A 98527-nucleotide genomic window follows, 5' to 3' on the forward strand; every position below is an offset into this window, starting at 1 on the left:
TGTCGCTGACGCCGTCGGCGATCTCGCAACGGATCAAGGCGCTCGAGGACCGCCTCGGGCAGGTGCTGGTGGTGCGCGCTGCCGCTGCAAACCCTGGCGCAGCACGAACGCGTTCTGCGCGCCGATCGCGACGATCAAGCCGGCGCCGGCGATGAAGCCTGCAAACAATGCTTCGAGCACCATGAGGATGGCCAGGACCAAGGGAGGCGCATGCTGGCCTGAAGGTCGTGATTAGCCAAGCTAAATATTCTGTACGCTATGAAGAAATGCTAATCAGGCGGCCACATGGACCTGCTTCATCCGCAACTGTCGGCCTTCGCCGCCGTGCTCGACGAAGGCAGCTTCGAGGCGGCCGCGCGGCGGCTGTCGCTGACGCCGTCGGCGATCTCGCAACGGATCAAGGCGCTCGAGGACCGCCTCGGGCAGGTGCTGGTGGTGCGCCAGGCACCCTGCCGGCCGACGCCTGCAGGCGAAGCGCTGCTGCGCCGGGTGCGACCGATGCAGGCGCTGGAGGCCGAGGCGATGGCCGATTTCCTGCCGAACGCGGCCGACGCCGGACCCGCGCGCAGCATCGCGATCGCGGTCAACGACGACTCGCTGCAGACCTGGTTCCTCGCCGCGCTGGCGTCGCTGCACCATGCGCACGGCTTCCTGTTCGACGTGCACGTGGACGACCAAGACCACACGCTGGAGCTGCTGCGCAACGGCACCGTGCTCGGCGCGGTCACGTCCGCGAGCAAGCCGCTGCAGGGCTGCAACGTGCATGCCCTGGGCAGCATGCGCTACCACGCGATCGCCTCGCCGGCATTCGTCGCGCGCCACTTCGCCGCAGGACTCACAGCGGCCGCGCTGGCACAGGCGCCGATGATGGTATTCAACCGCAAGGACGCGCTGCAGGCGCGCTTCGTGCGGCGCATCACCCGCACCCGCCTGAGCCCACCCATCCACTACCTGCCGACCTCGACCGGCTTCGTCGAAGCCGCCGCGCGCGGTCTCGGATGGTGCCTCGCCCCCGAGCAGATGCTCGCGTCCGGACTGCGCGAGAAACAGATCGTCGTCATCGACCCGCAGCGCTGGCTCGACGTCCCGCTCTATTGGCAGCACGCGGCGGTGCGTTCGAGCGTCCTGCAGCACATCGGCCAGGCACTGCGTACCGCGGCGTCGAGCATGCAGCGCGGACGGAAAGGCGCTTGAGCCGCATGCGCCCGATCGAGATGCGCCCGACGCGGCACGGCAGGCGCCGGTTCACTGCGGCAGGCGCCATGCGCTCCCCCTTGGTCGACCGCCCACGTCACCAAGCTTCATAGCGCCTGCAAGTGCCGCGCGCGGGACAGGTGGCTGGCGCCCATGCCGGGAGTGAAGGTCGGCAGCTCCCTTCCGATCCGTCGCGGGGCAAGCGTCCCTTTCCGGCCCGGACGATTCTCATCAGGTGAGACCTGCCAGTGGAAGGATGCATGGCCCGCCGCTTGCGCGGCCGCGAACCCCCGTCCTTGTTTTTCATATGGAGAAACGTATGCCGGCAATCATCATCGGGACGCAGATGGAGAGGGGCCTCACCAAATGGCGGCACGGTTTCTCCGTCCCCGAAGAGGGGCCAGCCGACAGGCTGTTGGTGATCGAGTTCCATGGAGACCCATGGGAGATACCGGGATTCAAGGGCGATGTCCTGGACGTCGCCGAGTTGCGCGCGGCCTGCCCGCTCGCAGCGCAGGACTGGATCCCTTTGCAAGGCAACCTGAAATGCAAGGCTCAACTCGGTGTGCCAGCGCGGATCTCCATTCCGCTCAGCCAAGCGGCGAACCCGCGTTGAGATCGGGCCGCCCCAGGCCCACGAGCCCACGGTCGGGCCGACTTCGACGCACGCAGCATGGGCACCAACCAGCACCGGCAGACCGTACAGGGCCGCGCCAATGGTGTTGGATGGCTGCACATCAGTGGACTGAATGGTGGGCCGTGATGGATTCGAACCATCGACCAAAAGATTAAAAGTCTTCTGCTCTACCGACTGAGCTAACGGCCCAAAACAATGCCCCGGCGTTGCGCCGGGGTGCGTATTCTACCCCACCCCCGCGTCAACGCGAAATCAGGCGTAGCGGGTCGGGTCGGCCACGCCCGCATCGGCGAAGCCGGCGGCGCGCAGGCGGCACGCGTCGCAGTGACCGCAGGCGCGGCCGTCGGCATCGGCGCGGTAGCAGGACACGGTGAGGCCGAAATCCACGCCCAGGCGCTCGCCCTCTCGCACGATGTCGGCCTTGCTCATGCGCTGCAGCGGCGCGTGCACGCGCAGCCCGGCGCCTTCCACGCCGGCCTTGGTCGCCAGGTTGGCCAGGGTCTGGAACGCGTCGATGAACTCGGGGCGGCAGTCGGGGTAGCCGGAATAGTCCACCGCGTTGACGCCGCAGAAGATGTCCGCCGCGCCCAGCACTTCGGCCCAGCCCAGCGCCACCGACAGCATGATGGTGTTGCGCGCCGGCACGTAGGTCACCGGGATGCCCTCGCCGCCCGCGTCCGGCACCTCGATGTCGTCGGTCAGCGCGGAGCCGCCGATGCTGCGCAGGTCGACATTGACCGTCTTGTGCGCCACCGCACCGAGCGCGGCCGCCACGCGCGTGGCCGCATCCAGTTCGGAGGTATGCCGCTGCCCGTAGCTGACGCTCAGCGCATGCACGGCATAGCCCTGCTCGCGGGCGATGGCGACGACGACGGCGGAATCCATGCCACCTGAGAGTAGGACGACGGCGTTTTTCATTGGAGTGCTGGGAATGGGGAATGGAGAAACGGGAATGGGTAGAGCGTAACAGCCGCACTGAACATGGAAGATCGCCGGTTTTCGAGAAGCAGAAGCGCATCAACCAACGAGACGCCTGCAGTGCAGCGCTTCGCCGATTCCCGTTTCTCCATTCCCGATTCCCAGCTGCGCTCCCGCGCAGCTAACGCCCCGGCTCGTCGTTCCACAGCAGCTTGTGCAACTGCATCTGGAAGCGCACCGGCAGGCGGTCGGCGACGATCCAGTCGGCCAGGTCGCGCGGCGCCAGTTCGCTCTTGCTCGGCGAGAACCACACGGTGCAGCGCTCGTGCAGGCGGTGTTCGGCGACGATCGCGCGCGCCCAGTCGTAGTCGGCGCGGCCGCACAGCACGAACTTGATCTGGTCGCGCGCACTCAGCAGCGGCAGGTTTTCCCAGCGGTTGCGCGCCGCTTCCTGCGATGCGGGAGTCTTGATGTCGAGCACCCGCGACACGCGCGGGTCCACTTCGGCGATGTCCAGCGCGCCGGAGGTTTCCAGCGATACGTCGTAGCCGGCGTCGCACAGTTGCTCGAGCAGGCGCAGGCAGCGCTTCTGCGCCAGCGGCTCGCCGCCGGTCACGCAGACATGGCGCACGCCGTGGCGCGCCACTTCGACCAGGATCGCGTCGATGTCCCACCACTGCCCGCCGTGGAAGGCATAGGCCGTGTCGCAATAGCTGCAGCGCAGCGGGCAGCCGGTCAGGCGCACGAACGCGGTCGGCCAGCCGGCACTCTCGGCCTCGCCCTGCAGCGACAGGAAGATCTCCGTCAGCTTCAGGCGCGGCAGCGGGCTTTGTACGATATCGCTGGGAACGGCGGCCATGGCGGGAAAGTATGCTCCCGCGACGATGGCGGCAGCGTTCGGGGGCTCAGCGCAGCTGCTGGCCGATGCGGATCGACTGCAGGCGGTCCTGCGCGGTGCGCGCGGCATCCGATCCCGGATACTGGCTGATCACCTGCTGGAGGGTCTGCTCGGCGTCCTGGGTGCGGCCTTCGCCGTACTGGGATAGGCCCAGCTTGAGCAGGGCGCCGGAGGCCTTGTCGTGGGTCGGGTAGCGGCCGATCAGGTCGCGGAACTGCGCCTCGGCCAGCGGGAAATTCTTGGTGGCGTAATAGCTCTCGCCCAGCCAATACAAGGCATTGGGGGCGTAGACGCCGTTCGGGTACAGCTCGAGAAAGCTCTGGAACAGATTCGCCGAGTCGGCGTACTTGCCGGCCTTCAGCGCATCGAAGGCGACGTTGTAGCTGGTGCGCTCGTCGCCGCTGGCGGCGAGCGTGCCGGCGTCGCCATGCACCGACGGCGGCCGTTCGGAAACGGCGGCAGCCGGCTTGGCAGCGGGTGCGGAAGCGGCGGGTGCGGAAGCGGCGGGTGCGGCAGCCCCGGCCGGCGGCAACGGCGGCGTCGCGCCACCCTCGATCCGGTTCAGGCGACCGTCCAGGTCCAGGTACTGGTCCTTGGCGCGCTGCTTGAGTTGTTCGTTGTCGTGCTGCAATTGCTCGATCGTGGACTCCAGCGACTGCACCTGCGTCCGCAGCTGGTTGAGCTGGTTCAGCATGTCGGTGTTGCCCTGGGTGTTCATTGCCTGCTGCTCGAGCGCGGACACGCGATCGGCGAGGCTTGCACGCTGCGCATGAGCCGGCGCGGCGGCCACCAGGGCCGCCGCGACGATCATCGATGTAAGGACACCGATACGCATCTATTACTGCGCCGTGTAGACGATCTCGACGCGACGGTTCTGCGACCAGCAGGACTCGTTCGACTCGGTGCAGACCGGACGCTCTTCGCCGTAGCTGACCACGGTCAGCTGCGCAGCCGAACCGCCGGCAGCCTGCAGCGCCGAAGACACGGCGTTGCCACGACGCTCGCCCAGGCCCATGTTGTACTCGCGCGAACCGCGCTCGTCGGCATTGCCCTGCAGGGTGATGCGCGAGGACGGACGGTCACGCAGGTACTTGGCGTGGCAGGCCATGATCGCCTGGAACTCCGGCTTCAGCGAGTCCTGGTCCAGATCGAAGTAGACCACGCGCTGGCGCAGGCAGGCATCGGTATCCAGATCGCCCGGGCCGTACAGGCCGGAGGTCGACGGGCCGGTCGGGGTGGTGGAACCGGTGGTGCCGGTGGTGTCGGTCTGGGGAACTTCCTTGACCTTCTTGGAGCAGCCGGCCAGAGCTGCAACGGACAACAGCGAAACAAGCAGAACGCGGGTGGTCTTGTTCATGGGGATACCTATATGGCTCCTGAGCCGAAAGGGGGTTCAACGCAGCGAAATATTAACATCAAACTTACGTGTCAACGCGCAGTCCGATACGGCGACCACGACGGCTCGCGCACGTCGCCATCGGCCAGGACCAGGCGCTGGCGCACGCGGGCATCGGCCGAGACCGCGTAAAGCACCCCTCGCCCGCCTTCGCGGGCGGCGTACAGGACCATGCTGGCGTTCGGAGCGAAGCTCGGCGACTCGTCCAGCGACCCCGTAGACAATGTGCTCCAGCGCGGCGAACCCAGGCTGCGGTCCATCATCGCGATCTTGTAGGTGTTGCCGCTGCCCTGGGCGACGGCGATCTTGTTGCCGTCGAAGGACACGCTGGCGGTGGCGTTGTAGTTGCCCTGGAAGGTGACCCGGTTGGCGCTGCCGCCGGTCGCCGCCACCTGGTAGATCTGCGGGCGGCCGCCGCGATCGGAGGTGAAGTAGATGCTGCTGCCGTCCGGCGCCCAGGTCGGCTCGGTGTCGATGCCGAAGTGGTTGGTCAGCTGGGTCAGCTGCTTGCTGCCCAGGTCCATCACGTAGATCTCCGGGTTGCCGCTGCGCGACAGCGCCAGGGCCAGCTTCTTGCCGTCCGGCGAGAACGAGGGCGCGCCGTTGATGCCGCGGAAGCTGGACACCAGCTGGCGGGCGCCGGTGGCGATGTCCTGGATGTAGATCGAGGAGTTGCCGCGCTCGAAGCTCACGTAGGCCAGCTTCTTGCCGTCCGGGCTCCAGTTCGGCGACAGCAGCGGTTCGGCCGAGCGCACGATGGTCTGCGGGTTGTAGCCGTCGGAGTCGGCGACCATCAGCGCATAGCGCATGGCGCCGCCCTTGCCGCTGGCGGTGACGTAGGCGATGCGGGTCCAGAAGGCGCCGCGCACGCCGGTGATCTTCTCGTAGATCGCATCGGCCATCTGGTGCGCCACGTCGCGCATCGCGCTGGCGCGCGCGGTCATCGCCAGGCCGAGCATGCGCTCGCCCTTGGCCACGTCGAACAGTTCGTACTCGACCCGGTAGGTACCCTCGCCGGCATCCATCACCCGGCCGGCGACCAGGTAATCCTGCTTCAGCGCGCGCCAGGTGGCGTACTGCACTTCGCTGCCGCGGGTCGGGCGCTCGACGATCTGCGCCTCGGGCAGATTGCGGAACTGGCCGGAACGGTCCAGGTCGGCACGGACCACCGCGGACACGTCGGTGGACGGTGCGGCCGCCGAACCCTGGTAGGGCATCGGCACGACGGTGATCGGGGTCGCCGACGCGTTGCCGCCGACGATGTCGATTTCCAGGCCCTTGTCCTGCGCGGACGCGGCCAGGGGGAGCAACAGGGCAGTCAGGACGGCAAGCCAGCGCGGCAGTTTCTTCATGGGTCGCTCAGCGGTACTCGGGAAGGCGCAAGAGATAGCAATGCGCGGGTGAACGTATTCGCAATCATGAACCACCGACATGTGAAGCCGATGGCAGGAAGCGCGGATTATCGCCTATCGCACCGCCGCCGGGGAGTTCCCGGGGCCTCGCCAGGCCCGGAAGCGGGCTTTTTGGACCCTGGGGCTGGGGCATGGAGCCTGGCATCCCCAATCCCGAATCCCCAATCCCGGCTTCTCAGCGATCCTGCGCAGTGAAGTTGAAGGTCAGGTCGCGCGCGAACACCGATTCGAAGCCCCGGTACGGCAGCGGCTGCGCGCGCAGCACCGCGGCCTCGATCGAGCGCCGGCCCGCTTCGTCGTAGGGACAGTCGGGGCTGACCTTGGCCTCGATCACCTGCCCGCCGACGATCTGCTTGATCGCGATCTTGCACTTCTGCCCCAGCGGCACCGAATCCGGGCGCACCCACTGGCTCAGCACCGCCTGCTGGATCGCCGCGGCATATTTGGCCGACAGATCGGTATTGGTGCCGTTCTGCCCGGGCGCCGCCTGCGGCGTGGACGCGGCGGTGGCCGACGCCTGCTTGGCGCGCACGTCGGCCAGCTGGCGCAGCTTCTGCTCGGCCAGCTTGGCCTCGCGGTCGGCCTGCTCGCGCTGCTTGCGGATCTCGGCGATCTTCTTCTGCCGCTCCTCTTCCTGCTGCGCGGCCAGGCGCTGCTTCTGCTCGGCCTCCTGCTGGCGCTTCTGCTCGGTCAGGTCGATCTGCTCCTGGCGGCGCTTGGCTTCCTGCTCCTGCTTTTCCTTTTCCTGCGAGATCGCAGTCCGGCTGGCGCGGTCCTGGTCGACCTTGTCCGGCACCGGGATGAAGTCCTGCGCCTTCTGCTGCTGCTCGGTCGGCGCCTGCTGCGGCTTGGGCACGGGCACCGGTTGCGGCGGCGGCACGGTGTCGTCCTCGGCGACCTCCTTGACCGGTTCGGGCAGCGGTTCGGGCAGGGGCTTGGGCGCGTCCTGCACCGCCTTCTGCGCCGAACGCACGTCGGCGGCCGACACGACCAGCGAGGCCTCGACCATCGGCGAGCCCGCCGCCGGCTCCACCTGGCGCACCGGCGACCACCACCAGGCGAGGAAGAACAGCAGCCCGAGCAGCACATGCACGGCCAGCGCGAGGAGCACGCCGACGATCAGGCCCTGGTTGCTGTCCTGTTCGCGGGGCGGTCGGGAATCGGCTTCAGCGTGCATTGGTACCGGGCTGGCTCATCAGGCCCACCTTGGGAACGCCGGCCTGCTGCAGCATGACCATGGTGTCCATGACCAGCTGGTAGTTGGAATTGCCGGGCGCGGCGACGAACACCGGCACGTCCTTGTTCTGGCTGACGAAGGCCTGCATCTTCGCCTTCAGTTCCGGCGCGCCGATCTTCTCCGGCTTGCCGTCCTGCAGGGTCAGCGTGTAGCGGCCCTCGGCGTCGACGCTGACGATCACCGGGTCCTTCTTGCTTTCCACCGAACGCGCGGTGGAATCGGGCAGGTCCACGTCCACGCTCAGGCTGAGCAGCGGCGCGGTGACCATGAAGATGATCAGCAGCACCAGCATCACGTCGATGTACGGCACGACGTTGATCTCGGACTTGAGCTTGCGACGCTTGCGGCGGGAAATGGCGGCAGTCATGCGGGAATCCTGGGGTCTTGGGCGGAGCGCGCGGCGGCGCTCAGTCGCCGCTGGCCTGGCGCTGCAGGATGGAGCTGAACTCTTCGGAGAAGGTCTCGAAGCGCACCGCCATCCGCTCGACCCGGGTGGTGAAGCGGTTGTACGCCCACACCGCCGGGATCGCCACGAACAGGCCGATGGCGGTCGCGAACAGGGCCTCGGAAATGCCCGGCGCGACCGCGGCGATGCCCGCCTGCTGGCCGCTGTTGAGCATGTCGTGCATGGTCACCATGATGCCGAACACGGTGCCGACCAGGCCGACGTAGGGCGCGGTGGAACCGATGTTGGCGAGCAGCTCCAGGTTGCGCTCCAGGCGGTCCACTTCGCGCGCATAGGTCGCGCGCATCGCCCGCTGCGCGCCTTCCAGCTGGATGCGCGCGTCGAGCTTGCGCTTGTCGCGCAGGCGGGTGAACTCACGGAAGCCGGCCTCGAAGATCGCCTCCAGCCCGCCGACCACGCGATTGCGGTCGGCCGCGCCGGCGTAGAGCTTGGTCAGGTCGGTGCCGGACCAGAAGCGGTTCTCGAAGTCGTCCGCGTCGCGGTTGGCCTGCTTGAACACCCGCGCCTTGCGGAAAATGATCACCCAGCTGATCAGCGAGCCGAGCAGCAGCAGCAGCACGATCACCTTGACCGGCAGGCTGGCCTTGATCAGCAGATCCAGGTAGTTGATGCCGCCATGGGCGGCGGTGCTGGCGACGGCCTGCGCGGCGGTCTGGGTCACGTCCTGCGGTAGCGCCTCCGCCACCGTGTCCTGCAGGGCCAGGAGCAATGCGATCATCCGTCGTTCCTCAGTAATGCTGCTTCAGTGATTTCGAGAGCTTTCAAAATGTCGTACAACGCGTCGTCCATGCCGCGCGGGCGGAAACTGCCGGCGCCCAGCGCCGCCACCTTCACCTGCGCGCGCAACAGCAGCTCGCCGTCGCGATGGATCGACTGCGCGAACAGCAGGCTGGCGCGCCTGCACTGCGTCAGCGCGACGCCGACCTGCAACGCATCGTCCAGGTGGGCCGGGCGCAGGAAGTCGAGCTGCATCGCGCGCACCGCGAACACCAGATCGTGCTGCAGGCGCAGGCGTTCCTGTCCGTAGCCCAGCGCGCGCAGCCACTCCGTGCGCGCCCGCTCCAGAAAGGCGACGTAGCGTGCATGGTAGACCACGCCACCGGCGTCGGTATCTTCCCAGTAGATGCGTGTCGGCCAACTGAATAGCTGCCGGGACTCGGGAATGGGGAATGGGGAATCGGACGTCAAGAGCGATGCTCCCGTCCGTAGCTGGGTAGGCACGGCATGCTAGAACAGCCCCTCCGATTCTCCATTCCCGATTCCCGATTCCCGCATCTTGGGCTTCAGGCCCAAGTGCAGATAGGCCTTGTTGGTCGCCATGCGCCCACGCGCGGTGCGGATCAGGTAGCCCTGCTGGATCAGGTAGGGCTCGATCACGTCCTCCAGGGTGCCGCGCTCTTCCGACAGCGAGGCGGCCAGCGACTCGACCCCGACCGGGCCGCCGTCGAAGTAGTCGATGATGGTGCGCAGCAGGCGCCGATCCAGGTCGTCGAAGCCTTCCGGGTCGACCCCGAGCATCTGCATCGCCGCCTGCGCGACCTGCAGGTCGATCAGCCCGCCGGCGCGGACCTGGGCGAAATCGCGGACCCGCCGCAGCAGCCGGTTGGCGATGCGCGGGGTGCCGCGCGCGCGCCGCGCGATCTCCGCGCAGCCGTCGGCGTCGCAGGCGATGCCGAGGATGGCGGCGGAACGGCGCACGATCTTGCCCAGTTCTTCCGGGGTATAGAACGCCAGGCGCTGCACGATGCCGAAGCGGTCGCGCAGCGGCGCGGTCAGCAGGCCGGCACGGGTGGTGGCGCCGATCAGGGTGAACGGCGGCAGGTCGATCTTGATCGAGCGCGCGGCCGGGCCCTCGCCGATCATGATGTCGATCTGGAAGTCTTCCATCGCCGGATACAGCACTTCCTCGACCACCGGCGACAGGCGGTGGATCTCGTCCACGAACAGCACGTCGTGCGGCTGCAGGTTGGTCAGCAGCGCCGCCAGGTCGCCGGCCTTCTCGATCACCGGGCCGGAGGTCGTACGCAGGTTGACCCCCAGCTCGTTGGCGATGACATGGCTGAGCGTGGTCTTGCCCAGGCCCGGCGGCCCGAAGATCAGCACATGGTCCATCGCCTCGCCGCGCGCCTTGGCCGCTTCGATATAGATCGACAGTTGCTCGCGCACCGGCTGCTGGCCGAGGTAGTCGGCCAAGCGCTTGGGGCGGATGCTGGCCTCGACCGCGTCGTCTTCGCGGGTGGCGCTGCTGGCGATGATGCGGTCCATTTAGAGCCGGGATTGGGGAATCGAGATTCGGGATTGGTAGCGCAATAGTATCGACTGCAGGATGGCTTCGGCGCTATGGCCTTGACCAATCCCGAATCCCCAATCCCCAATCCCGGCCGCCGCAGGCGGCCTCAAATCTCCACCTGTGCCCCCAGCTCCACCAGCCGGTTGCCGGGGATGCGGAAGAAACCGGTGGCCGGGGCGGCGTTGCGGTGCATGACCGCGAACAGCTTGTCGCGCCAGATCGGCATGCCGCGGTTGGCGCTGGCGACGATGGTCTCGCGGCTGGCGAAATAGGTGGTGTCCATCGGGTCGAAGTAGATGCCGCCCTGGTCGCAGGAGCGCATCAGCGCCAGCGGCACGTCGGGGGTTTCCATGAAGCCGAAGCGCACGATCACCCGGTAGAACTCGTCGCCGATGGCGTCCATCTTCAGCCGCTGCTTGGCCGAGGCATACGGCACCGGCAGGGTCTCCACGGTCAGGAACACGTTGCGCTCGTGCAGCACCTTGTTGTGCTTGAGGTTGTGCATCAGCGCATGCGGCACCACGGTCGCGTCGGCGGTCAGGAACACCGCGGTACCGGGCACGCGTACCGGCGGCGCCAGCATCAGCCCGGGCAGGAAGCTGTCGATCTGGATGCCGTCCTTGCGAATTTCCTCGCGCAGCAGCTCGCGGCCTCGGCGCCAGGTGCGCATCATGGTGAACATCACGATGCCCAGCGCCACCGGGAACCAGGCGCCCTGCAGCAGCTTGGCACCGTTGGCGATCAGGAACGCGGCGTCGATGACGAAGAACACCACGCACAGCGGCAGCACCCAGTTGCGCCAGCGCGGCCACAGCGCGCGCGCCACCAGCGCCAGCAGCAGTGTGTCGATCAGCATCGTCGCCGACACCGAGATGCCGTAGGCCACCGCCAGATTGGTGGAACTGCGGAAGATCAGCACCAGCGCGATCACCATCACCATCAGCAGCCAGTTGATGCCGGGGATGTAGATCTGGCCGATGGTGTCGTGCGAGGTGTGCTTGATCAGCATGCGCGGGATGTAGCCCAGCTGCATCGCCTGGCGCGCGATCGAGAACGCGCCGGTGATCACCGCCTGCGAGGCGATCACCGCCGCCAGCGTGGCCAGCACGATCATCGGGTACAGCGCCCAGCCGGGCACCGCCTCGAAGAACGGGTTCTTCAGCGCCGACGGATGCTTGAGCACCAGCGCGCCCTGCCCCAGGTAGTTCAGCACCAGGCACGGCAGCACGAAGAAGTACCAGGCGTGACGGATCGGGCGCGCGCCGAAATGGCCCATGTCCGCGTACAGCGCCTCGCCGCCGGTCACCGCCAGCACCACCGCGCCGAGGATCCAGACCCCGTGCCAGCCGTGGTCGAGGAAGAAGCGGATCGCCCACCACGGGTTGAACGCCTTCAGCACTTCCGGCGCGTCGACGATGTTCCAGATGCCGATCGCCGCCAGCGACAGGAACCACAGGCAGGTGATCGGGCCGAACACCTTGCCGACCTTCTCGGTGCCGAAGCGCTGGCCCAGGAACAGGATCACCAGCACCAACACGGTGATCGGCACGATGAACGCGTGCAGCCCCGGCGCGGCCACCTCCAGGCCTTCGACCGCGCCCAGCACCGAGATCGCCGGGGTGATCACCCCGTCGCCGAAGAACAGCGAGGCGCCGAAAATGCCGAGGATGCCGACCACGTAGGCCGAGCGCGAGCCCTTGCGCATGGTGCGCTGGGTCAGCGCCATCAGCGCCATGATGCCGCCCTCGCCCTCGTTGTCGGCGCGCATGATGATGGTGACGTACTTCAGCGTGACCACGATCATCAGCGACCAGAACGCCAGCGACAGCACGCCGAGCACGGTGTCGTGGTCGCTGCTCAGGCCGTAGTGCGGCGAGAACGCTTCCTTGAGCGTGTACAGCGGGCTGGTGCCGATGTCGCCGAACACCACGCCGATGGCGCCGATGATCAGCGCGAAGCCGGCCTTGCCATGCGAGGCATCGGCCGAATGGCCGGAGCCGGGGGACGGAGCGGGAGTGGTGGACATTGAGGGATCAGGTTAGCGCCGCGAGGCGTGAAGAAGGAGGTACGGCGCGCGGTCAGCGCAACGCGGCCTGCAGGGCCTTGCGGATGACGCTGGCGACCTCGTCGCCGTCGGCGGCGGCGTCGCGCGCCATCTTCGCCGCCTCGGCCGGCTTGTAGCCTAGCTGCTGCAGCGCCACCGTGGCCTCGGACACCGCATCGGTACCGAGCTGGCCGGTGACCGGCGCGCCGCCGCTGAAGTCCGCGGCACGGTCGCGCAGCTCCACCACCATGCGCTCGGCGGTCTTCTTGCCGATACCGGGGATGCGGGTCAGCGCGGTGACGTCGGCGCTGGTGACCATGCGCGCGAACTCGTCCACGCTGACCCCGGACAGCACCGCCAGCGCGATCTTGGCGCCGATCCCGGTGACCCGCTGCACGTCGCGGAACAGCCGCCGCTCGCCTTCGCGCAGGAAGCCGTACAGCGACACGCTGTCCTCCTTCTGCGCGTAGTGGGTGAACAGGATCACGTCGCGACCGACGTCGGGCAGGTCGTAGAAGGTGCTCATCGGCGCCTCCAGCTCGTAGCCGACCCCGCCCACGTCGATCACCAGCCACGGCGGCTGCTTGTAGGCGAGGATGCCGCGCAGACGGCCGATCACTTGGCGCCTCGTGCGAGGCGCCGGGATTGGGGATTGGGGATTGGGGATTGGGTACAGCCGCGCGCAGGCGCAGGCACCTCGCTCTTGCGAATCCCCAATCCCCAATCCCGAATCCCGGCTCCACTCATTTCCTGCTCCAAGCCTGTTGCGTACTGACGCCCAGGCGCTGGGCGGTGGCGCGCACGTGGGCATGGGTGATGGCCACCGCCAGCGCGTCGGCGGCGTCGGCCTGCAGTTTTCCGGTCAGGCTCAGCATCAGACCGACCATATGTTGCACCTGCTGCTTCTCGGCCGCACCTTTGCCGACGATGGCCAGCTTGATCTCCTTGGCCGCGTATTCGTGCACCGGCAGGTCGCGCAAGACCACCGCGCAGATCGCCGCGCCGCGCGCGTGGCCGAGCTTCAGCGCCGCGTCGGCGCTCTTGCCCATGAACACCCGCTCGATCGCCACTTCCTGCGGCTGGTACTCCTCGATCAGCGCGCCCAGCCCGTGCAGCAGGCGCTTCAGCCGCTGCGAGAAGTCGCCCTCGCCGAGCAGCAGCAGCGGCGCATGGTGGACATGGATGGTGCGGCCGCTGCCGTCGACGTCGATGATGCCCACGCCGGTGCGCTGCGAGCCCGGGTCGATGCCGAGGATGCGGACCTTGGCGGGACTCGGGACCCGGGACGCGGGACTCGAAGGGCTGGCTACGCGACTGGTTCGAACGGGTACGACCCCGGGCGACGGCGATGCATTGGGCCCCGTCGACGCGCTGTTCCGAGTCCCGAGTCCCGAGTCCCGAGTCCCGGCACCGTCCCGAGTCCCGGCCGTCGCCATATCAGCCGCCACTCAACGCGGACTGGTCGGCATTGGAATAGACCGCCTGCACATCGTCCAGGTCTTCCAGCATGTCCAGCAGCTTGCGCACCTGCAGCGCGGTATCGCCTTCCACCGCGATGTCGTTGTCGGCGCGGAAGCTGATCTCGGCATGGTCGGCGGTCAGGCCTGCCGCCTGCATCGCGTCCTTGACCGCGTGGAACGCGTCCGCCGAGGTCAGCACGTCGATCGCGCCGTCCTCCGGATAGACCACGATGTCGTCGGCGCCGGCCTCAATCGCCGCCTCGGTGATCTTTTCCTCGTCGGCACCGGCAGCGAAGCTGAGCACGCCCAGGCGCTTGAACATGAACGCCACCGAGCCTTCGGTACCCAGGTTGCCGCCGCACTTGCTGAAGGCGTGGCGCACGTCGGCCACGGTGCGCACGCGGTTGTCGGTCAGGCAGTCGACGATCACCGCGACCCCGCCCGGCGCGTAGCCCTCGTAGCGGATCTCCTCGTACTCCACCCCTTCCAGCTCGCCGGTGGCTTTCTTGATCGCGCGCTCGATCACGTCCTTGGACATGTTCGAGGCCAGGCCCTTGTCCATCGCCACGCGCAGGCGCGGGTTGTTGGACGGGTCGCCGCCGCCGGCGCGCGCAGCGACGCCGATCTCGCGGATGATCTTGGTGAAAATCTTGCCGCGCTTCGCATCGGATGCGTTCTTGCGGGCTTCGATCGAGGGGCCTCTACCCATGGGGCGTTCCGGACATCAGTAAGGACAAGCGGCGGATTTTACTCGATTGCGCCGCCGCGCCCGCATCCGCGGCACAACCGCTCAGGCGGCGAAGCGGCCATGCCGCAGGAACGCCGCGGCCTGGCGCGCGGCCACTGGCGAGAACAGCAGGCCGCTGTGGCTGGCGCGCACCAGGCAATGGTCGCGCAGGCCAGGCACGCGGGTCTCGGCCAGGGCCACGGTGCCATCCGAGTCCGGCCCCAGCGCGGCGATGCGATTGCCCACTCCCAACGCGACGCTGCCGGCCACCATGCCGACCGCAGCGGAGCCGTCCCACTGCCCAAGACCCTGCTGCAACAGGGCTGCGCTGCGCCCGAGGGCGACGCCGAGGCCGCGTCGCAGCAGCGTCTGCGCCACCGCGCTGCCGGCCAGCGGGGCGCCCAGGCACACCACCCGGGTCACCGGCAGCTGCGGCGCCTGGCGCAAGGCCTGCAGCGCGATCAGCCCGCCCAGGCTGTGCCCGACCAGCGCCACCGGCCCCTGCTGCGCCAGGCGCTGGATTCGCTGTCGCAACCGCGGCAGCGCCGCCTCGGCGCCGCCGAACGCGGTCGAATAGCCGAAGGTGGCGACGCGGAAGCCCTCGCGGCGCAGCCGCCAGGCCAGCGGCCCGAGCCAGACACGGCCGTTCCAGATCCCGTGCAGCAACAGGACCTGCGGCAAGGGGTCGACCACGCCGCTCGCGGCAACCGTGCGCGCGACCTCAGCCACAGGTGATGCGGACGATGGCATTGGACGCATCCACGAACACGTTGACCCGGTCCGGGCGCAGGTCGCGGGTCGTCGCCTGGCCGGGGGCGATCGGCCGCAGCTGGCCAGCGCCGCTCTCCCGGCGGACCCGCGCCATGGTCGCCTCGGTTGCGGCCTGGCCGATCGCCCACGCCACCGGCTCGGCCTGGCAGCGGCCATCGCCCTGGGCCGCCGGCCCGCTACCGGCCGTTTGCAGCGAGGCCGAGGGCGCACACGCGGCCAGCAGCGGCAGCAAGGCGGCGGCGCATTTCAGTGGTCGCGACATGGCGATCTCCTGTCAGGGACGGAGGAGCAGCCAGTCTACTGTGTCCCGTCACCGGCCCTTCCCGCTCGGCCGTTCACTCGGGATGCCGCGTGGACTACGCCGCCTGCGCCACGCGGCGCAGAATGAACTCCAAATCGCGGGTCTGCCCGACCGGGAATTCGTAGGTGCCGACCTTCTCGAAGCCGTAGCGCGCGTAGAAGCGCTGCGCGCCGAAGTTCTCCGACCACACGCCGATCCACAGCGTGCGCGGGCCTTGGCGTTCCAGCCAGGCCAGCGCGGTTTCGAACAGGCGGCTGCCCCAGCCGCTGTTCTGGTGCGAGCGCAGCAGGTACAGCCGCTTCAGTTCGCCGTCGCCAGTCTGCACCTCGGCGTGCGGCAGGCCGCACGGGCCGGCCGCGGCATGGCCCACCGCCACGCCGTCGTCCTCCAGCAGCCAGATCGCGTACTCCGGATGTTGCAGGATCGTGCGCTGCCGCGCCGCGGTGTAGTGCTCGTCGAGAAACCCGTGCAGGTCTTCCGGCGAGTACAGGTGACCGAAGGTCTCCGTGAAGGTGGCCGCGGCCAGCGCCGCCAGCGTGGCGGCGTCGTCCTCGGTGGCCTGGCGGATCGCCAATGCCATCGCTCAGCCCTGCACCGGCTTGGCGCGCACCTGCACGTGCACTTCGGCCAGCTGCGCGTCGGCGATCGGCGACGGCGCGTCGGTCATCAGGTCCTGCGCGCCGGTGGTCTTGGGAAACGGGATCACGTCGCGGATCGACTCGGTGCCGGCCATCAGCGCGGCGATGCGGTCGATGCCGAAGGCGATGCCGCCGTGCGGCGGCGCGCCGTAGTTCAGCGCGTCGAGCAGGAAACCGAACTTGGCGCGCGCTTCCTCGGCGCCGATGCCGAGCAGTTCGAACACCGCGCTCTGCATCTCCGGGCGATGGATGCGGATCGAGCCGCCGCCGATTTCGTTGCCGTTGAGCACCATGTCGTAGCCGCGCGACACCGCGGTCCTGGCATGCGTGCGCAGGTCGGCGATGTCGTCCACCGCCGGCGCGGTGAAGGGGTGATGCAGGGCGACGTAGCGCTGCGCTTCCTCGTCCCATTCGAACATCGGGAAGTCGGTGACCCACAGCGGCGCCCAGCCCTCGGCGACCAGGCGGAAGTCCTTGCCTGCCTTCAGCCGCAGCGCGCCCATGAAGTCGGAGACCTTGTTGTAGCCGCCGGCGCCGAAGAACACGATGTCGCCGTTGCCGGCGCCGACGTGCTTGACCAATGCGGCGAAGGCCTCTTCGGAGAAGAACTTGGCGATCGGCGAGCTGATTTCGCCGGTCTCCGACAACTTGATGTAGGCCAGGCCCTTGGCGCCGTACTTGGCGGCATGCGCGGCGTAGTCGTCGATCTGCTTGCGCGACAGCGTGGCGCCGCCGGGTATGCGCAGCGCGGCGACGCGACCGTCGGCATCGGCGGCGGCCGCGGTGAACACCGGGAATTCGCTGGACTTGACCAGTTCGGCCACGTCGACCAGTTCCAGGCCGATGCGCAGGTCCGGCTTGTCCGAGCCGAAACGGCGCATCGCCTCGGCCCAGGTCATGCGCGGGAATTCGGCGGCCAGTTCCACGTCCACCACTTCCTTGAAGATGTGGCGGATCATCTGCTCCACCGCATCCTGCACGTCGCGCTCGCGCACGAACGCGAACTCCATGTCCAGCTGGGTGAACTCGAGCTGGCGGTCGGCGCGCAGCGCCTCGTCGCGGAAGCAGCGCGCGATCTGGTAGTAGCGGTCGAAGCCGGCCACCATCAGGATCTGCTTGAACAGCTGCGGCGACTGCGGCAGCGCGTAGAACTCGCCCGGATGCATGCGCGCCGGCACCAGGAAGTCGCGCGCGCCTTCCGGGGTGGCCTTGGTCAGGATCGGGGTTTCGATGTCCTGGAAGCCGCGCTCGTCCAGGTAACGGCGCAGCCCCTGCACCAGCTTGATGCGGGTGCGCTGCATGCGCTGCATCTCCGGGCGGCGCAGATCCAGGTAGCGGTACTTCAGGCGGGTTTCCTCGCCCGGGTTCTCGTGCGCATGGAACGGCAGCGGCGCGGCCTTGTTGAGGATGGTGATGCGGGTGGCGATCACCTCGACCTTGCCGCTGCGCAGCTTGTCGTTGACCGCATGCCGCGCGCGCACCGCGCCTTCCACCTGCAGCACGTCCTCGTAGCCCAGCGAGGCGGCGACCGCGAACACCTCCGCGTTCTCCGGCTCCACCGTCACCTGGACGATGCCCTCGTGGTCGCGCAGATCGATGAAGCAGACCCCGCCGAGATTGCGGGCGACATCGGTCCAGCCGGCCAGGGTGACGGTTTGGCCGATGAGGGTCTCGTCGACCAGGCCGCAGAAGTGGGTACGCATCGCAAACTCCAAGGTGGGGCCGCCGGCGCAGAACGCGCCGGCAAGCCGGATATTCTGCGGCGCGGCGCCGGCCCGGGCAAATCCCGCCGCAACTCACCTGGCCTTAAGTTTCCGTGAGGCTATAGTCCGCCCACAGTCACGGGCGTCGGAGGGGACCCATGTTGAAGCAGCTGAGCGGTTGGTTGTTGGTGGTCGGTCTGGCCCTGGCCAGCGGGCCGGTGGCCGCGCAAAGCGCGCGCGCCTATGCGCCGGAGGACCTGCGGCAGCTGTCGGTGCCGAGCCGGGTACGGGTGATCGAGCGCGAATACGCCGACCAGAGCCGCGGCCGGCAGATCCCCGACGACCAGCTGGAGTTCTACCTGGACCAGATCGACCGCGGCTGGGGCTTCGGCCGCATCCAGCAGGACATCTCCACCTCGCTGCGCGGCAGCAGCGGCCAGTGGCGGCCGCAGCCTGGCTTCAATGCCCAGACCATTGCCTGCTCCAGCAACGACCGCAAGCGCCGCCAGTGCGCGACGCCGTTCCGCGGCCGCGCGCGGCTGGTCGGCGCGCTGTCGGATTCGCCGTGCATCGAGGGCCAGACCTGGGGGTCGGGCCCTGGCGTGGTGTGGGTGGACCGCGGCTGCCGCGGCCGCTTCGCCGAAGGTCGCGGTGGCTGGGGCGACGGCGGCGGCCCCGGGCCGGGTCCCGGCCCAGGTCCCGGCCCGGGCGGCACCATCCGCTGCGAGAGCCAGGACCAGCGCCAGCGCGTCTGCACCACCGGCTGGCGCAATGCGGTGCTGGTCCGGCAGCTGTCCGACACCCGCTGCATCGAGGGCCGCAGCTGGGGTCAACGCGACGGCGCGGTGTGGGTGGACGATGGCTGCCGCGGCGAGTTCGCCGAAGGCCGGGGCGGCGGCGGTGGCGGCTGGGGTCCGGGCCGCCCGCCGTCCGGCGGCGATTACTCGGTGACCTGCAGCAGCGACGACAAGCGCCTGCGCAGCTGCGCCTGGGACCGCCGCCAGGGCCGCCCGGCGGTGATCCAGCAGCTGTCCGGCACCACCTGCGTCGAAGGCCGCAACTGGGGCTACGAGGGCAATGCGGTGTGGGTCAAGGAAGGCTGCCGGGCACGCTTCGGCGCCCGCTGAAGCCTTCCAGGCAGGAACGCGAACGGCCCGGAGGCGACTCCGGGCCGTTCGCATTTTCGAGACGCCCCGCCCCGCTCCGGGACGCCGCGCTCAGGTCGCGGCGGGCTTGGCGGCAGGCGCCGGCGTGGCCGCGGGGGTTGCGGCAGGTTTGGCCGCGCTGTCGGTGGACGCGGCGGCCGGCTTGGCCTCGCCGGTACTGCCGCTGCCGCTGCCGGACTCGGCCAGGTTGCGCTTCTTGTCGCCATCCTTCTTGAAGTCGGTCTCGTACCAGCCGCTACCGGACAGGCGGAACGACGGTGCGGTCAGCTGGCGCTTGACCGCGGGCGCGCCGCACGACGGACAGGCGTCCGGATCGGGATCGGACAGTTTCTGCAGGCGGTCGAAGCTGTGACCGCACTCGGCACATTGGAAGGCATAGATCGGCATGGCGGCAAAAACGCGAAAGGAACAGAGGCAGCCAGTATGGGGCCCGGGCGCCGGCTTTCAAGCGATACCGGCGCGTGGCGCCCTGACCTGGATTTCCCAGCGGGCCGCAGCGTCGCTGCACAGGTCCGGGAACCGCGGGCCGCTCAAACGGCCGCCTGTGGCAGCGCCGGCCGCGGCGGGTCGACCGGCAGCGGTGCCGGATCTTGCGCAGCAGGCGCCTCGAGCAGGCCCTGGGCCGGTGCCGCCGGCAACGGCGCGGCCTCGATCGGGTCCACGTCGAACGGCATGCGGAACAGCAGCGACGGCAGCAACGTGCTCAGCGCCGCGTACAGCAACAGCGCACCGAACAGCGCATCGGCGATGGCGAAGCGCTCGCGCAGGATCGCGGCCAGCACCAGGGTGAAGATCAGGGTCGGCGCCAGCGCCAGCGACACCCGCAGGCTGCTGCGCGCATCCTCGCCGAACAGCAGCCGCCGCTGCAGCCAGACGATGCCGATGCGCAGCGGCAGCACGCACACGGTCAGCGCCAGGCCCAGCCCCAGCGCCTGCAGGCTCAGCGCCCCGCTCGGCACCTTGGTGCCGGCGTTGAAGAAGTAGAACGGCACGAAGAACGAAGCGAACAGCCGCACCGCGTGCAGGTTCTCGTCGGAGGCCAGCAGCGGCATGCGCTGGCGCAGCAGGCGCGCGACCAGCCCGGCGATGAACGCGCCGACCAGGTAATACACGCCCAGCGAATAGGTGATGTAGGCGGCGATCAGCCCGACCATCACCAGCAGCGAGAACTCCGACCCGGGCGCCTGCGGCGCCACCCAGCGTCCCAGCGCCACGAACAGCAGCGGCAGGCCGACCAGCATCGCCAGCAACGCCAGGCTGGACAGGCCCATCCGCCAGGGATCGCCGGCCTGCAGGATCACGAACAACGCCGCCAGCGCCAGCAATTCGCCGGCGATGGCCTTGCTGGTGACCCAGAAGCGCTCTTCCTCGCTGAGCCCGAGCCGGCCCAGCGAATCGATGATGAAGCCGGTGGACGGGGTCAGCAGCGCCAGTGCCAGCAACCCGGCCGCCTGCCACGGCAGCGCGGCGTAGCGCCAGGCCAGCCAGCCGACTCCGAACAAGGTGCCGCCGCGCACCAGCAGGTGCAGCAGCAGCGGCCACAACCCTCGGCGCAGCGCCTTCAGGTCCACCTCCAGGCCGGCGAACAGGAACAGCGAGGAGATGCCGAGCGTGGCCAGCAGCGCGATCACCGCATCGTGCGCCCGCTCGCCCATCGCCAGCATCGCGACGATGCCGAACAGCAGGCAGGTCAGCGGCGCCGGCAGCTTGAAGCGCTGCAGCGCGCGCGGGATCACCAGCAGGGCGAAGATCAGCAGCAGGTAGATCAGTTCGTGGCTCATCGGGCAGCGTGTCCATCGTGGGGGGCCACCGGCGGCGACGGCGGCGGCGCCAATGATGCCGCGTGGCGTGCACGGGTGTCGTCACGCCGCACCGGCGCCTGCAGCGGTTGCCTGTTCCCTATCCGGATGCAGGCGGGCGGCCTGACACGCGAGGCACCGGCTCCAGCGCGGCCGTGGCGAGACGTGTCGGCCTGCCTCGCCGCTGGCACGCACCCTGCGCATGCCGTGTCGCGGATGCGCGCGCACGGCGGCACGTAACGCAAACAGGCAGTCACACACACGCAACCATGTGTCGACACCATCGCAGCCCCCACACAAGCATTCACCCTTGATGAATTTTCCGAAAAGTTTCCGTACGCCGCGGCGCACGACACTCGCCCTGCTGCTGTCGGCGATGGTCGCCCACGCCCAGGCGGCCAGCGACGCCGGCGCTCCTGCCGCCGATGCCGACGCGCAGGTCTCCACCCTGGACCAGGTACAGGTCGTCGGCCAGGCCACCACCTACGCCAAGACCAGCGTCAGCAAGGAGATGCTGGACCGCCAGTTCGCGATGGGCAGCGTCAACGACGTGCTCAACGAACTGCCCGGGGTGATCGTGACCGAGGCCGATGCGTTCGGCTCCTCCGACTGGGGCACGCAGATCAGCATGCGCGGCTTCGTCAGCAACCGCGATACGCAGCAGATCGGCACCACCATCGACGGCCTGCCCAACGGCGGCTCGGCCTACGGCGGCGGCTCCAAGGCCAACCGCTTCATCGACACGCTCGACCTGGAGACGGTCGAAGTCAGCCAGGGCACCGCCGACATCGCCTCGCGCTCCAACGAAGCGCTGGGCGGCACGCTCAACTACCTGACCAGCGAACCGCTCGACGCGCAGCGCGTGCGTATGGCCGTGGGCATCGGCGACAACGAGGCGCGCAAGTACTACGCGCGCTACGACACCGGCCTGATCGGCACCAGCAAGGCCTGGATCAGCGCCTCGCACAGCAGCAACACCGACTGGATCGACGGCAGCGGCCACACCACCCGCGATCATCTCGCCGGCAAGTTCGACAGCGACCTGGGCGCGTGGAAGCTCAGCGGCTACCTGTCCTACGACGATGCCGACGAATCCGAGTACAGCAGCGTCACCCCCGAGCAGTTCGCGCGCGATCCCGAGCACGACCTGCTGACCGGCACCCTCACCGGCATTCCCTATCTGGACCAGAACTACCGTTCCGGCTCGCGCGCGCTGCGCAAGAACACCTTCGGCTACCTGCGCGGCGCGTTCGACGGCGGCAACGGCTTCAAGGCCACGCTCGCCGGCTACGCGCATCGCATGGAAGGCCGTGGCGACTGGATCCCGCCGTACCTGGTGGACGTGACCGACGACGGCAGCGGCAAGCCCGAATCCGAATACACCGGCGGACACACCGTGTACGGCGGCAGCGATCTGGGCAAGATCTACTTCGTCACCCCCACCGGCGCGGCGGCGACGATGCTGGCCGGCTGCAGCGGCAGCGCGACGGTGCCGGGCGAGTCCGATCCGGCCTGCTACCCGGCCGGCTCGCAGGCGGTGCAGTCCTACCGCCACAGCCACTACGACAACGACCGCGCCGGCTTCACCGCCGATGCCGAATGGCGCGCCGACCTGGGCGCGATCGACAACACCGTGCGCGCCGGCGTGTGGCTGGAAAAATACCAGCGCAGCGTCACCCGCGACTGGCACCGCCTGCTCGACGTCGGCACCAACATCGCCTTCGACCACGTGCCGTACTGGGTGCAGTTCAAGGACGACTACGACACCGACGAGCGCATGTACTACGTGGAAGACGTGATGCGCTACGGCAATTTCGCCTGGCGCGTGGGCGTCAAGCAGTTCTTCGTCGACCAGACCCGCGACCGCCGCATCGGCGACAGCGAACACGTCGAGTCGGACTCGCATTCCGATCCGCTGTTCTCCGCCGGCCTGACCTGGACCACGCCGGTGAAGGGCCTGGAAGCCTTCGCCGGCTATTCGCAGAACTTCGCCGCGATTCCGTCCGGCGTGCTCGGCGAAACCGACCCGGTGGCGCTGAGCCGGGTCAAGCCGGAGACCGCCGACAACATCGAGCTGGGCCTGCGCATGAGCCGCTGGCCGCTGACCGGCAGCGTCACCGTGTACGACATCCGCTTCGACAACCGCATCGTCTACGTGCCGGCCAACTTCGTCAGCGGCATCGATTATCTCGGCGAAACCGACGGCGTCTACGAGAACTTCGGCGGCGTGCATGCGCGCGGCGTGGAAGCGGCGCTGGGCTATGGCTGGGACAACGGCTGGCGGGTCAACGGCGCCTACACCTTCAACAAGGCGACCTACCTGGGCAGCGGCGACGCCGCACGCGACACCGCACTGGAGATCACCCCCGGCTCGCAGGTGATCGGGCAGCCGCGCAACACCCTGGTGGCCTCGGCCGACTGGCAGGGCCAGGCGTGGTCGTTCGGCATCTCCGGGCGCTACCTCGGCAAGCGCTACCTGGATGCGTCCAACAGCAACAGCCTGGACGGCGTCACCACCTTCGGCGCGCACCTGGGCCTGAGCCTGTCGCAGCTGTCGGCGCAGCTGCAGGGCGTGAAGCTTGACCTCAACGTCAGCAACCTCACCGACAAGCGCTACCTGGAAGGCGTGGACGGCAGCGACAGCGCGTTCATCGCCGCACCGCGCACGGTCGGCCTGACCCTGACGCTGGATCTGTAATCGCGCAGCCCGCATGCTGCGTCCTCGCCGGCGGCCTGGCGCCGCCGGCGAGCCCTTTTCGTCCCGTCCTGCCGGTGCCCGCGCCATGACCGATCTTCCCCGCCGCCGCCTGCTCCAGGCCGGCGTCGCCGGCGCCGCCGCCGCGCTGTTGCCGCCCAGCATCGCCCGCGCCGCCGCGATCGCCCCGGACGTGCGCAGCGGCACCCTGCAGGACCTGCAGCACGTGGTGATCCTGATGCAGGAGAACCGCGCCTTCGACCATTACTTCGGCAGCTTCGCCGGCGCGCGCGGCTTCGGCGACCGCTTCCCGATCCCGGCGCCGCCATTGCCCGGCATCGCCCCGCGCACCGTCTGGCTGCAACCCAGCGAAGACGGCAGCCGGCTGCTGACGCCGTTCCCGCTGCATACCGCGCGCGACTTCCGCGGCATGCGCGTGCAGGGCACCCCGCACACCTGGCCCAATGCGCAGCAGGCCTGGGACCACGGCCGCATGGGCCGCTGGGCCGCGGCCAAGCACGACCACGCATTGGCCCACTACGAACGCGACGACCTGCCGTTCCAGTTCGCGCTGGCCGAGGCCTTCACCCTGTGCGACGCCTACCACTGCGCGATCCAGGCCGGCACCAATCCCAACCGCGTGTTCCTGTGGACCGGGCAGAACGATCCGCAGGCGCGCGCCGGCGGGCCGGTGATCGCCAACTCGCACGACAACTTCCCCGAACTGGGCGGACATGCCGACGACTACCGCTGGCCCAGCTACGTGGAAGCGTTGCAGCAGGCCGGCGTGTCCTGGCAGATCTACCAGGACATGGCCGACAACTTCACCGACAACCCGCTGGCCGGCTTCGCCCCGTTCCGTGCCGCCTGGCGCGGCGCACCCGGGCACGATCCGCAGCTGCGCGAACGCGGGGTCGGCACGCGCACGCTGGCGCAGCTGCGCGAGGACGTGCTCGGCGCGCGGCTGCCGGCGGTGAGTTTCATCATCGCCGACGCCGCCGGCAGCGAGCATCCCGATCCGTCCAGCCCCGCGCAGGGCGCGGCCTACACCGCGCGCGTGCTGGATGCGCTGACCGCCGATCCGCAGGTGTGGTCGCGCACCGCGCTGCTGCTGATGTTCGACGAGAACGACGGCTTCTTCGACCACGTGCCGCCGCCGGCGCCGCCCTCGCCCGATCCGGCGGCGGCCGGCGGCTGGGCCGGCGCGTCCACGGTGAGCACCGACGGCGAATACCACCTGCAGCCGGCGCCGGGCGACGAAAAGGCCGACCTGCCCGAACTGCGCGGCCGGCCCTACGGGCTGGGCCCGCGGGTGCCGATGTACGTGATCTCGCCGTGGAGCCGCGGCGGCTGGATCGATTCGCAGGTCTACGACCACACCTCGGTGCTGCGCCTGCTGGAACGCCGCTTCGGCGTCGCCGCCAGCGGGCTGACGCCGTGGCGCCGCGCGGTCTGCGGCGACCTGGTCGATGCCTTCGACTTCCGCCAGGCCGATACGCGCCCGTTCTTCGCCACGCTGCCCGACGTCAGCGCCGCCGCCGCGCGCGCGGCCGCCTTGCACGAACATGCGCTGCCGCCGCTGCCGGACACCGTGCAGGCGCCGCAGCAGCCGTTCGGCGTGCGCCGCTCGCGCGCGTTGCCGTATCGCCCGACGGTACAGTTGCAACACGTGAGCGCACGCGGCGAAGTGCTGCTGCGGATGGGCAATGCCGGCGCAGCCGCGGTGCTGCAGGTCTACGACCGCTACGACCTGGCCGCGATTCCGCGGCGCTACACGCTCGGCGCAGGCGCCACGCTGGACGCCACCTGGACCACCTACGACGGCCGCTACGACCTGTGGCTGCTCGGCCCCAACGGCTTCCACCGCCATTACCGCGGCGACCTCGACGCCGCGCCGCTGCACGCCGAGATCGCCCAGGACGCGCACGATCCGCGGGCGCTATGCCTGCTGCTGCGCAATCCCGGCAGCAGCGAGCTGCGCGTGGAACTGCAGCCCGGCGCCTATGCGCAGGCGCAACCCCGCGACAGCGTGCTGCTGGCGCCCGGCACCGAACAACGGCGCAGTTGGAGCGCGGCGGCCAGTGGCGGCTGGTACGACCTGTGGGTGGTCCAGGACGGCGCGCGCCAGCGCCTGGCCGGGCGCGTGGAAACCGGCAAACCCGGCGTCAGCGATCCGGCGATGGGCGGGCCGGCGCGGTTTTATCAGGAGGACCCGGTCGTGATCGGCGCGCTCGGCCCGATCGGCTGAGCGCCAGGTTTTTTTAGCGCGATGACCGCACGCGGACCCGCGCAGCGGCCGCACGCCGGCAAGCGCGGAAACGCTCAGCGCGCGCCGGCCGCATCCAGCACCCCAATGCTCCCCAACCAGGTTTCCACCAGGTGCGGCCACTGCGCGACCGGCAGCTTGTCCGCACGCAGGCCGAAGGCATGGCCACCTTGCGCGTACAGGTGCATTTCCGTCGGCACGCCGGCCTCTTTCAGCGCGACGTAGTAAGCCAGCGACTGCGACACTCCATCCACCTCATCGTTCTCGGCCTGCAGCAGGAAGGTCGGCGGCGTATCCGCGCTGACGGTGATGTCAGGGCGCAGATCCAGGCGGGTCGGATCGCGCGTGGCGTCGTCCTCGTCCTCGTGCGCCCACAGGTGGCCCGGATAGACGGCGATGGCGAAGTCCGGGCGGCAACTCTGCGCGTCGGCGGCATCCGCTGCCGGATACGTGCGCCTGGCGAAATGCGTGCTGGTCGCGGCCACCAGATGCCCGCCCGCGGAAAACCCCATTACCCCGACCTTGTGCGGATCGATCCCCCACTCCGCCGCATGCAGGCGCACCAGTCCCAGCGTGCGCTGCGCGTCCTGCAGCGCGGTCTGCACCTTCGGATAGTAGCGGCCACCGTTGACCCAGGTCGGCCCCGAATTGGGGACGCGGTACTTCAGCAACACGCAGGTGATGCCCCGCGACGTCAGCCAATCGCAGATCTCCGTGCCTTCCAGATCCATGGCCAGGACCTGATAGCCACCGCCGGGAAACACCACCACCGCCGCACCGCTGTTGCGGCCCGTGGGCGCATATACCGTCATCGTCGGCTGGCTGACATCGTTGGCCCTGGCCCACCACGTGTGGCCTTCGCCGGGACCGACCGATTCCGGTTTCGGGTGCGGCAACGCATTGGGAACCTTGCCAGGCCAGATCGGCACCTGCACATGGCCCGGCGCTGGTTGCCAGATCTCCGCCTGCGCCGGTGCATGGGCGAGCACAAGCGCGATCGCGGCAAACGAAAAACGGAGAAGCCTGTGCATGGTCGAACTCCTGGGTGGCGAGGCGGGAAACGGAGGAGATGCGCGAAAACCCGCCGAGTTTCGGCTTCAGCCCTGAGGCCGGCGGCAATCCCAGGACACGATGCGCCGCGCCTGCGCGCGTCGCGGGCGAAGAACAGCGCAGAACGGGATCGGTGCGCGCGCGCACGCAGCGACACGACCGCATGGCGCGCGCGGCCCCTGCGGCCTCAACGCGCACGGCACGACACTCAGTCGGCGAGCGTCTCGCGGACCGCGACCGCCACCGCCTTCAGCGCCGCGTCGCGCGCATCGCTGTCGACCTTGGCACCGTTGAGGTAGGCGGTCAGCAGCAACGGCGCCCGCCCGCCCGGCGGCCATACGATGGCGATGTCGTTGCGGGTGTCGGTGCCGTTGCTGCCGGTCTTGTCGCCGATCTTCCAGCCGCGCGGCAGGCCGGCGCGCAGGCAATCGTCGCCGGTGCGGTTGTCGAGCATCCAATCGGTCAGGCGCTTGCGCGAGGCCGGTTGCAATGCATCGCCGAGCAACAGCGTGCGCATGGTCGTGGCCGTCGCCGCCGGCGTGGTGGTATCGCGTGGATCGCCCACGGCGAACTGGTTCATCTCCGGCTCGTGGCGGTCGCTGCGGGTCACCGGATCGCCGAGCCCGCGCAGGAAGCGGGTCAGCCCCGGCGGGTCGCCGACCAGCGGGAACAGCAGATTGGCCGCCGGGTTGTCGCTGTAGATCATCGTCGCCCGGCACAGCTCGGCCACGCTGAGCGTGCCGCCGACATGGCGCTCGGTCACCGGCGCATGCGACACCATGTCCGCGGCGCGGATGTCCAGCCGCTGCTCCAGGCTCAGTTCGCCGCGATCGACCCGCTGCAGCACCGCGGCCGCCAATACAAATTTGAAGGTGCTGCACATCGGGAAGCGTTCGTCCAGGCGCTGCCCGCCCAACATCCTGCCGCTACCGTCGAGCAGCGCCACGCCCAACCGCCCGGCCGTGCGGCGCTCGATCTCGGCGAGCCGCTGCGCCAGCGTCCGCGCCTTGCCCGGCGGCACTTTCGCATCCACCGTCGCCACCGCCAGCGCTGCCGCCGCCAGCCCCATGCCCTGCAGGAATCGTCGCCTCGCCAGCATCGTCCACCTCCGTCGGAAGACCCGATCATGCGCAGCTTGACCGCGGCCCACCAGCGAGGTTATTCAATCGCAATCATGAAAATAACTAATGGCGCACGATGATCCGCCCGCAGCTGCCATTGAACGCCCTGCGCGCCTTCGAAGCCGCCGCACGGCACCAGAACCTGACCCGCGCGGCCGCCGAGCTGTGCGTGACCCAGGCCGCGCTCAGCCACCAGATCAAGCAACTGGAAGCGCGCCTGGGCGTGGTCCTGTTCCAGCGATTGCCGCGCGGCGTGGCCCTGACCGACGAAGGCCAGCGCCTGCATCCGGTGCTGACCGAGGCCTTCGACCGCATCGCCGCCACCCTGCAGCGCTTCGCCGGCGGCCGCTACCGCGAGACGCTGAGCATCGGCGTGGTCGGCACCTTCGCGGTGGGCTGGCTGCTGCCGCGGCTGGACGCCTTCCACGCCGCGCATGCGGACATCGAACTGCGCGTGCACACCCACAACAACCGGGTCGATCTGGCCGGCGAAGGCCTGGACCTGGCGATCCGCTTCGGCGACGGCGACTGGCAGGGCCAGTCCGCCACGCCGATCCTGGACGCGCCGTTCGCGCCGGTGTGCGCGCCGGTGCTGGCGCGGTCGCTGCGCGTGCCGGCCGACCTGGGCGGCGTGCCGCTGCTGCGCTCCTACCGGCTGGACGAATGGGCGCGCTGGCTGCAGGCGGCCGGCGCGCCGGAAGTGGTCGCCAGCGGGCCGATCTGCGACTCGTCGCTGACCCTGGCCAGCGCCGCGGCGGCGGGCGCCGGCGTGGCCTTGCTGCCGCTGCGCCTGTTCGCCCAGGACCTGGACGCCGGGCGCCTGCTCGCGCCGTTCCCGACCCGCATCGACGCCGGCCGCTACTGGCTCACTCGGCTGCGCTCGCGCGCGGAAAACGACGCCAGCCGCCGCCTGCGCGAATGGCTGCTGGCCGAGCGATGACAGACGGCGCGCGGCGCATCGGCTAGTCGCTGTCGACGCCGGCCCGCATGATCGAGCCGGACACGCCACAGCCCCACCAGCGCACTCCGACAGCAGCGCGACCGGGCACCACAGGCCAGGTGAAGAATTTGTGCACTGCCGCTTGGCGGCCGCCCGAATGCCGAACTATGATCATGGTCGCAGTTGCAATGTGCGCCAGGGGAAGGCGATCACGTTCCTGGGGGGAACACGCAATGAACCGTTTCGTCATGGCCGCTCGTCCGGCTCTGGTTTCTCGCGACATCGTCCTGGCCGCCGCGCTGGCCTGCCTGTGCGTATTGCACCTGGCCTATTTCCTGCGCAGCGGCGCGAGCGAATGGCACTGGGCGCTGAGTGCGGCCGGGCTGGCCTTGATGGGGATCAAGGCCGGCTTGCGGCCGACGCCGACGGCACGCCCGTCGCTGCGCGGCCTGCGCTCGCGTACGCCGCTGGACTGGGCCGCCATCGCCGGCGGCCTGCTGGTCGTGGCCAGCGCCGCCGCCTGAGCGCGTCCGCAGCACGCCGGCACGGTGCCGGCAAGCGCGCAGCGGGCGCTTGGCGTTTTGGCCAGACGCTCTGACCATGCCGCCGGCGGTCGTCATGCATCTGCCGCCATGCGGCATCGCCGTTCGTGTCCGCCTCAGGCGCATGCCTCACGGTCGCTATACCGCGCGCGGAGCGCCGGTTCCCACCCGCGATGCCAGCTTCCGGAACGCCTCGCGCTGGGCGGCATCGACGAACCAGGAGGTGGGCACCATGTCGAACAACATGTCGTTGTGATACAGCAGCAGCACCTGCGGATTCTCGCGATAGCGGATGAAATCGGCCCAGGGACGGCGCGCGTGCCCGCCCGACCAGGTAACCTCAAGACCGTTCTCGTCCCAGGCATAGGTGATGGCATGCCGCAGCGCCGCCTGTTGCGCATGCAGGCGCCGCAGCTTGCGCGGCAGTTTCCACCCGTACAGCAAGGCCAGGCCGATCAGGCCACCGCCACCGATGCCGCCCAGCAGGCCGCCTACGATGCAGACAGCATCGCTGGTGCCGACCATCACGAGCGGCACTCCAACCAACAACAGCGTCGCCGACAGCACCAGCGCACGCCGTAGCGGGCGCCGTTGGTGCAGGCGTTGCGCGGCAAGATAGTCGTCCAGGCTGATGACGCCACTGATCATGCTCGGCTGGCCTCGTTCGCTTGTGTCGTTTGCACAAGCGTATCGGCGTGCGCATGAACGGGCATGCGCACGCGGCACCACAACGGACTGCGCCAGCGATCGCGCCGCAAGCGCAACGGGCTATGCGCCTTCGATCAATTCCATCCACGCCTGCTCGGCCTGCGCCAGTTGCTGCGCGGTGGCTTCGCGATCGCGGCCCAGCACCGCCATCTTCTCCGCGTCGGCGTAGTGCTTGGGATCGGCCAGCTGGCGGTCGAGCTCGGCCAGCGCCGCTTCCAGCTCGCCGACGCGCTTTTCGGCGGCGGCCAGCTTGTGCGGGTTCGGCGGCTTCTTCGCCGGCAGCGGCTTGACCGGCGGCGGCGGGGTCGGCGCGACCTCGGCCATCTTCTGCTTGGTGCCCTGCGCGGCCGGACGGCTACGCAGCCACGCCGCGTATTCGTCCAGGTCGCCGGCGAACGGCTCGACCACGCCGTCGGCCACGCGCCAGAACGTGTCGCAGACCAGGCCGATCAGGTGGCGGTCGTGCGAGACCATCACGATCGCGCCCTCGAAATCGCTCAAGGCCTCGGCCAGCGCCTCGCGCATCTCCAGGTCCAGGTGGTTGGTCGGCTCGTCGAGCAGCAGCACGTTCGGCTGCTGCCAGGCGATCAGCGCCAGCGCCAGGCGCGCGCGCTCGCCGCCGGAGAAGCCGTCCACCACTTCGAACGCGCGGTCGCCCGGGAAATTCCACTTGCCGAGGAAGTCGCGGAACGCCTGGATCGACGCGTCCGGCGAGATCTCGCGGAAATGGTCGATCGGCGACTGCCCTTCGTGCAGCGACTCCACCGTGTGCTGGGCGAAGTAGCCGATGCGCAGGTCCGGATGCGCGCTGCGTTCGCCGCTGAGCAGCGGGATCTCGCCGACCAGGCTCTTGACCAGGGTCGACTTGCCGGCGCCGTTGGGGCCGAGCAGGCCGATGCGGTCGCCCGCTTCCAGGCCGAACCCGGCCTGGCGCAGGATCACCTCGCTGCCGTAGCCGCAGTCGGCATGGTTGAGCCGGATCAGCGAATGCGGCAGGCGGTTGGGCTGCGCGAACTCGATGCGGAACTCGCGCTCGGCGCGCACCGCCTCGGTGCCGGCCATCTTCGCCAGCCGCTTCATCCGGCTCTGCGCCTGGCTGGCCTTGCTGGCCTGCGCCTTGAAGCGGTCGATGAAGCTCTGCAGGTGGGCGCGCTCGGCCTGTTCCTTTTCGTGCGCGATCTGCTGCTGGCGCAGCTGCTCGGTGCGCTGGCGCTCGAAATCGGTGTAGCCGCCGACATACAGCTTGGCGCCGCCGCCGTGCAGATGCAGGGTGTGGGTGGCGACGTTGTCGAGGAATTCGCGGTCGTGGCTGATCAGCAGCAGCGTGCCCGGGTACTTCAGCAGCCACTGTTCCAGCCACAGCACCGCGTCCATGTCCAGATGGTTGGTCGGCTCGTCGAGCAGCAGCAGGTCCGAGGGCATCATCAGCGCCCGCGCCAGGTTCAGCCGCACCCGCCAGCCGCCGGAGAAATCCTTGACCGGGCGCGAATGCGTCGCCGCCGGGAAGCCCAGGCCGTGCAGCAGCTTGCCGGCGCGCGCGGTGCCGTCGTAGCCGCCGACCTCTTCCAGGCGCACGTGCGCCGCGGCGACCGCCTCCCAATCCTCCGCGGCCAGCGCGGCGGCCTCGGCCTGCAGCGCCGCGGCCACCTCGGTGTCGCCGCCGAGCACGAAGTCCAGCGCCGGATCCGGCAGCGACGGGGTTTCCTGGGCGACGCTGGCGGTGCGCAGCTTGCCGGGCAGTTCCACATCGCCCTTGTCCGCCTCCAGCTCGCCGCGGATCGCCGCGAACAGGCTGGACTTGCCGGTCCCGTTGCGCCCGACCACACCGACGCGGTAGCCGGCATGCAGGGTCAGATCGACGTTGGACAACAGCAGCCGCTCGCCGCGGCGCATGGCGAAGTTTCTAAGGGAAATCACGGGAAGGGGGGCACTCGACGTTCGAGGCGGCAGTGTATCCGCTTCGTCCCGGATGGCCCACCCCGGATCCGGGCCGCGGCCGGCCATCGGCCCCCGCCGCGCGGGCCTCGGACCGGACCCGTCCGCCACCCGGCAACTGGATCCAATACCGTTTTTGTATACGCGGCCAGATGAAAAAAATATTTCAATCGGGGCGATTCATCGCTGCACTGCAGCATGCCGCGCCTGCCCTCAGGGCACTCAGACCCACGCCATTCCCCCAGCCACTGGAGTCTCCGTACGATGAAGCACCGCCCGCTCCCCCTGGCCAGCGCCATCCTGCTCGCCCTCGCCTCCGGCACCAGCTTCGCCCAGCAAGACCAGGCCCCCAATACCCTGGACAACATCATCGTCACCGGCACCCGCATCGCCGACCGCACGGTGGCCGAGTCGCAATCGCCGATCGACATCATCGGCCCCGAATCGCTGCAGGCGACCGGCGCCAGCGACCTGGGCAGCGCCCTGGGCAAGCTGCTGCCGTCGCTGAACTTCCCGCGCCCGGCGATCAACGACGGCAACGATGCGCTGCGCCCGGCGACCCTGCGCGGCCTGTCCCCGGACGCGGTGCTGGTGCTGGTGGACGGCAAGCGCTACCACACCACCTCGCTGGTCAACTACAACCCGTCGGTCGGCCGCGGCTCGGCGCCAGCCGATCTCAATTCGATCCCGATGTCGGCAATCGCGCGCATCGAGGTGCTGCGCGACGGCGCCTCCGCGCAGTACGGCTCCGATGCGATCGCCGGGGTGATCAACATCGTGCTCAAGCACGGCGCCAAACCCGGCAGCAACAGCGTCTCGGTCAACGGCGGCATCATGGACAAGGGCGACGGCGCGCAGAACGGCGTGGACGGCTCGTACGGGCTGGCCTTCGGCGGCGCGAACGACGGCGAAGCGCCCGGCTGGGTGCGGCTGTCCTGGAACTACCAGAACGCGATGAACACCAACCGCGCCGAGAACGCCGACAAGGCCACCACCCTGGCCGGCGCCGACAATCCCAGCGGCATTCCGTACCAGCGTTACGGCGACCCCGCGGTCAAGACCTACCAGGGCCTGCTCAGCTTCGGCTATGCGCTGACCCCGCGCATCGACCTGTACGGCTACGCCAACTTCAGCCGCCGCGAGGTGGTGTCCAACGGCTACTACCGCGCCTGGGACAACAGCGACCGCAACGTGCAAGCGATCTACCCCAACGGCTTCCTGCCGCAGATCTACAACCCGTCCAACGACCGCGCCGCGGTGCTGGGCCTCAAGGGCAGCACCGACAGCGACTGGACCTGGGACGTCTCCGCCGACTACGGCGAGAACGACGTGACCTTCAACCTGCTCAACACCATCAACACCAATCTGTACTGGACCACCGGCGCGTCGCCCACCCGCTTCAATGCCGGCGGCTTTCGCAACCGGCAGGGCGTGCTCAATGCGGACTTCAGCAAGTCCTTCGACTGGGGCCTGGCCTATCCGGTCAACCTCGCCTTCGGCGCCGAATACCGGCAGGACAAGTACGCGGTCAACGCCGGCTCGCCGGATTCGTACTTCTTCGATCCGACCACGATCAATCCGGACACCGGCAGCGCCTATCCGGGCGGCTCGCAGGTGTTCCCGGGCCTGTCGCCGGCGGTGGCCGGCGACTTCGAGCGGCACAGCAAGGCGGTCTATGCCGACCTGGAGGCCGACCTGACCGAGAAACTCTCCGGCGGCCTGGCCGCGCGCTACGAGGACTACAGCGATGCCGGCTCCACCCGCTCCGGCAAGCTGTCGGCGCGCTACCAGCTCAGCGACGCCTTCGCCCTGCGCGGCACCGTCTCCAATGGCTTCCGCGCGCCCTCGCTGGCGCAGCAGAACTACGCCTCGGTGGTGACCCTGCTGCAGAACGGGCAACTGACCCAGATCGGCACCTACCGCACCTCCGACCCGGTGGCCATCGCGCTCGGCGCCAAACCGCTGACCCCGGAAAAATCCAGCAACTACAGCGTCGGCGCGGTGTGGCAGGCCGGCACCGACTTCAGCTCCACCCTGGACCTGTACCAGATCCGCATCTGGGACCAGATCCTGTATTCGGACCAGCTGTCGCTGGATGTGCCGATTGGGCAGGTCACCGCGGTGCAGTTCTTCGTCAACGGCGCGACCACCCGTACCCGCGGCGTCGACTGGGTGAGCAACTATCTGCTCGATCTGGACCAGGCCGGCAGGCTCAACCTGAGCCTCAGCGCCAACTACAACAAGACCGAGATCCTGGAGGTCTCCGATCCCAACTTCCGGCGCGCCAGCCAGGGCCTGCTGACCGACGCCACCCCGCGCACCAAGTACGTTCTCAGCGCCGACTGGACCCGCGCCGGCTGGAGCGTGCGTGGCGACGCCACCCGCTACGGCGCGGTCACCCGCCGCGGCGACAACGCCGACGGCAGCCAGGATCAGACCTTCGCCGCGCGCTGGCTGTTGAACGTGTCCACCAGCTACACCTGGCGCGACCTCACCTTCAGCGTGGGCGCGGACAACCTCACCAACCAGTACCCGACCCGGTCGGCACCGAACAACATCTACGAGGACCGCCCCAGCGGCCTGCAGTACTCGTCGCTGTCTCCGTTAGGCTTCAACGGCCGCTACTGGTTCGGCCGGGTGAGCTACCGCTTCTAGGGCAACCTCCAGGCCAGCCTTACTGCCACACCCGGCACAGGCCGCTCCGCCGCAGGGCGCGGGCGGCCTGCGCCATTGGGGCGAGCCGCCATTTCACTTAGAACCGAAAGGCATAAGAACATGCTGCGGCATGCTGCACTGCCGCGCGATTGTTAAATAATAATAACGATCCCTGGGGCAGGCCCGCATGGCCGGCGTCGCACAGCGACCGCCCCCTTTGCCGTTTCGGCATCCGCTGGAGTTTCCATGAACCGTCCGTTGTCCCTGTTGGCGAGCGCCGTGCTCGCCGCCCTCGCCGCCCCTCCGGTGCTGGCGCAGACCACCACCACCACCGACACCCCGAGCACGCTCGACACCGTCATCGTCACCGGCACCCGGGTCAGCGACCGCACCGTGGCCGAGTCGCAGTCGCCGATCGACATCATCAGCACCGAAGCGCTGCAGTCCACCGGCACCTCCGAGCTGGCCACCGCGCTGTCGCGCGTGCTGCCCTCGCTGAACTTCCCGCGCCCGGCGCTGACCGACGGCACCAGCGGCATCCGCCCGGCGCAGCTGCGCGGGCTGTCGCCGGACCAGGTGCTGGTGCTGGTCAACGGCAAGCGCCGCCACACCTCCGCACAGATCAACGTCAACGGCAGCATCGGCCGCGGCGCCTCGGCGGTGGACATCAACGCGATCCCGATCGCGGCGATCGAGCGCGTGGAAGTGCTGCGCGACGGCGCCTCGGCGCAGTACGGCTCCGACGCCATCGCCGGGGTCATCAACATCGTGCTGAAGGGCTCGGGCAGCGGCGGCAGCCTGGCGATCGACCACGGCCAGTACTCGGCCGGCGACGGCGCCAAGTCGCAGCTCTCCGGCGATACCGGGGTCAGCTTCGGCGACGGACGCGGCAGCCTGCATGTGGCCGGGCAGATCAGTCAGCAGGACGAAACCAACCGCGCCGGTCCCTACCGGGGCACCGCGCCGAACACCGGCAACTATCCGGGCATCGGCGAGACCACTTTCGTCTACGGCGACCCGCAGGTCGATGCGACCGCGGTCTCGGCCAACGGCGAGTTCCGTTTCAGCGACCGCGTCACCGGCTACGCCACCGCCATCGCCAGCAACCGCGACATCACCTCGTTCGCGTTCTACCGCTCGCGCAACCATAACGGGCAGAGCGCGCTGCTGGCGCAGACCTATCCCGACGGCTACGTGCCGGAGATCGAGCAGTACTCCAAGGACCGCTCGCTGGTGGCCGGACTCAAGGGAAGCACCGAAGGCGGCTTCGGCTGGGACGTGAGCTACAACTACGGCTACAACAAGATCGACTTCAACACCCGCAACAGCATCAACTACAGCCTCGGCACCGACAGCCCGAGCAGCTTCTACGACGGCGCGCTGGAGTACACCCAGAACATCGTCAATGCCGACTTCACCCAGCCGCTGGAATGGGGCCTGGCCTATCCGGTGACGCTGTCCTTCGGCGCCGAGTACCGCCAGGAGAAGTGGAACCAGTCGCCGGGCGAACTGGCCTCCTACACCGGCACCACCGGCGGCGCGCAGGGCTTCGCCGGCTTCTCGCCGGCCAACGCGGTGCATTCGGACCGCCACAACTACGCCGTCTACGCCGGGCTGGAAGCCGACTTCACCGACAAGTTCTCCGCCGGCCTCACCGGCCGCTACGAGGACTACTCGGATTTCGGCAGCAAGAGCTCGGGCAAGCTGTCGGCGCGCTACGCGTTCACCGACAAGGTGGCGCTGCGCGGCACCGTGGCCAGCGGCTTCCGCGCCCCGTCGCTGGCGCAGCAGCAATACCAGGCGGTGACCAGCAGCTACATCAACGGCAGCTTCTTCGAATCGGGCACCTTCCCGGTGGACAGCGCCGTGGCCCAGGCGCTGGGCGCCGCGCCGCTGAAGGCGGAGACCTCGCTGTCCTACAGCCTAGGCCTGGTGCTGCAGCCGGTGGAGCGCCTGTACGTGACCCTGGACGCGTACCAGATCAAGATCGACGACCGCATCCTGCTGTCCTCCAACCTCAACGACGCCGCCGTGCTCGCGCAGTTGCAGAGCCTGGGCTATTCCAACGTCACCAGTGTGCGCTACTTCGCCAACGCGGCCGACACCCGCACCCGCGGCGTCGACCTGGTCGGCACCTACACGATCCCGTTCGCGGCCAGCTCGCTCGACCTCACTGCCAGCTACGGCTACAGCAAGACCGAGATCACCCATGCGGTCGAACAGCCGCAGGCGCTGGTGGACATCGGCTCGACCCAGACCATCCTGGGCCGCGACGAGATCGGGCGCCTGGAAGACAGCTTCCCGAAGGACAAGATCATCCTCAGCGGCACCTGGAAGCTGCAGCGCTGGGACTTCAACCTGGCCGCCACCCGCTACGGCGATTTCACCGTACGCAACTCCGCCAGCGCCGCGCGCGACCAGACCTACGATGCGAGCTGGGTGGTGGACGCCTCGGCCAGCTTCAAGCCCGGCGACAACTGGACGCTGACCCTGGGCGCCGACAACCTGCTCGACCAGTACCCGGACAAGACCACCAACCTGGTCAACTCCACCTACGGCATGCTGCCCTACAGCAACTACTCGCCGTACGGATTCAACGGCGCCTACGTGTATGGGCGGATCAACTACCGCTGGTGATCGCCACGGTCGCGTCGCCGCGTGCGGCGCGATCCGTGAACTGGACCACACCCGAAAGGCCCCGCAATGCGGGGCCTTTCGTTTTTGTCTACGACCTCGGCAAACGGCGGCATCGATTCTGCCGCAAGTGCCGCAGCGGTCGTTGCAAATGCAACCACGCGCGCGGGTTTAACAGAACATTGACACACCCGACATATGCCGGTAACCCATGGCCGCAGCCGCAACATTCGCCATAGGCGCAACACCCGGGAGGGGGTGATGGCGAATGCGGCGGCGCCGACTCTTCCCCCATCCTGGAGCCGTCCCGCCAATGACCCGCACGATCAGTCCTCTCGCCACTGCCGTCGCCCTCGCCCTGGCCACATCCGCCGCGCCTGCGCTCGCGCAAAGCTCCTCTTCCAGCGCACAGACGCTGGATACCGTGATCGTCACCGGCACTCGCGTGGCCGACCGCACCGTCGCCGAGTCGGCCTCGCCGATCGACATCATCTCGCCGGAAATGCTGCAGTCCACCGGCACCACCGAACTGGCCACCGCGCTGTCGCGCGCGGTGCCGTCGCTGAACTTCCCGCGCCCGGCGATCACCGACGGCTCCGACGCGGTGCGCCCGGCGCAGCTGCGCGGGCTCTCGCCCGACCAGGTGCTGGTGCTGGTCAACGGCAAGCGCTACCACTCCACCGCGCTGGTCAACCTCAACGGCGCGCAGGGCCGCGGTTCGTCGCCGGCCGACCTCAACACCATTCCGATCGCCGCGGTCGAGCGCATCGAAGTGCTGCGCGACGGCGCCTCGGCGCAATACGGCTCCGACGCCATCGCCGGCGTCATCAACATCGTGCTCAAGGGCAGCGGCGAAGGCGGCAGCATCGCCGCGCGCTACGGCAAGTACAGCGCCGGCGACGGCGAGCAATACCAGCTGTCCGGCGACGCCGGGGTCAAGTTCGGCGAGAACGGCAGCGTGCATTTCGCCGCGCAGGCCGGCCACCAGGACCAGACCGACCGCGCCAAGCCGTACCAGGGCGAAGTGCAGCAGCGCTACGGCGACCCGGACGTCGACCAGGGCGCGTTCTCCTACAACGGCCAGTACAGCCCGGCCGAGTACCTGACCTTCTATTCCTACGGCATGCTCAGCCGCCGCGAGGTGCTGTCCAACGGCTACTTCCGCTGGTCCGGCGACAACCGCAACCGCCCGGAGATCTATCCGGACGGCTTCCTGCCGCAGATCTACAACGTCAGCAAGGACGTGTCCTGGGTCGGCGGCTTCAAGGCCAGCACCGAAGGCGGGCTGGGCATCGACATCAGCTACAACTACGGCCGCAACAACCTCAGCTTCGAGGTCAAGAACAGCCTCAACAACAGCCTGGGCACGAGCAGTCCGACCGATTTCTATGCCGGCACTCTGGAAGTCACCCAGAACCTGCTCAACGCCGACTTCACCAAGTCGCTGGAGGTCGGCCTGGCCTATCCGGTCACGCTGGCCTTCGGCGGCGAGTGGCGCGGCGAGAAGTTCAACGAATCGCCGGGCGATGCCGCCTCCTACGTCAACGGCGGCGTGCCCTCGGCCAACGGCAGCCTGCTGCCGGGCGCGCAGGTGTTCGCCGGCTTCAAGCCCAGCGATTCCGGCCACTACGACCGCAACAGCTACTCGGCCTACGTGGACCTGGAAGGCGACATCACCGACAAGTTCTCCGCCGGCCTGGCCGGGCGCTACGAGAATTACAGCGATTTCGGCGACACCAGCACCGGCAAGCTGTCGCTGCGCTACGCGTTCACCGACAAGATCGCGCTGCGCGCCACCGCCTCCACCGGGTTTCGCGCGCCGTCGCTGCAGCAGCAGTATTTCCAGTCCATCGCCACCAACTTCATCAACGTCACCCAGCCCGACGGCAGCATCACCGCCACGCCGTTCGAGATCGGCACCTTCCGCACCGACAATCCGGCTGCGGTCGCGCTCGGCGCCGAACCGCTGAAGGCGGAGAAGTCGAAGAACTACGGCCTGGGCCTGGTGCTGCAGCCGGTCGATGCGCTGTACGTCACCGTCGATGCCTACCGCATCGATATCGACGACCGCATCGTGCTGTCGGAGAACCTGACCTCCACCGCGGTGCGCGACTACCTGCAGGCCAACGGCTATGCCGGCATCGGCGGCGGCCGCTACTTCACCAACGCGATCGACACCAAGACCCAGGGCATCGACGCGGTCGGCACCTACAAGATCGCATTGAGCAACAGCAATCTGGACCTGACCGCCGGCTACAACTACAACAAGACCGAGATCGAGAAGATCGCCGAAAACCCGGCGGTGCTGGAGGCGATCGACCCGACCGCGGTGCGCATCGGCCGCGCCGAGATCGGCCGCATCACCAAGGGCGCGCCGCGCGACAAGTTCTTCCTGAGCAGCGTCTGGGCGCCGGGCAACTGGGCGTTCACCGCCACCGCCACGCGCTGGGGCGAGTTCACCGACTTCGGCACCACCGCCGCGGCCGACCAGACCTATGCGGCGAAGTGGACGCTGGACCTGGCCGCCAGCTACAAGCTGGGCAACTGGGACTTCACCATCGGCGGCGACAACGTGCTCAACGAATATCCCGACCAGTCGCGTGCGGGCGCCGGCACCCGCACTTACCTGCCTTACAGCACGTCCTCGCCGTTCGGTTTCAACGGCGCACTCGCCTACGCCAACGTCAACTACAAATGGTGATGCGCGCGCGGCGGTGACCGATGCGGCACTCGCCGCCAGACAGGAAAAGCCCCGGTTCGCCGGGGCTTTTCTAGGGTGAGCCACGCGCAGGCCGGCGATCGCTGGTTAATCGGGACGCGACGTCTACCGATTAACGTTACCGGGTAGCACGAATCAAGAACTGCAGGAAGTTACTTCTGTAGACAATCAGACAATCCCCAAACTATCAACGGCATATCGCTGCACGCCGTGTATCTACCGCATATTTGTCAACAGCTGGCCTCTGCGACTCGCGTAAGGTGGAATCGCCTGAACGGCAGGCGATAGACCCTTAGCAGGGGAAGGAAAAGCTATGGAATGGAATATTTCGAAAATCGCGGCGCTGGCGTCGGGCGTGTTGCTGTGCTCGGCGTTTGCCACGGCCGCTCATGCGCAGACCTGCTGCCCCACCGGCGGCGGTAGCCAGATCGCCCGCCAGGGCTTTGGCGAAAGCGCACCGGCCGCAACCGATCTGTCGGCCAATGCGACCGTGAGCATCTACCAGTTCGAGCGCAACGGGGTGACCTACCTGCAGATCAACGACGCGAATGGGCAGGTGCGTGGCGCGATCGGACGCATCGAAAACACCGCCTGGGTGACGCCGATGGGCAAGGACGTGGATCGGGTCAGCATCGTCGATGCGCTGGACTACAGCCGCGGCACCGTGGTCTACGATGCGCGCTACTTCACCGTGCAGCGAGCCAGCACCACCAGCGGCGACGCGTGGACCGTCACCATCAAGAAGTGACGGGGCGCCGCTCCGACGGTTCGGAGACAAGGAAGCTCATCTTCAGCTCATGGCGGCGCCGGCAGGTGCCGTCATGGGCTTTCAGCCGGCTCGCCAGCTCCCACTCGATCTCGTCCACGCGCTTGTCCGCTGTTTTCCTGGCGACCAGCAGCTCCGGATCGGCGGCGATCGTCACCACCAGGCCACGCCGGCCACGCGCTTTCCACACCCGCGCCGTGATCCGATGGCGGCTGCCGCTGGGCAGCACCTCCATCGCATTGAGCACGCAGCGGTACGCCGCCAGTTGCAGGCCGATCGACAACTGCCGCGATTCGCCGCGCAGCCGCGTCTCCACCTCGGTGTCGCAGGCATTGGCGAAGGCGATGGAACTCAGTGCGCCGTAGAGTCCATGGGTCTCGATGTCCAGCGGATACAGCGCGGCGACGTAGTCGTCCATCAACTGCGCCTGGATCACCCCGGTACGGTTCATCTCCATGGCCGCAGCGTAGTGGCCGCGCTCCTTCAGCGAAGAGGCGATGTCGCGGCGCAGCTTGTTGAGGTGGGTATGGATATCGGTGTACTCGATCACCCGGTTGCGCAGCGTGCGCTCGGCCGACATGTAGCTGGCCTGCGCCACCTGCAGCGCCTGCTGCTCGGCATAGCCGAAGTGCCGCGCCTGGCGGAACGCGCTGGAAATCTTCGAGCCGAGCACGAACAGCAGGGTCGCCGCGACCGCGATCAGCATCTGCACATCGAATCCCTGCTGATCGTAGGCGCCCGGGTAATTCACCCGCGGCAGCGACATTGCAACGGCCAGGTTGGCCAGCACCACGCCGACCGCCGAGCCGCGCCAGCCGTAGGACAGGGTGAGCCAGGCGCCCGGCACCAACAGCGCCAGCAGCACGACCTGGTGCATCAGGCCCGAGGTCTGCATGGCCAGCACGAAGATGCCCGCCACCGCCAGGACCGCGATCGCGGAGTCGCGCAACAGCTTGCTGGGCATGAATTTATCGGTCTTGCGACGCAGCCAGAGCAATGCCGGCAGGAAGAACATCAGAATGCCGAGGTAGCTACCGATCCAGTACCTGACGCTGGTTTCCAGGGTGATGAAGGCGGCCGGTCCGTCCAACATCGCGTTGACCGCCTTGTTGACCAGCAGGCCCCACAGCGCCAGGCCAACCGTGAGCAAAGGCAACCAGCGCTGCACCGCCGACGCGCCGGGAAAGCGGCTGCGGAAAGCCCACGGCAGCAACGCGAACAGCGGCGCCGCCAGGAACGGACTCAGATACGCCCACAGCTCACTGACCCCGTCGTGGTTGGCCATCGGCAAGCGCATCGTCAGCAAGGCGGCGGCATCGCCCAGGAACACGTAGGGCCACAGCCGGTAAGGCAGGAACAGCAACGCCGCCGCGCGCAAGCCGGCCGGCAGGAACCATTGGTCCACCGACCAGCGCCACACGAACATGTAGAGCGCGCAATAGACCGCGCTCAGGAGGATGCCGCCAGCGAATTTTTTCAGTGTAGCCATGCCACCTTGATCCTTGGCAGGATGCCCAATTGGCGCAAACATACAGCACGGCGCAAGCGCGCACAGTAGACAGTTTGCGCAGCGCAATACGGCGGCAACGCCTTGCGCGGCGGGGGTTTGCGGGGATTTCGGAGAGGCTGGGACCGGCATCTCATTCGGCATGGTCCCAGACCGGCGCAATTTTGCCGGTTTCGCGTATCACGCGTCCGTGAGAGTGCCGCCGCCATTGGGCTGCGACGTATGCGGCGAGCGCTGCATCGGCGCGGCGGCGGCGATTGTCGGCATTTTGTCGGAGCGGCGCGGCTTGACTAGAATCGGACGGAGCGGCCGGCACTCGGCAGCGGCGGCGGAACGCGGGGAAATGGGAACGCGACGCATGTCTTGCCGAAGCGCCCGACCCGACCCTGCCCTGGCACTCCGCATCGCTCTCGTGCAGCGCGGAGCGTGTCGGCTACCGGCCTCCGGCACGGCCGGGCGGCGACAGCGTCGCTCGGCAACCCGAAGCGGCCCGGTGGTGCGCAAGCAGGCGTTGCACGCCGCGGATCCGGCCCCCGGCCACGAAGCGCCCGACAAGCATCGCCGCGCATGAGGCCGGCACCCTGATTTGCCGATAAAAGCCGCATCGGCCACACTCCTTGCAATCTTGTTCCGCGAATCTGCATGCATCACGACACCAGTCTCATCGACATCATCGCGGTCGGGCTCGCCCTCGCCTTCGTCCTCGGCGCCCTCGCCCACCGCATCAAGCTCTCGCCGCTGGTCGGCTATCTGGTGGCCGGCATCTGCGTCGGTCCGTTCACTCCCGGCTTCGTCGCGGACCAGGCGCTGGCCAACCAGCTGTCGGAACTGGGGGTGATGCTGCTGATGTTCGGCGTCGGCCTGCATTTCTCGCTCGAAGACCTGATGGAAGTGAAATGGATCGCGATCCCCGGCGCGCTGGCGCAGATCGCGGTCGCCACCCTGCTCGGCTGGGGCCTGGCCTGGAGCATGGGCTGGCCGACCCTGCACGGGCTGGTGTTCGGCCTGGCGCTGTCGGTGGCCAGCACCGTGGTGCTGCTGCGCGCGATGGAGGAACGGCGCCTGCTGGAAACCCTGCGCGGGCGCATCGCGGTGGGCTGGCTGATCGTCGAAGATCTGGTGATGGTGCTGGCGCTGGTGCTGCTGCCGGCATTGGCCGACGCGCTCGGCGGCAAGGGCGCCGGCACCGGCGCGATCCTCGGTGCGCTGGGCATCACCCTGCTGAAGATGGCCGCGTTCGTGGTGGTAATGCTGGTGGTCGGCCGCCGCGCGATCCCGTGGGTGCTGGAGAAGGTCGCCGCGACCGGCTCGCGCGAGCTGTTCACGCTGTCGGTGCTGGCGATCGCGCTGGGCGTGGCGTTCGGCTCGGCGACCCTGTTCGGGGTGTCGTTCGCGCTCGGCGCGTTCTTCGCCGGCATGCTGCTGAAGGAATCGGAGCTCAGCCACAAGGCGGCCAACGATTCGCTGCCGCTGCGCGATGCGTTCGCGGTGCTGTTCTTCGTCTCGGTCGGCATGCTGTTCGACCCGCACATTCTGCTCGAGCATCCGTGGCAGGTGCTGGCCACGTTCCTGACCATCACCGTCGGCAAGTCGCTGGCCGCATTCGTGATCGTGCGCGCGTTCGGCCACCCCACCGGCATCGCCCTGACCATCTCCACCAGCCTGGCGCAGATCGGCGAGTTCTCCTTCATCCTGGCCGGGCTCGGCGTCAGCCTGGCGATCCTGCCCGAGACCGGGCGCGACCTGATCCTGGCCGGCGCACTGCTGTCGATCATCGCCAACCCGCTGCTGTTCACCTGGCTGGACCGCTGGCAGGCCAGGCAGGCGGTGGATGCGCCGGTGACGGTGGAAGCGGAACTGCCGCCGGGGCCGTCGCTGGACCTGGTCGACCACGCCATCGTGATCGGCTACGGCCGGGTCGGCAGCACGCTGGCAGCGGTCCTGCGCGAGCGCGGGGTGCCGGTGCTGGTGATCGACGACAACCGCGAGCACGTGGAACGCGCGCATGCCGACGGCATCCCCGGCATCCGCGGCAGCGCCGCTGCCGACCGGGTGCTGGCCGAGGCGCATCCGGAAAAAGCCAAGATCGCGATCCTGGCGATCCCGCAGCCGCTGGAAGCCGGCGAGGCGCTGGCCAAGCTGCGCGCGCTGAATCCCGGACTGACCCTGCTGGCCCGCGCGCACAGCGATGCCGAGGTCAAGCACCTGCTCGAGCACGGCGCCGACGGCACGGTAATGGCCGAGCGCGAGCTGGCCTATTCGCTGGCCGAGATGGTGATGGCGACGCCGCCGTACCGCGCCATGCGGGCCGTGCCGGGCTGAGGCTTGCGCGGCGTCCGTTCGTAGAAGTCCGCGTCACCGGCGCAAGCGCGCTGCATCCCTGCATAGGTGCCGGCGCGCACAAAAAGCGTCTACACGAATGCAGCGGCCGCCACCGAAACCTACTTGATAACCATTATCGTTTAGGCCAGGATTGCAGCCCCTTCCCCAGCCCCGCTCGCCCTCCCCCATGGCTTGCAAGATCGGGTTGCTCAATTCGGTGCCCAGCCCGTTGCTGTGCGAGATGTTCGGCCACCTTGGCTACGACTTCGCGGTGCTCGACCTGGAGCACGTGCTGCGCTCGCCGGCCGAGCTGGAACATGCGATCCGCGCCTGCGAACTGGGCGGCTGCGAAGCCTGGGTGCGGGTGCCCGAGGTCGACGCCAAGCTGATCGGCCGGGTGCTCGACGCCGGCGCGCGCGGCGTGGTGCTGGCCGGGCTGGACAGCGCCGAGCAGGCCGAGCGCGCGGTCGCCGCCGCGCACTTCCCGCCGCGCGGCCGGCGCGGCATCAGCGGCGGCCGCGTCACCGGCTTCGGCAGCGTCGCGCTGGCCGACTACATCGAACGCACCCGGCACACCCTGCGCGTGGTGCCGATGATTGAAAGCGCCGCCGGCGTGCGCGCCCTGCCGCAGATCCTGCAGGTGCCGGGCGTGTCGCTGGTGATGGAAGGCGCGCTCGACCTGGCGCTGGACCTGGGCGTCGGCCCGCAGCCGACCCATCCGCAGGTGTGGGCGCAGCTGCTGGCGATCGCCGCGGCCTGCGGCGACGCCGGTATCCCGTTCTGTCCCAATCCGCGCGACGCGGCGCAACGCCGGCACTGGCTGGCGCAGGCGGACCTGCAGTGGCTGTTCGCCGGCGAAGACCGCGCGCTCCTGCAATCCGCGCTGCGCCAGCACGCCGCCGAGCTGCGCGCGCATTGATCCTTCGTTCTCCGGAGTCGTCGCCTTGATCGTTTCGCTTTCCCCCTCGTTGCTGGCCATGGCCGTCGGCGCCGCCCTGCTCGCCCCGCCCCTGGCCAGCGCCCAGCAGGCGCAGGACCCGCAGGACGCGGCGGCACGGATCCGCCAGCTGGATACCGTGCAGGTGCAGGGCAGCCTGCTCGGCCGCTCCACCGTGCAGGACGTGCAGCATTACGCCGGCAGCCGCCAGGTGATCGACAACGCGCAGCTGCGCAACGGCGCCAACCGTTCGCTGGACGACGCGCTGCAGCGCGTGCCGGGGATCAAGGTGTTCGACGAGACCGGCACCGGCGCGCTGCCGCAGATCATGCTGCGCGGCCTGTACGAGAGCCGCAGCGGCCGCGTGCAGGTGCTCGAGGACGGCATTCCGCTGGCACTGGCGCCGTACGGGCAGACCAGCCTGTCGCTGTTTCCGGTCGGCCTCAACCAGGTCGACCGCATCGACATCGTGCGCGGCGGCGCGGCGGTGCAGTACGGCCCCAACAACGTCGGCGGCGTGATCAACCTGATCAGTCCGGACATCCCCACGACCTGGACCACCACGCTCGGGCAGAAGGTGACCGCCGGCGGCGCCGGGCACTATCTGAGCGACACCGCGATCAGCACCGGCGGCTACGCCAGCGATACGTTCGGCCTGCAGCTGGACGCGAACTGGACCAAGGGCGAGTACTGGCGCGAGCACAGCGACACCGACATCAAGAACCTGCGCCTGCGCGCCGAATGGTGGCTGGCCCCGGACAAACTGCTCAAGGCCAGCGTGCAGCGCTACGTGGCCGACATGGACATGGCCGGCGCCTTGTCCACCGCCGATTATCTGCGCGATACGCGCCAGTCGACACGGCCGCTGGACGCATTCACCGGCCGCACCACGCGCGCCTCGCTGGTCTACCAGCAGGACTTCGGCGACTTGGGTCCGTTCCACGACCTGCGCCTGGACTGGAGCAACTTCAGCGCGCGCAGCAGCCGCAACTTCGTCGTCGGCATGCGCTCGGCGTCCAGCGAGACCTGGCGTGCGGATCTGCCGCCGCAATTGCGGCAGAGCGCGCCGCGCGATTTCAAGGTCTACGGCAGCGAGCCGCGGCTGAGCTGGAAGATGGACTCCGGTGCGGTGAGCCAGCAGTGGACCGTGGGCGCGCGCGCGATCAGCGAGGACATCGACTTCCTGGTCGGCAATACGCGGCTGAGCGACGGGCTGTACACCCTGGTGCGCGACTGGCGCTTCAAGGACCGCGGCGCCGCCGCCTACGTCAGCGATGCGATCGGGCTGGCCGACGACCGCGTCACCATCACCCCGGGGCTGCGCTACGAGCGGGTGGATTCGCGCTACTACAACCTCGCCAGCGGCGCCAGCACGCGCAACAAGACCAGCGACGTGCTGCCCGGCCTGACCCTGGGTTTCCAGGCCACGCCGCAGTGGTACCTGTACGCCGACGGGCAACGTTCGCTGCGCGCGCCGCAGGTCACCCAGATCATCTACGGCGACAATCTCGACGCCGAACTGGCCTGGAACTACGAGGCCGGCGCGCGTTACCAGCCCAACGACCGTACCCGCGTGCAGTTCGGCGGCTATCTGATCGATTTCGATCAGCAGATCCAGCTCGACAACACCACCCGCACCTATCGCAACCTGGGCAAGACCCGCCACCAGGGCGGTGAGGTGGAACTGCAATGGAGTCCGGCGCAGCTGCGCGCGTTGACCCTCAACGCCGGCTACGCCTACCTGGACGCACGCCAGGAATCGGGTGCCTACGACGGCAAGCTGGTGCCCTACACCTCGCGCAACCAGCTCAGCCTCGGCGCGTCCTACCAGCCCGGTCACACCACCGTCGCAGTGTCCGGCTATTACTTCAGCCGCGCCTTCAGCGATGCCGCCAACAGCGTGCAGGAAAACGCGATCGGTTCGGTCGGCGAATTGCCGGCGTACTGGGTGTGGAACGCGCAGCTGAGCCAGGTACTCAGCGAGCGCGACAGCGGCAAGCTCAGCGCCTCGTTGGCAGTGAACAACCTGTTCGACCGCACGTACTGGTACCGCGGCATCGACACCAGTCCGTGGGGCCGGCAACCGGCGCCGGGCCGCAGCGTCACCCTCGGCCTGGAATACCGCTTCTGATCGACGCTGCCGTCGAACGACGACGGTAGCCTTTGCAGTACCGCGCGCCACCCGGCGCGCCGCCGCTCGCGGGAGACGCGAGCCTTTACGGCGAACGCGGCCGCGTTCGCAACGCCCCCAGCGCGCGCCCGATGCGTGCGCCAGGCAGTTTTTTCCCCAAGCGCCGCAGCCGCGGCCTCCTGCTCCCCGTGTCCGCAGATCGCGGCCGCGCGCGATGGCGCGCGCGTCCGCCCCTGTCTTCCGAACGAGAACCGATCATGACCCCGCATGACGCTCCCCTGCTGATCCTGAGCCACGTCTGCCATCCGGCAGTGACCGATGGTTTCATTCCCGCGGCACAACGCCTGGGCGTTCCGGTGCTGCTGCTGACCGACCGCCGCCACGACCACCTGGCGCACTTCCGCCGGCATCCGCCCACGGTGCCGTTGCAGATCCTGGAGTGCGACGTGTTCAATCCGCTCGGCGTTCTCGACCTGCTCAGCACCCTGCAATTGCAGCCGCGCGCGGTGTTCAGCAACAGCGATCATCTGCAGACCAGCGCCGCGCTGGTCGCCGCCGCGCTGGCACTGCCGGGCAAGGACTGGCAGATCTGCTATGCGGCCAAGAACAAGGCCGCGATGCGCCAGCGGCTGCGCGCGCGCGGCCTGCCGGTGCCGTGGTTCTGCAGCCTGGCGCCAGGCGCGCCGCTGCCGGCGCAGGCGCCATGGCCGCTGATCGCCAAGCCGCGCGAAGGCGTGGCCAGCCTGGACGTGCGCCATTGCGCCGACGCCGCCGCGCTGCAGGCCTATCTGGACGACTTCTGGCAGCGCTATCCGCAGCGCAGCGTGTTGCTGGAGAGCGTGCTGCAAGGGCCGTTGTTCACCGTGGAAACGCTCGGCGACGGACAGCGCCTGCAGGTGCTGGGCGGCTTCGAGGTGCGCCTGTCGGCACCGCCGCACTTCGTCGAATGCGAGGCCCGCTGGCGCGGCGATGCCGACACGCCGGCGCTGCGCCAGGCAGTGGCGCAGCTGCAGGCGTTCGGCATCGGCTTCGGCGCCTGCCACAGCGAATTCATCCTGACCGCCGACGGGCCGGTACTGGTCGAGATCAACTACCGCAGCATCGGCGACGGCCGCGAATTCCTGCTCGACCGCATGTTCGGCGGACGCTGGTTCGACAGCGTGCTCGGCCTGCACCTGGGACAGCCGCTGCCGATCCTGCGCGCGCGGCGCGAACACGCGCTGGTGCGCTACTACGTCGCCGACGCCGAAGGCACCCTGGCCATGGCCAGCGACGACCAGGCCTGCAACGACACGCGCTGGGAAGCGCGCTACCGGCGCCTGCGGCAACCCGGCGACAGCATCCGCCTGAGCCACTCCAACAAGGACTACCTGGGCGCGCTGGACGTGCTCGCCGACGCCGCGGCCGACCTGCCGCTCGCGCTGGCCGCGGCCGAGGCGCCGCTGCAGTGGCGGATCGAGGCCGGCACGGGAGCGCAGCCATGAACCTGGACGACCGCCGCTACATCGACCTGCGCATCATCGACGCCTGCCTGCGCGAAGACCTGCGCGGCATCGTCAGCCGCGGCGCCGCCGCCACGCCATCGCCGGCCCTGCTCGCGGCCTGGCCGGCACCACTGCCGAACGCGCTGTGGTGGCGTATCGCGCACCTGCCCGACGGCGAACTGTGGCTGCCGCTGCAACGCCGCGGCTATCTGCAGGACCTCAGCGCCTGCAGCGACGGCTGGCTGCTGCGCGACGGCGACCGCGTCGCCTTCGAATCCGGCGCCGCCACCTGGCTGGCACGGATCAGCGCCGGGCTGGATGCGGACACCCGGCGCCTGCACCGCGCCTATGCCGACGAAGCGGAGTGCGCGGTACGCCAGCGCGCGCTGGCGCGGCAGGCCTACGCGCAACAGCGCCCGTCGCTGGCCGCCGCCCTGGACGCAGCCGACGCGCACGAACGCGCCTACCGCTGCGAACAACTGGCTAGCCATCGCGACCATCCGTTCTATCCGACTGCGCGCGCCAAGGTCGGACTGGACGACGCGCAGCTGCCGCACTATGCGCCGGAGTTCGCGCCGTGCTTCGCGCTGCGCTGGCTGGCGCTGCCGGCGGCCGCGGTGGCGCAGACCACGCCGCCGCCGGCGTTCTGGCCGCGTCCGAGCACGCTCGGCCTGGCGCCGGCGCTGGACGCCAGCCACATCGCCTGGCCGCTGCACCCGCTGACCTTCGCGCGCCTGGGCGAAGCGGACTTCGCGCTGCCAGACGGCGCCATCGCCGCGCCGCAGCCATGGCTACAGGTGCGCCCGTCGCTGTCGGTACGCACCGTCGTCCCGCTGGACCACCCCGACCACCACCTCAAGCTGCCGTTGCCGATGCGCAGCCTGGGCGCGCTCAACCTGCGCCTGATCAAGCCGTCCACGCTGCACGACGGACACTGGTTCGAACGCGTGCTGCGCGCCATCGCCGCGGACGATCCGGCCTTGGGCTCGCGCTACCTGCACGTGGACGAATCCCACGCCGGCCAGGTCGGCGAGGCGCGCCACCTGGCCTATCTACTGCGCCGCTATCCGCCGTTGCCGGAGGCGACGCTGGTGCCGGTGGCCGGCCTGTGCGCCGCGATGGCGGACGGCCGCCCGCTGGCGCTGCACCTGGCCGAGCGCTTCCACGGCGGCGACCTGCACGCATGGTGGGACGCCTACCTCGGGTTGATGTGCCAGGTGCACCTGCGGCTGTGGCTGCGCTACGGCATCGCGCTGGAGGCCAACCAGCAGAACAGCGTGCTGATCTACGCCCCCGGCCGCGCACCGCGCCTGCTGCTGAAGGACAACGACGCGGCGCGGGTGAAACTGTCGCGGCTGTATGCGCAGCGGCCGCAACTGGCGCAGTGGGGACCGCCGCGCGACGTGCGCATCGCGGTGGAAGACGAGGCCGCGCTGGCGCGCATGTTCTGCACCATCATCCTGCAACTGGACCTGCAGGCGGTGCTGGAAGGCCTGGCCGAAGCACAGCCCGCGTTGCGCGCGCCGCTGTACGCGCAACTGCGCGCGCGCCTGCACGGTACGCTGCAGGAGCTGCATGGCGAAGGCATCGATACCGCGCCGGCGCAGGCGCTGCTGGCGGCGCCGCGGCTGCCGGTGAAGTACCTGCTCAGCGCCGGCAGCCTGCTCGGCAAGCAGATCACCGGCGCCGCCGACATCAACAAGTTCTACGGCGACAGCGCGCCCAATCTGCTGCGCGAGGAGATCGAGGCCGCGGCAGCGCCTGCTGTCGCGGTGCCGGCGCAGGCGGCATCCGCGCACGGAGTGGCGCGATGAAGCGCGTGCTCGGCCCGGTACTGGCCGCGCACTACCTGGCCGCGTTCACCGCGCTGGGCATGCCGCTGTTCCTGCCGCAGGTACTGCAACAGCTGGCGCCGGGCGCGGCGATCGGCTGGAGCGGCGTGCTGTACGTGCTGCCGACGCTGTGCACCGCGCTCACCGCCGGCGCCTGGGGCCGGCTGGCCGACCGCTACGGACGCAAGCGCTCGCTGCTGCGCGCGCAGCTGGGCCTGGCGCTGGGGTTCGCGATGGCCGGCTTCGCCCCCGACCTGGGCTGGCTGGTGGCCGGGCTGGTGGTGCAAGGCGCCTGCGGCGGTTCGCTGGCCGCGACCAACGCCTATCTGACCACGCAGGCACGGACCGGGCCGCTGGCGCGCGCGCTGGACTGGACCCAGTTCTCGGCGCGGCTGGCGATGGTCACCGCGCCGGCGCTGCTCGGTCTGGCCAGCGCGCTGGGCCCGGCGCAATCGCTGTACCGCTATCTGGCGCTGCTGCCGCTGCTCGCCTTCGCGCTGAGTTGGCGACTGCCTGCCGACCCGCCGCGGCCACGCCACGCCGCCGCTGCGGCGAATGCCGCCGCGCACGACGACGCCGGCCGGCGCCGGCAGCGCTGGGCACTGTGGAGCACGCAGTTCCTGTTCTGCTTCGCGATGGTGGTGACCTTCCCATACTTCCTGCCCTACGCGCAGGCGCAGGGCATCGGCAACGCCGCGGCCGCGGGCCTGCTGTACAGCCTGCCGCACCTGGTCTACCTGGTGCTGCTGCCGTGCTGGCGCGGCAGCGAGCACCGCGCCTCGCCGCTGCCGGCCGGGCTGGCGCTGTTCGCGCTGGCCTGCCTGCTGCAGGCGGTGCTGCAGGCGCCAGCGTGGCTGATCGCCGCGCGCCTGCTGTTCGGCGTGGGCATGTGGATGGCGCTGCGCGGACTCAACCGCAGCCTGGCCGGCATCGCCAGCGCGCACGCCGCCGGGCAGTTGTTCGGCCGCTTCGATGCATTCGGCAAGTACGCCGGCGTGGCCGGCGGCGCGCTCGCCGGCGCCCTGGTGCAAGGCCACGGCCTGGCCGTGCCGTTCCTCGCCGCGGCCGCCGCGGCCCTGCTGGCGCTGGCGCCGGCCCTCTCGCTCACTTCCGTACGGAGAACCGCGCATGTCCCCGCTCGCGACGCATGACCCGCTGCACGACCCGTGGTACGACAGCCTGGCGCAAGCGCAGGCGATCACCTGCTGGCTCAACTGCTACCTGCGCGAAGTGGCGATCGGCCGCGGCCAGGCCGACTTCGACTACCGCGGCCTGGACCGTCCCGGCATCGCCAGCGCCGGCGAGCGCTGGCTGCGCCTGCAGCTGCCTTCCGGCGCCGCGTTGTGCCTCCGCCTGGCCCAGGCCGACACGCTCGGCCGCTGCCGTTTCGACTCGGCGCCGTACCTGAAGGCCAACGGACAGCCGTGGCATTGCCTGGACGCGACGGCGCTGGTGCGCCTGTTGCTGCAGGAACTGGCCGACGGCGAGGCGTTCAACGCCGAATTGCTCGCGCAGAGCGACAACAGCATCGCGGTGACCGCGCAGCTGCTGCGCTGCGCCGACGCCGCCGCGCCCAGCGGCGAGGCGATGATCGATGCCGAGCAATCGATGCTGTGGGGACACGCGCTGCATCCGACACCGAAGAGCCGCGAAGGCGTGCCGCTGGCGCAGGTGCTGGCCTGCGCGCCGGAGGCGCGCAGCCGCTTCCCGCTGTTCTGGTTCCGCATCGACCCGCGCCTGTACCGCGCTCAGGGCCAGGACGTGCGCGCCACGCTGGCGCAGGCCGGCGGCGCAGCGAATCTGTATCCGTGCCATCCATGGGAAGCCGAGCGCGTGCTCGCGCACCCGCTGCTGCGCCAGGCGCAGGCGCGCGGCTGGATCGAACCGCTGGGCGAACGCGGCCTCGCGCTGCGCCCGATCTCGTCGGTGCGCACGCTCTACCACACCGACCTGGACTACTTCCTCAAGCTGTCGGTGCATGTGCGCCTGACCAACTGCGTGCGCAAGAACGCCTGGTACGAACTGGAAAGCGCGGTCGCATTGACCCGCCTGCTGGCGCCGGCCTGGCGCGAACTGGCGCAGCGCGTGCCGGGCTTCCAGGTGCTGCTGGAACCGGCCGCCACCGACCTGGATTTCTCGGCGCTGGGCGGCGATGCGCAGGCCTGCCGCGCGCTCGGCGAAAGCTTCGGCATGCTCTACCGGCAGGCCATCCCCGCGCCGCAACGGCTGCGCTTCCAACCGCAGGTCGCCGGCGCGCTGTTCACCCGCGACGCGCGCGGCGATGCCGCCTGCGCCGCGCCGCTGCAGGCGCTGGCACGGCGCCACGGCAGCCTGGATGCGGCCACCACGGCCTGGTTCCGGGCCTATGCGCGACTGCTGCTGGACGGGGTCTGGAGCGCCTGGTTCGACTACGGCATCGTGCTCGAGCCGCACCTGCAGAACACCGTGATCGGCTGCGCGGACGGCCTGCCGGCGCGGGTCTGGATCCGCGATCTGGAAGGCACCAAGCTGCTGCCGGCGCGCTGGCCGGCCGCGCGCCTGCACGGCATGTCCGAAACCGCGCGGCAGTCGCTGTACTACAGCGCCGAACAGGGCTGGAACCGGATCGCCTACTGCGCGCTGGTCAACAATCTGGCCGAGGCGATCTTCCATCTGGCCGACGGCCACGACCACCGCGAGCGGCGGCTGTGGCGGATCGTCGGCGAGATCGCGCAAGCCTGGCAGCAGCGCCACGGCCCGCAACCGGCGCTGCAGGCCCTGCTCGACGGCGCGCCGCTGCCGGCCAAGAACAATCTGCGCCTGCGCCTGCTGCAACGCGCCGACCGCCATGCCGACTACACCCTGCTGCCCAATCCGATCGTCATGCCGGCGCAACGGCAGGCCGCGGCATGAGCCTGCGCATCGATCCGGCGCCGCTGGCGGCCGCGCTGGCGCAGTTGCGCGAGCGCGGCGACGGACCAGTGTGCGCCTACGTCTATGACCTGGCGGCGCTGCGCCACCATGCCGAAGCGATGCGCACGCAGCTACCCGCCGAGTGCGAGCTGTACTACGCGGCCAAGGCCAATGCCGAACCGCCGCTGCTGCGCACGCTGGCGGCGTGGGTGGACGGTTTCGAGGCGGCTTCCGGAGGCGAGCTGCAATGGCTGGGCGACCACCAGCCGGGGCGGCCGTTGCTGTTCGGCGGTCCCGGCAAGCTCGACGCCGAACTGCGCCTGGCCACGTCGCTCCCGCAGTGCACGCTGCACGTGGAGAGCCTGGGCGAACTGCAGCGGCTGGCGCGCATCGCCGCGCACGCCGGGCGCCGCGTGCCGCTGTTCCTGCGCATGAACATCGCCGTGCCCGGCATGCAGGACACGCGCCTGGTGATGGGTGGGCGGCCCTCGCCGTTCGGGCTGGACGCGCTCGACCTGGAGGCGGCCATGCGGCTGCTGCGCGACGCGCCGGCGCTGCAGCTGGCCGGCTTCCACTTCCACCTGATGTCGCACCAGTGCGACGCGCAGGCGCAGCTGCGCCTGGTCGCCGGCTATCTGCAGACCGTGCAGGGCTGGCGCCAGGCCTACGCGCTGGGTCCGCTGACGGTCAACGCCGGCGGCGGCTTCGGCGTGAACTACGCCGATGCGACGGCCTCGTTCGACTGGTCCGGGTTCTGCGCCGGCCTGCCGGCGCTGCTGCGCACGCACGGCGACGGCCTGCGCCTGCGCCTGGAGCCGGGCCGCTACGTCAGCGCGAGCTGCGGCTGGTACCTGATGGAGGTGCTCGACATCAAGCGCAGCCATGGCGAGTATTTCGCCATCGGCCGCGGCGGCACCCATCACTTCCGCACCCCGGCCGCGCAAGCCCACGACCATCCGTTCCTGGTGCTGCGCGGCACGCAGCCACCGTTGCTGCGCGACACGCGGGTGACCCTGGTCGGCCAGCTGTGCACGCCCAAGGACGTGCTGGCGCGCGCGCAACCGGTCGCGGCGCTGGCGCCGGGCGACTGCCTGGCGTTCCCGCTCGCCGGCGCCTATGCCTGGAACATCTCGCACCAGCGGTTTTTGATGCACCCGCCGCCGCAGATGCTGTTCGTGGACGAGACGGGCTAGCGGGCGTCGCGCTGTACCGGTACGCAGATGTCGGCGCGCAGTTCGGCTTCGGCCACCGTTTCCGGATCGTCCAGATACAGGTAGTGCAACGGCGCAGCGCGCAGCGCATAGCCACTGCCCGGCAGCCAGTCGGCCAGCACCCGATCCAGCGCGTCCTCCAGCTGCGCGTAGCTGCCGACCTGGCGCAGCAGCGCGTAGTCGCCGCCGCCCAGCGTGCGCAGCGCGAACGGCGCCGGCGGCGCGACCGCGGCGTCGAACCCCATCGCGCACTCGAAGAGGTGCTCGCGCGCGGACACATCACGATGGTCGCTGAGCGGAATGCCGACCAGTGCCTGCAGCCGCTCGGCCACGCCGGCACGCTGCGCCCAGGCGAACAGGCGGCCGAAGCCGGCATCCAGCGCATCGAAGGCGCCGCGCCGGCGCAGCACCACCACCTCGAACGGCGCCAAGGTCCGCACCGCGATCCGCAACGGTGCCGGTGCCGCATCCACGGCCTGCCGCGGCGGCTGCGCCAGCGCCTGCGTTCGTGCGGCCAGCGCCGCCGGATCGGCACGCAGCTGGCTGGGGCTGGCGTCGAGCGCATTGCGGAAACTGCGCGCCAGCGCCTGCGGCGTCTCGTAGCCCACGGCCAGCGCGATCTCGGTGATCGAGCCGGTGCCGGCAAGCAATTGCAACGCGTGCAGCAGGCGCAGCCGAGTCACGGTGCGGCCGACGGTTTCGCCGGTCATGGCGCGGTAGACGCGATGGAAGTGGAACGGCGACTGGTGCGCCACCGCGGCCAGCTCGGCCAGGCCGGGCAAGGCCGCGCGCGCCTGCACGCACTGCTGCAGGTGTGCGAGCGCGCGTTCGATGCCGCGCTGCTGGGAAGACATCCGCGTCTGTCGCATGGCCGATCTCCGCAAGGTCGCGCCAGTGTGCCGCGCCGCGCGGCGCCACGCGTTCCCGATCTTGCGCCGATCGCCCAGCCCGCTCGCCCCGCCCCGGGCTGCGCTAGTGCGCCTGCGCCGGCAGCGGACGCCGGCTCGGCAGCAGCGCCGCCACGATGCCCAGCAGCGGCAGATAGGACATCGCCTGGTACACGAACACGATGCCCTCGCGGTCGGCGAGCAGGCCGAGTACCGCCGCGCCCAACCCGCCCATGCCGAAGGCGAAGCCGAAGAACAGCCCGGAGATGGTGCCGATGCGGCCTGGCATCATTTCCTGCGCGTACACCAGGATCGCCGAGAACGCCGAGGACAGCACGAAGCCGATCAGCACGGTCAGTGCGGTCGCCGCATGCAGCCCCACGTACGGCAGCGCCAGCGCGAACGGCGCCACGCCCAGGATCGACACCCAGATCACCGGCTTGCGCCCGATCCGGTCGCCGACCGGGCCGCCGATCAGCGTGCCCAGCGCCGAGGCCAGCAGGAACGCGAACAGGTGCAGCTGCGCGCTCTGCACCGACACCCCGAAGCGCTGAATCAGATAGAACGTGTAGTAGCTGCTCAGCCCGGCGATGTAGAAATACTTGGAGAAGATCAGCAGCAGCAGGATCGCCACGATCCGCAGCACGGTCTTGCGCGGCAATGCCGGCGCCGTGGCGAGCGGCCGCGGCGCGGCGCGTACCGCCTGCAGGTGCAGCGCGTACCAGCGGCCGACGTAGGACAGCAGGGCGATGCCGAGCAGCGCCGCGGCGCCGAACCAGGCCACGGCGTGGCGGCCGTTGGGCACGATCACCGCCGCGGCGATCAGCGGCCCCAGCGCGGTGCCGGTGTTGCCGCCGACCTGGAACACCGACTGCGCCAACCCATGCCGCCCGCCCGAGGCGAGCCGCGCGATGCGCGAGGATTCGGGATGGAAGATCGCCGAGCCGATCCCGACCAGCGCCGCGGCCAGCAGCACCATCGCGAAGCTCGGCGCATACGCCAGCAGCAGCAGGCCGCACAGGGTCGAGGTCATGCCCAGCGGCAGCGAGTACGGCGCCGGGCGGCGATCGGTGCGCAAGCCGATCAGCGGCTGGAACAGCGAGGCGGTCAGCTGGTAGGTCAGCGTGATCATCCCGACCTGGGCGAAGCTGAGCTGGAACTGGCCCTTCAGCACCGGGTACAGCGCCAGGATCAGCGACTGCATCATGTCGTTGATCAGGTGCGAGGAAGTGATCGCGGCGAGGACCCCGGCCACTACCGGGCGGGGCGTGGCGGCGGCAGGGACGGTGGCGGCGGCAGGGCGCAGGCTCGACATGGCGGACCGGTCAGTGGGGGCTCGGCGCGCATGGTAGGCTGACCCGCCTCGACCTTCCTGCGCAACATGCCCACCACTCGTCGAGAAAAGGACAGGGAGACCGCCAGCGTCGCGCCGGCCGCGTGGAGCATCGACGACGCGCCCGCCGACGTGGTGTGCAAGCCCGCCGACTATCCCAGCGAAACCGCCATCGCTCCGCACCGGCATGCGCGCCACCAGCTGGTCTACGCGCTGCACGGGCTGATGGTGGTGCGCTCCGGCCAGGGCCACTGGGTGGTGCCGAGCACCCGCGCGCTATGGATGCCGGCCGGCACCGTGCACAGCGTGCGCTGCGTCGGCACGCTGGGGATGCGCAGCCTGTACATCCGCCCCGGCGCGATCGCCGGCATGCCGGCGCAGCCCACGGTGATGGCGGTGGAGCCGCTGCTGGAAGCGCTGATCCGCAGCGCCGCCAGCGTGCCCTGGGACCACGCCGCCGACTCGCGCGACGGACGCCTGATGCGGCTGATCCTGGACGAGCTGCACGCCCTGCCGGCGCTGCCGCTGCACCTGCCGCAGGCGCACGATCCGCGCCTGCTGCGCATCGGTGCCGCGCTCGATGCCGATCCCGCCGACGGCACCACCCTGCACGACTGGGCGGCGCGGCTGGGCGTGGACGTCAAGACCATCCAGCGCCTGTGCCGGCGCGAACTGCAGATGAGCTTCGGCCAATGGCGGCAGCAGCTGCGCCTGCTGCGCGGGCTGGAACGGCTGGCCGCCGGCGACCGCATCATCGACGTGGCGCTGGAACTGGGCTACGACAGCCCCAGCGCGTTCACCGCGATGTTCAAGCGCCAGTTCGGCCAGCCGCCGAGCCAGTTCTTCCGTTAGCGGCGCCGAGCGCGCGGCGGCGGCAGCGCAGCGGCGCCGCATCCGCTGCCGCGCCACCGCCACCGCCACCTGCAGGCTGGGGGCGCACGATCAGGCAGCGGATTCGGATCTGGAAGCGGCGGACGCGCGGCGTTCGCTGATACGTTCGACCGTCTGCATGTGTTCCGTGCCCCACTCGCACAGCCCTCCCAGTGCGGTCGCCAGGGATTGCCCGAAAGGGGTCAGCGAATACTCGACCTTGGGCGGGATCTCCTGGAAGTCGATGCGCGCGACGACCTGATCGCGCTCCAGCTCCTTGAGTTGCTGGATCAGCACCTTGTCGGTCACGCCGCCGATGGCGCGCCGCAATTCGCCATAGCGATGAACGTTCTTCGCCAGATTGTAGAGAATCAGCGGCTTCCACTTGCCGCCGAGCACGGACAGGGCGGCCTCGAGACCGCAACTGAAAGTGGTGTTGGCCATGATCCGATCGCTCCGAAGGTACTTACCTGATGGTGCATACTATTCAAAATAAAAGCACGGATCTACAGTTGCGCCTCGACATTCTCTGGAGCGCATCATGAGCAGGCTCAACGGCAAGATTGCAGTGGTTACCGGCGGCAACAGCGGCATCGGTCTGGCAAGCGCGGTGCGCTTTGCGGCCGAAGGCGCCCAGGTCGTCATCGTGGGACGCCGGCAGGAAGAACTGGACAAGGCACTGCGCCTGATCGGTGCCGACGCCATCGCCATTCAGGGAGACATTTCGAAGCTGGACGATCTGGACCGTGTCTTCGCCCAGGTCGAAGCCGCCAAGGGCCGCATCGACGTGCTGTTCGCCAATGCGGGGCTGGGCGACTTCCAGCCGCTGGGATCGATCACCGAAGACTCCTTCGATCGCACCTTCGGCATCAACGTCAAAGGCACGCTGTTCACCGTGCAGAAGGCGTTGCCGCTGATGCGCGCCGGCGGTTCGGTGATCCTGACCGGCTCGACCACCGGCACCATGGGCACACCGGCATTCAGCGTGTACAGCGCCACCAAGGCCGCGCTGCGCAATTTCGCCAGGAGCTGGGCGCTGGACCTGAAAGGCACCGGTATTCGCGTCAACGTGCTTTCGCCGGGGCCGATCTCGACGCCGGGCCTGGATCTGGCGCTGTCCAGCACCGGCCAGCAGGAGGCGATCATCGACGGCATGACCGCGCAGATCCCGTTGGAGCGCATTGGCCGGGCGGACGAAGTCGCGGCGGCGGCGTTGTTCCTGGCGTCGGACGAGAGCAGCTTCATCACCGGCAGCGAAATGTTCGTGGATGGCGGGTTCGCGCAGGTTTGATTGATCTGCGCTGTCGAGGCGCTGCGGCCAATGATCGCAGCGCATCTGCCGCAGGCCGGAACGGGTGACCGCCTCATCGACGCGGCGGTCGCACTCGGCTACGACGGTTCGAGCGCCAGTTCGGCCAGCCGCCGAATCGATTCTCTCCCGCTATCCCGTGAACCGTGTCACGGTCCGGTCAGACCCGCAGGCGCAGGATGCGCGCACCACCGACCGGAGCACCGCCATGACCCGTTCCCTCTCCCTCGCCGTGTGCCTGCTGCTGGGCCTGAGCGCCATGCCGCCGCTGGCCGCCGCTGCGGCCAGGCCGCAGACCGCGCAGCAGTCGCTGATGGCCCAGTGTTCGGCCCAGAACAAGGGCAAGAAAGGCGACGACTACAAGGCCGCGCAGAAGGCCTGCCTCAGCGGCAGCAGTGCGGCGCCGGCATCGGGCAACGCCTCGCAGCAACGGATGAAGGACTGCAACGCCAAGGCGGCCACGCAGAAACTGCAGGGCGATGCGCGCAAGACCTTCATGAGCGGCTGTCTGAAGAAGCAGTAGTCGGCCGGCCGCAAAGGCTGCGAACGTGTTCCTGGACGCCGCGCTGCGCGCAGGCGGCTTCCAGGGCCGGAGAATGCTAAGCCGCCGGATCGGCGACGCGCTCCGCTGACGCCATGCGGTCGATCTGCCCCGCCGCATGATCGAGCGCGACATGCTCGACCGGGATCGGCACGTAGTCCTCGCTGAAGGCGACCTCGCCCGGCCGCCATCCGGCACGCCGACGCACCGCGCCCCAGAACCGCTTCAACCCCTCCAGTTGCAGCGCGACCAGGCCAAGCTCGTTGTCGCGATCCACCATCGGGTCGCCGACCCCGGTGGGACGCACTGGCTCGCCGTACAACGCGGTGCCGAACAGCACGTCCCAGAACGCGAACACCTGGCCGAAATTGCAGTTGTGCAGGTTCGGCCGCTGCGGGTCCACGCGCATGTGGTGCAGGCGGTGGAAGCGCGGATCGACCAGGATCTTGTCCAGCACCGGCCCGAAGCCGAAGCGCACGTTGGCGTGCGACAGGTTCTGCACCAGTTCGCCGAGCAGCATCAGCCAGGCGAACTCGTCGGCGGCGATGCCGAACGCCACGCCCACCGCGGCCAGTACGAACGATTGCAGCGCACCGTCCAGGTAGTTGCTGCGATCGTTGGCCCAGCAACTGAGCTGGCGCTGGCTGTGGTGCATGCTGTGCATTGCCCACCACCACGGCAGCCAGTGCTGGATCCGGTGCATCCAGTAGTAGGTGAAGTCGTAGGCCAGGTAGTACAGCGCGAACAGCGCCAGCGGATGCCGGTCCAGCCATGGCCAGGCGTGACGCAGGCCGGATGCCGGCGCCGCCGCAGCGCTCGCGTCGGCGCCGCCCAGCGCATTGGCCAGCGGGGTCAGGATCAGGAACGAGAACAGCGGGAACACCCCGACCAGCATCAGCCAGGTGTAGTGGAAATCGATCCTGGCCAGGCGCCGGTGCTCCCAGCGCTCGGCCGGCCACAGGCTTTCCAGCGGGCGGAACAGCACGCCGATGATGCACAGCTGCAGCGCCGCGATCAGCAACGAAGCGGCGATCTCGCGCGGGTCGTCGCTGAGTCCGGTCAGGTGCAAGGCGGCCAGCAGCGGCGCCACCGCATGCTCGGCCACCGCGGCGACGACGACAGACCAGGCATGCGCGATGGACAACATGAGGACGGCTCCTGGCCTGCGGACACGACGACGCCGGCGCGGCCGCCGGGCAGATGGGCGTGTCGTCCATCCCCGCGCAGATCGCGCCGACAGCGAAGCTGCGGAGTGGAACTGGCAGGCCGCCAGCGGGCGGCGCGCGGCGCGACCCGACCGCCCAGTCTGGCGCTACGCCATGCACCGCCCGCCGACAGCACGCCAACCCCGGCGCGACCTGCGCGAGGATGGACGACACGCCTTAGCGTGGCGGCCGATCCTTTCGCCTGGCTGTCGTTCGCGCGTGCCTGTCGCCGGGGGCGATCGTCCTGGCTGCGGCGCCCAGGTCGCCGCGGCCGCGCGTGGCTCGGGCCGGGGCGCGCGTCAGGCCTGCGCCAGCGCCTGCCGCAGGTCGGCGAGCAGGTCGTCGATGTGTTCGATGCCGACCGACAGGCGCACCGTGTCCTCGCTGACCCCGCTGCGTTCCAGTTCCTGCGCCGACAGCTGGCGGTGCGTGGTCGAGGCCGGATGGGTGGCCAGCGATTTCGCGTCGCCGATGTTCACCAGCCGGGTGAACAGCTGCAGCGCGTCGAGGAAGCGCGCGCCGGCGGCGCGGCCGCCGCGCAGGCCGAAGGTGAGCACGCCCGAGCCGTGCCCGCGCAGGTACTTCTGCGCCAGCGCATGCTCCGGATGCCCGGGCAGGCCGGCGTAGTTGACCCATTCCACCTTGGCCTCGGTCTGCAGGTGCTTGGCCACCGCCAGCGTGTTCTGGTTGATCCGGTCCATGCGCAGCGGCAGCGTCTCGATGCCCTGCAGGAGCTGGAAGGCGTTGAACGGCGACAGCGCCGCGCCGGTGTTGCGCAACGGCACCACGCGCGCGCGGCCGATGTAGGCGGCCTCGCCCAGCGCCTCGGTGTAGACCACGCCGTGGTAGCTCACGTCCGGTTCGTTGAGGCGGCGGAAACGCTGCGCGTGCGCCGCCCACGGGAACTTGCCCGAGTCCACGATCGCCCCGCCCAGGCTGGTGCCGTGCCCGCCCAGGTACTTGGTCAGCGAATGCACCACGATGTCGGCGCCGAAGTCGATCGGCCGCAGCAGGTACGGCGTGGGCACCGTGTTGTCGACGATCAGCGGCACGCCGTGCGCATGCGCGATCGCGGCGACCGCTTCCAGGTCGGTGACGTTGCCGCGCGGATTGCCGATCGACTCGACGAAGATCGCCTTGGTGCGGTCGTCGATCAGCCCGGCGAACGCGTTCGGATCGCGGTAGTCGGCGAAGCGGGTTTCGATGCCCGACAGCGGCAGCGTGTGCGCGAACAGGTTGTAGGTGCCGCCGTACAGCGCGCTGGAGGAGACGATGTTGTCGCCGGCCTCGGCGATGGTCTGGATCGCGTAGGTCACCGCGGCCTGCCCGGAGGCCACCGCCAGCGCGCCGATGCCGCCTTCCAGCGCGGCGATGCGCTGCTCGAGCACATCGGTGGTGGGATTCATGATGCGGCTGTAGATGTTGCCCTGCACCTTCAGGTCGAACAGGTCGGCGCCGTGCTGAGTGTCGTCGAAGGCATAGGCCACGGTCTGGTAGATCGGCACCGCCACCGCGCGCGTGGTCGGATCGGGGCGGTAGCCGCCATGCACGGCGATGGTTTCCAGCTTCCAGTTCGGGTCGGACATGAGCGGGTCTCGGCAAGAGGAGCCGAGACGATAGCGCCATGCGTGGCGGCGAATGCAAACCTGCGGTTATGAGGCCATGCCGCGGGGTTGTCAGCGCATGCGGACGCGGGCGCTTGCGCGGCTGAGCGGCCGCGGCGGTGCGGCGGTGCGGCGGTGCGCAGTCGCCTCGTATCATGGGTTGGTCTGCACGCAGGATGCTCCCCGATGAACCACGCCGCCGCCCGCCCATTCTCGCTGTTGCTCCTGGTCCTGCCCGTGTTCGCGCGGGCTGCGCCGTCGCCGTCCTACGTCATGGAGCAATGGAGCCAGCCAGGCAATTGCGCTACGCCGCAGCAGCGGCATGCTGCCGATCGCGCGTCCAGCGACGGCGTTTCCGCGAAGATCCTGACGCAACGCTATCTCGGCGTGCTCGACGCGGTGATCGCCGGCGACGAGGCGGCCTTGAAGTTCGCCCATCTGTGCGACCGCTTCGAGGTCGACTTCCTTCCTGGCATGCTGCCGCCCCCGCGCGCCGAGCCGTGGAATCCCTCGCCACCGCAAACGGTCGGCAGCGTCTTCGTCGCCTACGTCGACGCACCGGGCACCGCATTCCAGCAACGGATCGAAGCGACGTACACGCCGGAAGAGGCGTCGCTCTCGCTCTCCATCAGTTCGCACGCGGATACCGCGGCATCCGCGGATGGCGAGCAGGGTTACCGCTATCGCGACATGGACGGGGTGTGCCCGCTGCGGCTCGGCCAATTGGCGGACAGGCTCGCCGCCGCCGGTTTCTCCAAGCAGTACTACTCCCTGGAGCCGCCCAGCCAGGCGTTCGCGGAATCGGACTATGGCGTCAGCGCCAGCTTCCGGCGCGACAAGCTTGCCGTCGGGGCCACGTTGCAGGGCCTGTTCGTGGAACAACGCGCCCACCCCGAGGCGGCATGCGTGGCGGAAATCTCTCTTTCCCTGGCGAAATAGGCGCCACGCGCCACTGCATGGCGGAAAAAAGCCGGCGCCGTTGCAACGGCGCCGTCTACCGATCGGGCAATGAACGCGAGCGGCGCTTCGCCGCGCCTCAGGCCTTCTGGAACGTGAGGTGCCCGCCTTCGGCGCCGACGTTGATGGTGTCGCCGCTCAGGAACTGCCCGGACAGGATCTGCTGCGCCAGCGGGTTTTCCAGTTGCGACTGGATCGCGCGCTTCAGCGGCCGCGCGCCGTACACCGGATCGAAGCCGACGTTGCCGAGCAGTTCCAGCGCGCGGTCGCTGAGTTCGATCTTCAGCCCGCGCTCGGCCAGGCGCTTCTCCAGGCCGCTCAACTGGATGCGCGCGATCGACTTGATCTGCGCCTTGTCCAGCGGATGGAACACCACGATGTCGTCCAGGCGGTTGATGAATTCCGGGCGGAAATGCGCCTGCACCACGCCCATCACCGCCGCCTTCATCTGCGTGTAGGCCTCGGCCGAGCCGTCGCCGCTCAGTTCCTGGATCTGGTGCGAGCCCAGGTTCGAGGTCATCACGATGACGGTGTTGCGGAAGTCCACGGTGCGGCCCTGGCCGTCGGTGAGGCGGCCGTCGTCGAGCACCTGCAGCAGGATGTTGAACACGTCGCTGTGCGCCTTCTCCACCTCGTCGAGCAGGATCAGCGAATACGGCCGGCGCCGCACCGCCTCGGTCAGGTAGCCGCCTTCCTCGTAGCCGACGTAGCCCGGAGGCGCGCCGATCAGCCGCGCCACCGAATGCTTCTCCATGAACTCGCTCATGTCGATGCGGATCATCGCCTCGCTGCTGTCGAACAGGAACTCGGCCAGCGCCTTGCACAGCTCGGTCTTGCCGACGCCGGTCGGACCCAGGAACAGGAACGAGCCGCTGGGCCGGTTCGGATCGGACAGGCCGGCGCGCGAACGCCGCACCGCGTCGGATACCACCTTGATCGCCTCTTCCTGGCCGACCACGCGCCGGTGCAGTTCGTCCTCCATTCGCAGCAGCTTGTCGCGCTCGCCTTCGAGCATGCGGTTGACCGGAATGCCGGTCCAGCGCGACACCACCTCGGCGATCTCCTCGGCGGTGACCCGGTCCTGCACCAGCTTGAAATCGTGGTGCTCGGCATCGCCGGCCGCGGCCAGCTGCTTCTCCAGGTTCGGCAGCAGGCCGTACTGGATCTCGCTCATCTTGGCGTAGTCCTGCCGGCGCTGCGCCGCTTCCAGCTCGACCCGCGCCTGCTCGATCTGCTCCTTGATCCGGGTCGCGCCCTGCAAGGTGGCCTTCTCCGAACGCCACACCTCGTCGAGGTCGGAGAACTCGCGCTCGAGCTTGTCGATGTCGCTTTCCAGGTCGGCCAGGCGCTGCCGCGAGGCCTCGTCCTTTTCCTTCTTCAGCATTTCGCGCTGGATCTTGAGCTGGATCAGCCGCCGCTCCAGGCGGTCCAGTTCCTCGGGCTTGGAGTCGATCTCCATGCGGATGCGGCTGGCGGCCTCGTCCATCAGGTCGATCGCCTTGTCCGGCAGCTGGCGGTCGGCAATGTAGCGGTTGGACAGCGTGGCCGCGGCGACGATCGCCGGGTCGGTGATCTCCACGCCGTGGTGCACCGCGTAGCGCTCCTTCAGCCCGCGCAGGATCGCGATGGTGTCCTCGACCGTCGGCTCGCCGACGAACACCTTCTGGAAGCGACGCTCCAGCGCCGCGTCCTTCTCGATGTACTTGCGGTACTCGTCCAGCGTGGTGGCGCCGATGCAGTGCAGCTCGCCGCGCGCCAGCGCCGGCTTGAGCATGTTGCCCGCATCCATCGCGCCGTCGGCCTTGCCGGCGCCGACCATGGTGTGCAGTTCGTCGATGAACAGGATGACCTGGCCTTCGGTCTTGGACAGGTCGTTGAGCACGCCCTTCAGCCGCTCCTCGAACTCGCCGCGGAACTTGGCGCCGGCGATCAGCGCGCCCATGTCCAGCGACAGCACGCGGCGGCCGCGCAGGCCTTCCGGCACTTCGCCGTTGACGATGCGCTGGGCCAGGCCCTCGACGATGGCGGTCTTGCCGACGCCGGGTTCGCCGATCAGTACCGGGTTGTTCTTGGTGCGCCGCTGCAACACCTGGATGGTGCGGCGGATTTCCTCGTCGCGGCCGATCACCGGATCCAGCTTGCCGCTCTCGGCGCGCGCGGTGAGGTCGATGGTGTACTTCTCCAGCGCCTGGCGCTGGTCCTCGGCGCTTTCCGACTGCACCGTCTCGCCGCCGCGCAGCTTGTCGATGGCCGCTTCGAGCTTCTTCTTGTCGGCGCCGGCGGCGCGCAGCGCCAGGCCCAGCGCGCCGGCATCGTCGGCCGCGGCCAGCACGAACCACTCGCTGGCGATGAACTGGTCGTTGTGCTGCTGCGCCAGCTTGTCGGTCTGGTTGAGGAGCCGGCTCAGGTCGTTGCCGATCGACAGGTTGCCGGGCTGGCCGCTGACCTTGGGCAGCTTGTCCAGCGCCTCGCCCAGCCGCTCGCGCAGCACCGGCACGTTGACCCCGGCCTGCGCCAGCAGCGGCCGGGTGCTGCCGCCGGACTGGTCGAGCAGCGCGGTGAACACGTGCACCGGCTCGACGATGGTGTGGTCGCGGCCCACGGCCAGCGACTGGGCGTCGGCCAGCGCCTGCTGGAAACGCGACGTGAGCTTGTCCATCCGCATCGGGAAGTTCCTCTGAAAGGGGGGCCGGCCGCACCGGCATGCTAGTCAAATGCGGTTGGCGCGGCATGTTTCAAGGCCGCGGCGCGGTCTGTATACGTCCGCGCCGCCTGGCGGAGCGCCTGGCGAGGGCTGCACGCCAGGCACCGTGACGGCCGCGATGCGCGCGTGCGCCCTGCCGGGCCGCGGCCCGGCAGGGCGCCTTCGCCAGCGCACGGTTCCCTGCGCCGGTCGCCGCACGGTCACACGCCGCTACCGCTACAGCCCCTACCCTCGCGCTTCCGAACCTTCCCGCACAGGAGCCGCAATGCACTACGACCTCTACTACTGGACCGGCATCCAGGGCCGCGGCGAGTTCGTGCGACTGGCGCTGGAGGATGCCGGCGCGGCCTACCGCGACGTCGCCCGCGAGGAAGGCGACGCGGTCCTGCAGCCCTTTCTCGACGGCGAGCAGCCGGGCGCGCGGCCGTTCGCCCCGCCGTTCCTCAAGGCCGGGCGGCTGGTGATCGCGCAGGTCGCCAACATCCTGCACTACCTGGGCCCTTCGCTGGGACTGGTGCCGGACAGCGAGTCGCGGCGCATGCAGGCGCTGCAACTGCAGCTGACCATCGCCGACCTGGTGACCGAGATCCACGACAGCCACCACCCCATCGGCAGCGCGCTGTACTACGAAGACCAGAAGCCGGAGGCGCGGCGCCGCGCCGAGGACCTGCGCACGCAGCGCCTGCCCAAGTTCCTCGGCTATTTCGAGCAGGTCATGAGCCAGGGCGGCGGTCGCCACGCATTGCGCGAGCACTCCTACGTGGACCTGTCGCTGTTCCAGCTGATGAGCGGACTGGACTACGCGTTCCCCGGCGCGATGAAGAAGCTTTCGCCGAAGCTGCCGCAACTGCGCGCCCTGCAGCAGCGGGTGTCCGACCGTCCCGCCATCGCCGCGTATCTGGCGTCGGAGCGGCGCCTGCCGTTCAACGACAACGGGATTTTCCGGCGCTATCCGGAGCTGGATGGCTGATGCGTGATGCGTGCAGGCCTTCGGCACCGACACTTGGTCGAAGGCATGCGGTCCGTGTCTTCGTTCGTCGCGGCTGAAGCCGCTCCTACATGGGGCCTGGGGGTACCCGCTGGTGCGCGCATGTCAGCCGCGTCGTCGCTGCGGTTCCATGTTGCCACCGGTAAGGCGCGTGCCTATCAAGCCAACAGCCCTCAGGTCCGCACCAACGCCGTACGGATCGCCTGCAGTTGCTTGCGCACGGCCTCGGCCTGCGTCGGCCCCAGGCGCAGCAGCGCCTTCTGCCCGACCGACAGCGATTCCAGCGCCGGATCGACGAAGCGGTACTTGCCGGTGCGCGCATCGGCGATCACCGCCGGCGGCGCTGTCGGCACCGGCGCCTGCAGCAGATGGTCGATCACCTGCACCAGGCGGTCGTTGAAATAGCCCTTGGGATAGCCCAGCTCCACATACGCCTGCTGGAACAAGGGATAGAAGCGCCGGTACGCGGCCACCATCGCGCCGGCATCGGCCTGGGTGAAGGCCTGCACGTACGGGGCGTAGCGTTGCGCGTTGGCCGCGTCGATCACGCTGGCGCCGGCCGCATCGGTGGCGACCTGCAGTTGCCCAGGCACCGGCTTCAAGACCAGGGTGCGCGCGGCGACGCGGCGCTGCGGCAGGTTGTCGATCATCGTCACCGCGCGCTGGATCAGATGGTCGCGGATCAACAGCGCCAGCGGCGCGTCGCTGCCGGCCAGCGTCACCAGTTCGGCCCACGCCGCCGCGTCGCTGTCGGCCAGCGCCGGGATCGCCGCATCGGCGGCGGCGGCGGGATCGATCGGATGCTGGATCGGCGGCGGCGCTGGCGGTGTGGCCACGGGCGCGGACGGCGCCGCGCTCGGCGCAGCGGGCGGCGCCACCGCAGCAGGCGCAGGCGTTGCGCCACGCAACAGCGCGCTCAGGTTGTCGCGGAACAGCCACGCCGCGGCAGCGGCCACCAGCACAGCGACCAGGATCCAGGGCCAGGGCGAATGACGTGGCTGCATGGTGTCCGGTTCTCCGTTGAACAGTGGCAGGTGTGACCACTGCGCTCGCCGCCGGTTCCACCGCGGGACGGCCAGCGTTCAGCCTCGGCGCGCGGCGCCGCCGCACGCGGGACGCGCGACGCTAGCCAGTGGTCCCTTCGCCGAAGGCGATGCGCGCACCGACCCAGTCGGCGACGATGGCGGCGGCAACCTGCTCGGCCTGCGCCGCCGGCATCGCCTTGTGTTCGATCAGCCAGCGCGCCGTCGTCGCGCGCGCCGGCTGCAAGGCGTTCAACGCTGCCTTGCGATCCGCTTCAGGCCACAGCGCCGCATCGCGCCAGCCGGCGATCGCCGCTGCCGGATCGCGCCTGGGTGCTGCGTCTTGCGGCCGCTGCAGAAACAGCCGTGGCGACTGCGTGGCCTGCAGCGAGAGCACGCGCCATCCTGCGAAATCCGCGTAGCGCATCGTGCCGGCATCGTCGGAGGCCTTGTCGATCAGACTGGCAAACGCCTTGTACAGCTGCTTCCACGCCGGCTGGTCGAACAGGCCCGGCTGCGGTGCGCAGATCGGTGCGTCGAGATCGCGGCTGGACCCGTACAACGGCCCCATCGCCTCGTAAGCGGCCTTGCCCTGCTGCGCGAACACGAAACAATGCATGTATGGCCGCGTGTCGGGACGCGTGGTGGCGTCCACGCTGTAGCCGCTGCGTTCGATCCACAGCCGCAGCAGGGTCAGATCGCGCGCTTGCGCGGCCTGGCGGTCGGCCGGCTCGGCAGCGTCGAGCATCCCGGCCGCCACCGGATCCTGCTGGCGCAAGGCGGCGCTGGCATCGGCGAATCGCGCCCGAGCTTCCGCCGCACCAACCCCCGCCGCCGGCACGAAGCGGTGCAGATACACCAGCCAGGCCGAGGCCAGCCCGCCGTCGTAGGCGCGCAATTGCACGGCTGCCGCGGCCGGCGCAGCGGGAATCCCGGCGACGATGCGATCGAAGCGCGCCGCCTGCGGCGCGAACTGGCTGTCCAACGTGCGTATCCGCGCCTCGATCCGCTGCTTCAGGCAGGCGCCCGGATCCGACTGGGCCAGACAGCCATTGCGCTGCGCCAACCAAGCCTGCTGCGCACTGCGCACGCCTTGCCGCTGCGCGGCCGGCACCACCGCCACGAGCGCCACATAGCGCCGGGCCAGCGATTCGTCGGCGGCATCCAATCGCTTGTCCGTGCACAACAGGCGCTCGACCGCGCTGGACGCCTTGGCGCAGTCGAACGACACCGCCGCAGCGCTCGGCATCCAGGCCAGGCACGACAGCAGCAAACCCGCGCGCACGGCGGCGCCTGTCATCGTCATCGCATTCTCCAGCGAGCGGCCGGCGCAGGCGCTCAGTCCACCAGCACCGCACGCGGCTTCTGCAGCGACAGCAGGCCGAGCAGCGCGGCCAGCGCCACGTAGCCGCCGGCGAATTGCCAGGCGATCAGCTTGGGCAGGCCGCTCAGCGTCCATGGCAGGTAGATGCCGCCGCGCGGATCCACCGAATGGATCAGCCCGAACAGGGTCAGCGCGGCCGCCACCAGCAGGAACACGGCGGCGCGGCGCAGGCGCCCATCGACCATCGCCGCCACCGCCGCGGTCCACAGCATCGCGGTGATGATGAAGCCGTTGCCCAGGGTGAAGATCACCGCCAGCTCCGGCAACCCGTGGCCGTCCAGCGTGGTGGTCAGCGCGGCCAGCTTGTCCGCCGGGATCCAGCCCGGCGCCTTGATCGCCAGCAGGTAGGCCACCGACGGCAGGAAGCCCAGCACCATCGCCCCGGCGTGGCGCTTGGGCGTGGCCTGGAACGCCTGGGTGGTGATGTCGATGGCCACGTACACGATGATCGGCGCCAGCACCGCCAGCGGCAGCCACTGCACCAGCCCGGCGACCAGCCCGAGCATGCCGCCCAGGCCGATGAACAGCCCGGTCAGCAGCGTGTAGCCGCTGCGCGCGCCCATGTGCTTGTAGGCCGGCTGGCCGATGTAGGGCGTGGTCTGGGCGACGCCGCCGCAGACGCCGGCGACCAGGGTCGAGCAGGCCTCGACCAGCAGGATGTCGCGGGTGCGGTAGTCGTCGCCGGCGGCGCGTGCGCTCTCGCTGACGTTGATGCCGCCGACCACCATCAGCAGGCCGAACGGCAGCAGCAGCGGCAGCAGCGGCACGGTGTCGGCCAGGCCGGCGACGAAGCCCAGGCTCGGCCACGGCAGCACCAGCTGCGGCGCCACCCACTGCGGCGCCTGGTAGCCGGGAATGCCGAAACCGGCCGCGTTCGACCAGTAGTACAGGCCGGTGCCCAGCACCAGCGCCAGCGGCACGCCCGGCAGGCCGTACGGCAGCCGGCCCTTGGCGATCAGCACGTACAGCAGCAGGCCCAGCACCACCAGCCCGACCAGCGGGGCGCGCAGCGTTTCCAGCAGCGGCAGGAAGCCCATCAGCACCAGCGCGATGCCGGCGATCGAGCCGAGCAGCGCGGCCCGCGGCAGCGCGCGGGTGACCGCATCGCCGAAGAACGACAGCACGGTCTTCAGCAGGCCCATCACCACCAGCGCGGCCATGCCCAGGTGCCAGGTGGCGAGCGCCGCGGCCTGCGGGTCCAGGCCCTGCTGCTTGTAGCGCACGAACGCCGGGCCGAGCACCAGCAGCGCCATGCCGATGCTGGTCGGCGCGTCCAGGCCCAGCGGCATCGCGGTGACGTCGCTGCGCCCGCTGCGCGCGGCCAGCCGGCGCGCCATCCAGGTGTACAGCAGGTTGCCGATCAGCACGCCGAACGCGGTGCCGGGAATCATCCGCGTATAGATCACCTCGGCCGGGAACTGGAACAGCCCGACCAGGGCCAGGGTGATGAAGCCGAGGATCGACAGGTTGTCGACCACCAGGCCGAAGAAACCGTTGAGATCGCCGGCGACGAACCAGCGCGGGCGCGACGAAACAGGAGCGGTGCTGGGCATGCGGGCGGTGGCTGCGTTGGGGGTCGATGGATGGTAATGGAAGCGGCGCCTGCGGATTGGCGCGCGAGCAGGGATGCAGCATCCCGGCTTGCGCCTCCGCGCCGCGGCTACAGATCCAGATGCAGGAACTGGTTGAACGCGCTCGGCACGTAGTCGGCGAACGCCGGTCCATTGCGGAAACCGCGTCGCCGGTACAGGCCCAGCGCCGCGTCGAAGGCCGCGCCGCTGCCGGTCTCCAGGCTCAGCCGCTGCAGGCCGGCGGCGCGTGCGGCGGCGACGATGTGCTCGAGCAGCGCCGCGGCCGCGCCCTGGCGCAGGAAGTGCGGATGGGTGCGCATCGACTTCAGTTCGCCGCCGCCATCGTCGAGCACACGCAGCGCACCGACCGCGGCCAGCGCGTCGCCGCGCCACACACTCCATACGGTCACGTCGGCGCGCTGCAGTCCTGACAGGTCCAGCGCATACACGCTGCCCGGCGGCGACTGCGCATGCATCTGCTGCAGGTGGTACGCGAGCAACGCACGCACCGCCTCACCGGACAGATCGTCCTGGCGGATCGAAAACGTCACCGCCCCGCCCTTCCGAATCCCCACTCCCCACTCCCGAATCCCGGCTTCAAAACGACACCTCCACCGGCTGCCGCGACCACAGCACCGACTGGTGCCCGGTCGCCTGCTTCCACGCCAGCCGGATCGCCTCGATGTCGGCGCGGCGCTGCGGGGTGTCCTCGTGCAGGATCACCAGCACCTTGGTGTTGAGCCGGTTCGGCTCCTTGGCGCCGCGGAACAGCCACTGCCCGTAGGCATCGAACACGGTCAGGCCGTCGGGGAAGCGCGGCGTGACCTGCTTGTCCAGGAACGCGCGCCATTGCGCCTCGCTGATCGGCTCGGCCTGCGGACGATCGGCCGGGCCGCTTTCCTCGCCGACCCCGAAGTACAGCTCGCTGCGCACCCAGCCGCTGGCCTGCGCCGGCCGCGCGGCATCGCCCTGCATGGCGGCGCCGACCTTGGCCGGCGCGGTGGAAGCGGACGGCGCGACGCTGGCGCAGGCGGTCAGGGCCAGGAACACGGCAAGCAAGGGGGCACGCAACAGCATCGGCAGGTCTCGGAAGCGGAACGGAAGGACGCGATGGTAGGCGACCGTGGCGGCGCGCGCCCGATAACCGCCGGGCATCAGCTCATGCCGAACGCGGTGGAACGGACGGCTCGCCGCCGCGTTAACGATAAGATAATATATCGCTTCATCCGGATGGATGTACCCGAATTGTATTCCGCCTGCGCGGCACGGACCACCGCCGCAGCGGTCTTTGCGTCACCGCAGGAGAGAGCCCCCATGTCGTATCCGTTCGCCCGCCCGCTGAGCCTGGCCATCGCCCTGGCCCTGTCGGCCCCCGCCCTGGCCCAGCAGGCCGATCCCGGCACCGCGACCAACCTGGACACGGTGATCGTCACCGGTACCCGCGCCAGCGGCCGCACCGTGCTCGAGTCCACCGCGCCGGTGGACGTGCTCAGCGCCGAGGACATCCGCAAGGCCGGCGTGGTAAACGGCGAACTCGGCAGCGCGCTGCAGGCCCTGCTGCCCTCGTTCAACTTCCCGCGCCAGTCCAACTCCGGCGGCGCCGACCACATCCGCGCCGCGCAGCTGCGCGGGCTCTCGCCCGACCAGGTGCTGGTGCTGGTCAACGGCAAGCGCCGCCACACCTCGGCGCTGGTCAACACCGACAGCAAGATCGGCAAGGGCACCACCCCGGTGGACTTCAACTCGATCCCGATCAGCGCGATCAAGCGCATCGAAGTGCTGCGCGACGGCGCCGGCGCGCAGTACGGCTCGGACGCGGTGGCCGGGGTGATCAATGTGATCCTCGACGACGATCCGGACAGCGGCGCGCTGGAAGCCAGCTTCGGCGCCAACCACACCGACGTGAAGCCGATCGACCGCACCGTCACCGACGGCCAGACCAGCTACGCCAGCGCCAAGGTCGGCACCCGCCTGGGCGACGACGGCGGCTTCTTCAAGGTCGGCCTGGAACTGAAGAACCGCGAGGGCACCAACCGCGCCGGCTACGACCAGATCCCGCCGTTCGAGGCGCAGACCCCGGCCAACCTGGCCCTGGCCGGCAAGCGCAACTACGTGCTCGGCGACGGCGCCAGCAAGGACCTCAATGCCTGGATCAACGGCAAGCTGCCGTTCGGCCAGACCAGCGAGTTCTATTTCTTCGGCACCTACAACCAGCGCGACACGCAGGGCGCCAACTATTTCCGCTATCCCGACAGCGACGCCAACTGGACCGAGGTCTACCCGAACGGCTACCGCCCGGTGTCGCTGGGCGAGAACCGCGACATCCAGAGCGTGGCCGGCGCGCGCGGGCAATGGGGCGAGTGGGCCTACGACGCCAGTGTCGACTACGGCCGCAACGACTTCACCTACCGGCTGAAGAACTCGCTCAACGCCTCGCTCGGCCCGGGCAGCCCGACCCGCTTCAAGACCGGCGACTACGCCTTCGAGCAGAGCGTGGCCAACCTCGACCTGAGCCGCAGCTTCGACGCCGCCGGCGCCACACACACCGTCGGCAGCGGCGTGGAATTTCGCCGCGAGCATTACCGTACCCGTCCCGGCGACCCGGCCAGCTACGCTGCCGGCGCTTACACCGACCGCCCCACCGGCGCCCAGGCCGGCGGCGGGCTGACCCCGCAGGACGCGGCCGACCTGTCGCGCAACGTCGCCAGCGCCTACGCCAGCGTGTCCAGCCAGTTCGGCGACAAGTTCTCCACCGACCTGGCCGCGCGCTACGAGCACTACCAGGATTTCGGCGGCGAACTGACCGGCAAGCTGGCCGCGCGCTACGAGTTCGTGCCGGCGTTCGCGCTGCGCGGCGCGATCTCCAACAACTTCCACGCACCGTCGCTGAGCCAGATCGGCTACGAAGCCACCTCCACCGGTTACGACGCGGCCGGCCAGCTGCTGCAGGGCCGGCTGCTGTCGGTCAACAACCCGATCGCGCAGGCGCTGGGCGCGAAGGAGCTGAAGCCGGAGAAATCGGTCAACTACAGCCTCGGCTTCACCAGCCGCATCGGTTCGCACTTCGACCTGTCGCTGGACCTGTTCCAGATCGACATCGACGACCGCATCGCGCTGTCCGAAGACATCAGCGGCGATGCATTGACCGCGTTCGTGGCGCAGAACTTCGGCGTCACCGGCCTGCAGAGCGCCAGCTTCTTCGTCAACGCCGCCGACACCCGCACCCGCGGCGCGGAACTGGTCAGCAACTGGCGGCAGGCGCTGGGCGACGGCCAGCTGCAGTTGACCGGCACCTGGAGCTACGCCAAGACCGAACTGAAGAACCTGGTCGCCACGCCGCCGCAGCTGCTGGCGCTGAACCCGGACTACGTGCTGTTCGGCGTGGAGGAGAGCAACACCCTGACCGACGCCGCGCCGCGCACCCGCGCCCAGTTCGCGGTGAACTGGAGCAACGACCGCTGGGCGCTGCAGACCCGGGTCAGCCGCTACGGCAGCGCCACCCGCGTGTTCGACTTCGGCGACGGCTACGTGCCGCGGCAGACCTACGGCGCCGAGTGGCAGCTCGACGCCGAGGTCGAGTACCGCATCACCCCGCAGTGGAGCGTGGCGCTGGGCGGGCAGAACCTCACCGACAACTACTCCGACCGCTCCAACACCGACATCTACTACTTCGGCAACCTGCCCTACGACGTACTGTCGCCGATCGGCAGCAATGGCGCTTATTACTACGGGCGCGTGCGGTACACCTTCTGACGAAGGTGCGGGATTGGGGATTTGGGATTGGGGATTCGCAACAGCGGGTCCCTGCATGGCTTTTGCCAATCCCGAATCCCCACTCCCTAATCCCGGCCACTCCACTTGGCCCTAACGCTGTCTCGTTCATCATGAACGCATGGCAGACGCGCTCCCCCTCCGACCGCCGCCGCCGCGCCTGGACGATGCCTGCGCATTGTTCCTGGACGTGGACGGCACCCTCATCGAATTCGCCGATCGCCCCGACGGCGTGCACCTGCTGCCCGAGGTGCGCGAGGCGATCGGCCGCATCAGCGACCGCCTGCACGGTGCGCTGGCGCTGGTCAGCGGCCGCCCGCTGGCGCAGCTGGACGCGCTGTTCGCGCCGCTGCGCCTGCCGGCCGCCGGCCTGCACGGCCACGAACTGCGCAGCGACATCAATGCCCGCGCGGCGATGCCCGCCGACACTTCGCAATGGCTGCACGGCTTGCACCAACGCGCCGCGCACCTGCGCCAGGCGCATCCCGGCGTGCTGGTCGAAGACAAGGGCGCCAGCCTGGCGCTGCACTGGCGCGCCGCGCCGGAGGCCGGTCCGCAGGTCCTGGCCTTCGCCCATGCGCAGATCGATGCGCTGCCCGGCTACCGCCTGCAGCCCGGCGACCACGTGGTCGAGTTCGTGCCCGAGGGCAGCGACAAAGGCCTGGCGCTGACCGCGCTGCTGCAGCAGCCGCCGTTCCAGGGCCGCCGCCCGGTGTTCGTCGGCGACGACCTCACCGACGAGTTCGGCTTCGCCGCGGCCAATGCCGCCGGCGGCTGGAGCGTGCTGGTCGGTACGCGCGAACACAGCGCGGCGACGTACGCCTTGCCCGATCCGCGCGGCGTACACGCCTGGTTGCGCGACAACGCTGCATGAGCACCGCGCCCAGCGGCAATGCCCCGCTTCGCCCCCTCCCCGACCGCGCACAAGGATCTGCTTCCTCCATGAGTTCTCCCAACCTCGACCTCGGCGTGATCGGCAACGGCAGTTTCGGCGCGCTGGTCGACAAGCAGGCCCGCGTGGTGTGGAGCTGCCTGCCGGCATTCGACGGCGACCCGGCGTTCTGCGCACTGCTGTCGCCGCGCGACCATGACGGCGGCGATTTCAGCATTGAGCTGGAAGATTTCGCCGACAGCGAGCAGCACTACCTGGCCAACACCGCGATCCTGCGCACCGTGCTGCGCGACGCGCACGGCGGCGCGGTGGAAGTGATCGACTTCGCGCCGCGCTGGCGCAACAACGGCCGCTTCTACCGCCCGGTCAGCATCATCCGCCAGGTGCGGCCGCTGTCCGGCAACCCGCGCATCCGCGTGCTGGCGCGGCCGCTGGCCGACTGGGGCGCGCGCAAGCCGGAAAGCACCTGGGGCAGCAACCACGTGCGCTGGCTGCTGCCCGATTTCACCCTGCGACTGACCACCGACGTGCCGGTGCGCTTCATCCGCGACGAGCTGCCGTTCGTGCTCAGCCACCCGGTCAACCTGATGCTCGGCGTGGACGAATCGCTGACCCGCTCGCTGACCGGCTACATCCAGGAAGCGCAGGAACGCACCGAGGAATACTGGCGCGAGTGGGTGCGCTACCTGTCGGTGCCGCTGGACTGGCAGGACGCGGTGATCCGCAGCGCGATCACCCTGAAGCTATGCCAGTACGAGGACAGCGGCGCGATCATCGCGGCGATGACCACCTCCATCCCCGAAGCGCCGGACACCCCGCGCAACTGGGATTACCGCTATTGCTGGCTGCGCGACGCCGCGTTCGTGGTGCGCGCGCTGAACCGGCTCGGCGCCACCCGCACCATGGAGCAGTTCCTCGGCTACATCTTCAACATCGCCACCACAGACGGCAGCCTGCAGCCGCTGTACGGCATCGGCTTCGAGGCGGCGCTGGAAGAACACGAAGTCCCATCGCTGGCCGGCTACCGCGGCATGGGTCCGGTGCGGCGCGGCAACCTGGCCTGGATCCAGAAACAGCACGACGTGTACGGCAGCGTGGTGCTCGCCTCCACGCAACTGTTCTTCGACCTGCGCCTGAAGGATCCCGGCGACAAGGACACCTTCCTGCGCCTGGAGCCGCTGGGCGAGCACGCGTTCGCGCTGCACGACGTGCCCGACGCCGGGCTGTGGGAATTCCGCGGCCGCGCCGAGGTCCACACCTACACCAGCGCGATGTGCTGGGCCGCCTGCGACCGCCTGGCCAAGATCGCCGCGCGGCTGGGCCTGGACGCACGCGTGGCGTACTGGCGCGAACGCGCCGACACCATCCACGCGCGGGTGCTGGCCGACGCCTGGAGCGCCGAGCGCGGCCACTTCACCGACACCTTCAACGGCCATCGCCTGGACGCCTCGCTGCTGTTGCTGGCCGACATCGGCTTCATCGCCCCGGACGATGCGCGCTTCGTCGCCACGGTCGAGGCGATCGGCCGCGACCTCAAGCACGGCGACGCGCTGTACCGCTACGTGGCGCCGGACGATTTCGGCGCGCCGGAAACCAGCTTCACCATCTGTACGTTCTGGTACATCGACGCGCTCGCCGCGATCGGGCGCAAGGACGAAGCGCGCGAACTGTTCGAGCGCATCCTCGCGCGCCGCAATCACCTGGGCTTGCTGTCGGAGGATCTAGCCTTCGACAACGGCGAGGCCTGGGGCAATTTCCCGCAGACCTATTCGCATGTGGGGTTGATCATCGCCGCGATGCGCTTGTCGCGCAGCTGGCAGGAGGCTTCATGAGCAGACTCGTAGTGGTATCCAACCGCGTGGCCTTGCCCGGCGAGAACCGCGCCGGCGGCCTGGCGGTGGGCTTGCTCGCCGCGTTGAAGGAACGCGGCGGGGTGTGGTTCGGCTGGAGCGGCAAGACCGTGCGCGGCGACAGCGGCGCGATGCACGAGCAGACCCAGGGCGACATCCGCTTCGTCACCATGGACCTCAACCGCGCCGACCTGGACGCGTACTACAACGGCTTCGCCAACCGCACGCTGTGGCCGCTGCTGCACTTCCGCCTGGACCTGGTCGACTACGACCGCGCCACCCGCGAGGGCTACCGCCGGGTCAACGCGATGTTCGCCGAGAAGCTGGCGCCGCTGCTGCGCGAAGACGACACGGTGTGGATCCACGACTACCACCTGATCCCGCTGGCCTCGCTGCTGCGCGAGCGCGGCATCGGCTGCCGCATCGGCTTCTTCCTGCACGTGCCGTTCCCCTCGGCCGACCTGATCCAGGCCCTGCCCGATCATGCGCGGCTGTTCTCCGGCTTCTACGCCTACGACCTGGTCGGCTTCCAGACCCAGCGCGACGTGGACCGCTTCCAGGCCTACGTGCGCCTGTTCGGCGGCGGCAAGGTGATCAAGGACGGCGTGCTGGAAGCGCCCGGCGGGCGCCGCTTCCGCGCCGAGAAATTCCCGATCGGCATCGACACCGAACTGATCGCGCAGCAGGCGCGCGCGGCGGTGACCAAGCCGGCGGTGCGCGACCTGCGCAGCAGCCTGCGCGACCGCCAGCTGGCGATCGGCGTGGACCGGCTGGACTACTCCAAGGGCCTGCCCGAACGCTTCCTCGGTTTCGAGCGCTACCTGGAGCGGCATCCGGACCAGCGCGGCAGCCTCACCTATCTGCAGATCGCGCCGGTCTCGCGCGGCGACGTCACCGAGTACAAACAACTGCGCAACCAGCTCGAACAGATCGCCGGACACATCAACGGCGGCCACGCCGAGCCGGACTGGACCCCGCTGCGCTACGTCAACCGCAACTTCACCCACGCCACGTTGACCGGCTTCTACCGCGCCGCGCAGGTCGGCCTGGTGACGCCGCTGCGCGACGGCATGAACCTGGTGGCCAAGGAATACGTGGCCGCGCAGGATCCGGAGAATCCGGGCGTGCTGGTGCTGTCGCTGCTGGCCGGCGCCGCCGACGAACTGAAGGAAGCGCTGCTGGTCAATCCGCACGACCTGGACGGCGTCGCCGATGCGATCGCCACCGCCGCCTCGCTGCCCAAGGCCAAGCGCATCGAACGCTGGCAGACCATGATGGAGCACCTGCGCAAGAACGACATCGGCGTGTGGCGGCAGCGCTACCTGCAGGCGCTGGAGCGGCGCTGATCCGCACCTGCCGCGGCGGCGCCATCGCCGCGCGCGGCAGGCACGCCACCGCACGCAGAACGCAGGTTTCTGCACGGTCACGGACCGCGCACGCGGATTCCTTTAAAATCGCCGCCCATACGCCGCGTATCGAAACCCTGGGAGGGGCGCGCGACGTGCTCGTTGAGCGCCAGGTCGCCGCCGATGCAGCCGAACCAGCGCTCGATCCCCTCCACGATCTTCCTGCGCCAGCACGGCGCCGCCGGATCTTCTGCAGACCCTCTCCATGACCCCTCACTCTCCGCAACACGGACCCGGCAGCTGGCTGTTCGTCGCCTATGCCGTGGTCATCGCCCTGATCGGCGCCGCCCTGGCCGCGATGGGCGGCCAACTCGTCGCCGCCGGCGGCTCCTGGTACTACCTGCTGGCCGGCCTGGCCCTGGCCGTGTCCGGCGTGCTGCTGGCGCTCGGGCGCCGCGCCGGACTGTGGCTGTTCGGCCTGACCCTGGCCGCGACCATCGCCTGGGCGCTGGCCGAAGTCGGCCTGGACGGCTGGGCGCTGATCCCGCGCCTGGCGATGATCTCGGTGCTCGGCCTGCTGCTGTTGCCGTTCTGGAAGGTGGCGCGCTGGCGCCTGGCGCCGGTGTCCGGGCTGGGTTACGCGCTGGTCACCGGCGTGCTGCCGGTCCTCGGCGCGCTGCTGGTGTTCGTGCCGCTGTTCTTCCCGCGCACCGTCGAGCTGGCCGATCCGGCGCTGGCCGCGCAGCGCCCGCAGGACGCGTTCAGCCGCGCCACGGTGAACAGCCCCGACGGCAACGTCGCCGCCAACCACGACGCCAGCAACTGGACCGCCTACGCCGGCTCCAACCTGTCCAACCACTACAGTCCCGGCGCGCAGATCACGCCTGACAACGTCAAGGACCTGAAGATCGCCTGGGAATTCCATACCGGCGACCTCAAGCCCGCCGGCTCCAAGCTCGGTTATGCGTTCCAGAACACACCGCTGAAGGTCGGCGACCTGGTCTACATCTGCACGCCCACGCAGAAGGTGATCGCGGTCGAGGCCACCACCGGCAAGGAACGCTGGCGCTTCGATCCCAAGACCAACCCCAAGGCGATGGCCGGCGTCGCCGCCACCACCTGCCGCGGCGTGTCCTACTTCGAGGCCACCACCCCGGTCGCCGAATGCGCCAAGCGCATCTTCTGGCCGATGGTCGATGGCCGCCTGGGCGCGCTCGACGCCGCCACCGGCAAGCTGTGCGAGAGCTTCGGCGACCACGGCTACGTGGACCTGAACAAGGACACCGGCAACACCAAGCCCGGCTTCGTCGGCCCGACCTCGCCGCCGGTGGTGATGCGCGGCGTGGTGATCCAGCCCACCGGCCAGGTCCGCGACGGCCAGGAACGCGATGCGCCGTCCGGCGTGGTGCGCGCCTTCGACGCGATCAGCGGCCAGCTGCGCTGGGCCTGGGATCTGGGCAACCCGGCGATCGACGCCGCGCCGCCGGCCGGCCAGACCTATACCCGTTCGACCCCGAACGTGTGGTCGCTGATGGCCGCCGACGACGAACTGGGCCTGGTCTACCTGCCCACCGGCAACGCCTCCGGCGACTTCTTCGGCAAGGGCCGCACCCCGCAGGAAGAGGAATACACCGCCTCGCTGGTCGCGGTGGATGCGGCCACCGGCAAGGAGCGCTGGCACTTCCGCACCGTCAACCACGACCTGTGGGACTACGACATCGGCCCGCAGCCGAACCTGGTCGATTTCCCGGTCCCCGGCGGCGGCACCCGTCCGGCGGTGATCCAGGCCACCAAGTCCGGCCAGGTGTTCGTGCTCGACCGCGAGACCGGCAAGCCGATCATGCCGGTGCAGCAACTCCCGGTGCCGCAGGGCACCGACCACGGCGACTGGACCGCCAAGACCCAGCCGGTGTCGCCGGGCATGCCCAACACCGTCGGTGCGCCGAGCAAGGGGTACGAGACCATCGTCGAATCCGACGCCTGGGGCATCACCCCGTTCGACCAGCTGGCCTGCCGCATCCAGTTCAAGCAGCTGCGCTACCAGGGCATGTTCACTCCACCCAGCCTGGGCGGCTCGCTGTCGTTCACCGGCAACCACGGCGGCATCAACTGGGGCGGCGTATCGGTGGACCTGCAGCGCGGCATCATGGTGATGAACAGCAATCGCCTGCCGTACACCGAGAACGTCTACACCCGGGAGAAGATGCACGAGCTCGGCGTGGTGTCGGTATTCAACGGCAAGAGCAAGACGCCGGGCTACATGGCGCAGGAAGGCCTGGCCTACGGCGCGCGCAAGGAACCGTGGATGTCGCCGCTGAACACGCCGTGCATCGCCCCGCCGTGGGGCTACGTCTCCGGCGTGGACCTGCGCACCCAGCAAGTGATCTGGCGGCGTCCGCTGGGCACCGGCTACGACCAGGGCCCGATGGGCATCCCGTCGAAGATGAAGTTCGAACTGGGCACGCCGAACAACAGCGGCTCGCTGGCCACCGCCGGCGGCGTCACCTTCATCGGCGCGGCGCTGGACAACTTCCTGCGCGGCTACGACACCCAGACCGGCAAGCTGCTGTGGGAAGTGCGGGTGCCGGCCGGCCCGCAGGCCGCGCCGCTGAGCTATACGGTGAACGGCAAGCAGTACATCGTCGCCGCGATCGGCGGCCACGACCGCATGGAAACCAAGCCCGGCGACAGCGTGATCGCCTGGACCCTGCCGGACGCCGCGCCAGCGAAGTAACGCCGGCCCGCTTCCGCTGGACCCGACCGGCCGTCGCAAGACGGCCGGTTTTTTTGTGCCGGGAACGCTGCCTGCCACCGGTGGCGCGTTCGTATGTGTGCGCTGCAGGCAGCGGCATCGCCGCGCCGGCCTATTGCACTGCGGCAAAAAAATGGAACGTTTTCAGCGACCTATCTCGCCTATTCAGGCGCGATATTTCCGACGAGCGGTCTTTACCGCGGTCAAGCCAGCGACCCTGCCGGCCGATACTGGAAGGCACATTCATCTATTTTTCGACGCGCACGAATTGCGCCGATCTCTCCAGCCGGTAGCCGCCATGACCTTGCCAGACGCCGCATCCCCTCGCCCAATCGGCGGCTCGCGCCTGCCCCCGCGCGCCTTGCTGTTCGCCCTGGCCTATGCGCTGGGCCTGTTGGCGATGGCGTTGTACGCGTTGCACCTCGGCCGCCAGCTCGGGCCGAACGGGCCGGCGCTGGCGCGGCTGGCGCCGGCGCTGGCCGCCGCGGCGCTGCTGGTGGCGGCGCTGTCCTGGGCCGGCACGCGGCGCGCGGCGCCGTCGCAGCGCGCGCTGCAGGCGGTGCAGGCGCTGGGCGAAGGCCGCTTCGAGCAACGCCTCGATCCCGCCAGCGATGCGGCCGACGCCGCGCTGCTGCGCGCGATACAGACGGCGCAGGCGCGGCTGGCCGCACGCCAGGCCGAGACCGAGGCCGAACTACGCCGCGGCCGCTTCGTGCTCCAGGCGCTGGACGACCTGGACACCATGGTCCGCATCGCCGACGACGACGGCCGCGTGCACTTCGCCAACCGCAAGCTGCTGCAGATGCTGCGCGCGATCGAGCCAGACGTGCAGAGCTTCCGCCCCGAATTCAGCGCCGAGCAGTTCGTCGGCGGCAGCATCGGCGACATCTATCCGGACAGCCAGGCCGCGATCGACCGCATGCGCGCGCTGACCGGTTCCAAGCGCGTGCGCGCGCCGTTCTTCGGCCGCCAGATCGACTTCGTCTACAGCCCGATCACCGGCGCCGACGGCGTGCGCCTGGGCACCATCGCGCAGTGGGAAGAGGTGACCGCGCAGGTCAATGCCGAGCAGGCACTGACCGCGGTGATCGACGCCGCCGCGCATGGCGATTTCAGCCGCCGCCTGGATACCGCGTCGATGGACGGCGTGCTCAAGTCATTGGCCGAGGGCGTCAACCGCATCTCCGATTCGGTGGAGAGCAACCTGGCGGCGCTGGCCAGTGCGCTGGCGGCGCTGGCCGAAGGCGACCTCACCCATCGCGTCGACGGCGACGCGCAGGGCGTGTTCGCGCGGCTGCGCGAGGACACCAACCGCACCGTGGCCAAGCTGACCGAGATCATCGTCGGCATCCAGGGCGCGGTCGAGGCGATCCGCCGCGCGGCGATGGAAATCGCCGCCGGCAACACCGACCTGTCCGACCGCACCGAGCAGCAGGCGGCCAGCCTGGAGGAAGCCGCCAGCTCGATGGAGGAACTGACCTCGGCGGTGAAGCAGAACGCCGACAACGCGCAGCAGGCCAACGGCCTGGTGCACGGCACCGGCGAGATCGCCCAGTCCGGCGGCAAGGTGATGGACGAGGTGGTCGCCACGATGAGCGCGATCAGCACCTCGTCGCGGCGCATCGGCGAGATCATCAGCGTCATCGACGGGATCGCGTTCCAGACCAACATCCTCGCGCTCAACGCCGCGGTCGAGGCCGCGCGCGCCGGCGAGCAGGGCCGCGGTTTCGCCGTGGTCGCCTCGGAAGTGCGCTCGCTGGCGCAGCGCTCGGCGGACGCGGCCAAGGAGATCAAGCAGCTGATCGAAGACTCCACGCAGAAGGTGACGCTGGGCTCCGGGCTGGTGAACCGCGCCGGCGCCACCATGCACGAGATCGTCGGCTCGGTGCAGCGCGTGACCGGGCTGATCGGCGAGATCAGCGCCGCCAGCGCCGAACAATCCAGCGGCATCGAGCAGGTCAACCGCACGGTGATGCAGCTGGACGAAGTGACCCAGCGCAACGCCGCGCTGGTGGAAGAAGCCACCGCCGCGGCGCGCAGCATGGAAGAACAGGCCGGCGGCCTGGCCACTGCGGTGGCGGTGTTCCGGATCGAAACCAATCGCGCGCAGCCGGGCGGCGGCAAGGTCACGCAACTGCGCAGCGCCGGCTGAACCGGCACGCTGCGCGATCGGCTCCGGGTGCACGGACGCACGGCGCGTCACCGGCCCGCGCCGAACACCGTTCGCACCCGATGCCGCGGCGCGCGCCAGCGCGCCGTCCGGCTCAGACGAAACTCATGTACAGATCGCGCAGGAAGCCGAGTTGTTGCTCGCGGCTTTCGAACATGTCCTCGGCGAAATACTGCAACTCGCTCTGCACCAGAATCTGCTTTTGCCGCCCCTTCGGCGCCAGATCGATGGCGAACGACTGTTGCGCCTGCCCCAGCAGCATCAGCTGGTCGAGCACGCCCGGATACTGGTCCGCGTAGAACCGTTCCGCCGCTGCGCGCGTGGCGAACGGGTGGCCGGTATGCGCCTTCGCGTTGCCCTGCCGCGCATCGACGATCTTCATCGGCTCGTAGCGGTTGCCAGCCCTTTCGCCCCAGATCGTGCCGGCTAGCGCACCGTCATTGACAAAGACCACCTGATCGGTGATCGGGGGAGGATTCTGCGCGGTGTTCTGGATCTCGATCTCTTGGGTGGTGCGTGTGGCTTTTTTTTGCAACACCCCGAGAGTTTTGGCGATGTCGTCCGCAGAGTCACCCAGCCTGCAATGCAGGATGCTCTGGTTGCTGTTCAAGTTCTGGGTGAAGGTCAGGTTCCGGTCCCAGTCGCCGGTATAGAGGGCGACGATCCGCTCGGGGTATTCGAAAATGCCGAATCCCGACCTGTGCAGCGGCCGCAGGCGGATGAATGGCCCTTTTCCGGTCATATAGTAGGTGCTGGGCAATTGCGTCGCCGAAAACACGTAGTGCGTGGTGTCGATATCGAGGCTGGCGAACAGCCGGTTGACCGGCTTGATCAGCGGCACGGGCGTAGCGGTGGGCATGGGAGCGCTCCTCTGCAGTGGTGGTGGGCCGGGCGGCGTCTCCATGGCGCTGGCCACCGCAGGCGGCCTGCGCCGCTGCGTGAGCAACAACAACAGGAAAAGAAGATCCATGAGGTGATGGTTCCGCGCACTGCATGCGCGCCGCTCCCACAAGAACGCGGCAAACGCAGGCCTGTGAATCGGCGCAGCCATGGCACCACGTGCCCTGGAAGCGAAGGCAAGCGGTCAGCGCGCCGTTCGGCGACTTGTTCGCGGCGCGCCGGGCGACTGCAGCGCGCGGCCACCGTGCGCCGGGCTCACTCCAAAAAGCGCGACCGCTGCTCCGGATCGGGCAGGAAGCACTGCGTGGAAGTGCCGAACCAGCGGTAGCGGTTGCGCGCCAGCACCCGATAGCCGGCATCGCGCCAGCGCCGCGGCAACAGCCGCAACACCGCCACGACGCGCCATGCGCCGCCGAGGCCGGCGATCACGCCGATCGCCGCGTCCGAATCGGTCCACGCGCGTTGCGGCGTCAGCAGCAGGAACGACAGCGGGTCGTCCGGATCCAGGCCATTGCGGATGAGCAAGGCGCGGCCGCTGGCCGATTGGATCGACGCGAACCGGTAGCGGCCGCGGCGATCGAAGCGCAGCAGAAAACGCACCCAGCGGCTGCACAGCAGGCATACCCCGTCGAACACCACGATCGCGCTGTCGGCGCCCGCCGCGGACACTGCGTCGCGCGCGGGTTCAGGCCGGCTCAAGCCAGCCCTCGTAACGGATGAACGGGCCGATCCACGGCAGCGCCACCTCGACCAGAAACGCATAGCGGCCGTCGCGCTCGGATTCGCGGCAATGCACGCCGGCCAGCCAGCGTCGCGGCAGCGGCAACACGCCGAACGCCCAGGCGCGCGCGGCGCTCCAGACGATCGCGGCCCCGTCCACGCGCAGCGCGAATTCGAATTCGACCGCGCCCAGGCGCTCGCGCAGCCGACCGTCCTGCAGCCACAGCCGCGACGGCATCGCGTGCGTGCCGAAACGGCGCTGCCAGCGCTCGCCCTGCGCATCGGTGAGGAAGGTCACCTCGATCGGCAGCGTGGCGCCGGCCGGCGGCAGGCGCGCCAGCCATGCGCACAGCGGCAGCAACGGATGCCGGCCGCGGCGTACCTCGGCCTGGCCGACGTAGCGCTGCCGCTGCGGCACCGAATGCAGCGTGCGCAGTGCCGGCGGCAGCCGCGCGAACGCCGGCCCCAGCAGCTGCGCGAACAGCGGTGTGCTCAGTGAGCGATCCATGCCAGCGTCGCCATGCGCCCGCTGCGGCGGTCGCGGCGATAGGAAAAGAAGCGCTGCGCGTCGGAGATGGTGCACAGGCCGCCGCCGTGCACCTGCGCCGGGTCGATCCCCGCGGCGGCCAGACGCTGCCGCGCCAGCGCATACAGGTCCACCCGCCAGTGTCCGGGGCGGGTGGCGACGAAGGCGCTGGCCGCGGCCGGATCGTGGCCGAGGAAGGCATCGCGCACGTTCTCGCCGATCTCGTACACCTGCGGACCGGCGGCCGGGCCCAGCCAGGCCTGCAGGTGCGCCGGCGGCGTGCGCAGGGCGGCGACGGTGGCTTCCAGCACGCCGGCGGCCAGGCCCTGCCAGCCGGCATGCGCGGCCCCGACCTCGCTGCCGTCGCGGGCGGCGAAGGTCACCGGCAGGCAATCGGCGGTCAGGATCGCCAGCACCACGCCGGGCACCGCGGTGACCGCGGCATCCGCGGTCGGCTCGGCGTCGATGCCGGCCGCGGCAGGCGGCCGCTCGAAGCGCAGTACCTGCACCCCGTGCACCTGCCGCAGCCAGTGCGGCGGCGACGGCAGCGCCAGGCGCGCGGCGAGTTCGTCGCGGTTGCGCTGCACCGTGGCCGGATCGTCGCCGTCGGCCGCGCTGCGGTTGCCCAGGTTGAACCGGTCGAACGGCGGCGACGACGCCCCGGCGCCGGTGCGCAGCGTGGTCAGCGCACGCACCCGCGGCGACGCCGGCCAGTCGGCGGCAAGGGCGAAGTCGGTCATGCGCGTGCGGCCCTGGACAGGGCAGCGCCGGCGAACGGCGCCACCGGGCGCAGCGTCGCGCTCCCGGCGGCGACCGCCGCGCGGGCGTATCGGAAACCAGCACACCGGCCGCGCGTCCGCGCCGCCTGCACCGGCACGCCAAGCCGTGTCGCCCATTCCCGGGCAGCTCCGCCCGGGAATGGATGCAAGGCGCCAGGCCTGCCCTCGCCCGCCGGCGCCATGCTCAGCGCCGCGCCTGCTCGGCGGCCAGCCGCGAATCGACGCGCAGCGCGGCCAGCAGGCGCAACAGGTCGGCCGGCACCGCGGCGGTGGCGCGCACCGGCTCGCCATGGGTGGGGTGCTTGAACTCCAGCGTCTCGGCATGCAGCGCCTGGCGCTTGAAGCCGCGCAATTCGGCGATCAGCTCCTCGGTGGCGCCCTTGGGCAGCTTCAGCGGGCCGCCGTACAGCGGATCGCCGATGATCGGGTGCTTCAGGTGCGCCATGTGCACGCGGATCTGGTGGGTGCGCCCGGTCTCCAGGCGGCATTCCAGCGCGGTATGCGCGCGGAAGCGCTCGCGCAGCCGGTAATGGGTGACCGCGTCGCGGCCGTCCTCGCGCACCGCCATGCGCAGGCGGTCGCGCGGGTGGCGGTCGATCGGCGCATTGGCGGTGCCGCCGGAGACCAGCGGCCCGGCCACCACCGCCAGGTACTGGCGGTGCACGTCGCGCGCCGACAGCTGCGCCACCAGCGAGGTGTGCGCCGGCAGGGTCCGCGCCACCACCATGGCGCCGCTGGTGTCCTTGTCCAGGCGGTGCACGATGCCCGCGCGCGGCAGCGAGGCCAGCGACGGATCGAAGTACAGCAGGGCGTTGACCAGGGTGCCGCTGGGGTTGCCGGCGCCCGGATGCACGACCAGCCCGGCCGGCTTGTTCAGCACGATGACCTGGTCGTCCTCGTACAGCACCTCCAGCGGGATGTCCTCCGGCAGCGCATGGGTCTGGGTCTCCAGCACCGCATGCAGGCTGGCGATCTCGCCGCCGCGCAGGGCGTCGCGCGGCCGCGCCGGGGCGCCGTCCAGCAGCGCGTCGCCGGACTTGATCCATTCGGCCAGGCGCGAACGCGAGAATTCGGGAAACAGCTCGGCCAGGACCGCGTCGAAGCGGCGGCCGGCGGCGTGATCGGGCACGCGCGCCTGGCGCGGGCCGTCGGAGACGGCGTCCTCAGGGGTGTCCGGGAGGGTATTGGGCATGAAAAGGGCACGGCTACGTCGGAAAGGGAGGGTCGCGGCGGCCATAGTCAGTCGCCGGACAGGCCACTAGGCTATCATCGCCCCTTCGTATTCCTGACGTGTCCTGCCCGAACCCATGATCCGACGCTCCGTCCCGCTCTCCGCGCACGTCCGTTTCATCGCCCTGATGCTGGTCATGGTCGTCGTGGCAACGGGTTGCCACCGCCAGAAGAACAAGAATCCCGAAGAAGGGATGCCGGTGGAACAGCTGTACCAGAAGGCGCACACGCAGATGCAGAGCGGCAACTGGGCCGGCGCCGAGGGCAGCTTCAAGCGCCTGGTCGCGCAGTACCCCTACGGCCAGTACACCGAGCAGGCGATGATCGAGTCCGCCTACGCCCAGTACAAGGCCGGCAAGCACGACGACGCGGTGTCCAGCATCGACCGCTTCATCCGCACCTACCCGACCCACCGCAACATCTCCTACATGTACTACCTGCGCGGGTTGTCCAACTCCAACCGCGACACGGTGTTCCTGCGCCGGGTGTGGTCGCTGGACCCGAGCCGCCGCGACCTGTCCACGCCGCAGCAGGCCTACGCCGACTTCAACATCGTCGCCGAGCGCTATCCGAACAGCCGCTACGCCGCCGACGCGCGCCAGCGCATGATCGCGCTGCGCAACGTGTTCGCCCAGCACGAACTGGACAACGCGCTGTACTACCTGCGCCGCAACGCCTGGGTGTCGGCCGCCGGCCGCGCCACCTACCTGCTGGAAACCTACCCGCAGAGCGCCTACCAGTACGACGCGGTGGCGGTGCTGGCCGACGCCTACACCCACCTGGGCAACAAGCCGCTGGCCGACGATGCGCGCCGGGTGCTGGAACTCAACGATCCCCAGCATCCGTGGCTGACCGGCCACTGGCCGAAGTATCCGTGGATGATCCGCAAGCTGAACCCGTTCGCCGGCGAGAAGTCCGCTTCCACCGGGCAGTCCAACTCGCAGATGGCCCGCTGAGCCACGCTGCCGGATGCAACGCAAAGGGGCCGCAAGGCCCCTTTTTGCGTTTGGCGACCGAGGCATTGCCGACGCAGCCGTGCGCACCGGTCGCCGCCCGGCTGCGCCGCCTGCATCCACGCAGGACCGCGGCTGTCCGGGCAGCCGCCAGCGGCAGCGCCCTGGACATGTGGCCCTGGACATTTGGCCCTGGCCGATGGCGCAGGCCGGCACCAGTGTCGCGATCTGTGGTGCAGCGCCGCGGCCCGGCTATGCTTGGGCGCATGTTCGAACTGCATCGGGTCACCCGCCGCTACGGCGACGCTCTCGCGCTGGACCGGGTCGATCTGCGCGTCGCCCCCGGCGGCACCACCGCGCTGATCGGCCCCAGCGGCGCCGGCAAGTCCAGCGTGCTGCGCATGCTGCTCGGGCTGGAATGGCCCGACAGCGGCGAGGTGCGCTTCCAGGGCGAACCGCTGCGCCGGGACACCCTGTTGGCGCAGCGCCGCCGCATCGGCTACGTGATCCAGGAAGGCGGGCTGTTCCCGCACCTGAGCGCGCGCGACAACGCCGCCTTGCTGGCGCAGACCCTGGGCTGGGCGCGGCCGCGGATCGACGCGCGCCTGCACGAGCTGGCCGCGCTGTGCCGCCTGCCCGAGGCCTTGCTGGCGCGCTATCCGGCCGAACTGTCCGGCGGCCAGCGCCAGCGCGTGGGCCTGATCCGCGCGCTGCTGCTGGATCCGCCGGTGCTGCTGCTGGACGAACCGCTGGGCGCGCTCGACCCGATCGTGCGCCACGAACTGCAGACGCAGATGCGCGAGCTGTTCGCGCTGCTCGGCAAGACCGTGGTGCTGGTGACCCATGACGTCACCGAGGCCGCCTACCTGGGCGACACCCTGGTGCTGATGCGCAATGGCCGCATCGTGCAGGAAGGCAGCGTGCGCGACCTGCTGGATACGCCCGCGGAGCCGTTCGTCGGCCAGTTCCTGCACGCGCAGCGCACGCTGGAGGATGCGCGGTGAGGGCGTCGGTGCGGCGCTGCGCGCTGCCGCTGCTCCTGCTCGCGGCGGCGCTCGTCCTGCTCGCCGGCAGCGCCGCAGCAGCGCCGGAGAAAGTGGTGGTCGGCTCGAAGAACTTCACCGAGGCGGTGGTGCTCGGCGAGATCGCCGCCGGCGCCGGACGCCAGGCCGGGGTGGAGGTCGAACACCGGCGCCAGCTCGGCGGTACCCGCATCCTGTGGCGCGCGCTGGAGCAGGGCTCGATCGACGCCTATGCCGAATACACCGGTACCCTGGCCACGGAACTGCTGCAGTTGCCCGATGCCGACGATGCCGCGTTGCGCCGGGCCCTGGCCCAGCGCGGCCTGGCGATGAGCGCGCCGCTGGGCTTCGACAACACCTACGCGTTCGGCATGCGCCGGCAGCGCGCGCAGGCGCTGGGCATCGCCCGCATCTCCGACCTGGCCGCGCATCCGTCGCTGAAACTCGGGCTCAGCAACGAGTTCGTGTCGCGCGCCGACGGCTGGCCCGGAGTGCGCGCGGCCTACCGGCTGCCACAGACCCCGACCGGGCTGGACCACGACCTGGCCTACCGCGCGCTGGACAGCGGCGCGATCGACATCACCGACCTGTACAGCACCGACGCCGAGATCCCGGCGCACGACCTGCTGGTGCTGCAGGACGACCGCCGCTACTTTCCGCGCTACGCCGCGGTGTTCCTGTATCGCAGCGACCTGGCGCAGCGCGCGCCGCGGTTCGTGCAGGCGCTGCAGGGCCTGGGCGGACGCATCGACGCGGCGACGATGCAGCGGCTCAATGCCGAGGCGAAGCTGGACAAGCGCGCCGAAAGCGCGATCGCCGCAGACTGGCTGGGCATCGCCGCCCCCGCACAGGACACCAGGCTGACGCGCCTGCTGCAACGCACGCGCGAACACCTGGCGCTGGTCGGCCTGTCGCTGGGCCTCGCGCTGCTGGCGGCGCTGCCGCTGGGCATTCTCGCCGCCTATCGGCCGCGGCTCGGCCAGGTCGTGCTGTCGTTGACCGGGGTGCTGCAGACGCTGCCGTCGCTGGCGGTGTTCGTGTTCATGATTCCGCTGTTCGGCATCGGCGCCAAGCCGGCGATCGCCGCGCTGTTCCTGTACAGCCTGCTGCCGATCGTGCGCAACACCCATGCCGGCCTGACCGGCATCGCCCGCGAACTGCGCGAGACCGCCGCGGCGATCGGCCTGCCGCCGGGCACGCGGCTGTGGCGGATCGAACTGCCGCTGGCCTTGCGCACCATCCTGGCCGGAATCAAGACCGCGGCGGTGATCAACGTCGGCACCGCCACGCTGGGCGCGCTGATCGGCGCCGGCGGCTACGGCCAGCCGATCCTCACCGGCATCCGGCTCGACGATATCGGCCTGATCCTGGAAGGGGCGGTGCCGGCGGCGGTGCTGGCGCTGCTGGTGCAGGGGGTGTTCGAGGGCCTGGAGCGCTGGCTGACCCCGCGCGGCCTGCGCCTAGCGGCGCGCCGCTGAGGCCTGCGCGTCCAGGCGCCGCTCATCGGCGCGACAGGGCACGCGATCGTGCGCTCGGCCCATCGATCGCAGCGTGGCACCGGCCAGCGATCGGCTTCGGTACCCGTCGGGACTGACGTCCCTCCCACAGTGCAGCCACAGGTTCCTGTAGGAGCGGCTTCAGCCGCGACGAACGAAGCGGCAAGCCTTCGGGCTCCGGCCAAACTCGGGGCCGAAATCCCTCTCACAGTGCACTCAGCAGGCTCGCCCGCAAACCCCATGTAGGAGCTGCTTCAGCCGCGACAGACGAAGCGGAAACCTTCCAAGCCTCGGTAAAAGTCGGGGCTGACACTCCTCTACTTGAACCCCGGCAAGCTCACTGCAAGCCCACTGTGGGAGCGACTTCAGTCGCGACGAACGAAGCGGAAGACATCTAGAGTCCGCTAGCTGTCGGGGCTGAATCCCCTCCTACAGTGCACCCGGCAGGGTGGCAGCAAGTTCTCCCAGAAACGATCAAACCACCGCTCACCCGCGCGCCGCGGCGACCATCTCCCGCGCCAGCCCACGCATCGCCTCCGGCGTCAGCTGCAGGTACGGCGCGATGCGCAACGCACCGTGCCGATGCGTGCAGATCACCTGCGCGCGCTGCAGCCACGGCAGCAAAGCCTGCATCGCCGCTGCAGGCGGACGCAGCGCGCCAAGGTGCGGCGCATGCCCGGGCACGGTCCAATCGCCGGCCCCCTGCGCCTGCAGCTCATCCTCGAACGCCGCGCCGAGTGCGCCCAGCCGCGCCGCGATCCGCGCCGGCTGCCAATGCTGCACCTGCTGCAACGCCGCGGTGGCCATCGCCAGCCGCAGCGGTTCGGTCACGCCGCCGGCATCGAAGCGGCGCGCGCCGGCGCGGAACGGCGGCGGCGCCTCGACCGGGAAATTCCAGTCGGCGCCAGGATCGCGGGCCTGCCAATGGTGTTCGATCGGCACGCCGTGCGCGCGCCAGTGCGGCGCCGCCCACAACCAGGCCAATCCCATCGGCCCGAGCAGCCACTTGTGCCCGACCGCGACCACGAAGTCCGGCCGCCATGCCGCCAGCCGCGCCGGCAGCACGCCCAGGCTCTGGCTCAGGTCCAGCACCAGCGCCGCGCCCGCCGCATGCACGCGCGCGGCGATGCGGTCCAGGTCCAGCAGCGCGCCATCGCGCCAGTAGGCATTGGGCAGGGTCGCGATCCGCACCCGCGGCTCCGCGTCCAGGGCCGCCAGCACCGCTTCGGTCCAGTCCTGCTGGGGCCCGCGCCGCACCACCGCCAGGTGCGCCCCGGTCTCGGCGCAGCGCTGCTGCCACAGCAACAGATTGGACGGGAACTGGCCATCTAGCAGCAGCACCGCCTCGCCGGCCGCCAGCGGCAATTGCCGCGCCGCGGTGGCCAGGCCGTAGGCGGCCGAGGGCAGCATCGCCACGCCGTCGACGTCGCCTTCGAACAGCGTGGCGGCAGCCAGGCCGCGCAGGGTTTCGATCTGCGCGCGCCACGCGTCGAAGGACAGCGTCCACGGTGCGATCGAATCGGCCAGCGCCGCCTGTCCGGCGGCAAGCACGCCGGCCAGCCGTGGGCCCTTGCTGGCGGTATCCAGATAGCGCACTCCCTCGGGGAGGACGAAGGCGTGCGCCGCCTCGGCGAGGTCGAGCAAGCCGGGCGGCGCGGCGGCGCCGGCCGCGGATGCGGACATGAATGCGTGGGAATGGTCTGGCGTAGACATGTGCGGTCGGGCCTGTTGGCGCGATCGGGAGAGGGGAGGCCCCATCGCATGAACAGGCTCTAGCGTAACGCGACGTTCCACCACGCATGACGGCATATTCACGGTCTTCCCCTAAGCTTGCCCGATGCAAGCGACCTCCCCGGCGGCATCCCCCTCGCCCGCAGCGTCCAGCGTCCCGCTGGCGGCGCGTTTCCGCAGCGTGCGCCAGCGCACCCACCTGCTCGCCGCGCCGCTGAGCGAGGAAGACGCGATGGTGCAGAGCATGGACGACGCCAGTCCGGCGAAATGGCATCTCGCGCATACCACCTGGTTCTTCGAACGCTTCGTGCTGGCCGCCGACACGGGCTACCGCGCGATCGATCCGCAGTGGGATTACCTGTTCAACAGCTACTACCAGAGCGTCGGCCCGATGCATGCGCGGCCGCGCCGCGGCGTGCTGTCGCGCCCGTCCATGGCGCAGGTACGCGACTACCGCGCCGAGGTCGAGGCGCGGGTGCTGGCGCGGCTGCAGGCCGGCGACCTGTCGGCGCAGACGCTGCAGGTGCTGGAACTGGGCCTGCACCACGAGCAGCAGCACCAGGAGCTGCTGCTGACCGACATCAAGCACGCGTTCTGGAGCAATCCGCTGGCCCCGGCCTATCGCGACGATCTGGCCGTGGCGCAGGCCCCGGCCCGAACCCTGCGCTGGATCCAGCGCGACGAACAGCTGTGCGAGATCGGCGCGCCCGGCTGGCCGGCGCACGCGGCCTTCGCCTACGACAACGAGTCGCCGCGGCACCGCGTGCTGGTGCCGGCGCATGCGCTGGCCAGCCGTCCGGTGAGCAACGCCGAGTACGCGCAATTCATCGCCGACGGCGGCTACCGCAACGTCGCCCTGTGGCTCAGCGATGGCTGGGCACGGCGCAATGCCGAGGATTGGCAGCGGCCGCTGTACTGGCATGCCGACGGCGTGCGCGAGTTCACCCTGGGCGGCTGGCGCGAGCGCGATCCGCATGCGCCGGTCTGCCACATCAGCCTGTTCGAAGCCGACGCCTACGCGCGCTGGGCCGGCGCCCGGCTGCCGACCGAAGCCGAATGGGAACAGGCCGCCACCGGCGTGGCCATCGAAGGCAATTTCGTCGATGCCGATGCGCTGCACCCGCAGTCCGCCGCGCAGGGCGAGGCCGGCCTGCAGCAGTTGTTCGGCGATGTCTGGGAATGGACCGGCAGCGCCTACCTGGCCTACCCCGGCTTCCGCCCGTGGTCGGGCGCGCTGGGCGAATACAACGGCAAATTCATGAACGCGCAGTGGGTGTTGCGCGGCGGCAGCTGCGCCACGCCGCACGACCACATCCGCGCCAGCTACCGCAACTTCTTTCCCTCCGATGCGCGCTGGCAATTTGCCGGCGTACGCCTGGCCAAGGATCCCGCATGAACGCTGCGACCGCCCGCGCCCTGACCGAAGCCGCGCTCACCGACCTGCATCCGCAGCCCGACGACATCGCCGCCGACGCGATCGCCGGGCTGTCGCGCAGCCCCAAGCAGCTGCCGTCCAAGTATTTCTACGACGCCGAAGGCTCGCGCCTGTTCGAAGCGATCACCCGCCAGCCCGAGTACTACCTGACGCGTACCGAACTGGCCCTGCTGGAAGCGCGGATGCCGTCGATCGCGCAGGCGGTGGGCCTCGGTGCGCACGTGGTGGAACTGGGCAGCGGCAGCGGGCGCAAGACCGAGCTGTTGCTGGAAGGCCTGCGCGAACCGGTGGCCTACACCCCGATCGAGATCTCGCGCGACATGCTGATGTCCAGCACCGCGCGCCTGGCCGAGCGCTTCCCGCGTATCCAGATGCTGCCGGTCTGCGCCGACTTCACCGCGCCGGTGGACCTGCCGGCGCCGCAGCGCAGCGCGCGCCGCACCCTGGTGTTCTTCCCCGGCTCCACGCTGGGCAACTTCACCCGCGAAGACGGCATCCAACTGCTGCGCTCGATGCGCGAGACCATGCGCCACGACGGCTGCGCGCTGATCGGCATCGACCTGGACAAGGATCCTGCGGTGCTGGAAGCGGCCTACAACGACGCCGCCGGGGTCACCGCCGAGTTCACCTTGAACCTGCTGCGCCGCCTCAACCGCGAGATCGGCAGCGACTTCGACTTGGTGCAGTTCCGCCACCGCGCGGTGTATGCGCGCGAGCGCCAGCGCATCGAAACCTTCCTGGTCAGCCAGCGCGCGCAACAGGTGCACGTGGCCGGACACCGCTTCGACTTCGCCGCCGGCGAAGCGATGCAGGTCGAATACAGCCACAAGTACAGCGACCAGAGCTTCGGCGAAATGGCCGCGGCCGCCGGCCTGCGCGTCAGCCACGGCTGGAACGCGCAGGAAGATGCGTTCGGGTTGCGGTTGCTACAGGCGGTGTGAAGAGCCGGGATTGGGGAATCGGGAATCGGGATTGGAAGCGCATTCGCGCGAACCGGTAGCGCGCCGCCCTGCACGCACTACCGAGGCAGACGCGTTGACTGGCCGCCTCCCTACCGCCCCTGTAGGAGCGGCTTCAGCCGCGACCGACCCCCACCGCAGCCGATCCGCCCCCGCCACGAGATGCCGCGTGGCCGCCGCGCCGCCCTGGCTAGCCCTGATACCCATTGGTGATCGGATAGCGCCGCTCGCGGCCGAACGCGCGGCGCGACACCTTCGGTCCCGGCGCGGCCTGGTGCCGCTTCCATTCGGTGATCCGCACCAGCCGCACCACGTGATCGACCACCTCGGCGGCGTAACCGGCGGCGACGATCTCGTCGCGCGATTCCTCCTGGTCGACATAGCGATACAGGATGCCGTCGAGCACGTCGTACGGCGGCAGCGAATCCTGGTCGGTCTGGTTGGCGCGCAGTTCCGCCGACGGCGGCCGCGCGATCACCGCCGGCGGGATCACCGGCGCGCCGCCGACCGTGTTGCGCCATTTCGCCAGGCCGAACACCTCGGTCTTGTACAGGTCCTTCAGCGGCGCATAGCCGCCGCACATGTCGCCGTAGATGGTGGCGTAGCCGACCGCGTATTCGCTCTTGTTGCCGGTGGTCAGCAATAGACCGCCGAACTTGTTGGCCAGCGCCATCAAGATCACGCCGCGGCTGCGCGACTGCAGGTTCTCTTCGGTGACGTCGGGCTGGGTGCCCGCGAACAACGGACCGAGCGCCTGCAGCAGACCCTCGAACGCCGGTTCGATCGCCACCGTCTCCAGCTTCACCCCCAGCGCGCGGCACTGCTCGTCGGCCAGGTCGTTGGACATGTCGGCCGTGTAGCGCGACGGCAGCCGCACCGCGGTGACGTTGTCCGCGCCCAGCGCGTCCACCGCCATCGCCAGCACCAGCGCCGAATCGATGCCGCCGGACAGGCCCAGCCACACCTTGGAAAACCGGTTCTTGCCGCAGTAGTCGCGCAGCCCGCGCACCACCGCGCGCCAGGCCAGCGCGTCCATGCTTTCGTCGCCGTCGTCGATCCAGCGCAATGGGGTGAACGCGCGCGTCTGCGTCGCGTAGTCCACCACCAGCCATTGGTCGGTGAACGCCGCCGCGGCCGGATGCACGCTGCCGTCGCCGTCGGCGACCACCGAGGCGCCGTCGAACACCAACGAATCCTGGCCGCCGACGACGTTGAGATAGGCCAGCGCCACGCCGGTCTCGCGGGTGCGCTCGGCCAGCAGCGCATCGCGCTGCGCATGCTTGCCGCGCTCGTACGGCGAGGCGTTGGGTACCAGCACCAGTTCGGCGCCGTGGCGCGCGGTATCGGCCAGCGGCTCGGGGAACCACAGGTCCTCGCAGATCACCAGGCCGACCTGGGTCCCCTTGACCTCGAACACGCAGCTGCCGCCGTCCGGATCGACATCGAAATAGCGGCGCTCGTCGAACACCGCGTAGTTGGGCAGTTCGCGCTTGCGGTAGGTGGTTTCGATCTGCCCGCCGCGCAGTACGCTGGCCGCGTTGTAGACCACACTGCCGGCGCTCTGCGGCCAACCGACCACCGCGACGATGCCGTGCACGCGCACCGCGATGCGCTGCACCGCCAGTTCGCAATCGGCGAGGAAGCCGGGCCGCAGCAGCAGGTCCTCCGGCGGATAGCCGCTGACCGCCAGCTCCGGGAACAGCACGATGTCGGCGCCGTACTCGTCGCGCGCCTCGTCGATCATCGCGATGATGCGATCGGTGTTCTGGGCCACGGCGCCGACCGGAAAATCGAACTGGGCCATGGCGATGCGAAGGGAAGAAGACATGGACAACCTTGCAGAAGCGGGAGGGGAAAAGCGCGGCGGCCGCGCCGATGCCAGCCGCCGACGGCGCAGCGCCAGCAGCGGCGGAGCCGACATGCGCACGACGGCAATGCGCAGTGTAGCGCCGCACCGCGGCAGACGATCCGGCTCGCCTACCCCACGCTGCGCCCGTCACCGGATGGGTGCACTGTGGAAGAGGGACTTCAGTCCCGACAGGCGCCGAAGCCGGTCGCTGACAGACCCCGCGTCGCGACTGAAGTCGCTCCCACAAGGAGTGGCACGCCGAGTGCCCGCTGGGTGCACTGTGGGAGGGGCTTCAGTCCCGACTGGCTCCGAAGCCGGTCGCTGACAGACTCCGTGTCGCGGCTGAAGCCGCTCCTACAAGAAGCGG

At 69.6% G+C, this 98527-nt stretch carries 78 protein-coding genes, 1 tRNA gene and 3 pseudogenes; 36 read left to right on the top strand and 46 right to left on the bottom strand.

What is annotated here, in order from left to right; genetic code table 11:
* Window positions 1-125, top strand: a pseudogene (locus tag JR064_RS16605) (LysR family transcriptional regulator); the annotation flags it as partial.
* Here the strand turns inward: JR064_RS16605 and JR064_RS23410 are convergent.
* Window positions 79-183: pseudogene (locus JR064_RS23410) on the bottom strand (amino acid transporter); the annotation flags it as partial. The pseudogenes JR064_RS16605 and JR064_RS23410 overlap by 47 nt on opposite strands.
* Before the next feature lie 102 nt (window positions 184-285).
* On the opposite strand from JR064_RS23410, the gene JR064_RS16610 reads away from it, so the two are divergent.
* Both JR064_RS16610 and JR064_RS16615 read left to right on the top strand, forming a co-directional pair.
* Window positions 286-1194, top strand: coding sequence for a LysR family transcriptional regulator ArgP (locus tag JR064_RS16610; protein ID WP_206230479.1), 909 nt, complete (start codon window positions 286-288; stop codon window positions 1192-1194).
* A 319-nt stretch (window positions 1195-1513) separates the two neighbouring features.
* A complete protein-coding gene (locus tag JR064_RS16615; RefSeq protein ID WP_179566524.1) occupies window positions 1514-1810 on the top strand; it encodes a hypothetical protein in 297 nt (98 codons plus the stop codon).
* 134 nt (window positions 1811-1944) lie between these two features.
* On the opposite strand, the gene JR064_RS16620 is transcribed toward JR064_RS16615, so the two are convergent.
* The 19 genes from JR064_RS16620 to aspS all read right to left on the bottom strand — a co-directional run bounded on the left by JR064_RS16620 (window position 1945) and on the right by aspS (window position 18092).
* Window positions 1945-2020 (bottom strand) — tRNA-Lys (locus JR064_RS16620).
* 63 nt (window positions 2021-2083) lie between these two features.
* Window positions 2084-2749: a 7-cyano-7-deazaguanine synthase QueC gene (gene queC, locus JR064_RS16625; RefSeq protein WP_191824332.1), complete on the bottom strand. Its 666-nt coding sequence runs from the start codon at window positions 2747-2749 to the stop codon at window positions 2084-2086.
* 181 nt (window positions 2750-2930) lie between these two features.
* On the bottom strand, window positions 2931-3608 hold the full coding sequence (gene queE / locus JR064_RS16630; protein ID WP_206230480.1) for a 7-carboxy-7-deazaguanine synthase QueE: 678 nt from the start codon (window positions 3606-3608) through the stop codon (window positions 2931-2933).
* Between the two features lie 46 nt (window positions 3609-3654).
* Complete coding sequence (gene ybgF / locus JR064_RS16635) at window positions 3655-4482, bottom strand: tol-pal system protein YbgF (RefSeq protein ID WP_206230481.1); 828 nt, start codon at window positions 4480-4482, stop codon at window positions 3655-3657.
* 3 nt (window positions 4483-4485) lie between these two features.
* The gene (gene pal / locus JR064_RS16640) at window positions 4486-5004 is read right to left on the bottom strand and encodes a peptidoglycan-associated lipoprotein Pal (RefSeq protein WP_191824334.1); all 519 of its coding nucleotides are present in this window, start codon (window positions 5002-5004) and stop codon (window positions 4486-4488) included.
* A gap of 71 nt (window positions 5005-5075) precedes the next feature.
* Complete coding sequence (gene tolB / locus JR064_RS16645) at window positions 5076-6395, bottom strand: Tol-Pal system beta propeller repeat protein TolB (protein ID WP_179566533.1); 1320 nt, start codon at window positions 6393-6395, stop codon at window positions 5076-5078.
* 235 nt (window positions 6396-6630) lie between these two features.
* Window positions 6631-7632 (bottom strand): cell envelope integrity protein TolA, encoded by a 1002-nt coding sequence (gene tolA, locus JR064_RS16650; RefSeq protein WP_225209713.1) that lies wholly within the window; start codon window positions 7630-7632, stop codon window positions 6631-6633.
* Window positions 7622-8059 carry a protein TolR gene (tolR, locus tag JR064_RS16655; RefSeq protein WP_179566534.1) on the bottom strand — a complete coding sequence of 146 codons (438 nt, stop codon included), beginning with the start codon at window positions 8057-8059 and terminating at the stop codon, window positions 7622-7624. Before tolR ends, tolA begins: the two co-directional genes overlap by 11 nt.
* 40 nt (window positions 8060-8099) lie before the next feature.
* Window positions 8100-8876, bottom strand: a complete 777-nt coding sequence (gene tolQ / locus JR064_RS16660; protein ID WP_003478956.1) for a protein TolQ — start codon at window positions 8874-8876, stop codon at window positions 8100-8102.
* Window positions 8873-9346, bottom strand: coding sequence for a tol-pal system-associated acyl-CoA thioesterase (gene ybgC / locus JR064_RS16665; protein WP_206230482.1), 474 nt, complete (start codon window positions 9344-9346; stop codon window positions 8873-8875). The genes tolQ and ybgC overlap by 4 nt, the downstream gene beginning before the upstream one ends.
* Window positions 9347-9385: 39 nt before the next feature.
* Window positions 9386-10423 carry a Holliday junction branch migration DNA helicase RuvB gene (gene ruvB / locus JR064_RS16670; RefSeq protein ID WP_206230483.1) on the bottom strand — a complete coding sequence of 346 codons (1038 nt, stop codon included), beginning with the start codon at window positions 10421-10423 and terminating at the stop codon, window positions 9386-9388.
* A 131-nt stretch (window positions 10424-10554) separates the two neighbouring features.
* On the bottom strand, window positions 10555-12474 hold the full coding sequence (locus tag JR064_RS16675) for a potassium transporter Kup (protein ID WP_206230484.1): 1920 nt from the start codon (window positions 12472-12474) through the stop codon (window positions 10555-10557).
* Between the two features lie 52 nt (window positions 12475-12526).
* On the bottom strand, window positions 12527-13111 hold the full coding sequence (gene ruvA, locus JR064_RS16680; RefSeq protein WP_179566538.1) for a Holliday junction branch migration protein RuvA: 585 nt from the start codon (window positions 13109-13111) through the stop codon (window positions 12527-12529).
* 124 nt (window positions 13112-13235) lie between these two features.
* The gene (gene ruvC, locus JR064_RS16685; RefSeq protein ID WP_179567957.1) at window positions 13236-13748 is read right to left on the bottom strand and encodes a crossover junction endodeoxyribonuclease RuvC; all 513 of its coding nucleotides are present in this window, start codon (window positions 13746-13748) and stop codon (window positions 13236-13238) included.
* A 181-nt stretch (window positions 13749-13929) separates the two neighbouring features.
* On the bottom strand, window positions 13930-14661 hold the full coding sequence (locus JR064_RS16690; protein ID WP_191824335.1) for a YebC/PmpR family DNA-binding transcriptional regulator: 732 nt from the start codon (window positions 14659-14661) through the stop codon (window positions 13930-13932).
* A gap of 81 nt (window positions 14662-14742) precedes the next feature.
* Window positions 14743-15429 (bottom strand): alpha/beta fold hydrolase, encoded by a 687-nt coding sequence (locus JR064_RS16695; RefSeq protein ID WP_206230485.1) that lies wholly within the window; start codon window positions 15427-15429, stop codon window positions 14743-14745.
* A complete protein-coding gene (locus tag JR064_RS16700; RefSeq protein ID WP_206230486.1) occupies window positions 15401-15712 on the bottom strand; it encodes an I78 family peptidase inhibitor in 312 nt (103 codons plus the stop codon). The genes JR064_RS16695 and JR064_RS16700 overlap by 29 nt, the downstream gene beginning before the upstream one ends.
* A 94-nt stretch (window positions 15713-15806) precedes the next feature.
* Window positions 15807-16331, bottom strand: coding sequence for a GNAT family N-acetyltransferase (locus tag JR064_RS16705; RefSeq protein ID WP_206230487.1), 525 nt, complete (start codon window positions 16329-16331; stop codon window positions 15807-15809).
* A gap of 3 nt (window positions 16332-16334) precedes the next feature.
* The gene (aspS, locus tag JR064_RS16710; protein ID WP_206230488.1) at window positions 16335-18092 is read right to left on the bottom strand and encodes an aspartate--tRNA ligase; all 1758 of its coding nucleotides are present in this window, start codon (window positions 18090-18092) and stop codon (window positions 16335-16337) included.
* 158 nt (window positions 18093-18250) lie between these two features.
* Between aspS and JR064_RS16715 the strand changes: the two genes are divergently transcribed.
* On the top strand, window positions 18251-19219 hold the full coding sequence (locus JR064_RS16715; RefSeq protein WP_206230489.1) for a DUF3011 domain-containing protein: 969 nt from the start codon (window positions 18251-18253) through the stop codon (window positions 19217-19219).
* A gap of 90 nt (window positions 19220-19309) precedes the next feature.
* Here the strand turns inward: JR064_RS16715 and JR064_RS16720 are convergent, their stop codons facing one another.
* Together JR064_RS16720 and JR064_RS16725 are read right to left on the bottom strand one after the other, a co-directional pair.
* Window positions 19310-19645 carry an FmdB family zinc ribbon protein gene (locus JR064_RS16720; RefSeq protein WP_206230490.1) on the bottom strand — a complete coding sequence of 112 codons (336 nt, stop codon included), beginning with the start codon at window positions 19643-19645 and terminating at the stop codon, window positions 19310-19312.
* Between the two features lie 143 nt (window positions 19646-19788).
* The gene (locus JR064_RS16725; protein WP_206230491.1) at window positions 19789-21039 is read right to left on the bottom strand and encodes a cation:proton antiporter; all 1251 of its coding nucleotides are present in this window, start codon (window positions 21037-21039) and stop codon (window positions 19789-19791) included.
* 331 nt (window positions 21040-21370) lie between these two features.
* On the opposite strand from JR064_RS16725, the gene JR064_RS16730 reads away from it, so the two are divergent.
* A complete protein-coding gene (locus JR064_RS16730) occupies window positions 21371-23755 on the top strand; it encodes a TonB-dependent receptor domain-containing protein (RefSeq protein ID WP_206230492.1) in 2385 nt (794 codons plus the stop codon).
* 85 nt (window positions 23756-23840) lie between these two features.
* Window positions 23841-26000: a phosphocholine-specific phospholipase C gene (locus tag JR064_RS16735; protein ID WP_206230493.1), complete on the top strand. Its 2160-nt coding sequence runs from the start codon at window positions 23841-23843 to the stop codon at window positions 25998-26000.
* Window positions 26001-26074: 74 nt separating this feature from the next.
* Here the strand turns inward: JR064_RS16735 and JR064_RS16740 are convergent, their stop codons facing one another.
* Both JR064_RS16740 and bla read right to left on the bottom strand, forming a co-directional pair.
* Entirely contained in the window at window positions 26075-27049 is a 975-nt protein-coding gene (locus tag JR064_RS16740) for an alpha/beta hydrolase (protein ID WP_206230494.1), read from the bottom strand.
* Between the two features lie 227 nt (window positions 27050-27276).
* Window positions 27277-28053 (bottom strand): annotated as a pseudogene (gene bla / locus JR064_RS16745) (class A beta-lactamase); the annotation flags it as partial.
* Window positions 28054-28265: 212 nt separating this feature from the next.
* On the opposite strand from bla, the gene ampR reads away from it, so the two are divergent.
* On the top strand, window positions 28266-29129 hold the full coding sequence (ampR, locus tag JR064_RS16750; protein ID WP_191824346.1) for a LysR family transcriptional regulator AmpR: 864 nt from the start codon (window positions 28266-28268) through the stop codon (window positions 29127-29129).
* Between the two features lie 233 nt (window positions 29130-29362).
* Entirely contained in the window at window positions 29363-29653 is a 291-nt protein-coding gene (locus JR064_RS16755; RefSeq protein ID WP_179566562.1) for a hypothetical protein, read from the top strand.
* Between the two features lie 156 nt (window positions 29654-29809).
* On the opposite strand, the gene JR064_RS16760 is transcribed toward JR064_RS16755, so the two are convergent.
* On the bottom strand, window positions 29810-30319 hold the full coding sequence (locus JR064_RS16760; RefSeq protein ID WP_206230496.1) for a YcxB family protein: 510 nt from the start codon (window positions 30317-30319) through the stop codon (window positions 29810-29812).
* Between the two features lie 120 nt (window positions 30320-30439).
* The gene (locus tag JR064_RS16765; protein WP_206230497.1) at window positions 30440-32296 is read right to left on the bottom strand and encodes an ATP-binding cassette domain-containing protein; all 1857 of its coding nucleotides are present in this window, start codon (window positions 32294-32296) and stop codon (window positions 30440-30442) included.
* Window positions 32297-32578: 282 nt separating this feature from the next.
* On the opposite strand from JR064_RS16765, the gene JR064_RS16770 reads away from it, so the two are divergent.
* From JR064_RS16770 to JR064_RS16785, 4 genes are all read left to right on the top strand, one after another.
* Entirely contained in the window at window positions 32579-34969 is a 2391-nt protein-coding gene (locus JR064_RS16770; RefSeq protein ID WP_206230498.1) for a TonB-dependent receptor plug domain-containing protein, read from the top strand.
* 246 nt (window positions 34970-35215) lie between these two features.
* Window positions 35216-37606, top strand: a complete 2391-nt coding sequence (locus JR064_RS16775) for a TonB-dependent receptor plug domain-containing protein (protein WP_206230499.1) — start codon at window positions 35216-35218, stop codon at window positions 37604-37606.
* Window positions 37607-37916: 310 nt separating this feature from the next.
* Window positions 37917-40304, top strand: a complete 2388-nt coding sequence (locus tag JR064_RS16780; protein ID WP_206230500.1) for a TonB-dependent receptor plug domain-containing protein — start codon at window positions 37917-37919, stop codon at window positions 40302-40304.
* A 331-nt stretch (window positions 40305-40635) separates the two neighbouring features.
* The gene (locus JR064_RS16785; RefSeq protein WP_179566574.1) at window positions 40636-41070 is read left to right on the top strand and encodes a hypothetical protein; all 435 of its coding nucleotides are present in this window, start codon (window positions 40636-40638) and stop codon (window positions 41068-41070) included.
* On the opposite strand, the gene JR064_RS16790 is transcribed toward JR064_RS16785, so the two are convergent.
* On the bottom strand, window positions 41060-42577 hold the full coding sequence (locus tag JR064_RS16790) for an MASE1 domain-containing protein (RefSeq protein WP_179566576.1): 1518 nt from the start codon (window positions 42575-42577) through the stop codon (window positions 41060-41062). The genes JR064_RS16785 and JR064_RS16790 overlap by 11 nt on opposite strands.
* Window positions 42578-43237: 660 nt before the next feature.
* Between JR064_RS16790 and ybaL the strand changes: the two genes are divergently transcribed.
* The 8 genes from ybaL (at window position 43238) to JR064_RS16830 (ending at window position 55386) form a co-directional block, all read left to right on the top strand.
* Complete coding sequence (ybaL, locus tag JR064_RS16795) at window positions 43238-44917, top strand: YbaL family putative K(+) efflux transporter (protein WP_179566578.1); 1680 nt, start codon at window positions 43238-43240, stop codon at window positions 44915-44917.
* 187 nt (window positions 44918-45104) lie between these two features.
* Window positions 45105-45836 carry an HpcH/HpaI aldolase family protein gene (locus JR064_RS16800; protein ID WP_191824352.1) on the top strand — a complete coding sequence of 244 codons (732 nt, stop codon included), beginning with the start codon at window positions 45105-45107 and terminating at the stop codon, window positions 45834-45836.
* A gap of 58 nt (window positions 45837-45894) precedes the next feature.
* The gene (locus tag JR064_RS16805) at window positions 45895-47985 is read left to right on the top strand and encodes a TonB-dependent receptor family protein (protein ID WP_206230525.1); all 2091 of its coding nucleotides are present in this window, start codon (window positions 45895-45897) and stop codon (window positions 47983-47985) included.
* Window positions 47986-48242: 257 nt separating this feature from the next.
* Window positions 48243-49469, top strand: a complete 1227-nt coding sequence (locus JR064_RS16810) for an ATP-grasp domain-containing protein (RefSeq protein WP_206230501.1) — start codon at window positions 48243-48245, stop codon at window positions 49467-49469.
* Entirely contained in the window at window positions 49466-51283 is a 1818-nt protein-coding gene (locus tag JR064_RS16815) for an IucA/IucC family siderophore biosynthesis protein (RefSeq protein ID WP_206230502.1), read from the top strand. Before JR064_RS16810 ends, JR064_RS16815 begins: the two co-directional genes overlap by 4 nt.
* Complete coding sequence (locus JR064_RS16820) at window positions 51280-52452, top strand: MFS transporter (protein WP_206230503.1); 1173 nt, start codon at window positions 51280-51282, stop codon at window positions 52450-52452. The genes JR064_RS16815 and JR064_RS16820 overlap by 4 nt, the downstream gene beginning before the upstream one ends.
* Window positions 52430-54193, top strand: a complete 1764-nt coding sequence (locus tag JR064_RS16825; protein WP_206230504.1) for an IucA/IucC family protein — start codon at window positions 52430-52432, stop codon at window positions 54191-54193. The genes JR064_RS16820 and JR064_RS16825 overlap by 23 nt, the downstream gene beginning before the upstream one ends.
* Window positions 54190-55386 (top strand): type III PLP-dependent enzyme, encoded by a 1197-nt coding sequence (locus JR064_RS16830; protein ID WP_206230505.1) that lies wholly within the window; start codon window positions 54190-54192, stop codon window positions 55384-55386. Before JR064_RS16825 ends, JR064_RS16830 begins: the two co-directional genes overlap by 4 nt.
* Here JR064_RS16830 and JR064_RS16835 read toward each other — a convergent pair.
* Together JR064_RS16835 and JR064_RS16840 are read right to left on the bottom strand one after the other, a co-directional pair.
* Entirely contained in the window at window positions 55383-56273 is an 891-nt protein-coding gene (locus tag JR064_RS16835) for an AraC family transcriptional regulator (RefSeq protein ID WP_206230506.1), read from the bottom strand. The genes JR064_RS16830 and JR064_RS16835 overlap by 4 nt on opposite strands.
* 103 nt (window positions 56274-56376) lie before the next feature.
* Window positions 56377-57606, bottom strand: a complete 1230-nt coding sequence (locus JR064_RS16840) for an MFS transporter (RefSeq protein WP_191824360.1) — start codon at window positions 57604-57606, stop codon at window positions 56377-56379.
* Window positions 57607-57672: 66 nt separating this feature from the next.
* Between JR064_RS16840 and JR064_RS16845 the strand changes: the two genes are divergently transcribed.
* A complete protein-coding gene (locus JR064_RS16845) occupies window positions 57673-58476 on the top strand; it encodes an AraC family transcriptional regulator (RefSeq protein WP_369915866.1) in 804 nt (267 codons plus the stop codon).
* A 90-nt stretch (window positions 58477-58566) separates the two neighbouring features.
* On the opposite strand, the gene JR064_RS16850 is transcribed toward JR064_RS16845, so the two are convergent.
* Window positions 58567-58938, bottom strand: coding sequence for a winged helix-turn-helix transcriptional regulator (locus tag JR064_RS16850; protein WP_191824362.1), 372 nt, complete (start codon window positions 58936-58938; stop codon window positions 58567-58569).
* A 97-nt stretch (window positions 58939-59035) separates the two neighbouring features.
* Between JR064_RS16850 and JR064_RS16855 the strand changes: the two genes are divergently transcribed.
* Both JR064_RS16855 and JR064_RS16860 read left to right on the top strand, forming a co-directional pair.
* Window positions 59036-59785 carry an SDR family NAD(P)-dependent oxidoreductase gene (locus tag JR064_RS16855; protein ID WP_179566600.1) on the top strand — a complete coding sequence of 250 codons (750 nt, stop codon included), beginning with the start codon at window positions 59036-59038 and terminating at the stop codon, window positions 59783-59785.
* Between the two features lie 226 nt (window positions 59786-60011).
* The gene (locus tag JR064_RS16860; RefSeq protein ID WP_179566602.1) at window positions 60012-60326 is read left to right on the top strand and encodes a PsiF family protein; all 315 of its coding nucleotides are present in this window, start codon (window positions 60012-60014) and stop codon (window positions 60324-60326) included.
* A 76-nt stretch (window positions 60327-60402) separates the two neighbouring features.
* Here JR064_RS16860 and JR064_RS16865 read toward each other — a convergent pair whose 3' ends face one another.
* Together JR064_RS16865 and JR064_RS16870 are read right to left on the bottom strand one after the other, a co-directional pair.
* On the bottom strand, window positions 60403-61491 hold the full coding sequence (locus JR064_RS16865; RefSeq protein ID WP_206230507.1) for a sterol desaturase family protein: 1089 nt from the start codon (window positions 61489-61491) through the stop codon (window positions 60403-60405).
* Between the two features lie 357 nt (window positions 61492-61848).
* Window positions 61849-63135: an O-acetylhomoserine aminocarboxypropyltransferase/cysteine synthase family protein gene (locus JR064_RS16870; RefSeq protein ID WP_206230508.1), complete on the bottom strand. Its 1287-nt coding sequence runs from the start codon at window positions 63133-63135 to the stop codon at window positions 61849-61851.
* Window positions 63136-63339: 204 nt separating this feature from the next.
* Between JR064_RS16870 and JR064_RS16875 the strand changes: the two genes are divergently transcribed.
* Complete coding sequence (locus JR064_RS16875; RefSeq protein ID WP_206230509.1) at window positions 63340-64092, top strand: hypothetical protein; 753 nt, start codon at window positions 63340-63342, stop codon at window positions 64090-64092.
* Window positions 64093-64189: 97 nt separating this feature from the next.
* On the opposite strand, the gene clpB is transcribed toward JR064_RS16875, so the two are convergent.
* Window positions 64190-66775, bottom strand: a complete 2586-nt coding sequence (clpB, locus tag JR064_RS16880) for an ATP-dependent chaperone ClpB (RefSeq protein ID WP_179566610.1) — start codon at window positions 66773-66775, stop codon at window positions 64190-64192.
* Between the two features lie 304 nt (window positions 66776-67079).
* Here clpB and JR064_RS16885 point away from each other — a divergent pair, with 304 nt between their 5' ends.
* On the top strand, window positions 67080-67784 hold the full coding sequence (locus tag JR064_RS16885) for a glutathione S-transferase (RefSeq protein ID WP_206230510.1): 705 nt from the start codon (window positions 67080-67082) through the stop codon (window positions 67782-67784).
* Between the two features lie 191 nt (window positions 67785-67975).
* Here the strand turns inward: JR064_RS16885 and JR064_RS16890 are convergent, their stop codons facing one another.
* From JR064_RS16890 to JR064_RS16910, 5 genes are all read right to left on the bottom strand, one after another.
* The gene (locus JR064_RS16890; RefSeq protein ID WP_206230511.1) at window positions 67976-68806 is read right to left on the bottom strand and encodes a DUF3014 domain-containing protein; all 831 of its coding nucleotides are present in this window, start codon (window positions 68804-68806) and stop codon (window positions 67976-67978) included.
* A gap of 121 nt (window positions 68807-68927) precedes the next feature.
* Window positions 68928-70130: a lysozyme inhibitor LprI family protein gene (locus tag JR064_RS16895; RefSeq protein WP_241093131.1), complete on the bottom strand. Its 1203-nt coding sequence runs from the start codon at window positions 70128-70130 to the stop codon at window positions 68928-68930.
* A 32-nt stretch (window positions 70131-70162) separates the two neighbouring features.
* Window positions 70163-71761, bottom strand: a complete 1599-nt coding sequence (locus tag JR064_RS16900; protein ID WP_206230512.1) for a hypothetical protein — start codon at window positions 71759-71761, stop codon at window positions 70163-70165.
* A 107-nt stretch (window positions 71762-71868) separates the two neighbouring features.
* A complete protein-coding gene (locus JR064_RS16905; protein ID WP_338123904.1) occupies window positions 71869-72330 on the bottom strand; it encodes a GNAT family N-acetyltransferase in 462 nt (153 codons plus the stop codon).
* A gap of 46 nt (window positions 72331-72376) precedes the next feature.
* The gene (locus JR064_RS16910; protein ID WP_179566617.1) at window positions 72377-72856 is read right to left on the bottom strand and encodes a DUF3574 domain-containing protein; all 480 of its coding nucleotides are present in this window, start codon (window positions 72854-72856) and stop codon (window positions 72377-72379) included.
* A 237-nt stretch (window positions 72857-73093) separates the two neighbouring features.
* Between JR064_RS16910 and JR064_RS16915 the strand changes: the two genes are divergently transcribed.
* The 4 genes from JR064_RS16915 to otsA all read left to right on the top strand — a co-directional run bounded on the left by JR064_RS16915 (window position 73094) and on the right by otsA (window position 79638).
* A complete protein-coding gene (locus JR064_RS16915; RefSeq protein WP_206230513.1) occupies window positions 73094-75532 on the top strand; it encodes a TonB-dependent receptor plug domain-containing protein in 2439 nt (812 codons plus the stop codon).
* A gap of 139 nt (window positions 75533-75671) precedes the next feature.
* Window positions 75672-76424, top strand: coding sequence for a trehalose-phosphatase (gene otsB, locus JR064_RS16920; RefSeq protein WP_206230514.1), 753 nt, complete (start codon window positions 75672-75674; stop codon window positions 76422-76424).
* Window positions 76425-76492: 68 nt separating this feature from the next.
* Window positions 76493-78274, top strand: coding sequence for a glycoside hydrolase family 15 protein (locus JR064_RS16925; protein WP_206230515.1), 1782 nt, complete (start codon window positions 76493-76495; stop codon window positions 78272-78274).
* Window positions 78271-79638, top strand: coding sequence for an alpha,alpha-trehalose-phosphate synthase (UDP-forming) (gene otsA, locus JR064_RS16930; protein WP_179566625.1), 1368 nt, complete (start codon window positions 78271-78273; stop codon window positions 79636-79638). Before JR064_RS16925 ends, otsA begins: the two co-directional genes overlap by 4 nt.
* A gap of 77 nt (window positions 79639-79715) precedes the next feature.
* Here the strand turns inward: otsA and JR064_RS16935 are convergent, their stop codons facing one another.
* Window positions 79716-79853 (bottom strand): hypothetical protein, encoded by a 138-nt coding sequence (locus tag JR064_RS16935; RefSeq protein ID WP_179566627.1) that lies wholly within the window; start codon window positions 79851-79853, stop codon window positions 79716-79718.
* A gap of 89 nt (window positions 79854-79942) precedes the next feature.
* Between JR064_RS16935 and JR064_RS16940 the strand changes: the two genes are divergently transcribed.
* Both JR064_RS16940 and JR064_RS16945 read left to right on the top strand, forming a co-directional pair.
* Window positions 79943-82372 (top strand): membrane-bound PQQ-dependent dehydrogenase, glucose/quinate/shikimate family, encoded by a 2430-nt coding sequence (locus JR064_RS16940; RefSeq protein WP_206230529.1) that lies wholly within the window; start codon window positions 79943-79945, stop codon window positions 82370-82372.
* A 316-nt stretch (window positions 82373-82688) separates the two neighbouring features.
* Entirely contained in the window at window positions 82689-84542 is a 1854-nt protein-coding gene (locus tag JR064_RS16945) for a methyl-accepting chemotaxis protein (RefSeq protein WP_206230516.1), read from the top strand.
* 112 nt (window positions 84543-84654) lie between these two features.
* Here JR064_RS16945 and JR064_RS16950 read toward each other — a convergent pair whose 3' ends face one another.
* From JR064_RS16950 to rluD, 5 genes are all read right to left on the bottom strand, one after another.
* Entirely contained in the window at window positions 84655-85530 is an 876-nt protein-coding gene (locus JR064_RS16950) for a hypothetical protein (protein WP_241093132.1), read from the bottom strand.
* Window positions 85531-85715: 185 nt separating this feature from the next.
* Window positions 85716-86222, bottom strand: coding sequence for a thiol-disulfide oxidoreductase DCC family protein (locus JR064_RS16955; protein ID WP_206230517.1), 507 nt, complete (start codon window positions 86220-86222; stop codon window positions 85716-85718).
* Window positions 86146-86688, bottom strand: coding sequence for a DUF4166 domain-containing protein (locus JR064_RS16960; protein ID WP_206230518.1), 543 nt, complete (start codon window positions 86686-86688; stop codon window positions 86146-86148). The genes JR064_RS16955 and JR064_RS16960 overlap by 77 nt, the downstream gene beginning before the upstream one ends.
* Entirely contained in the window at window positions 86673-87446 is a 774-nt protein-coding gene (gene pgeF / locus JR064_RS16965) for a peptidoglycan editing factor PgeF (protein ID WP_206230519.1), read from the bottom strand. Before pgeF ends, JR064_RS16960 begins: the two co-directional genes overlap by 16 nt.
* 223 nt (window positions 87447-87669) lie before the next feature.
* Complete coding sequence (gene rluD / locus JR064_RS16970; protein ID WP_191824378.1) at window positions 87670-88677, bottom strand: 23S rRNA pseudouridine(1911/1915/1917) synthase RluD; 1008 nt, start codon at window positions 88675-88677, stop codon at window positions 87670-87672.
* 115 nt (window positions 88678-88792) lie between these two features.
* On the opposite strand from rluD, the gene JR064_RS16975 reads away from it, so the two are divergent.
* The 3 genes from JR064_RS16975 to JR064_RS16985 all read left to right on the top strand — a co-directional run bounded on the left by JR064_RS16975 (window position 88793) and on the right by JR064_RS16985 (window position 92168).
* Entirely contained in the window at window positions 88793-89671 is an 879-nt protein-coding gene (locus JR064_RS16975) for an outer membrane protein assembly factor BamD (RefSeq protein WP_179566635.1), read from the top strand.
* 263 nt (window positions 89672-89934) lie between these two features.
* Window positions 89935-90672 (top strand): ATP-binding cassette domain-containing protein, encoded by a 738-nt coding sequence (locus JR064_RS16980; RefSeq protein ID WP_206230520.1) that lies wholly within the window; start codon window positions 89935-89937, stop codon window positions 90670-90672.
* Between the two features lie 29 nt (window positions 90673-90701).
* Complete coding sequence (locus JR064_RS16985) at window positions 90702-92168, top strand: ABC transporter permease/substrate-binding protein (protein ID WP_425510308.1); 1467 nt, start codon at window positions 90702-90704, stop codon at window positions 92166-92168.
* Window positions 92169-92672: 504 nt separating this feature from the next.
* Here JR064_RS16985 and JR064_RS16990 read toward each other — a convergent pair.
* Window positions 92673-93869 carry an aminotransferase class V-fold PLP-dependent enzyme gene (locus JR064_RS16990; RefSeq protein WP_206230521.1) on the bottom strand — a complete coding sequence of 399 codons (1197 nt, stop codon included), beginning with the start codon at window positions 93867-93869 and terminating at the stop codon, window positions 92673-92675.
* A 154-nt stretch (window positions 93870-94023) separates the two neighbouring features.
* Between JR064_RS16990 and egtB the strand changes: the two genes are divergently transcribed.
* Together egtB and egtD are read left to right on the top strand one after the other, a co-directional pair.
* Window positions 94024-95313: an ergothioneine biosynthesis protein EgtB gene (gene egtB, locus JR064_RS16995; RefSeq protein ID WP_206230522.1), complete on the top strand. Its 1290-nt coding sequence runs from the start codon at window positions 94024-94026 to the stop codon at window positions 95311-95313.
* The gene (gene egtD / locus JR064_RS17000) at window positions 95310-96293 is read left to right on the top strand and encodes an L-histidine N(alpha)-methyltransferase (RefSeq protein WP_206230523.1); all 984 of its coding nucleotides are present in this window, start codon (window positions 95310-95312) and stop codon (window positions 96291-96293) included. Before egtB ends, egtD begins: the two co-directional genes overlap by 4 nt.
* A gap of 208 nt (window positions 96294-96501) precedes the next feature.
* On the opposite strand, the gene JR064_RS17005 is transcribed toward egtD, so the two are convergent.
* Window positions 96502-98139 carry an NAD+ synthase gene (locus JR064_RS17005; protein WP_206230524.1) on the bottom strand — a complete coding sequence of 546 codons (1638 nt, stop codon included), beginning with the start codon at window positions 98137-98139 and terminating at the stop codon, window positions 96502-96504.
* Between the last annotated feature and the right edge of the window lie 388 nt (window positions 98140-98527).

Origin of the sequence: Xanthomonas bonasiae, assembly GCF_017163705.1 — a bacterium.
GTDB classification, from domain to species: Bacteria; Pseudomonadota; Gammaproteobacteria; order Xanthomonadales; family Xanthomonadaceae; genus Xanthomonas_A; species Xanthomonas_A bonasiae.

Coding starts and splice junctions, on each gene's coding strand:
- queE (WP_206230480.1), bottom strand. CDS start 3,608: ATGGCCGCCGTTCCCAGCGATATCGTACAAAGCCCGCTGCCGCGCCTG.
- JR064_RS16845 (WP_369915866.1), top strand. CDS start 57,673: ATGCCCACCACTCGTCGAGAAAAGGACAGGGAGACCGCCAGCGTCGCG.
- JR064_RS16700 (WP_206230486.1), bottom strand. CDS start 15,712: ATGTCGCGACCACTGAAATGCGCCGCCGCCTTGCTGCCGCTGCTGGCC.
- JR064_RS16705 (WP_206230487.1), bottom strand. CDS start 16,331: ATGGCATTGGCGATCCGCCAGGCCACCGAGGACGACGCCGCCACGCTG.
- JR064_RS16770 (WP_206230498.1), top strand. CDS start 32,579: ATGAAGCACCGCCCGCTCCCCCTGGCCAGCGCCATCCTGCTCGCCCTC.
- JR064_RS16675 (WP_206230484.1), bottom strand. CDS start 12,474: ATGTCCACCACTCCCGCTCCGTCCCCCGGCTCCGGCCATTCGGCCGAT.
- JR064_RS17005 (WP_206230524.1), bottom strand. CDS start 98,139: ATGTCTTCTTCCCTTCGCATCGCCATGGCCCAGTTCGATTTTCCGGTC.
- ybgF (WP_206230481.1), bottom strand. CDS start 4,482: ATGCGTATCGGTGTCCTTACATCGATGATCGTCGCGGCGGCCCTGGTG.
- JR064_RS16755 (WP_179566562.1), top strand. CDS start 29,363: ATGAACCGTTTCGTCATGGCCGCTCGTCCGGCTCTGGTTTCTCGCGAC.
- JR064_RS16850 (WP_191824362.1), bottom strand. CDS start 58,938: ATGGCCAACACCACTTTCAGTTGCGGTCTCGAGGCCGCCCTGTCCGTG.
- JR064_RS16955 (WP_206230517.1), bottom strand. CDS start 86,222: ATGCGTTTCTGGTCGAGGTGGCGCTGCCGTGGATCGGCCCGTTCATCC.
- clpB (WP_179566610.1), bottom strand. CDS start 66,775: ATGCGGATGGACAAGCTCACGTCGCGTTTCCAGCAGGCGCTGGCCGAC.
- tolQ (WP_003478956.1), bottom strand. CDS start 8,876: ATGATCGCATTGCTCCTGGCCCTGCAGGACACGGTGGCGGAGGCGCTA.
- JR064_RS16615 (WP_179566524.1), top strand. CDS start 1,514: ATGCCGGCAATCATCATCGGGACGCAGATGGAGAGGGGCCTCACCAAA.
- JR064_RS16610 (WP_206230479.1), top strand. CDS start 286: ATGGACCTGCTTCATCCGCAACTGTCGGCCTTCGCCGCCGTGCTCGAC.
- otsB (WP_206230514.1), top strand. CDS start 75,672: ATGGCAGACGCGCTCCCCCTCCGACCGCCGCCGCCGCGCCTGGACGAT.
- JR064_RS16740 (WP_206230494.1), bottom strand. CDS start 27,049: ATGCACAGGCTTCTCCGTTTTTCGTTTGCCGCGATCGCGCTTGTGCTC.
- JR064_RS16810 (WP_206230501.1), top strand. CDS start 48,243: ATGACCCCGCATGACGCTCCCCTGCTGATCCTGAGCCACGTCTGCCAT.
- pgeF (WP_206230519.1), bottom strand. CDS start 87,446: ATGACCGACTTCGCCCTTGCCGCCGACTGGCCGGCGTCGCCGCGGGTG.
- egtD (WP_206230523.1), top strand. CDS start 95,310: ATGAACGCTGCGACCGCCCGCGCCCTGACCGAAGCCGCGCTCACCGAC.
- JR064_RS16925 (WP_206230515.1), top strand. CDS start 76,493: ATGAGTTCTCCCAACCTCGACCTCGGCGTGATCGGCAACGGCAGTTTC.
- rluD (WP_191824378.1), bottom strand. CDS start 88,677: ATGCCCAATACCCTCCCGGACACCCCTGAGGACGCCGTCTCCGACGGC.
- JR064_RS16865 (WP_206230507.1), bottom strand. CDS start 61,491: ATGTTGTCCATCGCGCATGCCTGGTCTGTCGTCGTCGCCGCGGTGGCC.
- tolR (WP_179566534.1), bottom strand. CDS start 8,059: ATGACTGCCGCCATTTCCCGCCGCAAGCGTCGCAAGCTCAAGTCCGAG.
- JR064_RS16775 (WP_206230499.1), top strand. CDS start 35,216: ATGAACCGTCCGTTGTCCCTGTTGGCGAGCGCCGTGCTCGCCGCCCTC.
- egtB (WP_206230522.1), top strand. CDS start 94,024: ATGCAAGCGACCTCCCCGGCGGCATCCCCCTCGCCCGCAGCGTCCAGC.
- JR064_RS16855 (WP_179566600.1), top strand. CDS start 59,036: ATGAGCAGGCTCAACGGCAAGATTGCAGTGGTTACCGGCGGCAACAGC.
- ruvB (WP_206230483.1), bottom strand. CDS start 10,423: ATGGACCGCATCATCGCCAGCAGCGCCACCCGCGAAGACGACGCGGTC.
- queC (WP_191824332.1), bottom strand. CDS start 2,749: ATGAAAAACGCCGTCGTCCTACTCTCAGGTGGCATGGATTCCGCCGTC.
- JR064_RS16960 (WP_206230518.1), bottom strand. CDS start 86,688: ATGGATCGCTCACTGAGCACACCGCTGTTCGCGCAGCTGCTGGGGCCG.
- JR064_RS16885 (WP_206230510.1), top strand. CDS start 67,080: ATGCACTACGACCTCTACTACTGGACCGGCATCCAGGGCCGCGGCGAG.
- JR064_RS16945 (WP_206230516.1), top strand. CDS start 82,689: ATGACCTTGCCAGACGCCGCATCCCCTCGCCCAATCGGCGGCTCGCGC.
- JR064_RS16720 (WP_206230490.1), bottom strand. CDS start 19,645: ATGCCGATCTATGCCTTCCAATGTGCCGAGTGCGGTCACAGCTTCGAC.
- JR064_RS16910 (WP_179566617.1), bottom strand. CDS start 72,856: ATGCTGTTGCGTGCCCCCTTGCTTGCCGTGTTCCTGGCCCTGACCGCC.
- JR064_RS16785 (WP_179566574.1), top strand. CDS start 40,636: ATGGAATGGAATATTTCGAAAATCGCGGCGCTGGCGTCGGGCGTGTTG.
- JR064_RS16815 (WP_206230502.1), top strand. CDS start 49,466: ATGAACCTGGACGACCGCCGCTACATCGACCTGCGCATCATCGACGCC.
- pal (WP_191824334.1), bottom strand. CDS start 5,004: ATGAACAAGACCACCCGCGTTCTGCTTGTTTCGCTGTTGTCCGTTGCA.
- JR064_RS16895 (WP_241093131.1), bottom strand. CDS start 70,130: ATGACGATGACAGGCGCCGCCGTGCGCGCGGGTTTGCTGCTGTCGTGC.
- JR064_RS16950 (WP_241093132.1), bottom strand. CDS start 85,530: ATGGATCTTCTTTTCCTGTTGTTGTTGCTCACGCAGCGGCGCAGGCCG.
- ybaL (WP_179566578.1), top strand. CDS start 43,238: ATGCATCACGACACCAGTCTCATCGACATCATCGCGGTCGGGCTCGCC.
- JR064_RS16990 (WP_206230521.1), bottom strand. CDS start 93,869: ATGTCCGCATCCGCGGCCGGCGCCGCCGCGCCGCCCGGCTTGCTCGAC.
- JR064_RS16860 (WP_179566602.1), top strand. CDS start 60,012: ATGACCCGTTCCCTCTCCCTCGCCGTGTGCCTGCTGCTGGGCCTGAGC.
- JR064_RS16875 (WP_206230509.1), top strand. CDS start 63,340: ATGAACCACGCCGCCGCCCGCCCATTCTCGCTGTTGCTCCTGGTCCTG.
- JR064_RS16900 (WP_206230512.1), bottom strand. CDS start 71,761: ATGCCCAGCACCGCTCCTGTTTCGTCGCGCCCGCGCTGGTTCGTCGCC.
- JR064_RS16890 (WP_206230511.1), bottom strand. CDS start 68,806: ATGCAGCCACGTCATTCGCCCTGGCCCTGGATCCTGGTCGCTGTGCTG.
- JR064_RS16780 (WP_206230500.1), top strand. CDS start 37,917: ATGACCCGCACGATCAGTCCTCTCGCCACTGCCGTCGCCCTCGCCCTG.
- JR064_RS16830 (WP_206230505.1), top strand. CDS start 54,190: ATGAGCCTGCGCATCGATCCGGCGCCGCTGGCGGCCGCGCTGGCGCAG.
- JR064_RS16725 (WP_206230491.1), bottom strand. CDS start 21,039: ATGAGCCACGAACTGATCTACCTGCTGCTGATCTTCGCCCTGCTGGTG.
- JR064_RS16870 (WP_206230508.1), bottom strand. CDS start 63,135: ATGTCCGACCCGAACTGGAAGCTGGAAACCATCGCCGTGCATGGCGGC.
- otsA (WP_179566625.1), top strand. CDS start 78,271: ATGAGCAGACTCGTAGTGGTATCCAACCGCGTGGCCTTGCCCGGCGAG.
- tolB (WP_179566533.1), bottom strand. CDS start 6,395: ATGAAGAAACTGCCGCGCTGGCTTGCCGTCCTGACTGCCCTGTTGCTC.
- JR064_RS16835 (WP_206230506.1), bottom strand. CDS start 56,273: ATGCGACAGACGCGGATGTCTTCCCAGCAGCGCGGCATCGAACGCGCG.
- JR064_RS16840 (WP_191824360.1), bottom strand. CDS start 57,606: ATGTCGAGCCTGCGCCCTGCCGCCGCCACCGTCCCTGCCGCCGCCACG.
- JR064_RS16805 (WP_206230525.1), top strand. CDS start 45,895: ATGGCCGTCGGCGCCGCCCTGCTCGCCCCGCCCCTGGCCAGCGCCCAG.
- JR064_RS16735 (WP_206230493.1), top strand. CDS start 23,841: ATGACCGATCTTCCCCGCCGCCGCCTGCTCCAGGCCGGCGTCGCCGGC.
- JR064_RS16790 (WP_179566576.1), bottom strand. CDS start 42,577: ATGGCTACACTGAAAAAATTCGCTGGCGGCATCCTCCTGAGCGCGGTC.
- JR064_RS16915 (WP_206230513.1), top strand. CDS start 73,094: ATGTCGTATCCGTTCGCCCGCCCGCTGAGCCTGGCCATCGCCCTGGCC.
- JR064_RS16715 (WP_206230489.1), top strand. CDS start 18,251: ATGTTGAAGCAGCTGAGCGGTTGGTTGTTGGTGGTCGGTCTGGCCCTG.
- tolA (WP_225209713.1), bottom strand. CDS start 7,632: ATGCACGCTGAAGCCGATTCCCGACCGCCCCGCGAACAGGACAGCAAC.
- JR064_RS16800 (WP_191824352.1), top strand. CDS start 45,105: ATGGCTTGCAAGATCGGGTTGCTCAATTCGGTGCCCAGCCCGTTGCTG.
- aspS (WP_206230488.1), bottom strand. CDS start 18,092: ATGCGTACCCACTTCTGCGGCCTGGTCGACGAGACCCTCATCGGCCAA.
- JR064_RS16760 (WP_206230496.1), bottom strand. CDS start 30,319: ATGATCAGTGGCGTCATCAGCCTGGACGACTATCTTGCCGCGCAACGC.
- JR064_RS16695 (WP_206230485.1), bottom strand. CDS start 15,429: ATGCCATCGTCCGCATCACCTGTGGCTGAGGTCGCGCGCACGGTTGCC.
- JR064_RS16690 (WP_191824335.1), bottom strand. CDS start 14,661: ATGGGTAGAGGCCCCTCGATCGAAGCCCGCAAGAACGCATCCGATGCG.
- ampR (WP_191824346.1), top strand. CDS start 28,266: ATGATCCGCCCGCAGCTGCCATTGAACGCCCTGCGCGCCTTCGAAGCC.
- JR064_RS16980 (WP_206230520.1), top strand. CDS start 89,935: ATGTTCGAACTGCATCGGGTCACCCGCCGCTACGGCGACGCTCTCGCG.
- JR064_RS16820 (WP_206230503.1), top strand. CDS start 51,280: ATGAAGCGCGTGCTCGGCCCGGTACTGGCCGCGCACTACCTGGCCGCG.
- JR064_RS16975 (WP_179566635.1), top strand. CDS start 88,793: ATGATCCGACGCTCCGTCCCGCTCTCCGCGCACGTCCGTTTCATCGCC.
- JR064_RS16730 (WP_206230492.1), top strand. CDS start 21,371: ATGAATTTTCCGAAAAGTTTCCGTACGCCGCGGCGCACGACACTCGCC.
- JR064_RS16825 (WP_206230504.1), top strand. CDS start 52,430: ATGTCCCCGCTCGCGACGCATGACCCGCTGCACGACCCGTGGTACGAC.